115 protein-coding genes, 3 pseudogenes and 2 riboswitches (2 of these 120 only partly in view) are annotated in these 115,343 nt (G+C 43.6%); of the genes and pseudogenes, 44 read left to right on the top strand and 74 right to left on the bottom strand.

Translation table 11 applies throughout. From position 1 onward, the window contains the following. Both B1s21160_RS02735 and B1s21160_RS02730 read right to left on the bottom strand, forming a co-directional pair. Positions 1-789, bottom strand: the 5' portion of a protein-coding gene (locus B1s21160_RS02735; RefSeq protein WP_095672332.1) for a transaminase. Its footprint begins 561 nt before the window's first position; only the first 789 of its 1,350 coding nucleotides appear in the window; it begins with the start codon at positions 787-789; the stop codon falls past the left edge of the window. 36 nt (positions 790-825) lie between these two features. After that, complete coding sequence (locus B1s21160_RS02730; protein WP_095672331.1) at positions 826-2,202, bottom strand: TrpB-like pyridoxal phosphate-dependent enzyme; 1,377 nt, start codon at positions 2,200-2,202, stop codon at positions 826-828. A 148-nt stretch (positions 2,203-2,350) separates the two neighbouring features. Here B1s21160_RS02730 and B1s21160_RS02725 point away from each other — a divergent pair, with 148 nt between their 5' ends. Beyond that, positions 2,351-2,971, top strand: a complete 621-nt coding sequence (locus tag B1s21160_RS02725; RefSeq protein ID WP_095672330.1) for a MarC family protein — start codon at positions 2,351-2,353, stop codon at positions 2,969-2,971. Between the two features lie 44 nt (positions 2,972-3,015). After that, positions 3,016-3,651 carry an exonuclease domain-containing protein gene (locus tag B1s21160_RS02720; RefSeq protein ID WP_095672329.1) on the top strand — a complete coding sequence of 212 codons (636 nt, stop codon included), beginning with the start codon at positions 3,016-3,018 and terminating at the stop codon, positions 3,649-3,651. Here B1s21160_RS02720 and trpD read toward each other — a convergent pair. Together trpD and B1s21160_RS02710 are read right to left on the bottom strand one after the other, a co-directional pair. After that, positions 3,644-4,684 (bottom strand): anthranilate phosphoribosyltransferase, encoded by a 1,041-nt coding sequence (trpD, locus tag B1s21160_RS02715; protein ID WP_095672328.1) that lies wholly within the window; start codon positions 4,682-4,684, stop codon positions 3,644-3,646. The genes B1s21160_RS02720 and trpD overlap by 8 nt on opposite strands. A gap of 13 nt (positions 4,685-4,697) precedes the next feature. Next, positions 4,698-5,099, bottom strand: coding sequence for a response regulator transcription factor (locus tag B1s21160_RS02710; RefSeq protein WP_095672327.1), 402 nt, complete (start codon positions 5,097-5,099; stop codon positions 4,698-4,700). A gap of 152 nt (positions 5,100-5,251) precedes the next feature. On the opposite strand from B1s21160_RS02710, the gene ctaE reads away from it, so the two are divergent. The 4 genes from ctaE to qcrB are packed head-to-tail and all read left to right on the top strand — an operon-like array spanning position 5,252 to position 9,261. Beyond that, the gene (gene ctaE / locus B1s21160_RS02705) at positions 5,252-5,878 is read left to right on the top strand and encodes an aa3-type cytochrome oxidase subunit III (RefSeq protein WP_095672326.1); all 627 of its coding nucleotides are present in this window, start codon (positions 5,252-5,254) and stop codon (positions 5,876-5,878) included. Positions 5,879-5,880: 2 nt separating this feature from the next. Further along, positions 5,881-6,675 carry a cytochrome bc1 complex diheme cytochrome c subunit gene (gene qcrC / locus B1s21160_RS02700; RefSeq protein WP_095672325.1) on the top strand — a complete coding sequence of 265 codons (795 nt, stop codon included), beginning with the start codon at positions 5,881-5,883 and terminating at the stop codon, positions 6,673-6,675. A gap of 4 nt (positions 6,676-6,679) precedes the next feature. Continuing rightward, positions 6,680-7,672 (top strand): cytochrome bc1 complex Rieske iron-sulfur subunit, encoded by a 993-nt coding sequence (gene qcrA / locus B1s21160_RS02695; RefSeq protein ID WP_095672324.1) that lies wholly within the window; start codon positions 6,680-6,682, stop codon positions 7,670-7,672. Next, a complete protein-coding gene (qcrB, locus tag B1s21160_RS02690; RefSeq protein WP_095672323.1) occupies positions 7,669-9,261 on the top strand; it encodes a cytochrome bc1 complex cytochrome b subunit in 1,593 nt (530 codons plus the stop codon). The genes qcrA and qcrB overlap by 4 nt, the downstream gene beginning before the upstream one ends. 3 nt (positions 9,262-9,264) lie before the next feature. Here the strand turns inward: qcrB and B1s21160_RS02685 are convergent, their stop codons facing one another. The 5 genes from B1s21160_RS02685 to ctaC are packed head-to-tail and all read right to left on the bottom strand — an operon-like array spanning position 9,265 to position 15,938. Beyond that, the gene (locus B1s21160_RS02685; protein ID WP_095672322.1) at positions 9,265-12,654 is read right to left on the bottom strand and encodes a proline dehydrogenase family protein; all 3,390 of its coding nucleotides are present in this window, start codon (positions 12,652-12,654) and stop codon (positions 9,265-9,267) included. Continuing rightward, positions 12,651-13,109: an SRPBCC family protein gene (locus B1s21160_RS02680; RefSeq protein ID WP_095672321.1), complete on the bottom strand. Its 459-nt coding sequence runs from the start codon at positions 13,107-13,109 to the stop codon at positions 12,651-12,653. The genes B1s21160_RS02685 and B1s21160_RS02680 overlap by 4 nt, the downstream gene beginning before the upstream one ends. Before the next feature lie 2 nt (positions 13,110-13,111). Beyond that, on the bottom strand, positions 13,112-13,513 hold the full coding sequence (locus B1s21160_RS02675) for a cytochrome c oxidase subunit 4 (protein ID WP_095672320.1): 402 nt from the start codon (positions 13,511-13,513) through the stop codon (positions 13,112-13,114). Beyond that, on the bottom strand, positions 13,513-15,174 hold the full coding sequence (gene ctaD / locus B1s21160_RS02670; protein WP_095672319.1) for an aa3-type cytochrome oxidase subunit I: 1,662 nt from the start codon (positions 15,172-15,174) through the stop codon (positions 13,513-13,515). The genes B1s21160_RS02675 and ctaD overlap by 1 nt, the downstream gene beginning before the upstream one ends. Further along, on the bottom strand, positions 15,171-15,938 hold the full coding sequence (ctaC, locus tag B1s21160_RS02665; protein WP_095672318.1) for an aa3-type cytochrome oxidase subunit II: 768 nt from the start codon (positions 15,936-15,938) through the stop codon (positions 15,171-15,173). The genes ctaD and ctaC overlap by 4 nt, the downstream gene beginning before the upstream one ends. Positions 15,939-15,997: 59 nt before the next feature. Between ctaC and B1s21160_RS02660 the strand changes: the two genes are divergently transcribed. Next, a complete protein-coding gene (locus B1s21160_RS02660; protein ID WP_223297982.1) occupies positions 15,998-17,047 on the top strand; it encodes an aminotransferase class V-fold PLP-dependent enzyme in 1,050 nt (349 codons plus the stop codon). Positions 17,048-17,049: 2 nt separating this feature from the next. Here the strand turns inward: B1s21160_RS02660 and B1s21160_RS02655 are convergent, their stop codons facing one another. Together B1s21160_RS02655 and B1s21160_RS02650 are read right to left on the bottom strand one after the other, a co-directional pair. Then, positions 17,050-18,039: a carbohydrate kinase family protein gene (locus B1s21160_RS02655; RefSeq protein WP_095672316.1), complete on the bottom strand. Its 990-nt coding sequence runs from the start codon at positions 18,037-18,039 to the stop codon at positions 17,050-17,052. Between the two features lie 14 nt (positions 18,040-18,053). Further along, positions 18,054-18,425: a HesB/IscA family protein gene (locus tag B1s21160_RS02650; protein ID WP_223297981.1), complete on the bottom strand. Its 372-nt coding sequence runs from the start codon at positions 18,423-18,425 to the stop codon at positions 18,054-18,056. A gap of 89 nt (positions 18,426-18,514) precedes the next feature. On the opposite strand from B1s21160_RS02650, the gene nadA reads away from it, so the two are divergent. Further along, positions 18,515-19,657: a quinolinate synthase NadA gene (gene nadA, locus B1s21160_RS02645; RefSeq protein ID WP_095672314.1), complete on the top strand. Its 1,143-nt coding sequence runs from the start codon at positions 18,515-18,517 to the stop codon at positions 19,655-19,657. A gap of 4 nt (positions 19,658-19,661) precedes the next feature. Further along, the gene (locus B1s21160_RS02640) at positions 19,662-20,195 is read left to right on the top strand and encodes a DUF3043 domain-containing protein (RefSeq protein ID WP_095672313.1); all 534 of its coding nucleotides are present in this window, start codon (positions 19,662-19,664) and stop codon (positions 20,193-20,195) included. On the opposite strand, the gene B1s21160_RS02635 is transcribed toward B1s21160_RS02640, so the two are convergent. Then, positions 20,188-21,327, bottom strand: a complete 1,140-nt coding sequence (locus tag B1s21160_RS02635) for a sialidase family protein (protein WP_095672312.1) — start codon at positions 21,325-21,327, stop codon at positions 20,188-20,190. The two genes, B1s21160_RS02640 and B1s21160_RS02635, sit on opposite strands and share 8 nt — an antisense overlap. Before the next feature lie 74 nt (positions 21,328-21,401). Continuing rightward, the gene (locus tag B1s21160_RS02630; protein ID WP_095672311.1) at positions 21,402-22,403 is read right to left on the bottom strand and encodes an aldo/keto reductase family protein; all 1,002 of its coding nucleotides are present in this window, start codon (positions 22,401-22,403) and stop codon (positions 21,402-21,404) included. A gap of 92 nt (positions 22,404-22,495) precedes the next feature. Next, positions 22,496-22,642, top strand: a riboswitch (adenosylcobalamin (AdoCbl) riboswitch). Between the two features lie 52 nt (positions 22,643-22,694). On the opposite strand from B1s21160_RS02630, the gene B1s21160_RS02625 reads away from it, so the two are divergent. Then, positions 22,695-23,222, top strand: coding sequence for a hypothetical protein (locus B1s21160_RS02625; protein WP_095672310.1), 528 nt, complete (start codon positions 22,695-22,697; stop codon positions 23,220-23,222). 8 nt (positions 23,223-23,230) lie between these two features. Then, complete coding sequence (locus B1s21160_RS06350) at positions 23,231-23,401, top strand: hypothetical protein (protein ID WP_190276967.1); 171 nt, start codon at positions 23,231-23,233, stop codon at positions 23,399-23,401. Positions 23,402-23,408: 7 nt separating this feature from the next. Here B1s21160_RS06350 and gcvT read toward each other — a convergent pair whose 3' ends face one another. Next, positions 23,409-24,497: a glycine cleavage system aminomethyltransferase GcvT gene (gcvT, locus tag B1s21160_RS02620; protein ID WP_095672309.1), complete on the bottom strand. Its 1,089-nt coding sequence runs from the start codon at positions 24,495-24,497 to the stop codon at positions 23,409-23,411. Positions 24,498-24,633: 136 nt separating this feature from the next. On the opposite strand from gcvT, the gene B1s21160_RS02615 reads away from it, so the two are divergent. Genes B1s21160_RS02615 through B1s21160_RS02600 form a run of 4 tightly spaced genes read left to right on the top strand, consistent with a single transcriptional unit; the run spans position 24,634 to position 29,801 of the window. After that, complete coding sequence (locus tag B1s21160_RS02615) at positions 24,634-26,115, top strand: leucyl aminopeptidase (RefSeq protein ID WP_095672308.1); 1,482 nt, start codon at positions 24,634-24,636, stop codon at positions 26,113-26,115. Between the two features lie 57 nt (positions 26,116-26,172). After that, on the top strand, positions 26,173-27,540 hold the full coding sequence (gene lpdA, locus B1s21160_RS02610; protein ID WP_095672307.1) for a dihydrolipoyl dehydrogenase: 1,368 nt from the start codon (positions 26,173-26,175) through the stop codon (positions 27,538-27,540). Positions 27,541-27,553: 13 nt separating this feature from the next. Then, on the top strand, positions 27,554-28,912 hold the full coding sequence (sucB, locus tag B1s21160_RS02605; RefSeq protein WP_095672306.1) for a 2-oxoglutarate dehydrogenase, E2 component, dihydrolipoamide succinyltransferase: 1,359 nt from the start codon (positions 27,554-27,556) through the stop codon (positions 28,910-28,912). A 1-nt stretch (position 28,913) separates the two neighbouring features. Continuing rightward, complete coding sequence (locus B1s21160_RS02600; RefSeq protein ID WP_095672305.1) at positions 28,914-29,801, top strand: TIGR01777 family oxidoreductase; 888 nt, start codon at positions 28,914-28,916, stop codon at positions 29,799-29,801. Positions 29,802-29,805: 4 nt separating this feature from the next. On the opposite strand, the gene B1s21160_RS02595 is transcribed toward B1s21160_RS02600, so the two are convergent. Together B1s21160_RS02595 and B1s21160_RS02590 are read right to left on the bottom strand one after the other, a co-directional pair. Continuing rightward, positions 29,806-30,816 (bottom strand): Gfo/Idh/MocA family oxidoreductase, encoded by a 1,011-nt coding sequence (locus tag B1s21160_RS02595; RefSeq protein ID WP_095672304.1) that lies wholly within the window; start codon positions 30,814-30,816, stop codon positions 29,806-29,808. A 12-nt stretch (positions 30,817-30,828) separates the two neighbouring features. Next, positions 30,829-33,009 (bottom strand): MMPL family transporter, encoded by a 2,181-nt coding sequence (locus B1s21160_RS02590; protein WP_095672303.1) that lies wholly within the window; start codon positions 33,007-33,009, stop codon positions 30,829-30,831. Between the two features lie 128 nt (positions 33,010-33,137). Here B1s21160_RS02590 and lipB point away from each other — a divergent pair, with 128 nt between their 5' ends. From lipB to B1s21160_RS02575, 3 genes are read left to right on the top strand one after another with little or no spacing between them, the layout of a single operon-like run. Next, complete coding sequence (gene lipB / locus B1s21160_RS02585; RefSeq protein WP_095672302.1) at positions 33,138-33,791, top strand: lipoyl(octanoyl) transferase LipB; 654 nt, start codon at positions 33,138-33,140, stop codon at positions 33,789-33,791. Then, on the top strand, positions 33,788-34,717 hold the full coding sequence (gene lipA / locus B1s21160_RS02580; protein ID WP_095672301.1) for a lipoyl synthase: 930 nt from the start codon (positions 33,788-33,790) through the stop codon (positions 34,715-34,717). The genes lipB and lipA overlap by 4 nt, the downstream gene beginning before the upstream one ends. Positions 34,718-34,726: 9 nt before the next feature. Beyond that, positions 34,727-35,431 carry a DUF4191 domain-containing protein gene (locus B1s21160_RS02575; protein WP_095672300.1) on the top strand — a complete coding sequence of 235 codons (705 nt, stop codon included), beginning with the start codon at positions 34,727-34,729 and terminating at the stop codon, positions 35,429-35,431. 3 nt (positions 35,432-35,434) lie between these two features. Here the strand turns inward: B1s21160_RS02575 and B1s21160_RS02570 are convergent, their stop codons facing one another. After that, the gene (locus tag B1s21160_RS02570) at positions 35,435-35,812 is read right to left on the bottom strand and encodes an RDD family protein (RefSeq protein WP_095672299.1); all 378 of its coding nucleotides are present in this window, start codon (positions 35,810-35,812) and stop codon (positions 35,435-35,437) included. A gap of 148 nt (positions 35,813-35,960) precedes the next feature. On the opposite strand from B1s21160_RS02570, the gene glnA reads away from it, so the two are divergent. Continuing rightward, on the top strand, positions 35,961-37,391 hold the full coding sequence (gene glnA, locus B1s21160_RS02565; protein ID WP_095672298.1) for a type I glutamate--ammonia ligase: 1,431 nt from the start codon (positions 35,961-35,963) through the stop codon (positions 37,389-37,391). Positions 37,392-37,435: 44 nt separating this feature from the next. Here the strand turns inward: glnA and B1s21160_RS02560 are convergent, their stop codons facing one another. Then, positions 37,436-37,966 (bottom strand): copper resistance CopC family protein, encoded by a 531-nt coding sequence (locus B1s21160_RS02560; RefSeq protein ID WP_095672297.1) that lies wholly within the window; start codon positions 37,964-37,966, stop codon positions 37,436-37,438. A gap of 66 nt (positions 37,967-38,032) precedes the next feature. On the opposite strand from B1s21160_RS02560, the gene B1s21160_RS02555 reads away from it, so the two are divergent. Beyond that, entirely contained in the window at positions 38,033-39,172 is a 1,140-nt protein-coding gene (locus tag B1s21160_RS02555; protein ID WP_095672296.1) for a HoxN/HupN/NixA family nickel/cobalt transporter, read from the top strand. Here B1s21160_RS02555 and B1s21160_RS02550 read toward each other — a convergent pair. Then, on the bottom strand, positions 39,169-39,999 hold the full coding sequence (locus B1s21160_RS02550) for an SDR family oxidoreductase (RefSeq protein WP_095672295.1): 831 nt from the start codon (positions 39,997-39,999) through the stop codon (positions 39,169-39,171). The genes B1s21160_RS02555 and B1s21160_RS02550 overlap by 4 nt on opposite strands. Next, positions 39,999-40,748, bottom strand: coding sequence for an enoyl-CoA hydratase/isomerase family protein (locus B1s21160_RS02545; RefSeq protein WP_095672294.1), 750 nt, complete (start codon positions 40,746-40,748; stop codon positions 39,999-40,001). Before B1s21160_RS02545 ends, B1s21160_RS02550 begins: the two co-directional genes overlap by 1 nt. A gap of 76 nt (positions 40,749-40,824) precedes the next feature. Here B1s21160_RS02545 and B1s21160_RS02540 point away from each other — a divergent pair, with 76 nt between their 5' ends. Next, the gene (locus tag B1s21160_RS02540) at positions 40,825-41,151 is read left to right on the top strand and encodes a helix-turn-helix domain-containing protein (RefSeq protein WP_223297980.1); all 327 of its coding nucleotides are present in this window, start codon (positions 40,825-40,827) and stop codon (positions 41,149-41,151) included. A gap of 65 nt (positions 41,152-41,216) precedes the next feature. On the opposite strand, the gene B1s21160_RS02535 is transcribed toward B1s21160_RS02540, so the two are convergent. Together B1s21160_RS02535 and B1s21160_RS02530 are read right to left on the bottom strand one after the other, a co-directional pair. Beyond that, positions 41,217-42,311: an inositol-3-phosphate synthase gene (locus B1s21160_RS02535; RefSeq protein ID WP_095672293.1), complete on the bottom strand. Its 1,095-nt coding sequence runs from the start codon at positions 42,309-42,311 to the stop codon at positions 41,217-41,219. Continuing rightward, complete coding sequence (locus B1s21160_RS02530; protein ID WP_095672292.1) at positions 42,308-42,850, bottom strand: PadR family transcriptional regulator; 543 nt, start codon at positions 42,848-42,850, stop codon at positions 42,308-42,310. The genes B1s21160_RS02535 and B1s21160_RS02530 overlap by 4 nt, the downstream gene beginning before the upstream one ends. An 88-nt stretch (positions 42,851-42,938) precedes the next feature. Between B1s21160_RS02530 and B1s21160_RS02525 the strand changes: the two genes are divergently transcribed. Beyond that, positions 42,939-43,595, top strand: coding sequence for a LysE family translocator (locus B1s21160_RS02525; RefSeq protein WP_095672291.1), 657 nt, complete (start codon positions 42,939-42,941; stop codon positions 43,593-43,595). A gap of 113 nt (positions 43,596-43,708) precedes the next feature. Beyond that, a complete protein-coding gene (locus B1s21160_RS02520) occupies positions 43,709-44,401 on the top strand; it encodes a PD-(D/E)XK nuclease family protein (RefSeq protein WP_095672290.1) in 693 nt (230 codons plus the stop codon). A gap of 8 nt (positions 44,402-44,409) precedes the next feature. Here B1s21160_RS02520 and B1s21160_RS02515 read toward each other — a convergent pair whose 3' ends face one another. After that, positions 44,410-45,120 carry a lysophospholipid acyltransferase family protein gene (locus B1s21160_RS02515; RefSeq protein WP_223297979.1) on the bottom strand — a complete coding sequence of 237 codons (711 nt, stop codon included), beginning with the start codon at positions 45,118-45,120 and terminating at the stop codon, positions 44,410-44,412. 45 nt (positions 45,121-45,165) lie between these two features. Between B1s21160_RS02515 and B1s21160_RS02510 the strand changes: the two genes are divergently transcribed. Beyond that, on the top strand, positions 45,166-46,275 hold the full coding sequence (locus B1s21160_RS02510) for an alpha/beta hydrolase (RefSeq protein ID WP_095672289.1): 1,110 nt from the start codon (positions 45,166-45,168) through the stop codon (positions 46,273-46,275). Here B1s21160_RS02510 and B1s21160_RS02505 read toward each other — a convergent pair. Continuing rightward, a complete protein-coding gene (locus tag B1s21160_RS02505; protein WP_095672288.1) occupies positions 46,265-47,227 on the bottom strand; it encodes an ROK family protein in 963 nt (320 codons plus the stop codon). The two genes, B1s21160_RS02510 and B1s21160_RS02505, sit on opposite strands and share 11 nt — an antisense overlap. Next, positions 47,228-47,662 carry an SRPBCC family protein gene (locus B1s21160_RS02500; protein ID WP_095672287.1) on the bottom strand — a complete coding sequence of 145 codons (435 nt, stop codon included), beginning with the start codon at positions 47,660-47,662 and terminating at the stop codon, positions 47,228-47,230. It lies immediately after the preceding gene. A gap of 98 nt (positions 47,663-47,760) precedes the next feature. Between B1s21160_RS02500 and B1s21160_RS02495 the strand changes: the two genes are divergently transcribed. From B1s21160_RS02495 to B1s21160_RS02485, 3 genes are read left to right on the top strand one after another with little or no spacing between them, the layout of a single operon-like run. Further along, positions 47,761-49,545 (top strand): AMP-dependent synthetase/ligase, encoded by a 1,785-nt coding sequence (locus B1s21160_RS02495; protein WP_095672286.1) that lies wholly within the window; start codon positions 47,761-47,763, stop codon positions 49,543-49,545. After that, positions 49,514-50,098 (top strand): sensor histidine kinase, encoded by a 585-nt coding sequence (locus B1s21160_RS02490; protein ID WP_223297978.1) that lies wholly within the window; start codon positions 49,514-49,516, stop codon positions 50,096-50,098. The genes B1s21160_RS02495 and B1s21160_RS02490 overlap by 32 nt, the downstream gene beginning before the upstream one ends. Positions 50,099-50,100: 2 nt before the next feature. Further along, on the top strand, positions 50,101-50,709 hold the full coding sequence (locus B1s21160_RS02485; protein ID WP_095672284.1) for a response regulator transcription factor: 609 nt from the start codon (positions 50,101-50,103) through the stop codon (positions 50,707-50,709). Here the strand turns inward: B1s21160_RS02485 and B1s21160_RS02480 are convergent. The 3 genes from B1s21160_RS02480 to B1s21160_RS02470 all read right to left on the bottom strand — a co-directional run bounded on the left by B1s21160_RS02480 (position 50,695) and on the right by B1s21160_RS02470 (position 53,161). Further along, positions 50,695-51,759 (bottom strand): glycosyltransferase family 4 protein, encoded by a 1,065-nt coding sequence (locus tag B1s21160_RS02480; RefSeq protein ID WP_223297977.1) that lies wholly within the window; start codon positions 51,757-51,759, stop codon positions 50,695-50,697. The two genes, B1s21160_RS02485 and B1s21160_RS02480, sit on opposite strands and share 15 nt — an antisense overlap. 85 nt (positions 51,760-51,844) lie before the next feature. Next, positions 51,845-52,846, bottom strand: coding sequence for a C40 family peptidase (locus B1s21160_RS02475; protein WP_095672282.1), 1,002 nt, complete (start codon positions 52,844-52,846; stop codon positions 51,845-51,847). A 105-nt stretch (positions 52,847-52,951) separates the two neighbouring features. Continuing rightward, positions 52,952-53,161, bottom strand: coding sequence for a hypothetical protein (locus B1s21160_RS02470; protein WP_190276966.1), 210 nt, complete (start codon positions 53,159-53,161; stop codon positions 52,952-52,954). Between the two features lie 47 nt (positions 53,162-53,208). On the opposite strand from B1s21160_RS02470, the gene B1s21160_RS02465 reads away from it, so the two are divergent. Next, complete coding sequence (locus tag B1s21160_RS02465; protein ID WP_095672280.1) at positions 53,209-53,739, top strand: dihydrofolate reductase family protein; 531 nt, start codon at positions 53,209-53,211, stop codon at positions 53,737-53,739. Here the strand turns inward: B1s21160_RS02465 and B1s21160_RS02460 are convergent. After that, complete coding sequence (locus tag B1s21160_RS02460) at positions 53,728-54,567, bottom strand: DMT family transporter (RefSeq protein ID WP_095672279.1); 840 nt, start codon at positions 54,565-54,567, stop codon at positions 53,728-53,730. The genes B1s21160_RS02465 and B1s21160_RS02460 overlap by 12 nt on opposite strands. 105 nt (positions 54,568-54,672) lie before the next feature. On the opposite strand from B1s21160_RS02460, the gene B1s21160_RS02455 reads away from it, so the two are divergent. From B1s21160_RS02455 to B1s21160_RS02435, 5 genes are all read left to right on the top strand, one after another. Continuing rightward, positions 54,673-55,212 (top strand): DUF3000 domain-containing protein, encoded by a 540-nt coding sequence (locus B1s21160_RS02455; RefSeq protein ID WP_095672894.1) that lies wholly within the window; start codon positions 54,673-54,675, stop codon positions 55,210-55,212. A gap of 13 nt (positions 55,213-55,225) precedes the next feature. Beyond that, complete coding sequence (locus B1s21160_RS02450) at positions 55,226-56,512, top strand: HRDC domain-containing protein (protein ID WP_095672278.1); 1,287 nt, start codon at positions 55,226-55,228, stop codon at positions 56,510-56,512. Positions 56,513-56,575: 63 nt separating this feature from the next. Continuing rightward, the gene (efeU, locus tag B1s21160_RS02445) at positions 56,576-57,388 is read left to right on the top strand and encodes an iron uptake transporter permease EfeU (protein WP_095672277.1); all 813 of its coding nucleotides are present in this window, start codon (positions 56,576-56,578) and stop codon (positions 57,386-57,388) included. A gap of 52 nt (positions 57,389-57,440) precedes the next feature. Continuing rightward, entirely contained in the window at positions 57,441-58,646 is a 1,206-nt protein-coding gene (locus B1s21160_RS02440; RefSeq protein WP_095672276.1) for a thiolase family protein, read from the top strand. Continuing rightward, positions 58,646-60,748, top strand: a complete 2,103-nt coding sequence (locus B1s21160_RS02435) for a 3-hydroxyacyl-CoA dehydrogenase NAD-binding domain-containing protein (RefSeq protein ID WP_095672275.1) — start codon at positions 58,646-58,648, stop codon at positions 60,746-60,748. Before B1s21160_RS02440 ends, B1s21160_RS02435 begins: the two co-directional genes overlap by 1 nt. Here B1s21160_RS02435 and dxs read toward each other — a convergent pair. Genes dxs through B1s21160_RS02420 form a run of 3 tightly spaced genes read right to left on the bottom strand, consistent with a single transcriptional unit; the run spans position 60,690 to position 66,565 of the window. Beyond that, positions 60,690-62,630, bottom strand: coding sequence for a 1-deoxy-D-xylulose-5-phosphate synthase (dxs, locus tag B1s21160_RS02430; RefSeq protein ID WP_190276972.1), 1,941 nt, complete (start codon positions 62,628-62,630; stop codon positions 60,690-60,692). The two genes, B1s21160_RS02435 and dxs, sit on opposite strands and share 59 nt — an antisense overlap. A 31-nt stretch (positions 62,631-62,661) precedes the next feature. Continuing rightward, complete coding sequence (acnA, locus tag B1s21160_RS02425) at positions 62,662-65,322, bottom strand: aconitate hydratase AcnA (RefSeq protein ID WP_095672273.1); 2,661 nt, start codon at positions 65,320-65,322, stop codon at positions 62,662-62,664. Positions 65,323-65,359: 37 nt separating this feature from the next. Further along, positions 65,360-66,565: a class I SAM-dependent RNA methyltransferase gene (locus B1s21160_RS02420; RefSeq protein WP_095672272.1), complete on the bottom strand. Its 1,206-nt coding sequence runs from the start codon at positions 66,563-66,565 to the stop codon at positions 65,360-65,362. 32 nt (positions 66,566-66,597) lie between these two features. Between B1s21160_RS02420 and B1s21160_RS02415 the strand changes: the two genes are divergently transcribed. Continuing rightward, positions 66,598-67,263: a potassium channel family protein gene (locus B1s21160_RS02415; RefSeq protein ID WP_041887878.1), complete on the top strand. Its 666-nt coding sequence runs from the start codon at positions 66,598-66,600 to the stop codon at positions 67,261-67,263. After that, positions 67,260-67,913: a potassium channel family protein gene (locus B1s21160_RS02410; protein ID WP_041887868.1), complete on the top strand. Its 654-nt coding sequence runs from the start codon at positions 67,260-67,262 to the stop codon at positions 67,911-67,913. The genes B1s21160_RS02415 and B1s21160_RS02410 overlap by 4 nt, the downstream gene beginning before the upstream one ends. Here the strand turns inward: B1s21160_RS02410 and B1s21160_RS02405 are convergent. Genes B1s21160_RS02405 through B1s21160_RS02395 form a run of 3 tightly spaced genes read right to left on the bottom strand, consistent with a single transcriptional unit; the run spans position 67,910 to position 69,545 of the window. Beyond that, the gene (locus B1s21160_RS02405; RefSeq protein ID WP_095672271.1) at positions 67,910-68,533 is read right to left on the bottom strand and encodes a DUF3159 domain-containing protein; all 624 of its coding nucleotides are present in this window, start codon (positions 68,531-68,533) and stop codon (positions 67,910-67,912) included. The genes B1s21160_RS02410 and B1s21160_RS02405 overlap by 4 nt on opposite strands. Continuing rightward, the gene (gene dut / locus B1s21160_RS02400) at positions 68,530-68,964 is read right to left on the bottom strand and encodes a dUTP diphosphatase (protein ID WP_095672270.1); all 435 of its coding nucleotides are present in this window, start codon (positions 68,962-68,964) and stop codon (positions 68,530-68,532) included. Before dut ends, B1s21160_RS02405 begins: the two co-directional genes overlap by 4 nt. After that, the gene (locus B1s21160_RS02395; RefSeq protein ID WP_041887864.1) at positions 68,961-69,545 is read right to left on the bottom strand and encodes a PaaI family thioesterase; all 585 of its coding nucleotides are present in this window, start codon (positions 69,543-69,545) and stop codon (positions 68,961-68,963) included. Before B1s21160_RS02395 ends, dut begins: the two co-directional genes overlap by 4 nt. 23 nt (positions 69,546-69,568) lie before the next feature. Here B1s21160_RS02395 and B1s21160_RS02390 point away from each other — a divergent pair, with 23 nt between their 5' ends. Then, complete coding sequence (locus B1s21160_RS02390; protein WP_095672893.1) at positions 69,569-70,018, top strand: DUF3093 domain-containing protein; 450 nt, start codon at positions 69,569-69,571, stop codon at positions 70,016-70,018. Here the strand turns inward: B1s21160_RS02390 and B1s21160_RS02385 are convergent. The 6 genes and pseudogenes from B1s21160_RS02385 to B1s21160_RS02360 form a co-directional block, all read right to left on the bottom strand. Next, positions 70,015-70,311 (bottom strand): DUF4193 domain-containing protein, encoded by a 297-nt coding sequence (locus tag B1s21160_RS02385; protein ID WP_041887860.1) that lies wholly within the window; start codon positions 70,309-70,311, stop codon positions 70,015-70,017. The genes B1s21160_RS02390 and B1s21160_RS02385 overlap by 4 nt on opposite strands. Before the next feature lie 128 nt (positions 70,312-70,439). Continuing rightward, positions 70,440-71,141 (bottom strand): tRNA (guanosine(37)-N1)-methyltransferase TrmD, encoded by a 702-nt coding sequence (gene trmD, locus B1s21160_RS02380; protein WP_095672269.1) that lies wholly within the window; start codon positions 71,139-71,141, stop codon positions 70,440-70,442. Beyond that, positions 71,128-71,628, bottom strand: coding sequence for a ribosome maturation factor RimM (rimM, locus tag B1s21160_RS02375; protein WP_041888038.1), 501 nt, complete (start codon positions 71,626-71,628; stop codon positions 71,128-71,130). The genes trmD and rimM overlap by 14 nt, the downstream gene beginning before the upstream one ends. Before the next feature lies 1 nt (position 71,629). After that, on the bottom strand, positions 71,630-71,869 hold the full coding sequence (locus B1s21160_RS02370) for an RNA-binding protein (protein WP_041888039.1): 240 nt from the start codon (positions 71,867-71,869) through the stop codon (positions 71,630-71,632). 191 nt (positions 71,870-72,060) lie between these two features. Next, positions 72,061-72,399: pseudogene (gene rplS, locus B1s21160_RS06435) on the bottom strand (50S ribosomal protein L19); the annotation flags it as partial. Between the two features lie 92 nt (positions 72,400-72,491). Further along, on the bottom strand, positions 72,492-73,190 hold the full coding sequence (locus tag B1s21160_RS02360) for an inositol monophosphatase family protein (protein ID WP_236860955.1): 699 nt from the start codon (positions 73,188-73,190) through the stop codon (positions 72,492-72,494). Between the two features lie 141 nt (positions 73,191-73,331). Between B1s21160_RS02360 and sepH the strand changes: the two genes are divergently transcribed. Beyond that, positions 73,332-74,144: a septation protein SepH gene (gene sepH, locus B1s21160_RS02355; protein ID WP_095672266.1), complete on the top strand. Its 813-nt coding sequence runs from the start codon at positions 73,332-73,334 to the stop codon at positions 74,142-74,144. On the opposite strand, the gene B1s21160_RS02350 is transcribed toward sepH, so the two are convergent. Beyond that, positions 74,141-75,247 carry an alkaline phosphatase family protein gene (locus B1s21160_RS02350; RefSeq protein ID WP_095672265.1) on the bottom strand — a complete coding sequence of 369 codons (1,107 nt, stop codon included), beginning with the start codon at positions 75,245-75,247 and terminating at the stop codon, positions 74,141-74,143. The two genes, sepH and B1s21160_RS02350, sit on opposite strands and share 4 nt — an antisense overlap. An 87-nt stretch (positions 75,248-75,334) precedes the next feature. Between B1s21160_RS02350 and B1s21160_RS02345 the strand changes: the two are divergent. Further along, positions 75,335-76,828, top strand: a pseudogene (locus B1s21160_RS02345) (DNA gyrase/topoisomerase IV subunit A); the annotation flags it as partial. Between the two features lie 12 nt (positions 76,829-76,840). Next, a complete protein-coding gene (locus tag B1s21160_RS02340; RefSeq protein ID WP_041888047.1) occupies positions 76,841-78,439 on the top strand; it encodes an ABC-F family ATP-binding cassette domain-containing protein in 1,599 nt (532 codons plus the stop codon). On the opposite strand, the gene B1s21160_RS02335 is transcribed toward B1s21160_RS02340, so the two are convergent. Further along, positions 78,436-80,526: a DNA gyrase/topoisomerase IV subunit B gene (locus B1s21160_RS02335; protein ID WP_041888048.1), complete on the bottom strand. Its 2,091-nt coding sequence runs from the start codon at positions 80,524-80,526 to the stop codon at positions 78,436-78,438. The genes B1s21160_RS02340 and B1s21160_RS02335 overlap by 4 nt on opposite strands. A 213-nt stretch (positions 80,527-80,739) precedes the next feature. Between B1s21160_RS02335 and B1s21160_RS02330 the strand changes: the two genes are divergently transcribed. Beyond that, complete coding sequence (locus tag B1s21160_RS02330) at positions 80,740-80,955, top strand: DUF7455 domain-containing protein (protein WP_095672892.1); 216 nt, start codon at positions 80,740-80,742, stop codon at positions 80,953-80,955. Here the strand turns inward: B1s21160_RS02330 and B1s21160_RS02325 are convergent, their stop codons facing one another. The 8 genes and pseudogenes from B1s21160_RS02325 to B1s21160_RS02290 all read right to left on the bottom strand — a co-directional run bounded on the left by B1s21160_RS02325 (position 80,956) and on the right by B1s21160_RS02290 (position 88,344). Then, positions 80,956-81,147, bottom strand: coding sequence for a CDGSH iron-sulfur domain-containing protein (locus B1s21160_RS02325; protein WP_041888050.1), 192 nt, complete (start codon positions 81,145-81,147; stop codon positions 80,956-80,958). Between the two features lie 13 nt (positions 81,148-81,160). Further along, positions 81,161-82,732 carry an RNA polymerase sigma factor gene (locus B1s21160_RS02320; RefSeq protein WP_095672264.1) on the bottom strand — a complete coding sequence of 524 codons (1,572 nt, stop codon included), beginning with the start codon at positions 82,730-82,732 and terminating at the stop codon, positions 81,161-81,163. A 107-nt stretch (positions 82,733-82,839) separates the two neighbouring features. After that, the gene (metX, locus tag B1s21160_RS02315) at positions 82,840-83,937 is read right to left on the bottom strand and encodes a homoserine O-acetyltransferase MetX (protein ID WP_095672263.1); all 1,098 of its coding nucleotides are present in this window, start codon (positions 83,935-83,937) and stop codon (positions 82,840-82,842) included. A gap of 3 nt (positions 83,938-83,940) precedes the next feature. Then, positions 83,941-85,248: pseudogene (locus B1s21160_RS02310) on the bottom strand (bifunctional o-acetylhomoserine/o-acetylserine sulfhydrylase); the annotation flags it as partial. A 59-nt stretch (positions 85,249-85,307) separates the two neighbouring features. Next, positions 85,308-85,421: riboswitch (SAM riboswitch) on the bottom strand. 14 nt (positions 85,422-85,435) lie between these two features. After that, entirely contained in the window at positions 85,436-86,518 is a 1,083-nt protein-coding gene (ald, locus tag B1s21160_RS02305; RefSeq protein ID WP_095672261.1) for an alanine dehydrogenase, read from the bottom strand. A gap of 36 nt (positions 86,519-86,554) precedes the next feature. Continuing rightward, positions 86,555-87,112 (bottom strand): DUF4192 family protein, encoded by a 558-nt coding sequence (locus B1s21160_RS02300; protein ID WP_223297976.1) that lies wholly within the window; start codon positions 87,110-87,112, stop codon positions 86,555-86,557. Positions 87,113-87,127: 15 nt separating this feature from the next. Further along, the gene (locus B1s21160_RS06490; protein WP_261340889.1) at positions 87,128-87,802 is read right to left on the bottom strand and encodes a hypothetical protein; all 675 of its coding nucleotides are present in this window, start codon (positions 87,800-87,802) and stop codon (positions 87,128-87,130) included. Between the two features lie 17 nt (positions 87,803-87,819). Then, complete coding sequence (locus B1s21160_RS02290) at positions 87,820-88,344, bottom strand: hypothetical protein (protein ID WP_095672890.1); 525 nt, start codon at positions 88,342-88,344, stop codon at positions 87,820-87,822. Positions 88,345-88,429: 85 nt separating this feature from the next. On the opposite strand from B1s21160_RS02290, the gene B1s21160_RS02285 reads away from it, so the two are divergent. Beyond that, positions 88,430-88,885, top strand: coding sequence for an NUDIX hydrolase (locus B1s21160_RS02285; protein WP_095672259.1), 456 nt, complete (start codon positions 88,430-88,432; stop codon positions 88,883-88,885). Here the strand turns inward: B1s21160_RS02285 and B1s21160_RS02280 are convergent, their stop codons facing one another. From B1s21160_RS02280 to nrdR, 3 genes are all read right to left on the bottom strand, one after another. Then, on the bottom strand, positions 88,886-90,910 hold the full coding sequence (locus tag B1s21160_RS02280) for an ATP-dependent DNA helicase (RefSeq protein WP_095672258.1): 2,025 nt from the start codon (positions 90,908-90,910) through the stop codon (positions 88,886-88,888). 70 nt (positions 90,911-90,980) lie between these two features. Then, positions 90,981-93,770, bottom strand: a complete 2,790-nt coding sequence (locus B1s21160_RS02275) for a vitamin B12-dependent ribonucleotide reductase (protein ID WP_095672257.1) — start codon at positions 93,768-93,770, stop codon at positions 90,981-90,983. 124 nt (positions 93,771-93,894) lie between these two features. Beyond that, complete coding sequence (nrdR, locus tag B1s21160_RS02270) at positions 93,895-94,395, bottom strand: transcriptional regulator NrdR (protein ID WP_095672256.1); 501 nt, start codon at positions 94,393-94,395, stop codon at positions 93,895-93,897. A 258-nt stretch (positions 94,396-94,653) separates the two neighbouring features. Between nrdR and B1s21160_RS02265 the strand changes: the two genes are divergently transcribed. Next, positions 94,654-94,896, top strand: coding sequence for a PX domain-containing protein (locus B1s21160_RS02265; RefSeq protein ID WP_095672255.1), 243 nt, complete (start codon positions 94,654-94,656; stop codon positions 94,894-94,896). Between the two features lie 49 nt (positions 94,897-94,945). Here B1s21160_RS02265 and B1s21160_RS02260 read toward each other — a convergent pair whose 3' ends face one another. Then, entirely contained in the window at positions 94,946-95,239 is a 294-nt protein-coding gene (locus tag B1s21160_RS02260) for a LysM peptidoglycan-binding domain-containing protein (RefSeq protein WP_095672254.1), read from the bottom strand. 139 nt (positions 95,240-95,378) lie between these two features. Here B1s21160_RS02260 and lexA point away from each other — a divergent pair, with 139 nt between their 5' ends. Next, positions 95,379-96,053, top strand: a complete 675-nt coding sequence (gene lexA / locus B1s21160_RS02255; RefSeq protein WP_095672253.1) for a transcriptional repressor LexA — start codon at positions 95,379-95,381, stop codon at positions 96,051-96,053. A gap of 231 nt (positions 96,054-96,284) precedes the next feature. On the opposite strand, the gene B1s21160_RS02250 is transcribed toward lexA, so the two are convergent. From B1s21160_RS02250 to B1s21160_RS02175, 16 genes are all read right to left on the bottom strand, one after another. Further along, the gene (locus B1s21160_RS02250; RefSeq protein ID WP_095672252.1) at positions 96,285-97,025 is read right to left on the bottom strand and encodes an SDR family oxidoreductase; all 741 of its coding nucleotides are present in this window, start codon (positions 97,023-97,025) and stop codon (positions 96,285-96,287) included. Next, positions 97,022-98,017: a D-erythronate dehydrogenase gene (gene denD / locus B1s21160_RS02245; protein ID WP_095672251.1), complete on the bottom strand. Its 996-nt coding sequence runs from the start codon at positions 98,015-98,017 to the stop codon at positions 97,022-97,024. The genes B1s21160_RS02250 and denD overlap by 4 nt, the downstream gene beginning before the upstream one ends. A 93-nt stretch (positions 98,018-98,110) precedes the next feature. Further along, complete coding sequence (locus tag B1s21160_RS02240) at positions 98,111-99,073, bottom strand: MBL fold metallo-hydrolase (protein ID WP_095672250.1); 963 nt, start codon at positions 99,071-99,073, stop codon at positions 98,111-98,113. Positions 99,074-99,090: 17 nt separating this feature from the next. Beyond that, the gene (locus B1s21160_RS02235) at positions 99,091-99,879 is read right to left on the bottom strand and encodes an enoyl-CoA hydratase/isomerase family protein (protein WP_223297975.1); all 789 of its coding nucleotides are present in this window, start codon (positions 99,877-99,879) and stop codon (positions 99,091-99,093) included. Next, on the bottom strand, positions 99,876-100,592 hold the full coding sequence (locus B1s21160_RS02230) for a FadR/GntR family transcriptional regulator (RefSeq protein WP_095672249.1): 717 nt from the start codon (positions 100,590-100,592) through the stop codon (positions 99,876-99,878). The genes B1s21160_RS02235 and B1s21160_RS02230 overlap by 4 nt, the downstream gene beginning before the upstream one ends. Positions 100,593-100,598: 6 nt before the next feature. Next, on the bottom strand, positions 100,599-101,687 hold the full coding sequence (locus B1s21160_RS02225; RefSeq protein ID WP_095672248.1) for a glycoside hydrolase family 88 protein: 1,089 nt from the start codon (positions 101,685-101,687) through the stop codon (positions 100,599-100,601). A 2-nt stretch (positions 101,688-101,689) separates the two neighbouring features. Next, positions 101,690-102,484 (bottom strand): enoyl-CoA hydratase/isomerase family protein, encoded by a 795-nt coding sequence (locus tag B1s21160_RS02220; RefSeq protein WP_095672247.1) that lies wholly within the window; start codon positions 102,482-102,484, stop codon positions 101,690-101,692. Between the two features lies 1 nt (position 102,485). Continuing rightward, complete coding sequence (locus B1s21160_RS02215; protein WP_095672246.1) at positions 102,486-103,709, bottom strand: CaiB/BaiF CoA transferase family protein; 1,224 nt, start codon at positions 103,707-103,709, stop codon at positions 102,486-102,488. 75 nt (positions 103,710-103,784) lie between these two features. Then, positions 103,785-104,543: an SDR family NAD(P)-dependent oxidoreductase gene (locus B1s21160_RS02210; protein ID WP_095672245.1), complete on the bottom strand. Its 759-nt coding sequence runs from the start codon at positions 104,541-104,543 to the stop codon at positions 103,785-103,787. Positions 104,544-104,558: 15 nt separating this feature from the next. Further along, a complete protein-coding gene (gene dgoD / locus B1s21160_RS02205; protein WP_095672244.1) occupies positions 104,559-105,722 on the bottom strand; it encodes a galactonate dehydratase in 1,164 nt (387 codons plus the stop codon). A 6-nt stretch (positions 105,723-105,728) separates the two neighbouring features. Further along, positions 105,729-106,634: a dihydrodipicolinate synthase family protein gene (locus B1s21160_RS02200; protein ID WP_095672243.1), complete on the bottom strand. Its 906-nt coding sequence runs from the start codon at positions 106,632-106,634 to the stop codon at positions 105,729-105,731. A gap of 16 nt (positions 106,635-106,650) precedes the next feature. Continuing rightward, positions 106,651-107,655, bottom strand: a complete 1,005-nt coding sequence (locus tag B1s21160_RS02195; RefSeq protein WP_095672242.1) for an ABC transporter permease — start codon at positions 107,653-107,655, stop codon at positions 106,651-106,653. A gap of 7 nt (positions 107,656-107,662) precedes the next feature. Further along, positions 107,663-108,433, bottom strand: coding sequence for an ATP-binding cassette domain-containing protein (locus B1s21160_RS02190; RefSeq protein WP_095672241.1), 771 nt, complete (start codon positions 108,431-108,433; stop codon positions 107,663-107,665). An 85-nt stretch (positions 108,434-108,518) separates the two neighbouring features. Beyond that, on the bottom strand, positions 108,519-109,538 hold the full coding sequence (locus B1s21160_RS02185) for a sugar ABC transporter substrate-binding protein (protein WP_095672240.1): 1,020 nt from the start codon (positions 109,536-109,538) through the stop codon (positions 108,519-108,521). Positions 109,539-109,771: 233 nt separating this feature from the next. Then, the gene (locus B1s21160_RS02180) at positions 109,772-110,071 is read right to left on the bottom strand and encodes a DUF805 domain-containing protein (RefSeq protein WP_095672239.1); all 300 of its coding nucleotides are present in this window, start codon (positions 110,069-110,071) and stop codon (positions 109,772-109,774) included. Positions 110,072-110,083: 12 nt separating this feature from the next. After that, a complete protein-coding gene (locus tag B1s21160_RS02175; RefSeq protein ID WP_223297974.1) occupies positions 110,084-111,334 on the bottom strand; it encodes a mandelate racemase/muconate lactonizing enzyme family protein in 1,251 nt (416 codons plus the stop codon). 117 nt (positions 111,335-111,451) lie between these two features. Here B1s21160_RS02175 and B1s21160_RS02170 point away from each other — a divergent pair, with 117 nt between their 5' ends. After that, positions 111,452-112,174: a type 1 glutamine amidotransferase gene (locus tag B1s21160_RS02170; protein ID WP_095672238.1), complete on the top strand. Its 723-nt coding sequence runs from the start codon at positions 111,452-111,454 to the stop codon at positions 112,172-112,174. A gap of 1 nt (position 112,175) precedes the next feature. Here the strand turns inward: B1s21160_RS02170 and B1s21160_RS02165 are convergent, their stop codons facing one another. The 3 genes in view from B1s21160_RS02165 to B1s21160_RS02155 are tightly spaced (at most 5 nt apart) and all read right to left on the bottom strand, a layout consistent with a single transcriptional unit that may run on beyond the window. Then, the gene (locus tag B1s21160_RS02165) at positions 112,176-112,889 is read right to left on the bottom strand and encodes an SDR family NAD(P)-dependent oxidoreductase (protein ID WP_095672237.1); all 714 of its coding nucleotides are present in this window, start codon (positions 112,887-112,889) and stop codon (positions 112,176-112,178) included. Between the two features lies 1 nt (position 112,890). Then, positions 112,891-115,119 carry an alpha-amylase family glycosyl hydrolase gene (locus tag B1s21160_RS02160; RefSeq protein WP_095672236.1) on the bottom strand — a complete coding sequence of 743 codons (2,229 nt, stop codon included), beginning with the start codon at positions 115,117-115,119 and terminating at the stop codon, positions 112,891-112,893. A gap of 5 nt (positions 115,120-115,124) precedes the next feature. Continuing rightward, positions 115,125-115,343: the final stretch of an ABC transporter permease gene (locus tag B1s21160_RS02155; RefSeq protein WP_095672235.1), read on the bottom strand. Its footprint extends 759 nt past the window's final position; the window shows 219 of its 978 coding nt (coding positions 760-978); its start codon lies off the right edge, out of view; it ends in the stop codon at positions 115,125-115,127.

Genomic DNA, 115,343 nt, shown 5'->3' with positions numbered 1-115,343 from the left:
CGGGCCAACTGAAATTGTGTGTGTTTCATCAACTATTAACATCGCGCCATATTGATTAGCTAATTTTTCGACCCCTTTTAAATATCCATCCTGTGGCAAAACTATTCCAACGTTGGTCATTGCCGGTTCCATTAAAATAGCCGCCACATCATCTTTTTCCAATGCCTTTTTCATTGCACTTAAATCATTAAATGCCACAACTCGAGTGGTTTGATCCAGTGCAACTGGAGCCCCAATATTTCCCTCTCGGGCTACCGTTTTTCCCTTTTTGTCTAAAGTTGCAAAAGTTTCATCCACACTTCCGTGATAACACCTGTCGATAATAATTATCTTTGATTTACCAGTAATCAATCTTGAGTATCGAATTACATGACGATTTGCATCAGTGGCTGAAACCGTAAACTGCCAAAGTGGTAAATTAAAACGAGTGGCAAGTTCAGCAGAAACAATTGCTGCGTCCTTACTTGGGAGCATCACCGACAACCCTCTTCCCACCTGCTCCCTAATTGCAGTGATGGTGGCTTCTGGTGAGTGTCCAGTCATTGACCCAGTGTCGCCCAAACAGAAATCTATATAGGTATTGCCATCTACATCAACAAACCCAGCACCTTTAGCCTCTTCAACAAATATTGGATAAGCACCTGGCCACTTTGACATCCAGGACATGGGCACGCCACCTGGCATTGATTCCTTCGCTTTTTCAAACAACTCACCGCTTTTTGGATGAGAGGTAATAAACCTTTCATCCTCTATTTTGCGTAAGGTGGCCAGCCTTGTGCGATCAATCATGGTTAAAACTTACTATCTTGCAATTTATAAACCCACTTACATGACTGGAAGCGCGGCTAATGCAGCCTCAAAATCCTTATCATTGAGAACAGAGTCAACCATATTGCCATTTAGGAAGGCGTCATACGCTGCTAAGTCGAAATGTCCATGACCACAAAGTGCGGTCAAGATTACTTTTTCCTCACCAGTTTCTTTTGCCTTTAATGCTTCAGCAATCGCAACTGCAATTGCATGTGTTGGCTCAGGAGCTGGAACGATTCCTTCAGTTCGTGCAAATTGCATCGCAGCTGCAAAGCACTCTTTTTGTCCAACGCTTTGAGCGGTCATCATTCCTAATTCATAAATATGAGAGATTAGCGGTGCCATACCGTGATAACGAAGCCCACCAGCATGAATTGGATCTGGAATAAAATCATGACCAAGCGTGTGCATCTTCATTAGTGGCGTCATGCCAGCAGTATCGCCAAAGTCATATGCATACTTGCCGCGAGTAAGTGATGGGCAAGATGCTGGCTCTACGGCCCGAATCTCTGGATTCATTTTGCCTTTGAGTTTTTCGCGAATAAATGGGAATGAAAGGCCGGCAAAGTTAGATCCACCGCCAGTGCAGCCAACTAGCAAATCTGGTGTTTCGCCAACCTTTGCTAATTGCTTTAGTGCTTCCTCGCCAATGATTGTTTGATGCATCAATACGTGGTTTAAGACTGAGCCAAGTGCATAAGCAACAGTTGGATCTGTCACTGCTGCTTCAACCGCCTCAGAGATTGCAATGCCAAGTGAACCAGATTTATTTTTTGGATCTAAGGATAATTTTCTACCAGCCTCAGTTAATTGAGAGGGTGAACGATGGACCTTTGCACCAAATACCTCCATCATTAATCTGCGATAAGGCTTAGCATCGTATGAACCACCAACTTGCCAAACCTCGCACTCCATATCAAAAAGTGCGCAAGCAAATGCCAGGGCAGTTCCCCATTGACCAGCTCCGGTTTCAGTAGTGATCTTCTTTATGCCAGCTTTCTTGTTGTAGTAAGCCTGCGGCACTGAAGTATTAGTTTTGTGAGAACCGGCTGGTGATACACCCTCATATTTATAGTAAAGGCGAGCTGGCGTATCTAGTAATTTTTCTAATCGACGCGCTCTAAATAGTGGCGATGGACGCCAGGTGCGATACACATCTAGCACCTCACCTGGAATATCAATATAAGAATCTGTTGAAACCTCTTGCAAAATTAAATCCATTGGAAATAGCGGAGCTAAATCTGCTGGTCCTACTGGTTGATGAGTACCTGGATGTAGCGGCGGTGGTGGTGGTGATGGTAGATCTGGAATTATGTTGTACCACTGGGTGGGCATTTCACTTTCATCCAATGTAATTTTGGTGAAACTCTTTGCATCTTTACTCAATCCCATAATTCCTCCAACTCGATACCGAGAAGGCTAGGGTCAATTCTTTGCAAATTGCAATAGCGAATAGGCAAGTTTTTCGTTATGAAATGCCCGAGACTTCCAAAATACCCTTACTTCTATGGCGACTACAACATTCAGATAAGATCTAGAGATGAATGATGCAATAACCCTTTCGGCCCTAACCTTTGGCGCACAAGCTTTCGTTACCCTATTTGTGATTTTGGATCCACCGGGTGCGGCCCCAATATTTTTAGGATTGGCCTCTGGAAAATCGATTAAGCAACAACGGCGCCTTGCATGGCAGGCAGCCGCAGTATCACTTTTTGTGATCGTTTCTTTTGCTTTATTTGGTAACGCAATTCTGGATTACCTAAATATCTCCTTGGCAGCACTACAGGGTGCGGGTGGTATTTTGTTGTTAATTACTGGTCTGGGATTACTGACTGGATCCATTACCGACAGCAACTCTCCAACTACTCAAAATATTGCATTAGTTCCACTTGGCACACCACTGCTTGCCGGTCCAGGAGCCATTGTGACCACAATGCTTTATGTTCAAAAAGCTGATGGAAATGATCAACTGACCGCCTTAGCTTTGGCAATTATTTCAGTGCACTTCATAATTGGATTGACCTTTATGTTTTCCACCAAAATTCTGGCGGTCATTAAAGATTCAGGTGTTGATCTGTTGGCAAGAATTGCTGGCTTACTACTCTCTGCCATCGCAGTAGAGATGATTGTTAGCTCCATCAAAGCTTTTTTCAATATCTGAAGTAAGTCATAACCAATGTCAGGTCTGGCTAGTATCTTTTAGCAATGGCCCCACTACTGCAAGAAACCACATTTGTAGTGGTTGATTTAGAAACTACTGGTGCCTCTCCCAAAAAAGGCGCGGCTATTACCGAGATCGGCGCAGTCAAAGTTAAGGGTGGTGAGGTTATTGGCGAGTTTAAAACCTTTGTAAATCCACTCGCACCAATACCTGATTACATAACCGAGATGACTGGAATTACCGATTTAATGCTGGCACATGCGCCGGTAATTGATGAAGTTTTTCCCACCTTCTTAGAGTTTGTGGGAAGCCATAATGAATCTGTATTGGTTGCCCACAACGCACCTTTTGATTTAAGTTTTCTCAAAAGCGCAGCCAAAGAGTTGGATTACCCCTGGCCAAAGTACAAATCCATAGACACTGTGACTGTTGCTAGGCAAGTTCTCACCAAAGAAGATGTGCCAGATTGTAAATTGGGAACACTTGCACAGTTCTTCGGCACAAAAACTGAGCCAAATCATCGGGCGCTAGATGATGCCAAAGCCACAGTTGAGGTGTTGCATGGCTTGCTTGAAAGACTTGGTTCACTTGACATCACTACTTTAGAAGCATTGCTAGATTTCGCTAAAACTGCAGCCCACATTCAGCGGCAAAATTACTGGGGTATGCGTTCTACCTAGCAGAGACTATTTCATTTGATAATTGAACCCACCTCTTTAGTACTGATTGCGCAGCACCCGAATCAATGGCTTTGTTTGCTAACACAAAACCATTGGCAATCTGGGTAGAAAGTGGCAAATTAAAATCTCCTTTAAAAGCTGCAATGGCAAATGCTGCATTTAGAGTTACCGCATCTCGCATCGGGCCAGATTCACCTGCAAATATTTGGTTGGTGATCTTGGCATTGTATTTTGCATCCCCGCCTGCAAGATCGGAAATTGCGGCCCCTGCTATACCCAATTCGGTTGGATCAAATATCTCTTGGCTTAACTTTCCATTGCTAATTTGAATAACTGTTGTCGTACTCGACAGGGACACCTCATCTAATCCATCATCGCCTCGAAATACAAACCCTTCTTTGCCCTGCTCAAGTAATACTTGCGCCATGAGTGGTAGCAATTGCGCTCTAGCCACTCCAATTGCAGCAGCAACTGGTTTTGCTGGATTTGCTAAAGGTCCTAAAATATTAAAAACAGTTGGCACGCCCAACTCTTTACGAGCAACAACTGCATGTTTCATCGATGAATGGAATACTGGCGCAAAACAAAAGCCGATTCCAATCTTATGTACAGTTTGTTCAACCTCTTTGCCGGTCAAATCTATCTTTACACCCAGCGCTTCCAGCAGATCAGCGGAGCCAGATTTGGAGGAGGCGGCCCTGTTGCCATGCTTTACCACCCGAGCACCTGCGGCATTTGTAATAATGGCGGCAGTTGTTGAAATATTGATTGTGTTTGCACCATCACCACCAGTACCAACTGTGTCCACCGCCCGCTCCGTAATGCTTATAGGCGCGGCGTACTTATACATTTGATCAACTAGCGCCCTAACCTCACTGGCACTTTCACCCTTTGCTTTAAGGCCCGATAGAAACTGTTTGATCTGAGTATTTTCTGCCACACCTTCAAGAATTTGCGACATCGCCCAGGTGATTTGCTCAACAGATAAATCTTTTTTTTCTGCTAATGAATTTAGTACCAGATCCCAATTCATTATTACTACTTAATTAATTTGCGAGCGCAGCGGAGCTTTTCAACAGCTGAGCACACTTGCCTGCAATGGTAAAGGGATCAATTGGGTGGGTAACAACCGCTTCAGCTTTTGACCAAGTTGCCAACCATTTGTCTTGCTCTCGGCCGGTGATTAACAAAACCGGTGGGCAGTTGAAAACCTCATCCTTTAATTGCCGACCAACTCCCATGCCACCCTCTGGGACCGCTTCGCCATCTAATATAAACAGGTCTACCTGCTTTTTATTATCTACATAAAGTCGAAGTGCATCTGCGGTGGCAAACTCTTTAATCTCATGAACGGAAAGTGCGGGATCTAATTGTTTTCCCAGGGCGGCAATGACCGTTTGTCGAACCGATGAATCATCGGAGTAAAGGGCTATAACTAACCTTTGCATGGTGGTAATCCTAGCGATGGGGATGCAAATGAGTTTTTCATCCGGTATCTGCCTTCGACACCTTCCTGGGTGATCAGTTTCACCAAATAGTAGGGCTGCTCCCCCATACTTAGATGCGGCATTAACCGCGATTTAGCGGAATAATCTCCCCCATGACCACCCTTGCCACACCATCAGTAAAGACAAATCGTCCAAACCTGGTTGCTGTTGGCACCATTGTCTGGCTCTCCTCAGAATTAATGTTTTTTGCCGCACTCTTTGCCATGTACTTCACCACCCGTGCGGTGCAAGGACCAAAGGTTTGGCTGGAGTCGACTGAGTTATTAAATATTCCATTTGCAGCTACCAACACCACAGTTTTAGTTTTGTCATCAGTGACCTGTCAGTACGGCGTCTTTGCCGCTGAGAGGTTTCAAGCTCGGCGCAGTGGCTCAATTTGGCAATTTAGCCGGTGGGGAATGCGGGAGTGGTTTGCCTTAACATTTTTAATGGGTGCATTTTTTATTGCCGGCCAGGTTTATGAGTATGCGATGTTGGTGAGTGAAAATCTCTCACTCTCTTCTAGCGCATACGGCTCTGTGTTTTATATGACCACCGGATTTCATGGTCTGCATGTGACTGGCGGTTTGATCGCATTCCTGATTGTTTTAATTAGAGTATTTAGAGCGCAAAAATTTGGTCACTCGCAAGCAACCACAGCGATTGTGGTCTCCTACTACTGGCACTTCGTAGATATTGTGTGGATCGCACTTTTCTCTGCGATCTACCTGATTAAATAATCATGAAATTTATTTCCAAGTATCGCCGGCATAAGTTTGCCACCCCTGTGCTGCTGTTAATTGCTCTTTCTGCACTCGGCTTTACTTTTTCTGCCGCAACTGCCGCACCTAATCAAAGCGCAGCAGCTGCCTCCGCCAGATCGACATTAATTGAGGAGGGTAAGGAGATCTTCCTTAAAGGATGTTCTTCATGTCACGGCCTAAATGGCGAAGGTGGAGCGGTAGCGCCATCTTTAATTGGTGTTGGCGCAGCCTCTGTAGATTTTCAAGTAGCAACTGGTCGAATGCCGATGCAGGATATGAGTCAACAAGCCATGAGAAAAGCGCCGGTTTACAACGATGAGGAGGTTGCAGCTCTTGCCGCCTACGTTGCTTCGTTAGCACCAGGACCTCGTGCCTACACAAATGAAGAGATTGAGTGGGAGCGAGATGGTAACACTGCCGAGGGTGGAGAGTTATTTAGAAATAACTGCGCGATGTGTCATAACTTCGCTGGCCAAGGTGGCGCATTAACCCAAGGAAAGTACGCACCAACTGTGATGGGGGTAAAGGCTAGACATATATATGAAGCGATGATTACCGGCCCACAAGCAATGCCAGTTTTTAATGACAAGATTATTACCCCAGAAGAGAAGCTTTCAATTATTAAGTGGATCAAATCAGCCGAAGCCGAGCCAGCTTTAGGTGGTGCATCACTTGGTCGAGTTGGACCAGTTACTGAAGGGTTGTTGGTTTGGACTTTAGGTCTTGGATTATTAATTGGTATCGCCGTGTGGCTGACTGCAAAGGCAAGGTAGAAAAATGTCTAATGAGTTAGAGCCACTAGCAGATCCAGGATTGCCTGAGCACATTCATCGCAGGGCTGATACCGATCCGATCGCTGCAAAACGTGCTGAGCGCCAAGTTGCAGTTTTATTCTCACTTTCTGCTGTTGGAACTTTATTGTTTTTTTACTCATTCTTTTTTATCAAAGAGGATTTATTTATTTTTATACCGGTGATGGGCAATACCAACGCCCAACAATTAGGGATTGGCCTCGGTGTTGCATTTGGATTGTTATTTATTGGTTTTGGCGCAGTCCATTGGGCAAAGACTTTGATGCCAGATCAAGAGGTGATTGCTCAACGCCACACTATGCGTTCAGCAGAGGAAGATAGATCTGAGTTTGTTAAAGCTGTAAAGGTTGGCGCCGAAGAGGCAGGTTTAGGAAGAAGGCCATTAATCAAGCGCTCACTATTTGCAGCCCTTGGTTTAGCGGGTCTACCTGCGGTGGTGATGCTGCGAGATTTAGGACCACTTCCTGGTAACTCTCTAAATGAAACTAGTTGGAAAACCGGAACGAGATTGGTGACAGATCCAGGTGACAGACCAATTAAAGCTAGTGATCTTGAAGTTGGTGGTGTTGCCCAAGTTATGCCAGAGATTGCCCCAGGAAAAGAGCGTCACTTAGAGGATATTGCAAAGGATGCGGTGTTGTTAATTAGATTACGGCCATCTGAGTTTCAATTAGATGCAGAACGGCTTTCTTGGACTCATGAGGGCATCATCGCCTTCTCCAAGATTTGCTCACACATGGGATGCGCAGTTGCTTTATATGAACAAACCACCAAACATTTACTCTGCCCATGCCATCAATCAACATTTGATGTGACCCGTGCCGCAAAGGTTATCTTTGGTCCATCAGCTAGACCTCTGCCACAATTGGCCATTACCGTCGATGCAGATGGATATTTGATTGCGAAACAACCATTTACGGAAGCGGTTGGACCTAGCTTCTGGGAGAGAAAATCATGACCGCACGTGAGCGAATTGCCGGCAATGTAGCAAATTACGTTGATGAGCGAACTGGTGCTGCCGCTTGGATGAAGAAAAATCTGCAAAAAGTTTTTCCTGACCACTGGTCCTTTATGTTGGGTGAAATCGCTCTCTACTCATTTGTGATTTTATTGCTCTCTGGAACCTTTTTAACTTTTTGGTTTGACCCATCAATGCGGCATGTGGTTTATGAAGGAAGTTATCAACCATTAAAAGATGTTGAGATGAGCGCGGCATACGCCTCCACTTTGCACATCTCATTTGATGTTAGGGGTGGCCTATTAATGCGCCAGATTCATCACTGGGCTGCACTTATTTTTATGGCAGCGATAGTGGCTCACTTGATGCGAGTTTTCTTTACCGGTGCTTTCCGTAAACCTCGTGAGTTTAACTGGATTTTAGGAATTGGCTTATTAACTCTTGGAATAGTTGAAGGATTCCTTGGCTACTCACTACCTGATGATTTGTTATCTGGAACTGGAATAAGAATCGCGCATGCGATAATTCAGTCAATTCCAGTAGTTGGAACCTATCTTTCATTCTTCGCCTTTGGCGGTGCATTCCCAGGTGAGATATTTATTCCGCGGATATACATAGTGCATGTGCTGCTTTTGCCTGGAATTTTCTTGGCATTAATTACGGTGCACTTGATGTTAGTTTGGTATCAGAAGCACACTCAGTATCCAGGTCCTGGGAGAACTGAGAAAAATGTTGTGGGATATCCGCTAATGCCGGTGTACATGGCAAAAGCTGGTGGATTCTTCTTTATCGTTTTCGGAATTACTGCCTTCTTGGGAGCAGTGGCATCAATTAACCCGGTTTGGTTATTTGGCCCTTACACCCCAGCGCAGATCTCTGCGGGTTCGCAACCAGATTGGTATATGGGTTGGTTAGACGGCCTAGTTCGAATGGCTCCTCCAATAGAAACTTACATATTTGGGCACACTATTTCTTGGAATATTTTGATTCCAGGTTTAATTATTCCCGGAATTATCTTTACTGGAATGGCGCTCTATCCATTTATTGAAAGTTGGATGACTGGTGATAAGGGTGAGCATCATTTGCTAGATCGCCCAAGAAATGTCCCAAACCGAACCGCGCTTGGGGTAATGTCATTGACATTTATGTTAGTCACCTTAATTAATGGTGGAAATGACATAATCGCTACCCAATTTGATCTGACTATTAATCAGATCATGTGGTTTTCACGAATTGGCGTAATTGTTCTGCCACCACTTGCATTTGTGATTACAAAACGCATCTGCCTATCACTACAACGTCGTGATCGTGAGTTGGTACTTCACGGCAAGGAGACTGGCCGTTTAGTTATGTTGCCTCATGGTGAGTTTATTGAGGTTCATGAGGAGTTATCTGCTGGCAAGAAATACTCCCTTACACAACATGTCCAACCACAAGCGATTGCCTTGGTAACTGAGGATAGGCAAGGGGTATTAAATCCCAAAGGTATTAGGGCAAAGATCCAAGCCAGATTAAGCAAAGCCAACGCAGAAAATATTGCAAAGCCAACCGCCACTGAGCTCAAAGAGCTTGAGAGTGGGCATCACTAAGTATTAAAACTTAAGTGCTGAGCAAGAGGGCTTCGGTCCAGCATTGGTATTGCCATACCTATGTTGTGTAATTGAAACACTCTGTTCAAGGAACCAACGAACTATCTCAATATCACCTCGCAAAGTGATTGGGCGGCGATCACATGAGATGCCATTTTTCATAAGTTCATACACCGGAGGGATCTCTGCTGATAACCACCTGACTCGATCAAACTCCTTAGCATGCTGAGCAAACTCTTCAACGCTTTCTACCACCAGATTAGGCAATCGAGGAATCAAAGAATCACTACTTAATCTTGTAATTACTCCCAAATCATTCTTAAGCCAACTAAGAAAATCCAACTCATCTTTACTGGTCCCGCTTTCTATTCTGATCAAGAAGCCTTGTTTATACTGGCGATATCTTTGAAGATTTTGTTCGACGTTAAGGCTGGTGTGATCAATTGCCAATCCCCCCACTGATTTAAGCCATTTATTTGCCGCCTCTTTCATTGGTAAAAAGTGTTTCATCTGGTTCCAATTGCGCAATGTGGCAACATAATTTGCACCCCCAGCTTTAGCAGTTGCCCCGACTGAACTTTTCTTCCAACCACCAAATGGTTGTCGATTTACAACCGCCCCGGTTACGCCCCGATTAACATAAAGATTCCCAGCCTCAACATTTTCTATCCAGTACTCACACTCAGCGGCATCTAAAGATTGAATTCCAGCAGTCAATCCATAATCTGTGGCATTGTGCCAAATTACTGAAGTTTGTAAATCTGGTGAAACCATAATTCCAAGCACAGGTCCAAACCACTCATTAAGGTGGGACCAAGAGCCAGCTTTGATGTTAGTTTTCACACCCGGTGACCAAAGCAGACCCGCCTCATCTAATTGTTCTGGTTTTAGCAGCCACTGCTCCCCTTCATCTAATTGAGTTAGTGCTCGCTGCAATCCGGCTTCGGCATTTTTTATTATGGGACCAACCGTAGTTGAGTAGCTATATCCCGCCCCAACTTTTAATGATCTCACCGCATCAATTAACTGCTTAATAAAATTTGGGTTTTGATAGATACTTTTATCAACTATTGCCAAGGATGCTGCAGAACATTTCTGGCCTGCATGTCCAAAAGCAGACTGCACAAGATCCTTCACCGCAACATCTATGTCACAACAGGCAGTTAGAACCATTGAATTTTTACCACTTGTCTCTGCTAGTAGATTTAATTCATTTCTCCAAGAAGAAAATAATAAAGCGGTGCTATATCCGCCAGTTAAGATGACTGCGCTAACCCCATCATTGGTGATCAAAGACTGACCAACCTCGTTATCTTCAGTTGAAACAAATTGCAGCACATTTTTTGGCACTCCTGCTTTCCATAATTGATTTACTAAGTGCCAAGAGGTGGCAACTGTTTCAGGGGCTGACTTGAAAATCACTGAATTGCCAGCAGCCAGCGCCGCACAGATCCCACCGGTAGGAATTGCATAAGGAAAATTCCAAGGCGGCACAACTACTACCACCCCAACTGGTGAAGATTCGCGTTCTAAATCTAATGAGATGGCTGATAAAGCGTAGTAGTTGGCAAAATCAATAGCTTCAGACACCTCAGGATCCGCCTCTGAAACTGTTTTGCCTGCATCGCGGGTCATGATCGCAATAGTTTTTTCCTGTTCAGCATAAGCAATCTTGGAGAATTTCTTTAAAACCTCAGCTCGCTTCAGCGCACCTAATTCATTCCAATCTTTAAAAGATTTATTTGCAACCTTAATCGCTGCATCAATATCAGTCGATTTTGCTACGCAATACTTGTACCAAACCTTGCCATTATCGCCGGGATCATTACCCTCAATCAGGTTTCGATCAAAAATCTCTTTGCCATCAATCACAATCGGAATATTTTCAATTGATCGCTTTAAAACTGAACCAATCTCTTTATCTAATTTGGAGAGAAAATCTAGATTGGTAATATCAGCGTTTGGCGCATTCTCAAACTGATCTGTAATCACAAAATCATTACTTTGATGGCGAATACTTTGGGTTGAGATCTGATGGCGTTCAGTTGCACTGGTTAAAAATCGTTTCGATTGCTCGGTGAATATCTCTGGATCGCTTCCAATTTCAAATGAGGAGCGGAGATAATTTTCAATCGCGGTATTTTCATCTAAACGACGAACCAAATAAGCAACAGCGGAGGCAAAATCATCTCCTCTAGTGACTGGTGCATAGAGCAAAATGCGCATTGAACGCTTAGCGATTGCCAGTGCCTCTGGATTTGCCATTCCCTCAAGCATCTCGAGATCTAACTGCTCCATTACATTTCGAGCCTTTGCAATCTCTAGCGCAAATGCAATATGAAAAAGATTATGACTGGCAACCCCAATTCTTACCGCTTTGGCATGCTCTGGTCGCAGTGCAGTATCAAGCAATCTTGAGTAAGAGGCATCAACATCTGCCTTTGATTTATATGGCGCTGCCACCCAGCCATGTAACTCAGCTTCAGCTTTCTCCATCGCTAAATTAGCGCCCTTTACTAATCTAATTTTTATTACACCACCTGATTGTGTATTGCGCTGTAATGCCCACTCGACCAGCTCTGCAAAAACCTCATGAGATTCTGGTAAATAGGCCTGTAAAACTAAGCCAGCATATAAATCCTTGAACTCACCCTCACTTAACACCAACTTGAAAGCATCTACAGTCAAACGTAGATCTCTAAACTCCTCCATATCTAAATTGACAAAAGTTTTAGAGGATATTGAGGTTCGATATATCAGGCGCAATTTTTCACAAACTCGCTCTAAAGTTCCTTCGCGATCTAATGCAATTATCTGACTAGCTACGGATGAGAGTTTGACTGATACATAATCAACCTCACTTCGCTGCATCATCTGTACCACTCGCTCAAATCTTTCATTAGCCTCAGCCTCACCCAATACCGCCTCACCCAATACATTTATATTTAATCTGATGCCTTTTTTACCCCGTTTTTTAATTTGCCGTGCTAGCTGTTTGCTCTCTGCTGGCAGAATAATTCCCTTTGATAAAAGTTTTACCTGGGTGTGTACCGCAAAAAGCACTGGCCTTGGCAGCACCCTAGAAACCAATGCAATTAGTTTTAAGCCAAAGGTGTTAAGTAATCCAAATCCGGCGATTGAAGCATCCTTTGCAGCATTTCTTAAAATCCGCACTGAATCTTTGGCTGAAGAAATTCGCATGACTTCATCAGTTAATGAGACCGTCACGGAAATAGCTTTTGGATCCTTAAATAATCGGGTGAATCTCTTTCTGTTTGCTCTGTCATAACGCTTTAAATTTGGAGCAGACTCAGCTATTAATGTCCGAGCAGTTTCAACTGCAGCTATCGCTAACCTGTCGATTTGAGGATCTGTGGTAATGGGTTTACTCATCCCTGCATTAATCCTTTTAACTTCACCAATGTCTTCGCCATTGCTTTTGGTACCCAATCTCCGGAGTCAGAGACCCACCACTTAGACCGTGCTTGGCGGCCATCCCAACTCTCACAGACAACGGTTGTATTGGCATCAATCTCAGTTAACTCATAACGCCAAACATTATGCAACAGATGTCGCCATGCAATCACTTTGCCTTCTTGAAATTCAATTACTTGGTTTTTAATAAAATAGGGCACTCCAAGCTTCATCTTCATGCCAAATTTAGCGCCAAGATAAAGCTGAGCAGGCCCCATTAAAGTTCCTTTAACCATTCCTGAGCCATCCATAAGTGGATGATTTGCCGGAATTGAAATAAAATCAAAGATTTTTTTGGCTGGTGCGTTGATTTCAATTTGTGCTTTAAAGAAAAGCGGGACGCCAGTATCTACTATCTGCGCTCTTTCTTTCATAATTAATGAACAGAGCTAGAAGGACGTTCATACTCCAAAACAAAACCTAAAATCGAAATTAATAAACTACCCAGTGCAATAAGGACTAACCACCAGCCAATAACTAATCCAACACCCATCGCGCATGCTGACAATGCAACTGGTAGCGGCCACCATGAGTGGGGTGAGAAAAATCCAATCTCACCAGCTGAATCTGCTATTTCACCTTGTTGATTGTCTTCTGGTAGTAAATTTCCCAATCTACGGCTGGTAAACCAAAGATAAAATCCAACGATTAATGCAAGTCCTGCACTTAAAGAAATAGCAGTAATTCCTACTGGCTCCCCGCCAACCTGCCAATAAATTACCGCCAGGATTACATAAAATAATGAAAGACCAACAAATAGGATCCAACTAGTTTTCATTAGTGGGTCGCTTTTTCCGCCATGTGTGGGTAATGCAGATCAAAAGCTGGACGCTCACTACGAATCCTTGGCATCGAAGTAAAATTATGTCGAGGCGGTGGGCAAGAGGTTGCCCACTCTAAAGATGAGCCGTGTCCCCAAGGATCATCACTTGTCACCTTTGGGCTAGTTCGGGATTGCCACAAATTTAAGAAAAATGGAATCATGGAAAGTGCGAGCAAGCCTGAGCCAACAGTTGAGACCATATTCATGAAGGTAAATCCGTCTGAGGCTAAATAATCGGCGTATCTACGTGGAAAGCCTTTTATCCCTAACCAGTGCTGAATCAAAAATGTAATGTGGAATCCAAAGAACAATGTCCAGAAGTGAATCTTTCCTAAGGTTTCATCCAACATTCGACCAGTCATCTTTGGCCACCAGAAATAGAAGCCAGCGAACATAGCAAATACCACAGTGCCAAATAAGACATAGTGAAAGTGAGCAACTACGAAGTAGGAGGCTGAAACTGCAAAATCAAGTGGTGGACTGGCCAAGATGATTCCAGTAATCCCACCAAATAAGAAGGTAATCAAAAAGCCAAGAACAAAAAGCATCGGTGTCTCAAAAGTGACCGATCCTCGCCACATGGTGCCGATCCAATTAAAGAATTTAACCCCAGTTGGCACACCAATCAAAAATGTCATAAATGAGAAGAATGGCAAGAGCACCTGCCCACTTGCATACATATGGTGAGCCCAAACCGCCACAGACAAAGCTGCAATTGCAATGGTTGCGGCAATTAATCCTTTATAACCAAAAATAGGTTTACGACTAAAGACTGGCAAAATTTCAGTAGCAATACCAAAAAATGGCAACGCTAATATATAAACCTCAGGGTGACCAAAGAACCAGAATAAATGCTGCCACAACATCGCTCCGCCGTTTGCGGGATCAAAGATATGTGAGCCAAATAAGCGATCAGATTCAAGTGCTAAGAAAGCTGCTGCAAGTGGTGGGAATGCGATCAAAACCAAAATTGAAGTTAAAAGTACGTTCCAAGAAAAAATAGACATTCTAAACATCGTCATTCCAGGTGCGCGCATAGTTAAAATTGTGGTTACAAAATTAACGCCACCAAGAATTGTTCCCAAACCACCAATCGCAAGCCCAATTAACCAAAGGTCTGCGCCAATACCGGGTGAGTACTCCACGCTGGATAATGGAGCGTATGCAGTCCAACCAAAGGATGCTGCGCCGCCTGGGGTGATAAAACCGATGAACGCAATAGTGCCACCAAATAAATACAACCAGTATGAAAGCATATTTAATCTTGGGAATGCCACATCGGCGGCGCCAATTTGCAGCGGCATAATTACATTAGCAAAACCAACAAATAATGGTGTGGCAAACATTAAGAGCATGATGGTGCCGTGCATAGTAAATATCTGGTTGTACTGCTCATTACTCAAAAATTGCATTCCTGGTCGAGCTAACTCACCACGTAGTAGTAATGCCATTAAACCAGCGATCAAGAACCAAGTGAATGAGGTAATTAAATAGAGGTACCCAATTGTTTTGTGGTCAGTTGAGGTAAGCCACTTGACTAGCAAGCGTCCCTTTGAAGTTGGCAGTGGCGCGGATGGCGAGGCAGAAATTACGGGTCGTTGCGCGTAGGTTGTCATGCAACTGCTGCTTTCTCTTCGGCTACTAAACCTTGTAGATACTGCTCATACTCTGCTGGCGTTACCACCTTCACAGAAAATAACATCTGTGAGTGATTTCTTCCGCATAATATATTGCATCGACCTGGGTAGGTTCCCAGCTTATTTGCCGTGAACTCTAGTTTGTTGGTCACACCGGGCAGATTCTGCATCTGAATCATGAAAGCAGGGATCCAAAACCCGTGAACCACATCATTGGCATCCAAAGTAAAGCGGACCTTTTCTCCTTGAGGCAAATACAAGGTAGGAGGCTGAGCGGGAGTCCCAGTAACTGTTGCACTCTTGTATTCACCTGCGTCGCGATACTTAAACTGCCATGACCATTGAAATCCAAGCACATCAATAAAGTGTGAGACTTGCGCGTCTGGAGTAATTTTCACAATCTTGGATTCGCGTTGTACGGTAAAGTAAAAAAGTACCGCCACGATGATAAATGGAATTACCGTGTATGCAACCTCTACTGGAATGTTGTATTGAGTTTGCTTAGGAAAACTCTCATCTTTCTTGCGATGGAAAAATACTGGCCATAAAATCAAGATCAATGTAAATACACCCACCACTGCGGCTGCAATCCAAGCTCCTTGCCAAAGTGACAATGAGGCGTCATTTACACTTGAAATTCCCTCTTCAAAACCAAGACCGGAAACATCTGCTTTAGAACAGGCTGTTAATAATGGGAGTAATGCCAGTGGTAGAAGTGAAGATTTACCAGCAAGCGGGCTCATGGGGATAAGGATAACCTTCTGCCATTGCTATGTCGTACGCAGAAGGTTAGGGGTAATTGGTGGTTCGCATCACAGCCGATTTTCAGCAGGAAAGAGTGCTACACCCTGCTGCATTATCCCTATTATCTGAGTTTTTTACTAACGGGTGGGCAGATCCAAACAAATTAAACAACACCTCACGTCAAGCCGCCATTTTGCTGCAACAGGTAAGGCAAACTTTTGCAACCGCGTTAAATGCCCGCCCAGATGAGATTGAGTTTCTAGGAGAGGTTGATCTTGGTTTTCAATTAGGAATTACTGGCCTATTAAAAGCTGAGAGCAAATTGTATTATTCAAAAATAGACCGTCAAAAAATTTTTGCCGTTGCAACTACTGAACAAAACTTAGGCAGATCAACCACCTGCTTACCAGTCGATGGTAATGGTGAGATTGCAGATTTCACCTGTGGCCCACAAGATGTGATCTGCTGGCAGGTTGCTAATGGTGAGAGTGGTAACCTTCAAAAAGTAATTAAAAAGCAAGCACTGATCTTCGCGGATTGCACCGCAAGCGGCGTTGATCACCTGCCAGAATTTGAATATCAAACAGCACTCTTTGATAGTGCCAGTTGGCAAGGGCCAGCAGGCTTAGGAGTGTTAGTGATTAAGTCCGCTGAAAAATGGCGCAATCCCCTTCCCCACAATGATTTAACCCGCACTCCAGGCACATTCTCAATTCCACTGGCCCTAGCTAGCGCCGTTGCTCTAGAAAATTACTTAAAAGAAATTGATATCCGATCACAATTGAAGCAACAGATCATTGCATTTATCAAAAGTGAGATTGCTGATGTTGATATTGCATCATCTGCAGAAAGCCTGCCCAAGTTTGTTTCATTTAGTATTAAAGGTATCGAGGCAGACCGAGCATTGCTCGCCTTGGAGGAGTTAGGTTTTGCAGTTGACTCGGGCTCAGCTTGTAAGTCTGCAGATATGCAACCTAGTCATGTACTCGCCGCCATGGGCCGGCCAATCGCCGGTAACTTACGATTGACTATTCATAAAGATATCAGTGAGAAAATGGTGAAGGAATTTTGTCAGGCATTAAAAATTACTGTTGCAAAGCTTCGATGAAATTAGCCAACTAATCTGACATTGAGATGAGGCTTAACCTCATCTGCACCTGATTTGCCGTAAGCAACCTCAAATCTGCTTAAAAATTCATCCTTGGTGAAGTGATACTCCTGCGTTCCTGTAGTTTCAATACAGTAAGTAGCAAGCATGGAACCTAATTGACCACACCTCTCATGAGATAAACCCCAAGCAAGGCCAGCAATAAAACCGGAACGAAAATTATCACCGACGCCAGTGGGATCTAACTTCGCCTTCTCTTTTGGTACCCCGACATAAATTGTCTCTTTGCCATGTTCTTCAATTTGCGCACCCTTTGATCCCAGCGTTACTACTCTCACCTGCACGCGATCAAATAATTGTCGGTCAGTCCAGCCAGTCTTTTGAATCGCAAGTGCTAATTCGTACTCATTTAAGAATAGATACTTTGCGCCATCGATTAACTGGGCAATCTCTTTGCCATCCATCCGGGCTAACTGCTGTGATGGATCTGCCGCCACTGGAATTTTCAGATCCCTAGCCATCTGGGAGTAAGCCATCATTGCTTGTGGATCATCTGGTGAAATAACTAGCAGATCAAACTTTCCAGTTTTAGCGATAATTGGTGCTAACTCAATATTTCTCGCCTCACTCATTGCCCCTGGGAAGAAAGATGCAATCTGATTTAACTCAGTATCGGTTGTCACCATAAATGTTGCAGTATGCAGGGTTTTTGAGACTAGAACATGTGAGGTATCAACGCCATGTCGGTTTAGCCAAGCTTGATAATCAACCCAATCTTTTCCAACTGCAGCAATTAATATTGGATTAAGCCCTAGCGCCCCCATTCCAAATGAAATATTGGCGCCACAACCACCACGTCTGATCTGCAAGGTGTCTACTAAAAATGAGAGTGAAACTTTTGAAAGCGAGCCAGCAACTAGTGAGTCGGTGAACTTGCCACCGAAACTCATTATGTGGTCGCCACCGACTGAGCCGGCGACCGCCACCTTCATCAGAGATTTAAACTTTAGTTAAATGAATCGCCACAGGCACATGAACCCTGAGCGTTTGGATTATCGATAGTAAAGCCCTGCTTTTCGATAGTGTCCACAAAATCAATTTTGGCACCCATTAAATAAGGTGTACTCATCTTGTCAGTAACAACCTTCACCTTGGCAGCACCAAACTCAACAACAGTGTCCCCATCCAAGCTGCGATCATCGAAGTAGAGTTGGTAGCGAAGTCCAGAACAACCACCCGGTTGTACTGCAACTCTAAGACTTAGATCATCTCTGCCCTCTTGCTTTAGTAAAGATGAAACCTTCTCGGCAGCAACATCGGTTAATCCAATGCCGGTAGAAATTATTGCCGGAGTTGTTGTCTCTGTGCTCATACTCACCTATCTCCAATACTTCTTTAGGCTCATAGATTACTCGCTCTAGCAGAAAATTTCGCCTCCAAAACCTGTGAGCGTTTACACTTATCAATATGGGAATAACCGAATTAATGGTGCTGGGAGCCGCCGCGGATCCAAATAGTGAGCGGGGCGTCTCCTGTGAGGGGCAACTTCCTGCTGCCAGTGACAAATCATTAGTTGATCGGGCGATGGCTGCAAAGAAGGCCTTGGGTAGCAAGGCGATGGTGTTAGGACATCATTATCAACGCGATGAGGTAATCGCTTTTGCCGATATTCGTGGTGATTCATTTAAATTGGCTCAGGCGGCTGCAGAGAACAAGCAAGCGGAGTTTATATTTTTCTGTGGTGTGCACTTTATGGCTGAGAGTGCGGACATATTAACCGCTGATAATCAAAAAGTTATTCTGCCAGATTTGGCAGCGGGTTGTTCGATGGCAGATATGGCAACCGCCTCCCAAGTAGCGGATTGTTGGCAGGTGTTAAATAAAATTGGCGTCGCTGGAAAAACAATTCCAATTACCTACATGAACTCCTCCGCAGCAATCAAAGCTTTTACTGGCAAAAATAATGGCGCGGTTTGCACCTCATCTAATGCCGCCAGGGCGATGAAATGGGCGTTTGAAAAGGGTGAAAAAGTACTGTTTCTTCCTGACCAACATCTAGGAAGAAACACTGCGGTCCTATCACTTGGACTAAAACTGTCAGATTGTGTTTTATACAATCCATGGAAACCAAATGGTGGATTAACCGATGATCAAATTAAAAATTCCAAAGTAATCTTATGGCGAGGACATTGTTCAGTCCATGGTCGCTTCTCTTTGCAAAATATTGCGGATGTTCGCCAAAAAATCCCCGGCGTTAAGGTCCTAGTCCATCCTGAGTGCCAGCATGATGTGGTTTCAAATGCTGATGTGGTGGGAAGTACTGAGATGATTATTAAAACCGTCAAAGAGTCTGCTGCTGGCTCCAAGTGGGCGGTGGGAACAGAGCTAAATCTGGTGCAAAGGTTGGCTAATGAGAACCCCGATAAAGAGGTGGTCTTCTTAGATAAGACCCTGTGCTACTGCTCCACCATGAATCGAATCGATCTGCCGCATCTAGTTTGGGCGATGGAATCACTGGTGGGTGGGCAGTTGGTAAATCAGATAAAGGTTAAGCCTGATATTGCAAAGTATGCAAAAGTTGCATTAGACCAAATGTTAGCCCTACCTTAATCTCATGAGCGAAAAAAAAGGCAAGCCAACACCAAAGCGTAAAGAGAGCGAAGCTAAATTAAAGCTTTCCCCACTTTCACCAAATGCCAGTAAAGCAACAAAAAAAGTTTTAAAAGAGCAAACCCGCCAACGTCGCCTAGAAGCAAGAGCGGCATATATGCGCGGAGAAGAAAGTGCACTGCCAATTAGAGATCGCGGTGAGGCAAGAAGATTTGTTAGAAATTATGTTGATGAGCGAAAATCAGTTACCGAGTACTTCTTAATTATCATCATGGTGGTATTAATTTTGACCATCATTCCAATTCCAGCGGTTCAACTAGCTGCGGTTGCAGTTATGTACTCATCCATGATTTTTATAACCTTGGATGGAATTTTGTTATCCAGACGCATCAAGAAAATGGTTAAAGAGAAGTTTCCGAGTGAGCCAACCAGAGGTATTGGAATGTATGGCTGGATGCGGGCTACTCAACTACGCAGATTACGGGCACCAGCGCCACAAACCGTAATTCAAAAGCGAAATCGAAAAATAATTACTTAAGTAATTTCCAACCAGTTGGGCAAACGGGTACCCCGGTTTTAGTGACTTTCTGCTTACCTTTTATACAGGTGAATTTTACATTTTTTGAATTCTTAGGCGCAGGTTTTGGAGCTGTGCTTGCGGCCGAACTAGCAGAGCCTTTAGTTAACTTAACCGCTCCGATATACCCACCCAATGAATTTTCAAATCCGCCAGCCCATAAAATCATTGATCCATCTTTATCAAGAAAAACATCAGGATCGTTTCCAAAACTATTAGATAACGGCGCTGGAAAATTTATTTTATTTTCAGTTGAAAAAGTTAGGCCACCGTCAGTACTGGTTGAATACCAAAGTCCCATTTGACCCATTGCCATATTTTGCCTGCCAGAAGAATCTTTTCCTGGGCGCGCTTCATTATCAAAATAAAATAAAGTAACTGAACCATCGGCATGCACAACTGCGGCTGGATGCTCGGCGCTTCGAGTAATTGAAGTTGTACCAGGGCCGACTCGTATGCCCGAATCTGCACTCCAAGTTAAGCCATCGGTAGATGTAGCGGAGTAAACCTGATGTGGGTCAGGACCAGTTCCAGCTTTAACCATATCTGAGAAATAGGCTCGATAAGTTCCATTTGCCAATTTAACAATGCCAGCACCAGTTAGCCCATTTGAAGCTCCAGCATATGGAGAGCTTGAAATACAATCCGCTTTCTCAACGGTAAAGTTCAAACCATCTGATGAAATTGAACACGAAATCCCGCCAGAAGACATGTTATACATTCTGAATTTGCCATCACTTAATTTGACGACCCGAGGCATACCTTGACCTTTATCACCACCAAATGCATTTCCCACTTTGGTAAAGATTTTTCCATCTGTTGATTCTGCAATCACAATTCCCTGATTTTGGGCAAATACATACGCCCTGATAGTGCCGTTGCTCAATTGCACACCCGATACATCCGCAACTGGAAGTCCGGCTGATACTCCAAAAAGACTTGGATAAAGAATTTTGTCTGAAATTAATGTTGCGTTGTATGGGCCAGATGGAAATTGATCTGATGGATCAGCGGCCGCAGTAGGAACAGAGAGTGAAGTTAATACAATTACCAACGAAAGGGTTAGCCATTTACTTCGCTTAATTAAAAGCATGCCACCAATCTACGCCTGACTAAAGGCAAATACAAGAGAGATTCCACTAATTTCAGAGGTACTCCCGGTTCTGGCTAGGCTCTTGGCTTAGGGCTAACTGTCTTACTTGGATCAGTAGTAACCACACCCGTTAATACGCCATCAATTTCATCCATTATGGATTTATCTAATTTAACGCCCGATGCCTTCACATTCTCTTTAATTTGAGAAGGTTTAGTTGCTCCAATAATTGCACTAGATACATTTGGATTTTGAAGAACCCAAGCAATTGCCAGTTGAGCTGGGCTTAAATCAACCTTAGCTGCGATAGGAATTAACTTTTGTACCTTCTCTAAAATCTCATCTTTCATAAAGCCAGAGATCATATTTGCACCACCTTTTTTATCGGTTGCGCGAGATCCAGCCGGTGCTTTTTTACCTGGCAGATACTTTCCAGTTAAGACACCTTGAGCAATCGGAGACCAAACTATTTGACCTATTCCCTCTTTTTCAGAAAGTGGCACAACCTGGGATTCAATCACCCGCCAAAGCATCGAGTACTGGGGTTGGCTGGAGATAAATCGGTAATACCCCTTTTCATCCTGAATCTTTAAGGCTTGGGCAATTTGCTCGGCATTCCACTCTGAGAAGCCAATGTATAAAACCTTTCCACTTCTAATCAGGTCATCAAATGCGCCTAAGGTTTCCTCAAGTGGAGTTTCAAAATCAAAGCGATGAGCTTGATAGAGATCAACATAATCAGTTTTTAATCGCTTAAGGGATGCGTTGCAAGACTCCATAATATGTTTGCGAGAAAGTCCACGATCATTCTTGCCGGTACCAGTTGGCCAATAAACTTTAGTGAATAACTCATATGACTCACGCTTGACACCTTTTAATGCTTTTCCTAAAACACTCTCAGCCCTGGTGCCTGCATAAACATCGGCGGTGTCTAAGGTAGTAATGCCTAGCTCAAGAGCAGCCCTGACGCATTTATTGGCAGCTTCAGCCTCAACTTGTGAGCCGTGGGTTATCCAGTTTCCATAAGTAATCTCTGAAACATACATTCCAGTACTGCCAAGGCGCCTGTACTCCATTTACCAACCTTAACCGCCCCAGCCAACTTCGGCAATTGGCGTGGTGAGTTGCGCAAATAAAGAAAAGTAAGCAGAATCCGCCTACAACTTAATATTGAAGTTTAAAAAGTGTGACTGGGGGAAGTCGGTGCAACTCCGACGCTGTCCCGCAACCGTGAGAAATCTAGTATTTCAAGTCGGATTACCCAACACATTTGATTTATTAACCACCCGTCGAGGATTGCGGGGCGGGAAATCTCACCTAGTTGAGTTTTTTCGCTTACGTGAAACTCTCTACTTGAGAGGCAACACATGTTAAGTAACATCGTAAATAATGGGAAGAAGTTTCTTCCGGCAACACTGGTAGCAGCCCTGATTATTGGGGGCATCTCCTTCTACTCAGCGCAATCAAACAAAAACTGCGTCACAGTACTTATTGATTACGGAGTTTTAGATCCACAAAGTGCGCCTTATGAGAAGTGCCTTACTGCAGATGGTGCGGTAACTGCGCTGGATTTAATGAACAGCGCCAACTTCAAATTAGAGGGAACTGATAAATACGGCAACAATATAGTTTGTCGAATTAATAATTTACCTAAGCCAAATGAGCCAATCGGCATTAAGGGCCATGAGGATTACATTGAAACCTGTAAGGATATGCCAGCTGAGTTTGCCTACTGGGCGGTGCTGGAAAAACGTAAGCAGCCGGTACCAAATCCAGCTGATTTAAATGCGAAGTGGGCGTGGGCTCAAGTTGGCGTTGCAGATCTGGCATTAAAGCCTGGTGATTCACTTGCCTTTGTCTTTGCTGATAATGGTAATGTTAAGTTTCCGGAGTAGGGGAATTTATGTTCACTAACACAGTTGCGAACGCACCGATTATTGTTGAGGTAAGTACTACCTCGAAAGTTAAATCGCTGCTCTCTAAATTCCTGGCAGTTGCACTTCATTTTTCAATTCTTTTCGTGGGAACTGAAATTGCAGCTTATGCCTGGCGCTACTGGGGTGGACATTACTAAGCTTTAGTTAACGAACCTTAGATTCCACAAACGGTAGTGAGACCACCACAAAGGGTGAATCTGCGCCACGAATATCGATTAGGACTTGATCGCCCTTACTGACCTCGGAGTTAATTAACGCCAGGCCAATTCCCTTCTTTAGTGCGGGCGAGAAGGTTCCACTTGTAACTACACCAATTACCTTTCCAGATTGATCCTTCACCTGCATCTCTTTACGCGGGATGCCACGATCCTTCGCCAAGATCGCCTTTAATTTCAATTTACTTCCCTGTTCCTTTTGCTCAGTTAGAACTCTTTTGCCCCTAAATGTTGGTTTGCTCCAACCCACCGCCCAGCTAGCACCCGCCTGCACCGGTGAAATCTGTAGTGAGAGTTCATGGCCGTGTAGCGGATATCCCATCTCAGTACGCAGAACATCTCTTGCGCCTAATCCACATGCACAACCATTTAACTTTTCAACAACTGCGATCAATTTATCCCAAACCTTTTGCGCATCCTGCCAAGCTGGAATAATTTCAAAGCCTAACTCTCCGGTGTATCCAGTTCTACATAAAATAACTGGGCAATTATCAATTGAAGTATTTACAAACTGCATGTAATCCATATTGCTTTCGATACCAATCTCCTTTAGCGCCGCTACCGAGTTTGGCCCTTGTAACGCAATTACCCCATACTGCCGATGCAAATTCTTTACCTCAATCGCAGCAGGTGCCTGCGCCTTTAGAATCTCAAAGACTGAACTTGTATTTGCAGCGTTAGGAATCAAGAAAAGATCAGCATCTGAGTTTCGATAAACAATGAGATCATCGACTACTCCACCATCCTCATTACAAAGCAGTGTGTACTGAGCCTGACCTGCTTGAATTTTTGCTAAATCATTACTGACCATTTGGTTCAAATATTCAACTGCGCCAACACCGATCACTGAGATCTTTCCCAGGTGCGAGACATCAAATAATCCAACATTATTTCGAACCGCTTGATACTCCGCAATTACGCCAGTTGCTGCATACTCAATTGGCATCAACCAGCCGCCAAAATCTGCCATTTTTGCAGATGCCTGCGTATGTCGCGCTGCTAGTGGTGAATTGTTCATTGACTAAACCTACACTCCCCTGAATAAAGATGCTGGAAGGCTGATATTTGTTGTAATTATCAACTTTTAAAAGTATCCCTTAGGCTTACCCCATAATCAGCAGCAAACTTTAGATCCCCATAATTACAGGAGTGAAATGGTAAAGGTTAAATTAACCACCAAAGCAGATAATGATTTGCTAGTAGTTGGATTAGTAACTGTAAATAAGCGACTGCAAATCTTATCTAGCCACTCCCAAATTGATACCACCACTTTGCTGGTGACCCTAGAAACAATGGGAGCAACTGGTAAGGCTGATGAGGTAATTAAATTGCCAAGCAAGAGCAACAAATTAATTGTATTTACAGGCCTTGGCCAATCTGATTCTAACTTTTCACCTGAAACTCTGCGCCGGGCAGCTGGTGCGGCTGCCAGGGCATTATCCGGAAACAAGTCCGCCACCTTTGCACTGCCGCATAAATCTGTTGTTGAATTATCGGCGATAGCAGAGGGTGCCGCACTTGGTTCCTATACTTTTACCGAATTTCTAGGTAGCAGCAAAGGAGAGCAGAAGAGTCCACTTGGTTTAGTAAATATCCTTTCAAAGTTCTCCGATACTGCACAAGCAAAAACGGCAGCAAAACGAGCGGAGATCATTGCCGAACAGACCTTCTTAGTTCGAGATCTAATTAACACACCACCAAGTCATTTAACCCCAGATTCTTTCTCCCAGCGTATGAAAAAACTTGCTGGTAAATATGGCGTAAAGGCGGAGATATTAAATGAAGCTGCGCTAAAAAAAGGTGGCTATGGTGGAATTATTGGTGTTGGCCAAGGCTCGGCAAATCCGCCACGACTTTTACATGTTACCTACTCACCAAGTAAAGCCAAAAAGCGATACGCATTTGTGGGCAAGGGAATTACTTTTGACACTGGTGGCTTGGCATTAAAACCTGCGGCCGGTATGGAAGCAATGAAATCTGATATGTCAGGTGCAGCTGCGGTAATCGCAGCAATATTTGCCATCGCACAATTAAAACTTCCAATTGCCGTAGATGGCTGGGCACCGCTTGCAGAGAATATGGTCAGTGACACTGCAACTAGACCAAGTGATGTAATCAGTATTTATGGTGGCAAAACTGTTGAGGTATTAAATCCAGATGCTGAAGGAAGACTGGTACTTGCAGATGCCTTGGTCAAAGCGGCTGAGGTTGGCAAAAAGGCTGGCGGCTTGGATGGAATTATTGATGTTGCCACTTTAACCGGTGCGCAAGGTGTGGCACTTGGCAGTAGAACCTCGGCGGTCATGACAAATAATGAGGAGTTTAGTAATCAATTTTTAAGGGCAACTGAGATCTCTGGTGAAGCATTTTGGCCCATGCCATTACCGGAGGAGCTGCGAGCATCACTTGACTCACCAATTGCAGATCTTGCAAATATTGGCGATCGTATGGGTGGCATGTTAGTTGCTGGATTATTTCTAAAAGAGTTTATAGATCCACAAACTCCTTGGCTGCATTTAGATATTGCCTTTCCGGCATACAATGAAAAAACGGCATTTGGCTACACACCAGTTGGTGGCACCGGAGTTGCGTTGCGCTCATTAATTTGCCTCGCTGAGTTGGCTTCATCACACTGAAAGTGGCGATGAATCACACAGTTCTAGCAAAGCCTAATTTCGTGGCAGGATTACCTCATGGCCGATTTTGATCTGGTAATTCTCGGTGGCGGCAGTGGCGGTTACGCAGCAGCGTTAAGAGCATCCCAATTAGGTCAAAAAGTGGTTTTAATTGAAAAAGACAAACTTGGCGGCACCTGCCTACATAAAGGGTGCATCCCCACCAAAGCACTGCTACATGCTGGTGAAATAGCAGATAACACCCGCCATGCTGGTGATTTTGGGGTGAAAGCAGATTTTCACTCGATGGATATGGATGCGGTTAACTCTTATAAAGATGGCGTGGTTTCAAAATTACATAAAGGATTAGAAGGTCTGGTTAAATCTAGAAATGTTACATATGTGCAGGGTGCTGGTAAATTAATTTCAAAAAATACAGTGGAAGTAAATGGTGAAAAATACACTGGCAAAAATATTATTTTGGCAACTGGCTCCTATCCAAAAACTCTTCCTGGCCTTGCAATCGATGGTAAGCAAGTAATTACCAGCGAGCAGGCAATAAAACTTGATTATGTGCCAAAGTCGGTAATTGTCTTAGGTGGTGGTGTGATTGGCTGTGAGTTTGCATCGGTCTGGAAATCATTTGGTTCTGAGGTAACAATCATTGAGGGCTTACCACATCTAGTGGCACTTGAGGATGAATCCTCAAGTAAATTATTAGAGCGAGCATTTAGAAAGCGCGGAATAAATTTTGGGTTAGGTGTGAAATTTAAATCTGCAGAGCTTAAGAAGAAAGAGGTTAGAGTCACGCTAGAAGATGGCAAGGAGTTTTCAGCTGAAATCCTGCTAGTTGCGGTTGGACGTGGACCAGTCTCCACCGGCCTTGGGTATGAAGAGGCTGGAATTAAAATGGATCGAGGCTATGTTTTAGTTGACGACAAATGCCGTACCAACGTAGCTGGTATTTGGGCGGTGGGAGACTTAATTCCAACCCTGCAATTAGCCCATGTTGGTTTTGCAGAAGGAATTATGGTTGCTGAAGAAATAGCAGGACTTAACCCCAGAGCGATAAATTATGATGGTGTTCCCCGTGTTACCTACTCCGAACCTGAGGTAGCCTCAGTTGGTATTACCACCGCAGCGGCAAAAGCTGCTGGCCATGAGGTAGTGGAGTTAAATTATGATTTGGCTGGAAATGGCAAGGCAAATATTTTAAAGACTGCAGGATCAGTAAAGTTAGTTGCTAAGAAGAATGGACCAATTTTGGGAATACATATGGTTGGCTCTCGCGTAGGTGAACTTTTGGCAGAGGCGCAGTTAATTTTCAACTGGGAAGCAGATGCAACTGATGTTGCCCAACACATTCATGCTCATCCAACCTTGTCTGAGGCGATGGGTGAGGCACACTTAGCCCTGGCGGGTAAGCCACTTCATGCTCATGGTTAGGAGATTTATTTAAATGTCATTTTCAGTGACCATGCCAGCACTTGGTGAATCAGTAACCGAAGGAACAGTTACTCGTTGGCTTAAAAAAGAGGGCGATCGAATTGCAGTTGATGAGCCATTACTTGAAGTTTCAACTGACAAGGTAGATACAGAAATTCCATCACCAGTTGCTGGTGTATTAGAAAAAATAATTGTGCAGGTAGATTCAACTGTTGCTGTTGGCACACAACTTGCAGTTATCCAAGAGTCAGGGGCAGCAGCTAAGGCTGCTACACCTACAGCGACTGCGCCAGTTACACCACCTCCTCCACCTCCTCCGCCAGCGCCACCAGTTGTTGTGCAAGCACCGCCACCACCACCCGCACCAGTTGCACCTGCGCCAATTCAAACTTTCACCCCGGCACCAGTTGCTGCAAAAACAATGAGTGCAATTTCCACTGCAATTAGAGCAGATGATGCTTACGTAACTCCGATTGTTAGAAAACTTGCCACTGAAGCAGGGGTTAATCTTGCAACAATTAATGGCACTGGTGTTGGCGGGCGAATTCGCAAAGAAGATATTTTGGCAGCGGTGCCAGCTGCTGCTACTGCCCCAACTGCGGTAGCAATGTCTGGTAGCAAGCCAGTGGCTACTACTGCAGTTTCAGCATCACCACTTCGAGGCACAACCGTAACCATGTCGAGGTTACGCAAAGTAATTGCGGATCGAATGGTTGAATCTTTAAAGATCTCTGCGCAATTAACCACAGTAGTTGAGGTTGATGTCACCAAAATAGATCGCCTGCGTAATGCAGCTAAAGCATCATTTGAAGCGCGTGAAGGAGTGAAATTAACATTTCTGCCATTTTTTGCAGTTGCAGTATGTGAAGCACTAAAACAACACCCTGTTTTAAACTCCTCAGTTGAAGGTGATCAAATTACCTATCACGCAGCTGAACACCTTGGGGTAGCAGTCGATACTGAACGTGGATTATTAGTGCCAGTTGTAAAAGATGCTGGTGATTTAAACATGGGTGGAATTGCCAGAAAAATTTCAGATGTTGCAGCTCGCACCAGAGAGAACAAAATAACTCCAGATGAGTTAGGTGGTGGCACATTCACCCTGACAAATACTGGCTCCAGAGGCGCTTTATTTGATACCCCAATTATTAATCAACCACAGGTAGCAATACTTGGTCTTGGCGCAGTTGTTAAGCGGCCAATGGTGGTGAAGGGTGCTGATGGTGGTGAGACTATGGCAATCCGCTCCATGGTGTATCTAGCCCTTTCTTATGATCACCGGGTAGTTGATGGCGCAGATGCGGCACGCTTTTTAGTCACCTTAAAAGAAAGATTAGAAGAGGGCCGTTTCGAATCTGATCTAGGTTTATAAATTGCCAAGAATTAAAAAAGTAGCTGTCACTGGATCAACTGGATTAATTGGTACTGCGTTAGTCGCACAACTTCGAAGTGATGGTTATCAAGTTTTAAAACTAGTCAGAAGACCACCCCGTTCTGCTGATGAGGTCAGCTGGGATCCAATCAAGGGTGAGATTGATCTTAAATCTCTCGAGGATGTTGATGCGGTATTTCATTTAGCTGGTGCCGGGGTTGGTGATAAGCGGTGGACAGCTGCTTACAGATCCGAGATTCTTAACTCAAGGCTGTTAGGCACCACCACAATTGCAAATGCTTGTGAACAGTTGCAGCCAGAAGTTTTTATCTCCGCCAGTGCGATTGGATATTACGGTGAGACTGGCAATCGTGAAGTTGCTGAGGTAGACCGGGGTGGGGATGATTTTCTATCCATCGTTTGCCGAGAGTGGGAGGCGGTAGCAAATTTGGCACCAAGTGTTAGAACTATAAAACTGCGAACTGGTTTGGTATTGGATCCAACTGGAGGTGCATTGGGACGAATGATTCCATTATTCAAATTTGGACTTGGTGGAAAGTTGGGTTCCGGTAAGCAATGGTGGTCTTGGATTACCTTACATGATCAGATTAGAGCAATGATTTTTTTGATGAACTCACAAATTGAGGGCGCGGTAAATATTGCCACACCAAATCCGGTGACAAATAAGGAGTTCACTGCCGCACTTGCCCATGCACTAAAAAGACCTGCTTTCTTCCCAGCACCTGCATTTGCGCTACGCGCATCCCTGGGCGGCTTTTCATCAGAGATTTTAGGTTCTAAGAAGATTTTGCCGAAAGTTTTACTTGATAATGGTTTTGAATTTGATTATCCCTTTGTTTCAAACGCTCTTACCGCATTAGTGGAGTAATTTTTTATCTAAAGGACACTTCTCTGGCTTGATCAATAATTGTTGCCACTGCCAATGCCTCATCGGTACTGACCGGCCATTTGCCACCTTGCAAAGCCAGCCTTACTTGAGTGTAAAACTCGGTGTAATTCCCATCAACACCGCCATACTCAGTAATCTCATCACCGCGGTGAATAAATGCTTTGCTCTTTGTGCTTTGCCCCCACTTACCATCCACTGGCTTAGCCCCACTTTTAAGCAACATCTCTTGTGGATCTAAATCTTGAATCAAAAGTGTTCCGTTGTCACCACTTAATCTAATTCTTGGTCCACCACCACCAATGATTGCACTTGCAGACAAATAAGAATCAACACCACTATCGTGTTTAAGCACCAAAGTTATGTCATCATCTGCTGCGCCTCGAATTGATCTAACTGATGAGGTTACTAATTTTGCAGGCCCAAACCAATCCAATGCTGTTGAAACAAGGTGTGGTTGTAAATCAAGTAAGTTGCCTCCCCCTTGCGCCGCTGATTGTTTTTCACGCCAGGAATCTTCTTTTAACTTTGGATTAAACCGCTCAAACCTTGAATCCAACCTGAAAATATTTCCCAGTACTCCTTCGCTGATTATCTGTTTGATAGTCAAGCTATCGCTATCCCACTTGCGATTAAAGTAGGTTGTTACTGCTACTTTGGTTTGTTTTGATACATCAATAATCTCTTGTGTCTCTTTTAATGTCCGCCCCATTGGCTTATCAACCACCACCGGTACTCCTGCATTTAAAGCCGCAATCGCCAAGGCGGCATGAGAATCATTAGTTGATGCAACTACAAATAAATCTAGATTATCACTAAGTAACTGATCAATACTTGCGACAATTTTTGCAGCTGGAAAATCAATAGCCGCATTTTTTATGCGCTCTGGATTTTTTGTAAGGATCGCAGCGATTTCAAAGCCTGCGCCTATTAGCAGCGGTGCGTGAAAGTAACGACCGGCGAGACCAAACCCTGCGATACCTACGCGAGGTGACATTCTGAAAGGGTACTACACCTTTTCATGTTGCAACTTTGAGGGCCACCAAATTTTTGGCCCAATTACATGCACAAGTGCTGGCACAAGTAAGGAGCGAACAATTACGGTGTCAAGTAAAACTCCAAAGGCAACTGCAAAGCCAAGCTCTGCTAAAAACACTAAAGGCAGAACACCTAACACCGCAAAGGTTGCGGCTAAAACAATTCCGGCTGAGGTAATAACACCGCCAGTAACCGTTAAGCCCTTAATTACACCTTTACGGGTACCAATCTTTAGCGCCTCTTCCCGCACTCTTGTCATCAAGAATATGTTGTAATCAATTCCCAATGCCACTAAGAAAATAAAAGCGAATAGTGGGAATGAGGCATCCGCGCCAGCAAAACCAAATACATGTTCAAAAACCAATTGGCAAACTCCTAATGTGGCCATGAAGGATAAAACCACAGTAAGTAGCAGCAATGCAGCTGCTGCAATACTGCGAAGCAATAAACCTAGAATTAAACCGATAATTAATAGCACAATTGGAATAATCAATCGATTATCAGCACGTGAGGCTACATCGGTGTCATATTGAACTGCAGTACCGCCACCTACCAGAATTTCGTTATCAATCTTGTGCACCGCTTCACGAATTGTTGGAATGGTGTTACGAGCCTCAACTGAGTCTGGCGCCACTTTAAGAGTGGCATTTAACAAGACTTTGCCCTCTACTACTTTAATTGGTGGAGTTGGTGCTCCTGGTATTTTTTGACCATCAACCACTGGCTCAACAAACGCTACATTTGCGATACCACCAAGCGCATTAGTGACGGCAACAAGATCATTCTCTTTAATAACTATTTCAACTGGTGAGCCTTCACCGCTTGGAAAATGCTTACCCAACTCCTCTAAGCCAATCACTGAATCAGTTCGGGCGGTAAATGCTTCAGTATTTGCTAAGCCATCAGCTTTTAAGGTGAATGAAAAACCAGCAAAGATGGTCAAAATTACCGCAGTTGATATCCAAATTCGCTTTGGATTCTTTTCCACAGCTGCACCAATCTTCGCCCAAGTTCCACTTAACTGCTCATCAACATCATCAAATTTTGGAACCTTTGGCCAAAATATCCATCTACCAAATACAACTAATAATGCTGGAAGCAGTGTTAATACTGTGACCATTGCCGATGCAATTCCAATCGCACCAACTGGCCCAAGTCCGCGGTTACCAGATAATTGACTGAGCAGTAAGACCAATAAGCCAGCAATTACGGTAGAGCCAGAGGCAATAATTGGCTCAACTACTCCCCTTAATGCAATCCGCATCGATTCAAATCGGGACTCGTGATGATGTAACTCCTCCCGGTAACGGGCAATTAATAAGAGTGCGTAATCAGTTGCAGCGCCCAGCACCAACACCGAGAGAATTCCCTGCGACTGACCATTCAAATCGATTGTGCCAGCCTTTGCTAGGTAGTAAACAACTGTGCCGGCAAGGGACAAAGCAGTAACAGCGGTGAAAAGCGGCAATATCCAAAGCAGTGGAGATCTGTAAACAACAATTAAAATGAGTGAAACAACTAATAATGTGGTCGTGAGTAATGTTGAGTCAATCGAACCAAATGCGCCAAATAGATCTGCAAAGATTCCACCAAAGCCGGTTACATGTGTGGTCAACGCTTGGGACTCAAAATTCTTCTTTAAATCTTCACGCAAGAAATCAACTATCAATGTCAGCGCTGGTTTTTCTTCAATTCGATCCTGCGCAACATCTGAGCTCAGAGCAATATTTACTAGGGCCGCCTTGCCATCCTCAGATGGAAAGGCCTGGATGGGAAATCCTGGTACAAAATATGTACTCATTGGTTTACCAGATTCGGGCAGAATCTCATCGCCCAAGCCATCTAAGTACTTTTGGATCGCCGCCATTTTGGCTGGATTATTTTTTGGATCAACATCACCTAAGAAAACCAAGAGGGTTGGGATTTGATCGTTAGAGCTATCTGAAAACTTAAGCGTCACCTTGCTGGCAAGAGTTGATTCAGCGTTATCTGGTAAAAAGGCGGCGTTATCATTTTCTTGCACCGTTGAAAGCTTGCCAAAAGTAGGCCCTGCGATTGAGGTTATGCCAAGCCAGGCGATAATTGCCACAATTGCAATCCACAACGGCTTGCGACCCATTACAGCACTTGATGATTTGCTTTTAGCGGACATGATAAAAACAGCCTTTCAATCCAGTTACAAGGTGGGAAATCTACCAGCGATGCTACTTTGATCACACTCTGGCAGGGCGATATCACCAATCTTTCGCCAAACTTTAAGCTAACAATTAGGCTAAGCGTGTGAGTTCAACCATACTGATGCAAAAACTTCTCAAAGTAGAAGTGCTGGGTGAGGTTGAGTATTTATCCGCTTGGCAAATGCAAAAACAGATTGCAGAGGATGTAATCTCTGGCAAATTAGAAAACACTTTATTGCTATTACAGCATCCTTCGGTTTACACCGCAGGAAGAAGGACTGAACTATCTGATCGACCGCTAGATAACACACCGGTAATAGATGTTGACCGCGGTGGAAAAATCACTTGGCATGGGATTGGCCAAATTGTCGGGTATCCAATTGTTAAATTAAAGAACCCAACTGATGTAGTTGGCTTTGTGAGGGAGCTAGAGAATGCGTTGATTCAAGTTTGCGCAGAGTTTGGAGTTTTGGCGCAAAGATACTGTGAGCGCAGCGGAGTTTGGGTGCGAGATGAAGCAGGTGATCGAAAGATTGCGGCCATCGGACTGAGGGTTGCAAAAGGTGTGACCATGCATGGTTTTGCATTAAATGTTAATCCAGATTTATCGGCGTACTCAAAAATAATTCCATGTGGAATTCCAGATGCGAAAGTCACATCACTTGCTGCTGAATTAAGCGAACAAATCACTACAAATCAAGTAATGCCAGTACTACAAAAATATATTTGCCCTGCCCTAGAGAGCTTGGCCCAATGAGCATTGACCCCAATGGTCGCAAGCTGCTTCGAATAGAAGCGAGGAATGCGCAAACGCCAATTGAGAAAAAACCTGAATGGATTAAAACCCGCGCCCACATGGGGCCGGAGTACACAAAACTTCGCTCACTTGTAGCCAAGGAAGGTTTGCACACAGTTTGTCAGGAAGCAGCATGTCCCAACATTTTTGAGTGTTGGGAGGATCGTGAGGCAACATTTTTAATTGGTGGCTCCGCCTGCACCCGAAGATGCGACTTTTGTAATATTGATACTGGAAAGCCAGATCCATTAGATAGGGATGAACCTAGAAGAGTCGCCCAATCTGTAAAAGCTATGAATTTAAAGTATGCAACTATTACTGGAGTTGCCAGAGATGATCTAGATGATGAAGGCGCCTGGTTATACGCCGAGAGTATTTTGCAGGTCCACGCAGTTAATCCTGGTGTTGGAGTTGAGATGTTGGCACCTGATTTCAGTGGGAATGCTCAGCTATTGAATCAGGTATTTCAAGCTCGCCCTGAAGTGTTTGCCCACAATCTTGAGACAGTCCCCAGGATCTTTAAACAAATAAGGCCCGCCTTCACCTATGAAAGATCTCTTAATGTAATTACGCAAGCACGAGATTTTGGCTTAATAACCAAATCAAACTTAATCTTAGGAATGGGAGAAACTCGCGAAGAGGTTTCTCAGGCATTGCAAGATTTAAGAAATGCAGGTTGTGATTTAATTACGATCACTCAGTACCTTCGCCCCACAAACAAGCACCATCCGGTAAACCGCTGGGTTAAGCCAAATGAGTTTGTGGAGTTGAGCAAAGAAGCGCAAGAAATAGGATTTCTTGGCGTTATGAGTGGTCCATTGGTACGTTCTAGCTATAGGGCAGGCAGGCTTTACAACCAGGCAATGGCTGCCAGAGCTATCAGATAAGGGAGAAAGATGTTTGGTCGAAAAAAGAAGCAGCAAGAAGCAGCAGCTAAAGGTGGAACGCCGGAGAAAAAACAATCTCAGTTAGCAGTTGTTAAAGATGCTTATAAATTAGTTAAGAAAGATTCCCCGCTTGCCATCCTTTGGTGTCTTCTAGTCTTCACCCTGATTTTAGTTTTTGGCATAATCATCGGAAATAATCTAGGCCACCCGATATACGCTGGTTTCTTGTCGTTGCCACTGGCATTTCTAGCTGGTTTCTTTTTGTTTACTCGCTTTGCCAATACTGCAGCTTTTGCATCAATTGAAGGACAAGTGGGAGCTGGTGCAAGTGTGTTGATGTCAATCCGCAGAGGCTTTGTCACTACCCCAGCGGTTAATGTAAATCGCGATCAAGATATGGTGCACCGAGTTTCTTCAAAGGCTGGAATTATTCTAGTTGGTGAAGGTGGCTATGGCGTTAAATCATTAATGCAAGATGAGCGACGCAAAATGGAACGATTCCTATCAGGAGTACCAGTCACTGAGGTGATCGTCGGTGATAATCAAGGCCAGGTTTCAATTCGTAAATTACAAAAACATTTAAAGAAGCTGCCAAAGAAGTTAAGTACAGTTCAACTGCGCGAGGTACGGGCCAGAGTGCGCTCGGTAGGTGGCCTAAACCTGCCAATGCCTAAAGGTCCAATGCCAACAAATGTAAGAATGCCAAGGCGGTAATACTTAGATCTCTCGCACCGTCATACTCTGCGTAAAGTGATCATGCAGTGGGCGCTGATTATTGGTGAAAACCGCAGGTAATACCAAACAAATCAATAAGGTTCTGAGTGCAACCTTGCTGGGACCTATTCGTTGCTGTTCTGGATAACCCACCACCTTGATCGCCATTAAACGTTGGCCAGCTGATGCTTGGAATGCAATGGTAAAAAATGTAACTTCAAAATAGAAGATTATTAATGTCGTAAATGTATTACCCTCAAAGACAGTTGGTGTCAGCAAACCAGCGATCAGTCGGCACATTATCCAATCCAGTGCTAAGGCAATAAATCGTCGACCCAGCGAGGCGGCTGGCAGCATATTTGGCCCAATATCCCAATTCATGCGGGCAACCTTAGCGGTAGCTGATGCCTTGAAACATGGATGTAACAAGTCCTTTACTACTTTTTCACTATTTTCTACTAGGTTTTACCTATCTGAAACGGTGCAAAGTCGCATCAAAATCAGCAGGATTAAATCCATAGGAGAGTAAATGTTTAAGAACTCATCTGAGATCTTCGATTACATCAAGAAGAATGATGTGAAGTTGATCGATGTTAGATTTATTGATTTACCAGGCATACAACATCACTTTAATGTACCGGTTGAATCATTTGATGAAGCGGTATTTAAAGATGGCTTGATGTTTGATGGTTCATCGATTCGTGGTTTCCAATCAATACATGAGTCTGATATGAAGTTACTGCCGATTCCATCCTCGGCATACCTGGATCCATTCCGCAAAGAAAAAACTTTAATAATTCTTTTCTCAGTTCATAATCCAGATGACAACACCGCCTACTCAAGAGATCCTCGTGGCATAGTTGCCAAAGCGGTTGATTTCATGCGAAGTACTGGAATTGCAGATACTGCATTTTTTGCACCTGAGGCAGAGTTTTATGTATTTGATCGCATTAGATTTTTAACTGGAATGAATCAGGCTTTCCATCACATTGATTCATATGAAGGTGCTTGGAACACAGGCATTGAAGAGGATGCTGATGGCACACCTAATCGTGGCTACCGCACCAGAATTAAAGGTGGTTACTTCCCAGTTTCACCAACCGATCAATTTGCCGATCTTCGCGATGAAATGGTGATGAATCTTGGCAAAGTGGGATTACTTGTCGAACGTGCTCACCATGAGGTGGGAACTGCGGGGCAAATGGAGATTAATTACCGCTTCAGCGACATATTGACTGCAGGGGACGAGTTAATGAAATTTAAATACATAATCAAGAACACCGCATGGGCTGCAGGTAAGACTGCAACCTTTATGCCAAAACCATTATTTGGCGATAACGGTAGCGGCATGCATGTTCACCAATCACTTTGGAAAGATGGCAAGCCATTGTTTTGGGGAGATGGTTATGCAAATCTTTCAGATATGGCCCGTTGGTATATCGGTGGTCTGTTAAAGCACGCACCATCACTTCTAGCATTTACCAACCCAACAGTTAACTCATATAAGCGCTTAGTACCAGGGTATGAGGCGCCAGTTAATTTGGTCTATTCAGCAAGAAACCGATCAGCTTGTATTCGTATTCCAATTACTGGTTCTAACCCAAAGGCAAAGCGAATTGAGTTCCGTTGCCCAGATCCATCATCTAATCCATATCTAGCATTCGCTGCGATGTTGATGGCTGGTATTGATGGCATCCAAAACAAGATTGAACCGCCAAAGCCGGTTGATAAGGATCTGTATGAATTAGAGGGAGCTGAGGCTGCAGCTATTCCACAAGTTCCTGGATCCCTTGATGCCGTACTTGATAACTTAGAACGCGATAATGAGTTCTTAACTCGTGGTGGCGTATTCACGAAGGATCTAATTGATACTTGGATTGATTTCAAGCGCAAGCAAGAGGTGGATTATGTCAGATTGCGTCCACACCCAGCTGAGTTTGAACTTTACTACGATCTCTAATCTTTGAAGAAAACGCCTCAGATAAATTCTGGGGCGTTTTTTATTTAACTCGCGCTTCTTCTGCGATATGAATAAATAGCAAAGAACAAGCCAGAAATAATAAATATGGCAGAGGTTAGATATATTCCGATTGGAAATTCCCCGCCTTCATCTTCAGGCTCTACCCCTTGGGCAGTTACCTCACCAATTCCGTATGTGAATTTATACTCCCCCTCAACTGGGTGGCCATCTGCTGAAACCACACGATAGTAAACAAGTACTGGCCCCTTAACTTCATTGGGCGAAAGAGTTACAGAAATACTATTTCCAATTACCACCTCATCAGGCTCACTGACCTGATCACCAACTGCATTATTGACCACCACAAAATTAGTTTTCTCACCATCTAGGTTGATTAGAACTTCATCAAACTCTAAAGTCAATTGATCGGGCCAACTTTCAACCTCAGCATCAATTGCTGGTGATGCTGAAATAAGTTTGGTGTGAGCAGATGCCAAATTGGCTGGAATAAAAACAAGTATTAAGGCAAGCAGTGCAGTAAATACTTGGGATCTACCTGCTGTGCTAGATCTCATAGCAATACCTTAGCCAGAGTGGTGCTGGCATTTTGTAGATGCAAATCGTTTGCATTAACATATACTATGAGTAAAAAGACCCAACTTCGCCAACATCTACGATTCACCCGGCAGGAGTTGCCATCATTAATTGGGGTTTTTTCAGTTGTGGCATTTCTGCATATTGCAGGCTGGGGCTTGTTTATTCATTTCAATTCAAATCCGGCTTATAGCTCTTTGACTGATTCAACTGGCGCGCTTGTTTACGCCGGCGCTGGCGCACTTGCCTACTCTTTTGGGTTAAGGCACGCATTTGATGCCGACCATATTGCCGCAATTGATGACACCACCAGATTAATGCTCGCAAAAGGTAAGAATCCATTGGCACTTGGCTTATTTTTCTCACTTGGTCACTCAACAATTGTGATGGCACTTTGCGTGGGTGTTGCATTTGCTGCTCGCCAAGCAGCTAAATTCCAAAAAGATTTTGCTGAGACAGGTGGAATAATAGGAGCCTCGGTTTCAACTTTTTTCCTATATCTAGTTGGCATTTTAAATTTAGTTATTTTGGTTGGAATAATCAAAGTATGGAAACAAGCTAAAAGTGGCAAATTCTCCCATGATCACCTAACTCAACTTCTAAATGAGCGCAGCTTAATGCGACGTATTTTTAGAGGAGCCTTTAAAAAGGGTTTTGATCACTCATGGCAGTTATACCCAGTTGGAGTTTTATTTGGATTAGGTTTTGATACCGCAACTGAGGTGGCACTACTTGCCCTATCAGCAACAGCAGCAGTCGGTACCGTTGGCGGCTTTTTGCCACCCCTTGCGATTATTGCCTTACCTCTAATTTTTGCTGCTGGAATGACGCTTATGGATTCTCTTGATGGAATATTTATGACAAAAGCTTATGCCTGGGCCTTTACCTCACCACTTCGCAAGATTTACTACAACATCACCACCACCGGTTTATCTATCTTTGTGGCATTTGTGATCGGGACAATACAATTTGTTGGAGTGTTATCAGATAAAACCAATATTGATAATTACCAACCATTTACCTTTATTGCCGGGCTGGATTTAAATCGCGTCGGCTTCTTTATTGTTGCCTCTTTTGTGGGCGCTTGGTTGCTCTCAGTTTTAATCTGGAGAGTTGGCCGTTATGAAGAGCGTTACTCCTCAGGAATTGCTGAAACTGAGCACGAGCACAAAGAATTTAAGCTTTAATCAACGTATAGATCGTTTATAAACTCTTTCGTTCCAGGAACAACTGCATACTTATCTAAATCAACAATTCCTTCACCAGCTAACACCACATCATCAATAAAGAAATTCCCGCTGCACTCTTTGCCTGGCCGATTTAAGATTATGTAGGCCGAGTCAGAGATGATCTCAGGTGTACGGCAAAAGTCAGTATCTACGCCTGGAATCATCGCAAGGGCGGCGGTATTAATCGCTGTGCGGGGCCATAATGCATTTACGCCAATGCCATCTCGCTTTAACTCATCTGCTAATCCCAATACACACATACTCATTCCATACTTTGCCATTGTGTAAGCCAGATGGGGCTTAAACCATTTGCCCTTCATGGAAAGCGGTGGTGAGAGCATCAAGATGTGTGGATTACGTCCTTCCTGAGCACTCTTCTTTAAGTAAGGAAGACATGCTTGTGAGGTTAAGAATGTGCCACGGGTATTAACGCCCATCATTAAATCAAATCTTTTAGCAGGAGTACTCTCAGTATTGGTCAAATTAATTGCAGATGCGTTATTAATCAGAATATCAATTCCGCCAAATGCTTTAGCCGCTTGTTCCACCGCTGCTGTGATTTGATTTTCATCTCGAATATCACATGCTATTGCTAGCGCTTTGCCCCCAGCAGCTTCAATATCTTTTGACGCAGTAAAAATAGTTCCGGGAAGCTTTGGATGTGGCTCAGTAGTTTTAGCTGCGATTGCAATCAAAGCACCATCTTTGGCCGCCCGAAGAGCGATGGCCAGGCCAATGCCCCGTGAACCACCGGTAACAAATATTCGCTTGCCGGCTAAACTCATTATTTAACCTTACTTTTCTTTGCTAAGAAATTCATAAAGGCTTGCTGAGCTTCATCAGATTCAGTGGCCATTCTGAATAATTCACCCTCTGCTCGCATCACCTGATTTAGTGCTTCATGTGAACCACTTTTTAGCAGCGCCTTAGTGTTTATAACAGCCGCAGGTGGTTGCTCGGCAATCTCATTGGCAAATGCCATCGCAGCAGCTAACTCATCTTCTGAAATCTGATTAATCAAACCCATGCTTAATGCCTCATCGGCGGAAAATGTTCGACCGGTAAGGAATATTTCTGCCGCCTTGGCATGTCCTACTAATCTGGGAAATAGGTAACTAGAGCCACCTTCTGCCACCAAGCCCAGTGAGACAAAGGGCATGGAAAACTTAGTATCTGGATTTGCCGTAACTAAATCGCAGTGCATCAGCATGGTGGTGCCAATACCAACTGCTCGTCCTTTGACCGCAGCGATTAATGGCTTAGGAAAATTGTGGATAGCAAATAGAAAGTTAAATACTGGAGATCCCTCACCCATTGCTGGGTTATTTGCAAAATCATTGATGTCATTGCCCGCGGTAAATGAGTCCCCGTTGGAGTTGATCACAACTACTCTGATTGAAAAATCTGCTGCTGCCTCATTGATCTTGGTAGATAAAGTTTGATACATCTCCTGTGTGATTGCATTTTTCTTCTCTGGCCTATTTAAGGTGAGTGCTAGCACTGGGCCGATTTGCTCCGCTTTTATAAAACTCATGGTGTAATAATACTCAAGATAAATCAGCAATAGATCAAAATTTACTTGAATATAGGGCTAGATTGAGGGCATAAGAATGGAGATGCACTTGCAAGTAAATCTGATTGTGCGCCCACTGACACCATTTGAGCAATTAGTTTGTGAGCACTTATGTGATGGCCTTACAAACGCAGCAATCGCCCAGGCAACTGCTCATACCGAAAAGGTGATCGAAAATACCGTCTCCCGGGTGGCTCAAGCTTTTACCTTGCGGTCAAATACAGAGATTAATTTGAGGGTGTTGCTAGCACTTGCCTATCGAACCCATTTTGGTGATCTTGCTTTTGATAAATTAAATATTGCCTGCAAACATTTGCAGACCCTTCCTGATGGCAGCAGACATTGTTTGCAGCATTGTCATTAAGTAGTTCTTAACTCCTTAAAAGTAAATCTTAGAATTTTCAACAAGCGACACCCTCGTAGCCTTTTTTAACGTTCAATACTGCCTTCGATAAATTGCTCAACTTTGGCAAATGCCTGTTCATCGGTGTACTGCTCTGGTGGTGATTTCATAAAGTAACTAGATGGTGAAAGAAGTGGTCCACCAATCTTGCGATCTAGGGCAATCTTGGCGCAACGAAGCGCATCGATAATTACCCCAGCTGAGTTTGGTGAATCCCAAACCTCAAGCTTGTACTCCAGATTTAATGGCACATCGCCAAAGGCTCTTCCTTCAAGGCGAACATAGGCCCACTTGCGATCATCAAGCCATGGAATGTAATCAGATGGGCCAATGTGTACATTCTTAGCACCCAGGTCATAATCTAATTGCGAGGTCACTGATTGGGTCTTAGAAATCTTCTTAGATTCAAGACGATCCCGCTCTAACATGTTTTTAAAATCCATATTTCCACCCACATTTAATTGGTAGGTGCGGTCAAGGTGGACACCACGATCTTGGAATAGCTTGGCCATAATTCGGTGAGTGATGGTGGCGCCAACTTGGGATTTAATATCATCGCCAACAATTGGCAGTCCAGCTTTTTTGAACTTATCAGCCCACACTGGATCAGATGCAATAAAGACAGGAAGGGCATTAACAAAGGCACACCCAGCATCAATTGCGCATTGGGCGTAAAACTTTGCTGCCTCCTCTGAACCAACTGGCAGATAGCAGATAAGCACATCGACTTTGGCTGATTTCAACTCTGCCACTACATCAACTGCAGCTGTATCTGACTCGTTAATCGTCTCTTTGTAATAACGACCCAAACCATCAAGAGTTTTTCCGCGCTTTACCGTAACTCCAGTTTTAGCAACTGTGGCAAATTTGATGGTGTTGTTCTCACTCGCCCAAATTGCATCGGCAAGATCGATGCCCACTTTTTTAGCATCAACATCTAGAGCTAAGACAAAGTTAATATTTTTAATGTGATAGCCACCTAGGACTGGGTGCATCAATCCAGGAATCTCACTATCGTTGGTGGCATCTTTGTAATAGGTAATTCCTTGTACCAATGAGTTGGCACAGTTTCCAACCCCCACAATGGCAACTCGGATCTCTCCTTTATTCTCTATGCTCACAGGCTCTTCCTCTCACTTTTTATCATTTTTTCAAGCCAGGTGATCTCTCGCTCAGCTGACTCCAATGAGTGACGACGCCACTCAACTAAATAGGTATCAATACCCTCAGGAATTTTTGCTAAATCTTTTCTAACAATCTCCGCCTTCTCTACCAACTTACGATGGCGGCCCTCCAGAATTTTTACTCGATTATTTCTTGGAGTTGGTCCAAAAAATGCGAACCGGACCTCAAACCCCTCATCTTCAAAGGTATCGGGGCTAACACTTTGCATTAATGAATCTAATTTTTCACGCCCTGTCTTGGTCAATTCATAAACAATCCGTGACCTGCGAGATAATCCGCCAGCACTGGTAAATGTCTCTTCAATTAACTTTGCCAACAACATTTTGCGCAGTTGTGGGTATAAAACTGAAAAACTTAGAGCCCTAAAGGGTCCATAGATCGTCGCCATTCGCTTACGCAACTCATACCCATGTAAGGGCCCCTGGGATAGCAGGCCAAGGAGTGCGAACTCCAAGGACTCAGAACGCGAGCGCACAGGTTTCCTATCTACTAGATATATCGAATCGATACTATCGAGTATCTAAGCCGAAAAGCTCAATATCTGCAACCCATACAATCAGGGCGTGTTTATCTCCGAGGCCATCCCCAGCAGGTTCTGGGAGTTCCTAATAGCCACAATTCTGATCATTTTGGCCCCAGGTCCATCGGTGCTTTTCACCATCGCCAGGGCAATCTCCTGGGGCAGAATGGCAGCTATTGCCACCGTGATTGGCAACGCCTTTGGCATGTTTCTAGTCTCTGTTTTAGTGGCGGTGGGGTTGGGTCCGGTAATTCAAAACTCCACAGTTTTATATCACGGAATTCAATGGGCTGGTGGTGGCTATCTAATCTATCTGGGGTATGTGGCAATCAAAGCGAGTGCAATTGATGCCCAGGGGATGCAATCTGCTGAAGGATTAAAACCTAATTTTCTCACATCAGTTAAAAATGGTTTTTGGGTAGGGGTATTAAATCCAAAATCAATAGTCTTTTTCGCAGCGATCTTGCCGCAGTTTGTTGATCAAGGTAAAGAGAATCTAACTGCGCAATTGCTTTTTTTAGGTTCAATCTTCGCTCTTGTCGCACTGATCTCAGATGGTACCTACGGTATTTTAGCCGGCACCATCCGTGCCTGGCTTGCCGGAGATATGCGCAGGCTGATCTTTATGCGCCGCTTTGGTGGTGTGGTGATGATCGCTCTAGGCATCTTCACCATCGCCTCAGCGGTAATACTTGGCTAGCTGCTCAAATTTCTCGTGGCGATATTGCCCTATGTCAGTTCTCGGGGGCAGACTTATCAGCAGTAAAACTAAATTAGTCACAGCAAGCTGTGCGACGAGAAACGAGTTGAATAATGGCATCATCTAATGCAGTTGGCAGTGCGCGTGAATTTATTTCACCATCAGATTTAACATTTTCTTGGGGCGGATGTCATCGCTGCCTCTGGCTTAATTACAACCATGGTCTGCGCACACCCGGATTTATGCCATTAGTGGGAGATCTAGCAAATATGCAAGAGAATTACTTTGCATCCAAAACCACTGCAGATATCGCACCAGTTTTACCAGCTGGCAAAGTAGCCTCCTTAGGTGGTTGGGTTAAATCTGCTCTGATTCCAGTTAATGGCAGCAACTCCAAATTTGCAATCCGTGGCAAGTATGATCTTTTGATTGAATTTGCAGATGGAACTTACGGAGTGATTGATTGCAAGTTTCAGGCAAAGGATTCAGATAAAACTGATCTTTATCAGCCCCAACTTGAGGCGTATGCATTTGCGCTAGAGAATCCAGCAACTGGTGAGCCAAAACCAGTTTCGTTGATTGGTTTATTAGTCTGGTCCTTATTAGCACCCGCTGGTGATGTCAACAAAGGATTTGGCTTAAAGCTAAAACATAGTTGGCGGCCAATTACTCGAAACCCAGCGGCGCTTTCAACTAGGCTGACAGATTTTATTACGGTGGTCACCGGTGAGATGCCAGTGGCAAAAGATAATTGCGATATGTGTAATTACTTAACGCAGCGCCGAGATTTTATTGGCGCAAAGTAGCGGTAGATCTAGGCATCATCCTCATCAAACTCAGTGTTATCTGTCTTACTTTTTTTGATCGCATCTTTTGCATCAGATGCGTAGGTGTGAGGTACATACTCCTGCTTGGATAACTGGGCGATTTTTTCCATTAGTTGATTAGTCAAAGTTCTAAGTAACACTTGATCAGTTGAATCACCATCAAGGTAAATAGCCTCACCAAATACCATCTCAACTCGTCTTACCTTTGGCACCACCTGACCAGTTGGTTGAATCTCAGCGGTATTAAACATCGCAACTGGAATTATTGGCGCCCCAGATTCAATCGCCAACCGAGCAATACCGGTGCGTCCCTTATAAAGCCGACCATCTGGTGATCTTGTTCCTTCTGGATAAATTCCAATGCAGCGACCCTCTTTTAATAATCGCAGACCAGTTAATAAAGCCGCCTCACTTCGCTTGCCACCAGAGCGATCAATCGGCACTTGACCAAGTGCGATAAAGGTTAATTTCTTTATAAAGCCAGCTAAGCCTGGTGAGGTGAAGTACTCACTCTTAGCCAGAAAGGTGACATTACGCGGGACTACTACCGGCATAAAGATTGAGTCACTAAAAGAGAGGTGGTTAGAGGCGATGATTGCCGCACCGTTGGTCGGCACATTTCGAAGACCGGTAACCTTTGGCCTAAAGAGCAACATCAAAAGTGGAATCAAAAAAGATTTCAACAGCCGGTATGCCATATCCCCTAATTTACTGGCAAAGGGAATCTATGACACCATCTGAGCGTGAATTCAATTCCAAATGCTGCAGGATTCACCCTTTCTGGGGGGAAAATCGGCGTTTTAGTCTTGCATGGATTTACCAGCACACCGGTTGCGATAAAACCCTGGGCAGATTTTTTTAACCAACAAGGCTTTACCGTCAGTGCGCCATTACTTCCAGGCCATGGCAGCAATTGGCAGGAGCTAAATGAAATGAGTTGGCAGGATTGGTATGCCGCAGTTGAAGCTTCATTTAATGAGTTAAAAGGTAAGTGTGAGCGAGTATTTATCGCTGGCTTCTCAATGGGCGGCACCTTAGCACTTAGGTTGTGTCAGATTCATGGCAATCAGATTGAAGGGCTGATGCTGCTTAATACCCCAATTCATGATCGCAGATGGTTTATGAAGTTAGTTCCGTTGGCAAAATATTTAATTCCTTCAATTAAAAAAGGTCCAACAGATGTTGCCGCTCCTAATCCACCAAAACACGCGTATGGTCGCACCCCGCTAAAAGCATTTGATTCCCTGCGCCAACTTTGGCGAGTTGTTGAGCGAGATTTATATCTGATTGATTTACCAATTATGGTCGCCTATTCAACTAATGACCATGCAGTTGATCCAGCTAATTCTCAAACCATAGTTGATAATATTTTTTCAGTTGATATCCAAGAGGTGGTATTTGAAAATTCTTATCACAACGTCTCAATTGATTTTGATTCACAGCAGTTAAATATCGAAAGTAAATTATTTATCGAAGATGTACTAGCTGGAAAATTAAAGCGGGGAAGTGATTTTAATGAGTCAGATATCGTCGATGCTCAATTTGATTCAATCATCTCTGGCCTATCACTTGATCAATCAGCACCGACCACCTATCTAGATGAATTATCCAGAATTGAAGAATCAGAGCGGTTTAGACCACCCAACCCTAAAAAGATTGTCCTAGATCAGATACAGCGAATAGCTGCCGCTTTATTTGTTGGAAGCAGCGTTTATCTTCTTTTATTTGGCTTTACTGATTTTGAAATCTTTGGTCCTTGGCCGGCCATTCTGGGATATCTCACCTGCGTTGCCACAATAATCTGGCGCACAGCAAGGCGTGATGATGATTTTGAAGACGGGGCTAGCCTCTAACTAAATCAGCTGCGCCAATTACACCAGCATCATTACCAAACTTGGCGGCAATTACTTTTGGTAACAAATGAGTTCCGGCAAATGGCATGTATTTTTCCATTGCAGCTCGCACTGGTGCTAAAAATAATTCACCAGCCTGCACTACCCCTCCGCCAACCACAATTGCTTGCGGATCAAGCAGTAATGTGTAGGAAGCGCAGGCACTTCCCAACCAATCTGCTTGTTTATTAAAGGCTGAAATTGCCAACTGGTCGCCATTTTTTGCAGCTTGAGTCAGAATCTCACCGGTTAAATTATTAATCACACCAGCTGCATCTAGCAAGGCTTTGCCAGCAACTGGATCAGATGCAATCGCATCTTTTGCATATCTCATTAAAGCGCTACCTGAGGCGTACTGCTCAATACAACCGTATGCGCCACAACCACACAAAATACCTTTTGGCTGCACAATCATGTGGCCAAACTCTGCGCCAATTCCATTTGCTCCCCTAAATAATTTGCCATCAATCACCAGACCGCCACCCATGCCAGTGCCGATAATGAAAAACATAACTGGATTAAAACCTTTAGCATTACCAAACTTATACTCAGCCCACATCGCTGCGTTGGCATCATTTTCAGCAATCACCGGTAGATCAAATACTTTTTTGATCTCAGCTACAAAGTTTAATTCACTTAAATTGGCAATATTTGGCGCTCCAACAATTGTTCCTTGATCTGCAGAGATTAATGCAGCTACGCAAATACCAATTCCAGCAATTTCATGTTTGACGCTTAACTCTTTGATTAATTCAACAATGGTGGCAATAAGTTCTTTTCCACCAGCAGCTGGAGTTACTCTACGCGCAGAATCAATAATTTTGCCACTGCCATCAACAACACCACCTAATACTTTGGTGCCACCGATATCAATCCCAATTGTTAGCGCTGATGATGCTATCTTTATGCTCAATTAGTTTTCCAGTTTTTCCTTTAACTGTTTCAAAGCTAGATCAATGGTGGATTTCTCAGCTTTTATCCGCATAGTTGGCGGCACTGGCATTGAAAGTGCCACAGTTAATTCAAAGGTGACTTCAGTTTCATCGCCATTATCTTTAACAATATAAGCCCCACTCATTTCAGTAAGCAGATCTGCATCCTCTAGCGAAAAATCAACACGATCTGGATATGCAGACCAGTCGTAATTTAAAGTTGGTTTATCTTTCAATGCCCCGGCATCTACAGTGAGATTCACCTGGGTTGGTCTGCCCTGACCATCACTGACTAACACATTTGCCGCTTTAAATGAGGTTGACCATGAGGGGTAATTGGCTATATCAAACAAGACAGCTCTTACCTCATCGGCAGAGGCGGAGATTGCGATGGTGGAGGTGGATGTCTCAGACATGGGATTAGGCTACCCCGAAGTAGTACTACCTCTCACATAACTTAATAAATATCAGCTTTTCCTAGCCTAATCCCCCTCCTTCCTAGTAGCGTGGGAGCATGAACCAAATAAGTATTCCAGCCCTGGTCCCAGCCGCAGTTGATGGCAATCTAACTAATTTGATCTCCGAACGCGCTTGGTTTGAACCAGAGCGCGTACTTGTCTCTCGCCCAATGGGCGATGGTTGGCAAGCGGTTACCGCTAAAGAGTATGAAGAGGAGATTAAATCAGTTGCTAAGGGTTTAATCGCGGCCGGTATTTCATTTGGTGATCGGGTTGCGATCATGGCAAAGACTCGTTATGAGTGGACTGTTTTAGATTTTGCAATTTGGTATGCAGGTGCGGTTTCAGTGCCAATTTATGAGACCTCAAGTGCCGAACAAGTGGAGTGGATTTTAACTGACTCAAGCGCGGTGGCAATAATTGTTGAAACACCAGCTCTTGTTGAACTGGTGACGCCAGTAATGCCATCTAGTTGTAAGAAGATTTGGAACATTACCTACAACGCACTTGCTACTTTATCTCATGAAGGAAAAGATGTAAGTGAAGAGGAGATAACCAAACGCAGGGCTGGATTGAAGCCTGAAACTTTGGCAACTTTAATTTACACATCCGGCACTACTGGTAAGCCAAAGGGTGTGCAATTAACTCATGGAAATTTCCTATCTGAGTGTGGAAATGTTGTAAACGGTGCCAGTGATCTGTTCTTAAAACCTGGTGGATCAACACTATTGTTTTTGCCAGTTGCACACGTATTTGGCCGAATGGTTCAAATTGGTTCAATTACCGCAGGATTACACCTTGCCCATTGCAGTGATCTGACTAAATTACCAAAAGATCTTGCATCATTTAAACCAACTTTTGTACTAGCTGTACCTCGAATCTTTGAGAAAATTTACAACGGCGCAGAGGCAAAAGCTGAAGCGGGCGGCAAGGGAAAGATTTTCCGTAAGGCTGCAGAGGTAGCAATTGCCTATAGTCGAGCAACCGACACAAATAAAATCGCTCCGCTACTTAAATTACAACATGGCTTATTTGATAAATTGGTTTACTCCAAGATTCGCCATGGCCTGGGCGGCCGAGTTGAGGCTGCAATTTCAGGCGGTGCTCCGCTGGGTGAGCGGCTTGGCCACTTCTATCGCGGTGCTGGCGTTCGAGTACTTGAAGGCTATGGATTAACCGAAACCACAGCTGGCGCCACACTTAATTTAACATCTGCTCACAAAGTTGGCACCGTTGGCAAACCTATTCCAGGAACCACAATAAAGATTGCTGAAGATGGTGAAGTATTAATCAAAGGACCAATTGTGATGCAAGGTTATTGGCAAAATGATGCCGCAAACAAAGAGACCTTTACAGCAGATGGCTACTTTAAATCCGGTGATATCGGCATGATTGATGAACAAGGTTACTTATCAATCACTGGACGCAAGAAAGAGTTGATTGTTACCGCGGGTGGAAAAAATGTTGCACCAGCTGTTCTAGAAGATCGCCTTCGTTCCCATCCGTTGATCAGCCAGTGCATGGTGGTTGGCGACAACAAACCATTTATTGCCGCTTTAATTACTATTGATCCAGATGCATTTAAACCCTGGGCAGTTGCGAACAAAAAAGAAGGTAAATCCATTGCTGATTTAGCAAAGGATCCAACCTTACAATCTGTTATTCAAACTGCAGTTGATGAAACCAATAAAGCGGTCAGCCGCGCGGAATCGATTCGAAAGTTCATAATCTTGCCAGTTGATTTCACAATACCTGGTGGACAATTAACCGCCAAGTTATCAGTGAAGCGGCATGTAGTTTCGCAGCAATTTGCTCGCGAAATTGATGAACTCTTCGCCTAAATCAGAACGTACTCGACTTGCTCGAGAGCTCCACGATGGGTTGGCTCAAGAACTAAGCGCCTTTGGCTATCAACTCGATCAAGTAATTGGTGATCACAAGTTAGACAACAAAAACCGAGGGTTATTAAGGCAGTTAAGGTTTTCACTAAGTGGGATTATTAACCAAGTAAGAGATGAAATTTATGAACTACGAAATGAAAACTTAAAGGCATTTTCCCAACAGCTAGATGATCAGATGGCATCTTTATTATCTGCAAGTGAAATCAATTATCAGATATCTGGCGATATTGAAGTTGATTCTGCCATCAAATTTGAATTATTACGCGCTATTCGTGAATTGGTTTTAAATGCTAGATACCACTCAAACTGTGACAATATAACTATAAGCCTTGCTGAAAAAGTGATAACCATTTCAGATGATGGTGTTGGTGGATTTGAAAAGAAGGAGCACTCATTTGGAATTACTGGTGTTATTGAACGGCTTGGTTTAATTCATGCTGAATTAAAAATAGAGTCCAATCAAGGTGGAACCACGATTCAAATTAAGTTCTAAATATGAAAATTATCTTAATTGATGATCATGCCCTAATCAGGGCGGCGATGATTTCAGCTCTTGTGGGCAGTAGATTTGAGGTAGTGGCTCAGGCCTCCTCGGTTAATGAGGCGCTGGCGATGATAAATACTCATAATCCCGATATTGCTTTGGTTGATATAAATCTGGGATCAGCAACTGGCATTGATCTGATTAAAGCAGCAATTAAATCTGGTGCTACTTGTAAATTTGTAGTTCTCACGATGCATGATGATGAGCAGATGCTGGAGCAGGTCAAATCAGCTGGTGCCTCAGCATTTATCACTAAAGGATCACCAATTGAACAGGTGATCCAACTCCTTAATGCTGTGGCAGATGGTGTGAATAAGTTTATGAAAGTAGGAGAGATAAAAGTAAGTCCTATCAAAAAGGATTTTGCATTAAGTAGGCGGGAGAGTGAGGTTTTAAGCTTTCTACCAACTGGGGCTACCGCCACCGCAATTGGTGGTCTCTTATTCTTAACTGAGGCAACAATTAAAACCCACCTGGCAAGTATTTATCGCAAATTGGGAGCAGCAAATCGTGCTCAGGCAGTGAGTATCGCCTTAGAAAATAAGTTAATCACCAATTAGTATTTTATTAAATTTCTTTGACCAAGAATTAAGTTGCCAATTATCAATCACCCAACCTCGACCTGCCTGCCCCATTTGCTTTGCCGCATCAGGCTTTGCTAACAGATTAGAGATAGCAGCTGCAATTTGGTCAACGTTGCTGCTGTCAATTAACACACCAGTTATTTGATCAAGCACGGCATCAACTGCTCCGCCAGAGTTACCAACTACAACTGGTAGGCCACAGGCACTTGCCTCAAGATACACAATTCCCAACCCTTCAACCTCAAGCCCGGCGAACCGTGATCTAACTGGCATCGCAAATACCTCCCCTAAGCAGATGTAATCTGGCAGAGCTGAGTGTGAAACTTTTCCAGCAAATATTACCTTTGCCAGCACTCCCGCCTGCTTAGCAGTATTAAACAACATTTGTTTAGTTGGGCCTTCACCAACTAATAAAAGAATTGCATCTGGAAATTGTTCTAAGATTTTGGGAAGAGCTTTTATTAATTGGTCTTGTCCTTTTCGATGAACCAATCTGCCTACACAAACTATTACCCGCCTGCCCTGCAACTGATATTTGGCCAGTAACTCATTATTATTTGGCTTAGGAGTGAAGTGATTTGTATCAATACCTGGAGCGATTTGAATAAACTTTTCTGATTGTCTTTTTATCTTAATTGAACTATTTAAAATTTCATTTTTAGTAAATTCACCCAGATATCCCAAGTAATCAATACTTTTAACGATCTTCTGAAATGCAATTTTTAATAATGGCACTCTTGCCCACCAAATCTCATGGCCATGGCTTAGCGCCACAATATTGCTGGCACCTTCCTTGCGAAGCTTTCCAGCCATTAAAGCAAGCGGTGCAGCTGCGCCAAACCATACATTTTTGATTTGGTACTGAGCCATGATCTTCACTGCTCGGGAGTTGATTCTGGGGGTTGGCAGCAGAATTTTCGCCCGATCTCTAATTACTACTGCGCCATACTTTTCTAATAATTGCGCGTCAAAACTTTCACTCCCCTTTTGGGATGAGGTGTAGATAATTAGGCAATTTTTTGGCAATCCTGCAATTAAACCCAGAATGAAGGTTTCAATCCCACCCGCACGGGGTCCAAGATCATTAGTTACAAGGAGTACCTTTTTATCTTTATAAACGTCGGGCTCCGATATAAGGTTTTTTACCCATATTCATATTGGCAATCTTTACTTGGCTGCCTTTTCTTGGTGCATGCAACATTCGATCTGGTCCTAGGTAAATTGCAACATGTGAGATTGGTTTTCCAAAAAATACTAGATCACCCGGCTGCAAATCCTTCTTTGCTACCGCTTTACCGTATCCGTACTGCGCCCTTGAGGAGTGTGGGAGTGAAACACCTGCTGTGCGAAAAGCACGCATGGTCAAGCCTGAACAATCCCAAGTGGTCATCCCATCTGCGCCAAAGACATACTTATCACCAATTTGTTCCAGTGCATACTTAATTGCAACTCCCCCACGCCCAGATAGACCGGAGTACTTACCCGCATCAGCCAAGGATCTTTGCTGGTCAGCATTTTCTTCATCCTCATTTAACTTTGCTAACCGCTCTCGCTCTGCTGCCGTTAATTTTTTTAGCAGCGCCTCTGCCTCTGCTAACTTAGCGTTTGCTATATCTTGTTGCTTTTTAAACCTAGCCTCTGCCGCCTTTACCAATGCCAACTTATCGGACAAGGTTAATGAGGTGGCATTTAAACGTTGAGTGGCAACTGAAAACTTCTTTAAGTCAATGGTTTTTTGCCTAGTCACTGCTTCAAGTGAGCCAGCAGTTGATAAATATTGAGCTGGATCTGATGAAAACAATAGTTCTAAAGATTTACTTAGGGGTCCAGACTTGTATTGCTCAGCCGCAATTGCGCCGATACTCTTATTTAACTCTGCTACTGATGCTCCTTGTTGGCTCGCTTGTTGTTGAACTGAGTCCAAGGTTTTTTTAAGCCTTGCCAATTGCACCTTCGCCTCTTGCGCACCTTCAGCTGCTGTTGTTGCCTGTGTCTCCAAATCTTGCACCCGAGCTTGTATCTCAATTAGGTTTGGCGCAGCACTTGCTGGTGAGGGTGCAAGAAGCCCAGTTATGATCACAAGGCTGAAAATCACCCGAAGGGAAAATTTCATTTAGAAAGGTTAGCCACCAAAACCTGATTAACTCAACCTGACTTAAGCCTAAAGTGCTGAGAATTATCTATTTTTTACCAGATTTACACAGTTTTATGCCTGGGATCACCCGCTTGCACTGCTTTGTTTGCCGCCAGTATCAAATCGCAACGGAGGCACAAGTCCAAGCTTGGCTAGGTTATTGATAGCTAAGTTCTCATTGCTGCTAAGTTCAGCATTTTTTCCAGCGGTTGGCTTTATCTCCAGCAACACTGAAACAACACAATCGCCGCAGGCGATATCGCGCATTACACAACTTTCACAATCGATGATCATGGCTCAAGATTAGAAGAGGCCACTGACAGCCAGTAACCTTCATCTTTATGAGATCTGTGATCGCAACTGCCAACCTGATTGTTGGCAAAGATGGCTCAACCACAGTTGCTGGCTCATCAACTCCCCTTTCAACTGATGAGGACAGAAGGCGCTTTCATCAACTGCGCACCAACTCAGATTTGATCCTAATTGGTGGCAATACTGCAAGGCGTGAGCCATATAAGCGAACCCCAATCCCTCTATATATTCTCACTCACACCAAGGTAAGGCTGGCGCCCAAAAACCAGTTAGCTAAACAATTCTCCATGACCTCCACACAGATGATCAATGAAATAAGTAATAACTTTCCGCCCCAAGATAGTAAAGCTGGCATCAAGTTGTTAGTTGAAGCAGGTCCAAAGCTGCTGCAACAGATGATCAATGATTCGTTAATTGATCAGCTTTATTTAAGTATTAATCTTGAAAAAACTGGTGATAATCAGATATCAATTGAGGAACTGACCTCAACTTTTAAATTAATCTCTACTGAAGTGATATCAGCTTGTGAGTTTAGGTATTACCAAAGACTAGCCAACTGAGATTAAGGCAATACCAGCGATAGCAAGTCCAATACCAATATATTGAACTTTATGTAATCGCTCATGCAAAATCTTAAAAGCAAGAAGTGCGGTAACAATTGGAAATAATGAACCAAGCACGACAGCAAGAGATACCAAGCCTTTTGTAGTTGCAACACCCAGCAATAAATTGGCAATGAAATCAGCACCTCCAATTGCAATTAAAAGCGGCAAATCTTTCCGGGTGAAGCCACCAAATGTTCGATATTTTGCAAATAAAAATAAAGCAATGATAAATGTAGTAAAGCGCATGGTGGTCATTGTCATAATCGCACTTGAGGCGGAGCCCTGAGCAATAAAAGCCACCGCTCCACCAAAGCCAAATGCTGCAATGACTGCATAGATCAGCGGCTTAATACTTATGCCACCTTTTATCTCAGGACCACTTGCACAGAATGCACCGAGTAAGGCAATACTCATGCCAGTTAACTGGGTTGAGTTTGGTTTTTCACCGTTAATAAAAGCAATTGTTAGCGGGATTAAAACACTAAGTGCTGCGATTGGTGAGACGACTCCCATTCGTCCAGTTGCAAGTCCAGTATAAAAAGCGACTAACCCAATAAAGCCAAGTGATCCGGCAAAAACTCCGGACAAGAAGTAATTATCCCAACTTAATGAGGGTTTGGTCCAAGAGGAGCTGATAAGAATTATTGAAATACCAATTAATAAACCAAAAGCTTGTGAGACGGCAGTAACAGCTAGTGCTTGATATCGCTTGGCTAAATTGCCACCAAAGAAATCTGCCGCTCCCCAAAGAACTGAACTAAGCAATGCTAATAATGCAGCCATTAAAGAAGCCTACTATGGTCAAATAGGATAGATTTGCAGCAATATCTCATCAAGGATTGCTCGTGCCTAGTCTTGCTTAATCCACTTATAATTTATCCTTGGACAGTGAAAAAAACTTTTGACCAAGTAACCGCACCTATATTGGCGCTAAAACCGCGTGGTGAGATCATGTTAGAAACTGTGCCAGCGCCGCAAAAACTTGCGCCCCATTCTTTAGCAATGACTGCCGACGTTTTAGAGGATGCTGCAACTGGTCGCTTTGTATTACTACATGACCCTGCCGGCCAAGAGGGTTGGGGCGGGCAATGGCGATGTGTCACATTTGCGCGGGCAGCAATTGATCTAGAGATGGCATCTGATCCATTATTGCCAGAGGTTGGTTGGGCTTGGTTAACTGAATCATTAAAAAAGCAAGGGTGTGATTTCACCGCCCCCAGTGGCACCGTTACCAGAGTTGCTAGCCAATCCTTTGGTGAATTAGAGGATAAAGATGAAAACTCTGAGATTGAAATACGCGCATCTTGGTCACCTACTAATGAAGATAATTTAATTGATCATGTAAATGCGTGGCTAGAGTTGTTGGCAATCAGCGCTGGGTTAGAACCAATTCCACAAGGTGTTACCTCAATCGCTGGCAAAAAATAGAAGTTTTTAATTAATGCTCACCCCACTTCTTGCACCCCGTCATGGCACTCCTAAAATCGTTGATGATGAAGCTGGCTTTGCGCAAGTAATCACTGATCTGGCAAAAGGAGATGGTCCAATTGCAGTTGATGCCGAGCGGGCATCTGGGTATAAATACAGCCAGCGGGCGTATTTAATTCAGATCTACCGCAAAAGTGGTGGGCTGCATCTGATTGATCCAATTCCACTTAAAAATTCAAAGTTGTGGCAATTATTTAATCAAAACTTTTCTGAGTATGAATGGGTTATCCATGCCAGTACTCAAGATCTCGCCTGCTTATTAGAGATTGGCCTAAAGCCTAAAAAACTATTTGATACTGAGTTAGGCGCCAGAATTGCAGGTTGCCCTAGGGTTGGCCTTGGCCCACTTGCCGAGAGTTTGCTAGAACTAAGTTTAGCCAAGGAGCACTCTGCAGTTGATTGGTCAATTAGGCCCTTAAAATCTGAGTGGATTATTTATGCCGCACTTGATGTTGATATCTTGTTGGATATCAGAGATAAAGTAGCAGAGCTGTTAGTTGATCAGAAAAAATTAAAGTGGGCTGAGCAGGATTTTGCAGCCATTCTTAAAAATTATGAAAATTTTCAGGTTGTAGATACTCCTAAGCCAGATCGTTGGCGTAGAACCTCTGGCATGCATAAGGTGCGGGATAGATTAACTATGACGGTAGTTCGAGATCTTTGGTTTTCACGTGATGAATTGGCTCGGCAATTAGATATCGCCCCAGGCAGAGTATTAGGTGATGCGGCGATAGTAGAGCTGGCAACTAAGCTGCCAGATAATTCAGAGGCGGTAGCAAAGGTTATTGGTTGGCGCACCAGATTAGAGGCACCACCATTTAATCGCTGGTTATCGGTATTAACCACTGCGCTTAACACCCCAATTGATGCCCAACCTGAGTTTCGTGTGCCATCTGCAACCTTGCCGCCAATAAAAATTTGGAAGGAAAAGAATCCACTTGGTTATGCCAGATTGACCCATGCTCGGTTGCAATTAGCAACCTTGTCTGGAACTTTGCAAATTCCAGTTGAAAATTTAATTACACCAGAACTGGTAAAACGTATCTGTTGGCAAAATCCACCAAGTGAAAGCAGTGAGTATGAAGGATTTGTAAAAGGTGAATTGGAAAAAATGGGCGCACGCCCCTGGCAGATTGAACAGGTGACATCAATTATCGCCGCATGTCTATCTGAGATTGAGCCGGTGTTAATTCCAGAGCCGGTAGAGAGTGAATCTGAGCCTGAGGTAGCGGGGCCGTAATGTGATAGGAATTACGCAACACTTAAGTTGCGTAATTCAATTTCTTAGGTTTATGCTAATCCCATGTTAAGTACATTTCTAATCGCCCTTCGTGAGGGGCTCGAGGCTGCATTAATTGTGGGAATTTTAGTTGCATATGTGGTCAAGACAGATCGTAGAAACTTACTTGCTCCAATTTGGAGTGGTGTGGCGTTGGCACTTGCTGCCAGCTTTGCATTGGGCGGCTTTTTATCCTTCACCTCAGCTGAGTTAAGTGAGCGCGGTGAGCAATTCTTTGCTGGCACGACATCATTTTTGGCAGTGGCCCTAGTTACCTGGATGGTTTTTTGGATGAAGCGGGCAGCAAGAACTTTAAGAGATGAGTTGCATGGCAAGGTCGATAACGCCCTTTCTGCTGGTCCATTAGCACTTGCAGCTGCAGCCTTTTTTGCAGTTGCCCGTGAAGGATTAGAGACTGCGCTATTTGTTTATACAAACTTCAAGACAGTTGCTGCAACATCCTCAGCATCTGTTGGATTAGTTTTAGGTTTAACTCTGGCGGTAGTTTTGGGGTATTTAATCTATAACCGAGCTATTCAACTTAATCTAAGTAAGTTTTTTACTATCACTGGTGTTGCACTGATTGTTGTGGCAGCAGGAGTTCTCTCCTATGGAGTGCATGAGTATCAAGAGCTTGGTTGGATTCCAGGTGATGGCTCTTACGCTTGGGATATCTCATCTGTAATGGCGAAGGATTCAATAGCTGGCTCAGTACTTGCTGGCACTATTGGTTTTGATGTAAATACCTCTTGGATTCAGCTTTTCTTTTGGGCGGCTTATCTATCGATTGTGCTTCGCCTTTATACAAAGCCAGCAAAGGCAAAGACACTGGTCTAAGTAGGGGGTTGCCCCACTACCCATTTACTCTACTGGCGAGTAACCTAGCCCTATGAGTAAAACTGCCACCGCAAAAACTAATGTGGTTTTAGTTGATGCAGTTAGAACTCCGTTTGGTAAAGCTGGCTCCTTATACTCTCAAACCAGAGCAGATGACATTATGGTCCGCTGCATTCGTGGCCTACTTGAGCGCAATCCAAATCTACCAATTGATCAAATTGATGATGTAGCAATTGCCGCTGCAACTCAAACCGGTGATCAGGGAATGAATATCGGCCGCTCAGTTTCAATATTAGCGGGCATTCCAAATACAGTTCCTGGTTACTCAATTGACCGATGGTGCGCCGGCGCTCTGACCGCAGTGACCACTATCGCTGGTGGCATAAATATGGGTGCTTATGATCTAGCAATTGCCGGCGGAGTTGAACATATGGGAAATCATCCAATGGGTGATGGCATGGATCCAAATCCTAGATACTTAGCTGAAAAAATAGTTGATACCGATGCTTTGCAGATGGGTGCAACCGCTGAGCGATTACATGACAAATTTCCTCATCTCACAAAAGAACGAGCTGATAAATATGCACTTGCTTCGCAACAAAAGACTGCTGCAGCGTATGCAGCAAATAAAATTCAACCTGATTTAATTCCAGTTGCCACCCGTAGTATTGAACTTGGTTGGGGAATGGCAACAGTTGATGAACCACCTCGGCCACAAACAACATTGGAGGCGCTAGCAGCTCTTAAAACACCATTTCGGCCAGCTGGCCGCGTCACTGCTGGAAATGCAGCCGGACTAAATGATGGTGCCACAGCTGCAATCTTGGCTTCAGAAAGTAAGGCGAGGGATTTAAATCTGCCGATCAAAGCAAAAATGATCTCATTTGCATTTGCAGGTGTTGAACCAGAGATTATGGGATATGGACCGGTACCTAGCACCATTAAAGCGTTGAAAAAAGCTGGCTTAGATATTGGTGATATTGGTTTATTTGAAGTAAATGAAGCTTTTGCAATTCAAGTACTCTCATTTCTAGATCACTTTGGCATTGCCGATGATGACAACCGAGTGAATATTTATGGTGGCGCAATTGCAGTTGGACACCCACTAGCATCTTCCGGAGTGAGATTAATTCTCAATTTGGCAAATGGTTTTAAAGAACGCCCCGAAGTAAAGTATGGAATTACTACCATGTGTATAGGTCTGGGCATGGGCGGGACTGTTATTTGGGAGAATCCAAACTACAAAGGCGATAAGTAGTGGCTGAAGTTTTAGCTGGTGCTCCTGATGAGGTTGTAACCAAAGCGATTTTGCAATTAGTATCACTTCAACCATTTGGAAATAGCGGCAAATTAGCATTGATTACTTTAGATAATGGTCTTGATTACAACCGCCCTAATACCTTTGGCGCAGCCTCCCTAGCATCACTTGCATCCGCGATAGATGAGGCGCAAAAATCTGAAGCGGTTGCGATTGCAGTGACTGGTAAACCATTTATTTTTGCAGCAGGTGCTGATCTATCTGCAATGTCTTTTTTGAAGGATAAATCCCAAGCAATTGCCATCGGTGATCTTGGACATGAAGTGTTTTTAAAATTGTATGAAAGTAAGAAACCAACCTTTGCATTTATAAATGGTTTAGCTTTGGGTGGGGGCTTAGAGGTGGGCTTGAATTGCCACTATCGCACACTCTCTTCTACTGCATTTACTGCATTACCTGAATGCTTTTTAGGATTGGTTCCAGGATGGGGCGGGGCAACATTGCTACCAAAGTTGATTGGTCCTGAAAATGCGGTGCAAGTAATAATTGTCAATGCATTAAACAACAACACCATGATGAAAGCAAAGGATGCTTTATCACTGGGCGTGGTAGATGCGGTTTACCAGCCGGTAGATTTCTTAGAAAATTCAGTTAAGTTTGTGGCTGATATTTTAAATGGAACGAAAAAAATTGAACGTAAGGATTACAGCAAGGATTCTGCTGGTTTTGAAAAAGCTGTCTCCATCGGCAAAGCAGCGGTTGCAAAAAAATATAGTGGCGCCCAAATTCCATCACCACTTGCAGCACTTGAATTAATTAAATCTGCTCAAAGCAACTCAGTAAGGGATGGGTTTGCAGCAGAGACTAAAGTTTTAGCAGATCTGGTAATGAGTGATTCACTTCGTGCATCCTTATATGCTTTTAATTTAATTCAGAAAAAGCGCAAAAAGGTTGAAGGAGCACCGAAGCCTGCGGTGGCAAGAAAGGTTTCCAAGGTTGGTGTTGTGGGCGCGGGGCTTATGGCCGCACAGTTGGCGTTGTTAATGCTTCGTAATCTTAAGGTTCCAGTGGTAATTACCGACTTAGATCAAGAGCGAGTGGATAAGGGTTTGAGCTGGATTAAAAATGAAATTCAAAAATTAGTTGATAAAAAACGAGATTCACCTGAAGGTGCTGCCAGATTGCTCTCAAATATCTCTGGTTCAGTTGACCAAAAGGTATTTGCCAATGCTGATTTTGTGATTGAGGCAATTTTCGAGGAGCTATCACTTAAACAGAAATTATTTAAAGATCTTGAATTAATCATTACGCCAGAGTGTGTTTTAGCAACTAATACCTCATCTTTATCAGTTGAGGCAATGAGTGAAGGATTAAAACATCCAGAACGGGTAGTGGGATTTCACTTCTTTAATCCAGTGGCGGTGATGCCACTATTAGAAGTGGCAAGAACTAGTAAGACTGATGATGCCACCACCGCTACTGCAATTAATGTCGGCAAAGAGCTGAAGAAGACAATGGTTATCGTAAAAGATGCGCCAGCATTTGTCGTAAATCGCTTATTGACTAGATTTATGGGTGAGGTAACCGATGCAATTGATGAGGGGACTCCGTACGAGGTAGCGGATGCTGCAATGGCTCCCCTTGGTTTTCCTATGTCCTCACTTGAATTACTTGGCTTAGTAGGCCCTGGCGTTGCTTTGCATGTTGCGCAAACTTTAAATAAGAATCTAGGACCGAGATATAAGGTCTCACCTACCATGCAAAGATTTGTAAAAGAGAGTGTCAAAACTTTCTATATTAAGGATGCAAATGGCGCGAACACTGTCAATCCTGCTGCCTTAGCACTACTTGAAAAAGGTAATTCACCATCGACCTCAGATCAGGTTAGAAGGCGAGCCCTTGAAGCTTTAGCCCTTGAAGCAAAGATGATGCTAGATGAAAAAGTTGTTGCAACTCCACAAGAGATTGATATTTGTATGTTACTTGGCTCAGGCTGGCCTATGCATTTAGGTGGGATCTTGCCGTATTTGGATCGTGAAGGAATTAGCGAAGCGGTTTGCGGCTCTCGTTTTCACCCTCCGGCAGTTGCATCTCTTCCTTAACATCACTTGATACTGCGCTGCTGTGCCAGGCTACTAGCGAGCGCGCAATACTTTGAACGGTTATTCCAAGATCTTCTAGAATCTCAGCTCGCTTGGCGTGCTCCAAAAATTCAAGTGGTAAGCCAATTGAGTGAACCGGAACATTTAATTGTGCATCTCTAAACATCTCTGAAATGGTGCTGGCAATACCACCATGCTTGATTCCATCCTCTAACACAACTACATTTTTATATCGCTGGGCCATAGTGATTAAGGATTTTGGCAATGGCTTAACCCATCTTGGATCAATTACCGTCACACCTACCCCTTCACGATAAGTCTGCGCTGCAGCCTCTACCGCAATTGCGGCAAAAGCACCTACGCTGACCAACAGGACATCGGCACTCTCACCACGGTATAAAACATCAATGCCATCACGTCTTTCAAAAGCTGGAATATCTGGATTTACTGCACCCTTTGGAAAACGAATGAGCGAAGGGGCATCTTTGATATCAAGTGCTTCGCGTAATGTCTCTTTAACTCGCTGGCCATCGCGCGGGGCAGCAACATGCAAAGTTGGCACTATGCCAGTTAGGGCTAAATCCCACATTCCATTATGTGATGGCCCATCATCACCGGTAACACCTGCTCGATCTAAAACAAAAGTAACACCAGCCTTATGGAGTGCAACATCAAGTAATAATTGATCAAATGCTCGGTTTAAAAATGTGGAGTAAACCGCAACCACTGGATGAAGACCAGCAAATGCCATACCAGCCGCGGAGGTAGCCGCATGTTGCTCGGCAATTCCCACATCAAAGGTTCTATCTGGGTACGCCTTCTCAAATTTATCTAATCCGGTTGGTCCCATCATGGCTGCGGTAATCGCAACAACATCTGTTCTTTCACCGCCAATCTTTACTAACTCCTCAGAAAATACACTGGTCCAACTCTTACCTGCTTTACTCAATGGCTGCCCAGTCTCAGCATCAACCACCCCAACGGCATGAAACTTCTCTGCCTCATCATTTATTGCAGGTGCATGTCCGCGTCCTTTTTCGGTGATCACATGAACTAAAACTGGTCTACCAAAATCTTTAGCAATCCTTAAAGCTTTTTCGATTGCGCCAATATCATGACCATCAACTGGGCCAAAGTATTTAAGACCTAAATCCTCAAACATTCCTTGGGGGGCGACAATATCCTTAATACCTTTTTTCACACCATGCAAAGTTTCATATATCGGACCTCCCACAACTGGTGTCTTCTCCAACACCCCTTTGCCCCAATCCAAAAACTTCTCATAGCCACTTGTGGTTCGAAGGGTGGATAAATATGTTGCCAATCCACCAATTGTTGGTGAGTAAGATCGTTCATTGTCATTGACAATAATTACTAATTTTTCCTTTTCATTTGTTGCAATATTATTTAACGCCTCCCAGCTCATACCGCCAGTTAATGCACCGTCACCAACTACACAAACTACAGTTCTATCATTTTGATTTGTTAATGAAAAACCTTTGGCGATTCCATCACTCCAAGACAGTGCTGTTGAGGCGTGAGAGTTTTCCACTACATCATGCTCACTCTCGCCTCTATTTGGATAACCAGCTGCGCCACCTCGCTGACGAAGTTTGCTAAAACTAGCCATACGACCAGTTAGCAATTTATGAACATAACTTTGATGGCCAGTATCAAAAACAATTACATCCTTTGGTGATTTAAATACTCGGTGAATTGCAATTGTTAACTCCACCACGCCAAGATTTGGTCCAAGGTGCCCACCAGTCTTTGAAACTTGTTCAATTAGAAAGGAGCGTATTTCTGAGGATAATTGAGTTAATTGCTCAGCTGAAAGCCCTTTTAGATCATCTGGGGATTTAATCTGTTCCAACATGGGTATAGTTTAAAGGGTACTTACTTATTTTTACGATCTACTTGCTTAGTAACGAGCGTAATACGTACTGCATAATCCCGCCGTGGCGATAGTAATCTGCCTCACCTGGTGTATCAATCCGCAATTTTGCCTTAAATTTCTTCTCCCCAGCTATTACCTCAACCTCTTTCGGGGTTTGACCATTATTTAATTGATCGACACCGGTGATAGTAAATACCTCACTGCCATCTAATCCAAGAGTGGTGGTGCTTTGTCCATCTAAGAATTGCAATGGCAGCACTCCCATACCAATTAAATTAGATCTATGAATTCTTTCAAAAGATTCCGCAATTACTGCTCGCACTCCAAGCAATGCAGTTCCCTTTGCTGCCCAATCTCGGGATGAGCCAGAGCCGTACTCTTTTCCGGCTAATATCACCAGAGGTACATTGGCATTTATGTAAGCACGAGATGCATCATAAATAGTTGTTTGCACACCATTGGATATAAAGTTTTTTGTAAAACCACCTTCAACTCCATTAAGCAGTAGATTCTTAAGGCGAATATTGGCAAAGGTACCCCGGATCATTACCTCATGATTTCCACGCCTTGATCCGTAAGAGTTGAAATCTGCTCGATCAATTCCATTCTCAGCCAAGTATTTTCCAGCTGGTGAGTCGACCTTGATATTTCCAGCAGGTGAAATATGGTCGGTGGTTACTGAATCACCAAGTACAGCTAAAACTCGAGCACCTGCAATATTTGCTACCGGCTTTGGTTTTGCTGGCATATCATCAAAGTAGGGTGGCTTTCGCACATAAGTTGATTTGGCATCCCACTCAAAAGTTTTCCCAGTTGGAGTATCTAGTGATTTCCATCTTTTATCACCTTCAAAAACTGAGGCGTAATCCTTTTTAAACATCTCTGATGAAATTGATGATCCCACCACCTCATCTATCTCAGCTGTTGTTGGCCAAATATCTTTAAGAAATACCGGTTTGCCATCACTGCCATTGCCAATCGGATCTTTTTCAAAATCATGATTCATTGAGCCGGTCAATGCATAGGCAACTACCAATGGTGGGGAGGCAAGGTAATTCATCTTTACATCGGGTGAAATTCTTCCCTCAAAATTTCGATTGCCAGAAAGTACCGCCGAAACCGCTAAATCATTTTCATTTATTGCCTTACTGATATCTACTGGCAGCGGACCTGAGTTTCCAATACAGGTCACACAACCATATCCAACTAAATTAAAACCTAGCTTTTCCATATAGGGGGTTAGACCTGCTCGATCGTAATAATCAGTGACCACCTTTGAACCGGGAGCTAAAGTTGTCTTAACCCATGGCTTACTACTTAAACCTTTTTCAACCGCTTTTTTAGCAAGCAAAGCTGCACCAATCATTACCGATGGATTTGAGGTATTGGTGCAAGAGGTAATTGACGCAATCACCACATCGCCATTAGCTACCGTCGTAGATTTGCCATTAACCTTCACATCAATCTTATTTTTGTTAGTTTTATCAGTGAAATATGTGGGTAGCACACTTTGATACGCACTCTTTGCATCTTGAAGTGAGATTCGATCTTGTGGTCGCTTTGGACCCGCGATTGATGGCACAACAGTGCCTAGATCTAATTCAAGCTTTTCAGAGTATCTTGGTGTGGCAGCTGGATCATGCCAAAGTCCATTAACCGTTGCATACTTCTCCACTAACTCTAATTGATCTGCACTGCGCCCAGTTAGTTTCAAATAGCGAATTGTCTCCTCATCAATTGGAAATATTGCACAAGTTGATCCATACTCTGGCGACATATTTCCAATAGTTGCGCGATTCGCCATTGGCAAAGCCGAAACTCCTGGACCGTAAAACTCAACAAATTTTCCAACCACGCCATGCTTTCGAAGCATTTGGGTAATTGTTAAAACTAGATCGGTCGCGGTAGTCCCAGTTGGCAGTTTCCCATTTAATTTAAAGCCAACTACTTTTGGAATTAGCATAGATACTGGCTGGCCAAGTAATGCCGCCTCTGCTTCGATGCCACCAACACCCCAACCTAAAACCCCCAAGCCATTAACCATGGTGGTGTGAGAGTCGGTGCCGACCACTGTGTCTGGGTATGCTCGCAATTTTCCAGCCACTTCTCTACTCATTACTACCCTAGCTAAATACTCAATATTTACTTGGTGAACAATTCCAGTTCCAGGCGGAACTACTTTAAATTCATCAAAAGCACTTTGTCCCCACCGCAAGAAGCGATATCGCTCTTTATTTCGCTGGTATTCAATATCAACATTCTGCTCAAATGCATCTTTGGTGCCAAAGAGATCTGCGATTACCGAATGGTCTATAACCAACTCTGCCGGTGATAGTGGATTCACCTTTGCTGGATCGCCACCTAAATCTGCTATTGCCTCCCGCATGGTTGCCAGATCTACGATGCAAGGCACACCTGTGAAATCCTGCATTATCACCCGAGCTGGCGTGAATTGGATTTCGGTATCAGGCTCAGCTGCTGGATCCCAATTCGCAAGTTTTTTTATCTGCTCAACAGTGATGTTTGCACCATCTTCGGTGCGAAGTAAATTCTCAAGAAGTATTTTTAAACTAAACGGTAAGTCCTTCGCCTCCGCAAAAGCTGTAATATCAAATATTTCATAAAGCTTTCCGGCTGCTTCTAGTGTGGTTTTGGCCTTAAATGAGTTCTTACTCAACGCCTGAAACCCCTTTTCACCTATTTCTACGCTAATCCTATCTTGTTACTGGCGAAAAACTAGCCACGCACTCTATGTGCTGAGTCATTGGAAAAAGATCAAAAGCTTGGATGTGATCCAACTTATAACCACTTTCTGCCAATGTCTTAGCATCTCGAGCCAACGCGGCAGGGTCACATGCGACATAAAGTATTTTCCTTGGCCCAAATTTAACCATTTGTTTAACTACTACCTCACCAGCACCAGTTCTTGGTGGATCTAGCAAGATCAAATCTGCTCGCTTAACAATTGGTAGCTGTTGTGCGACCAGGCCCTGCAAAATCTTCACATTTTGCTTATTGGCAAATATGCGCCTGGCATCTGCCACAGCAGTTTTATCACTCTCGATTAAGGTAACAAAACCTAGATCACTAACCTCTTTGAGAAGTGCTGCTGCAAATAATCCAACACCTGAGTAAAGATCACATATGTGATCATTTTTCTTAATTTCAAGCAACGCCATCACAGCTTTAACTAATTCAACCGGAGCCGCCTTGTGGCTTTGCCAAAAAGCATTAGGTGCGATTTTAAAAGAGTTGCCACCAACCTGTTCAACAATTTGAGTGGGTCCACTAATACTACTGCCCGATCTCATCACTGAAACCTCATTTGTGCTTGAAACCGCAACCTCAACCCTGGCATCAGATTTCCAACTACGATTTGCTAACCCGGCAACATCCATTCTGGAATCAGCAATTAGGCAATCTTTAATCTCAACTACTTCATTACTTCTGGCTCCAAAAAATCCAATTTGGCCATTAGGAGAAACTGCAAAATCCATACGAGTTCGCCAGTGAAGTCCATCAACTGGCTCCACCGCACTCATTTTTAGATCAATCCCAAGCAGATCTAGATCTATTTTCCCGATTCTTAAAAATTGCTCTTTCACGATACTTACTTTTAAATCCCGCTGTTTTTCAATGTTAATATGCTGGAAATCGCAACCTCCACACCTTCCGGCATATACACAAGGCGGTGAAATACGATCAGGTGATGGAGTTACTACCTCAACAACATCTGCGTGCGCAATTTTTGCGCTAACAGCAGTTATTTTTATCTTTACCAATTCATCACTAATGCCATGTCGTACAAAAATAACTTGCCCGTTATAACGTGCAACAAAGTGTCCACCATGTGCGATCGGACCAATTTGGAGCTCAACTATTTGGCCAATTTTTAACCGCTCCTGAGCGTTCAATTCCATAGGAGTGAGCCTATGGGTGTAAGTTGTACTTTGTGCACGTAGTAATTATGGGTTGTGGCCGAGTCGGCTCCACCTTGGCGGTAGATCTACAAAAGGCTGGTCACACCGTCGCGGTGATAGACCAAAATCGCGAAGCTTTCCGAAGGCTGGGAGCTGATTTCAATGGTCGCACAGTTGCTGGAGTGGGCTTTGATCGAGACACACTATTAGAGGCTGGGATTGAAAAGGCAGATGCATTTGCGGCAGTATCAAATGGCGATAACTCAAATATTTTAGCTGCGCGTGTTGCCAGAGAGAATTTCGGTGTGAAAAATGTTGTTGCTCGTATTTATGATCCAGGTCGAGCTGAAATCTATCAACGACTTGGTATTCCGACGGTAGCCACCGTACTTTGGACCACCGATCAAATTATGCGAAGACTTGCCCCTGATGGCACAAAATCTGAGTGGCGTGATGCAACTGGAAGTGTGCAATTAGTTGAGGTAAACCTGCATAAGGATTGGTATGGCGAGCCAGTCTTTCTAATTGAGAAAAATACGAAAGCTAGAGTGGCCTTTATAACCCGATTAGGTGAAGCCTTGCTGCCAGATGAACACACGGTGCTACAAGAGGGAGATCTTGTCCATCTACTTATTGAGGAGAAACAGATTTCCAATACTGAAAAAACTTTAGCTAAATCACCAGCAGGTGATAAATGAGAATTGCAATCGCTGGGGCAGGAAATGTGGGCCGAGCTATCGCACGAGAGTTGCTGGAAAATGGTCATCAAGTACTGCTGATAGATAAGGATCCAAAGGCATTAAAAATGGATTCAGTTCCAAGTGCTGAATGGTTATTAGCTGATGCCTGTGAAATTACCGCATTAGATCAGGCCAAGCTAGATAGTTGCCAAGTTTTAGTCGCCGCAACGGGTGATGACAAAGTCAACCTTGTTGCCTCACTTTTAGGGAAAACTGAGTATGGCGTACCAAGAGTAGTGGCTCGAGTTAACCACCCAAAAAATGAATGGATGTTTGATTCCGCCTGGGGTGTTGATGTTTCTGTATCTACCCCAAGAATTATCTCGGCGTTGGTGGAGGAAGCAGTAAGTGTCGGCGATGTGGTCCGGCTATTTTCATTTAGAAAAGGTGAAGCAAACTTAGTAGAGATAACTTTGCCAGATACAGCCGCCTGCTGCGGAAAGACCGTCGGTGAGGTAGTACTTCCAGAGGATGCCAGTATTGCAGCCATTGTTAGAGATGGTCATGTGCTCACACCTAAAGAACATGATGTCTTCACCGCAGGAGATGAACTACTTTTTGTGGCATCAGCCAAAGCTGAAGCTCAGTTAAAGGCTTGCTTTATTTAGTTTATTTTCGTTGTTGGAGTTTTTCTTAGAATTTGCCAAGTGCCCCAAGCGGTCAAAATAAATAGTGGATATCCCATAAACAGTCTAGCGGTGCCAAGTGCGTTCACATTTCCACTTTGATAGAGCGGGTATTGAATAAGTAATCTGGCAACAAACATACCAACCCATAACCACCCCGCCTTTATATAAGCATTTAATCTAGCTGGATCTTTGCGCCACATTAAGTTCTCTCCCAAAATGGGTCCCAGCATTAAGCCCAATATTGGCCACTTAATTAAGTTAGTCACCGTATACATCAATCCATATCCTGCATTTATCCATAAACCTGGTAAATAAAAATCAGCAGCGCTGCCACTTCGCTTGGAAATTACTGCACAAATTGCCACACCAATTAAGCCAGAAAATGCATGCTGCACAGTCTCTCGTTTTAGCAGGCGCGCTGCAGTTAAAAAAATCGATAATCCAACGGCAGCATAAATGGCAGTATTTATATCTCGACTTGATAAGTTAAAAACTATTAAAAAAACCAAAGCAGGAAGTCCTGAATCTATTAAGCCACGTTTACCGCCCAAGGCATTGATTACCTTGTCCTTATCTTCGCTATCTCCTTGGTAGCTCATGATCCAGTTGATCCAAACCCACCTGTTGCTCTTTCAGAGCCAGGTAACTGAGCTACCTCAACAAATTCAGCTCGTTCTACTTTCTGGATTACCAATTGCGCAATGCGATCACCTTTTTTAAATGAAACCGGGTTGGTTAAATCATGGTTGATCAGGATTACCTGCAGCTCACCGCGATATCCAGCATCAACTGTGCCAGGAGTATTCACCATTGAAATCCCATGCTTTACTGCCAACCCAGATCTTGGGTGCACTAGTGCTACAAAACCATTAGGTAAAGCAATACTTATGCCGGTCGGAATTAATAGTCTCTCCCCTGGATTTATGGTGAAATCAATCCGGGTAGCAAGATCTGCTCCAGCATCCCCGCCCTTTGCATATGAAGGCATCGGCATTGTGGGATCAAGCCGTTTAATTAATACCTCGGTCATGGATTTATATCAAAATCTGGATCAACAAATGCCATCAGCTCTGGGTGCTTAACTAAGTGATCTTTATATTGATCAGTTAAATTCTTAATAAAATGCTCCATTGGTACTGCAATAAATAATGCCGAGGCTCTCACCGCGATTTCACCAGAAGTTGAATCCAAGCGTCCTTCAGCTTGGGTGTAAATCTTTCTACCTGCTTGACCAGTAATTCTGGCATCAATGTAAAGGGTTCTTCCCATAGGTACTGGCAAAAGAAAATCAGTTTCTAATCTGCCGGTTACTGCTGGAGTCCTTATTAGCCACATCAATTTACCAAGTGCTTCATCAAATGCAAGTGAAAGTAGTCCACCATGCGCAAGTCCAGGTGCGCCTTGATGATTTTCAGTTACCGTAAATTTCGCGGTTAAATCTAAAGATTCACCAGCAATCGCAATTAGGTGTAAACCAGTTTTGTGTAATTCACCACAACCAAAACAATGACCAAAATGTGAAGGAATTTGCGAACCAATCGCAGGGGCTTTTAAATGTCTCACTGGCATTACCGCATCAGCAGGTGGAGTGGTGGATGCAATACGACTCATTGGCAGAGCGTATCCTTAATCCTATGGCTAGATCTAATTCAAAATCTGAATTTGCCGAGCGAATTAATTGGCCAAGTTGGCTTTGGGCTTTTTTAGCGGTGATGGTTGGCTCAATGTATCTAACTATCTGGGCGCCATTTGGACATCTAAGCGCCACAATTATCTCACTACTAATTTTTATCTCATTAATTTATACTGCTAAAAAAACGGCTCTTGAAATCGTTTTGATCAATGAGTGGCTATATATCGGGGACGCCAAAATTCAATGCAAATACATAAAAAAAGTAAGTGTGCTAGATAAGAAGCAATTTATTAAAATACGCGGGCCAGACTCTGATCCAGCAGCATTTAATGCCACAAGATTTTGGATTACTACCGGAGTTAAGATTGAATTAAATGATAAAAATGACCCAACCCCTTATTGGTTGGTTTCCAGCAAAAAAGCAAGGTTACTTGCAGCTAAACTAAATTAATCGCAATCTCTGCATACTGCTTTCAAACCCTCACCACGGGCTTTTTGATTAATATGTTTCACCAAGAAACAGCGAGAGCAGGTGAATTCGTCCTCTTGTTTTGGTACTACCTTTACCGTTAACTCTTCACCTGACAAATCTGCACCTGGTAACTCAAGATTTTCAGCAGCTTCAGCCTCATCAATATCAACTTGGCCAGATTGTGCGTCAGCTCTTCTAGCTTTTAACTCTTCAAGTGATTCTTCATGTAACTCTTCATCGGTTTTTCTGGGGGTATCGTAATCAGTTGCCATCGCTCACCTCCCTCTACCTAAAACAGGTAAAACTAATTCATTTTTCTTTAGAGTAGCTATTACTCCAACTGGGCGGATAATCCCCTATAAGAGATGCATGTGCCTAATCAACGCTGGGTGTGTCGGGATTATTCCTCTTTTAATTGCTGTGTCCGACGCTCAGCCTGTGCTTTACGCCATTTAGCTATCTGCCCATGGTTTCCGGAGAGCAAAATTTCTGGAACCGAAAGTCCACGCCACATTGCTGGCTTTGTGTAATTTGGATACTCAACTAATAACTCTTGATTATTTCCAGAAATTGAATGTGATTCCTCCTTTAAGGAATCTGGATTTCCAATCACACCGGCAATCAATCTTGCAGTTGCCTCAATAATCACCATGGCTGCAACCTCACCACCACCTAAGACATAATCACCAATGGAAACTTCGTGGAGAGTGAAATTCTTTTTAGCCCCATAATATTCACCGACTCTGGCATCAATTCCTTCATACCTACCGCAGGCAAATATCAAATGCTTCTTTATGGCAAACTCTCCCGCCATTTTCTGATCAAATTTTTTGCCAGCTGGAGTCAAAATTATTAAATCAACCTGATCCTGGTCATTAGTCATTTGATCAATGGCGCTGCCCCAAGGCTCAGCCGACATAACCATCCCTGCACCACCGCCGTATGGAGTGTCATCCACTGAATGATGAACATCCGTAGTTTGAGCACGTAGGTCATGTATATTTATTTGCAGCAAACCCTTATCAGCCGCCTTGCCCAATAAAGATAATTTCAAGGGGGCTAAGTACTCTGGAAAGATAGAGATTAGATCAATTTGTAACATCTAATAACCCCTCCGGTGGATCTACCACAATTTTTTTAGTTAACACATCAATTGAAATAATAATCTTTTTTACCATTGGGATTAACACTTTTTTGCCATTTCTATCTACTGATAATAGATCTTGACCTGGTAATTTCACTATCTCATCAACCTCACCAATTAATGCATTGCTCTGAAGGAATACCTGACAACCCAATAATTGCTGATAGTGATACTCACCTGGTGCGAGTGAGGTGATATCAACCTCTGCAGAAATCATTTGATCCCTGAGCTCCTCAATTTGGTTTCGATCAACTACGCCATCAAAGGCTAGAAGAAGTATTTGATTGTGCCAACGGGCTGATCGAATTGTTAACTCTTTGCCACTATCTAAGTTAAGTTTATTTCCGACCTTAAACCGCACATCTGGATCATCAGTTTGAACCTGAATTGTTGCTTCACCAAGGACACCATGTGCGCGGCCAATGCGACCTACGACAAGTTGCAAATTAACGAACCTCGTCTGCCTCGATTAAATCAACTCGAACTGATCGGCCGGCGAGTGCACTAATTACGGTTCGAAGTGCCTTAGCAGTTCGCCCATTTCGACCAATTACCTTGCCAATATCATCTGGATGAACCCGTACTTCAAGAGTTGTTCCGCCACGATTATTCTTTTCGGTGATTACAACCTCAGCTGGATTATCAACAATCCCTTTTACTAAATGCTCTAATGCTTCGTCAATCATTTTTACTCGCTTGCTGTGGCGTCGGCAGCTGGCGCATCAGTTGTTACCTCTGGTGCTTGTGCTACCTCTTCAGCAACTGCGGAAGCTGCGGCAACAACTGCTACCGCCTCGCCAACCTCTGGAACTGAAACTTTCTTGGAAACTACTGGTGGCACATACTCTGGCTCAATAATAATTTCACCATCAGCACCACGACGCTCTTTAATTTTTGTTGCCTTGCCACGAAGATTACGTAGGTAGTAAAGCTTGGCTCTGCGGGCTGATCCGTGACGAATAATTTCAATTCTTTCAATTACTGGGGTATGTACTGGAAAAGTTCTTTCAACTCCAACACCGTATGAGATTTTACGGATAGTAAATGACTCACGAATTCCAGAACCAGATCGTGCAATAACTACACCTTGGAAAACCTGAATACGACTTTTCGCTCCTTCAATAACCCTTACATGTACTTTTAATTCATCTCCAGGACGAAAAGATGGGATGTCCTTGCGCAATGAGGCGGCATCTACAGCATCTAACACGTTCATAATTTGTCCTAGTCATTAAATTTATCGGTATCAAGATTTTTTTTACTAAGTGCGTATCCTGCCACAGCAGGGGTGATTAGATCAATTTGAGATCAAATCAGCGGCAAAAGCTGAGCATGCAGGGCGGGTCCAGCGCAGACCACCAAATCAGAGTTTGGTGCTCCACCACCTCTGCCAGAGATAACCGCACCCGCCTCAACTGCAATTAATCCACCAGCTGCATGGTCCCACTCTTTTAAGGATGCTTCAAAATATCCATCTAGTGCGCCCATCGCAACATAACAAAGATCAACCGCTGCTGCGCCATTTCTCCGTAGATCTCTTATCTTTGGCAATAACTTAGCCATCGCCTCACCTTGGCTAATTCGCAAATTTAAATCGTAAGCAAAGCCGGTTGCTAATAAAGCTTTATCAAGTGATACCGGTTCATTGCATTTAATCTTCACACCGTTATAGGTAGCACCCTCACCCCTAACCGCGCTCCAAAATCCATCAACACTAGGGGCGAAAACCACGCCGACAATTACGCCATCTTTATCCTTGGCTGCAATTGAAACATTCCAGCCCGGAAGGTTGTAAAGGTAATTAACGGTGCCATCTAATGGATCAATCACCCAAGTTATTCCAGATTTACTTTCTTTCGTACTACCCTCTTCGGCAATAATCCCGTCATCTGGCCGAAGGTTTAGAATTTGCTTGACAATTAGCGCCTCTGCCTGCTGATCCATCTGTGTTGCAAAATCGACAGCAGAACTTTTCTCCGTAAAAGTAAAGGCAGCTGGTCGCTTCATCAAATGCGATCCTGCTAAATGTGCCGCCGATTCCGCAATCTTAAGTAATTCTGCCCTCACCGGGTTATCTAAGCATGAAAAGATGCCGCACTCCGTGAGTGGCTTATTTATCCCCCCGTTAAATTGTGGCAATCTACTCTCATGAACGAGCCAACTGATCTGCGATTAACTGGCAAATCTGCCGATGGTGCCAATCTTGAGTTGGTCGATCAGAATGGAAATCAATACCACCTGCGAATAAGTGATGGTTTACGGGCAACTGTTAATCAACCTCGGCTTGCAGCTGTCTCAGATCTTCAAGAAAATTTAACCACCACGGTAAAAGAGGTGCAGGCAAGGTTGCGAGCTGGTGAATCTATGGATTCAATTTCCCGGACCACCGATTGGTCAATTGAAAAAATAGAAAATTATGCCGGACCCATCTTGCAAGAGCGAGCCTTTATTATTTCGCAGGCACTTGCTACTCAAATTCGTCGAGAGCCTCATGCGCCATATCTTGAGACCGCAGTTTCTAATCAACTTGCACCCCGCGGTGTTGATATGAATACCATCGAATGGAACACATACCGCGCACCTGATGGAAATTGGCGACTAACTCTTTACTACCCACTTCGTGATGGCTCACCGGAAGATGCTAAAGGTGAAGCAGTTTGGTTATTTAATTTAGGACGAAGAGCCTTATCTGCTGAAGATGATGGTGCAAGGTGGATTGGTGGTGAGGTTAAGCAAAAAACACCAGTTCAAACTTACGGAAATGTTCCAGTAACAGAAGCACCAAGATTGGTCTCGATCAGAGAAGATGTAACTCCTTATGCCCCAACTAGATTAGTAATAGTTGATGAAAGTCTTGAGAGTGAGCAGGCTGATGAAGAGGCGCAGCGCGATGGTGTAACTAAAAGAATTAAGATCCCATCTTGGGATGACATTATGTTTGGTAAGAAAGATACTGACTAAGTAAGTAACAGCGGAATCGCAACCTCAGTATCTGTTACTCCCCCATGGTGTCCAACCATAGATGTCTCCTCCTTGATTCGCGCAGGATCAACCAAAATTAGATCTTTGTTAGCGATCGCAATTAAATCACCCATGCGATCGGATGAATCCTCGGTGACTACCGGTCCAAATAATCCACTTGATATTGCATCTTGCCTACTCAATATCTTCACCTTCTGAGCAAAAAACTCCTGCCATTGGGTAATGGTTTCTGCCACAGCACCTGGCTTAATATAAATATGCCGTGCCCTGGGTTCACCGCCAATTAAAGTCACATTATCTAACAGCTGGTTATCCTGTCCTAAAATTATTTGCTCGGTGCTATTTACCATTCCATGATCTGAGGTAATCCAAAACCGTGTTCCGGCAGGAGCTGATTGCTTTAGCTTGGCGATAAATTCAGCGACATATTCAAATGCGGTAAGCCACTTATCAGATCCAACCCCATCGCTATGTCCGGCAGAATCTAAGTTGTTTAAATAGGTATAGACAAAAGATGGTTGTGGCTGCAGAGCAAGATGAACCGCGGTGACCATCTCTTGAATACTATTTGCGCCAACATACTTGGCGCCACGTAATGCCGCTTGCGTAAATCCACTGCCCTCATATCTTTTGGCAGCAACATGAGTAACAGCAATTCCAGCAATCGCTGCCCGCTCAAACATAGTTGGTACTTTTTGCCAAATAACTGGATCTACCCGCTCATCCCACTTGAGGGCATTAAGTAACCGATTATCACTTCTAGGAACCCTGACTGTGTAGCCCAGCATGCCATGCATACCAGGCAGCACACCGGTGCCGAGCGTTGAGATACTCGTAGCGGTAGTTGATGGAAAATCGGTATAGATAGTTTTTACCTGTTTAATATCTTCAAATATTGGAAATTGTTCTGAAAACTTATTAATTGCATCCTGTCCCATGCCATCTATTAATACCAAACACTCTCGCATCTGTCCTTGGCCAAGGGACAAATAATCAGTTGTACCATCAAGATTTAATGTTGAAAATACTGAGTTAATTAGGTGGGATAAACCAAAGTGATCAATTGATTTCCCAGTATTCATAGCGCAAGGATACCTATCTCAAGAATTTACTAAGTAATGGGCTTGTCGCGAACAAGAAAATGGAGAAATATTGGCAAGATACGGCGTATGGCAAAAACACCAAAAGTAGTAGCACCTAAAGCTGGTGTGAATCCCGGCCGAATCATTGATATTGATGTTGCCTCTGAAATGTCTGAATCATTTTTAGAGTACGCCTACTCGGTAATTTACTCCCGCGCTTTGCCCGACGCCCGCGATGGTTTAAAGCCAGTACAACGCCGCATCTTGCATCAAATGAATGCCATGGGACTCAGGCCTGATAAAGGTCATGTGAAATCTGCTCGAGTTGTTGGAGATGTAATGGGAAAGCTGCACCCACATGGTGATGGTGCGATATATGACGCGATGGTTCGTATGGCGCAATCATTTTCAATGCGTCTGCCACTAATCGATGGTCATGGAAATTTTGGTTCATTAGATTCTGGCCCAGCGGCCATGCGCTACACCGAATCACGGCTTGCACTATCGGCGATGTTGATGGTGGATGAATCCGATGAGGACACCGTTAATTTTGGCGCAAATTATGATGGTCAAATTATGGAGCCCCAGGTATTGCCTGCAGCATTTCCTAATTTATTAGTAAATGGTGCAACTGGCATCGCTGTTGGTATGGCCACAAATATGGCTCCTCACAATTTAGGTGAAGTAATTGCAGCTGCCAAGCATTTAATGGAAAATCCAAAAGCCACATTAAAACAATTAATGAAGTTTGTGCCAGCGCCAGACTTTCCAACAGGTGGTTACTTAACCGCCACCGAAGGTATTGCTGAGGCGTACGCCAGTGGTCGTGGCTCCTTTAAGGTACGGGCAACTGCGGTTATTGAAAAGGTCTCAGCCCGCAAGCAAGGATTAGTAATAACAGAGATGCCATACAACATTGGACCTGAAAAAATTGTTGAAAAGATTGCCGACTTAGTTAAGGCAAAAAAAATCCAAGGTATCTCAGATATTGTTGATCTATCTGATGGTCAATCTGGCACCAAAGTAGTTGTTGAGATCAAAAATGGTTACGAACCAGCTGAAGTTCTAGAAAATCTCTATCGCCTTACTCCGATGGAAGATGCCTTTTCCATCAACGCAGTGGCGCTAGTAAATGGAAAGCCGTTGACTTTGGGCTTAAAGGATCTGCTGCAAGTCTTTATTGATCACCGAATTGAGGTGGTCAAGCGCAGATCTATCTTCCGTAAAGCTAAAGCGCAGGCACGATTAAATCTAGTAGATGGCCTGCTCAAAGCAATTGTTGATATTGATAAGGTAATTAAATTGATCAGAGCAAGTGAGGATGCAACTGTTGCAAAAACTGGTTTAATCAAAACATTTAAGTTAAGTGATGAACAAGCAACATATATATTGGATATGCCGCTGCGCAGATTGACCAAGATGAGCAAAATCGAACTAGAAAATGAAGCCAAAGAATTAAAGGCTACAATTTCCTCCTTAACTGCAATCCTAAAAACTGAGGAGAGCATCAAAGCTAAAGTGTCTGAGGAGTTGTCTGAAGTTGAAAAGAAATACGCCTCCCCTCGCCGCACCCGCCTTGTTGCCTAAGCAACTTTGATTTCAACCAACGCCCTCGAACTTCGCGCTGCCGCAAGGCTTCTAGTTAAGGATGTATCAGTTCGCATTAATCACGGAGATCGAATTGGCTTTGTGGGTCGAAATGGCGCAGGTAAATCCACGCTCGCAAAAGTATTAGCTGGTGAAACTATGCCGGCAGGTGGTGCGGTTAATCGGACTGGGAAAATTGGTTATCTGCCACAAGATCCTAGAACTGGTGAGGATCAAGGCAGTGTGATTGATCGAATTCTCTCCGTTAGAGAGTTAGATCTAATCTCAAAGCGTATGCGCGCTGTTGAAGAGGAGATGGCAAGCTCACAAGGTGTGGAGTTAGAAAAAGCGATGGAGAGGTACACCAGAGTTGAACATGAGTTTTCAACCGCAGGTGGCTATGCCGCAGCAGCTGAGGCAGAGGCAATTGCATCATCCCTTGGTGTGCCAAATAATTTATTTGATCAGCAATTAAGCGCTCTATCTGGTGGTCAGCGCCGAAGAATTGAATTAGCCAGAATACTTTTTTCAGGTGCGCAAACACTTATTTTGGATGAGCCAACCAACCATTTAGATGCTGATTCAATCGTTTGGTTGCGTGAATTTCTACTTAAATACCCAGGTGGCTTAGTAATCATCTCCCACGATGTTAATTTAATCGAAACTGTTGTTAATAAGGTTTTCTACCTTGATGCTAACCGCAACGTTATCGATGTTTACAACATGACTTGGAAAAACTACCTTCAGCAACGCGAAGCGGATGAGCACAGAAGGAAGAAAGAGCGTGCTATTGCTGAGAAGAAGGCAGAGATACTACAAAAGCAAGCTGAAAAGTTTCGTGCAAAAAAGGATAAAGCGGCATCAGCAAGAGCTATGTTTAGAAGAGCAGATCAACTTCTATCCGGTTTAGAGGCTGTACGAAAGAATGACCGAGTTGCAAAACTCCGCTTTCCCACTCCCTCACCTTGTGGCAAAACTCCAATTACTGCTGCTGAACTATCTAAATCCTACGGCTCACTTGAAATCTTCACCGATGTTGAGTTAGCAATTGATAAAGGCTCCAGAGTAGTTATTTTGGGATTAAATGGTGCCGGTAAAACAACATTACTTCGAATCCTTGCTGGAGATTTAGATCCAGACACTGGTCATGTAGAGGCAGGTCATGGTCTAAAGATTGGTTACTACGCCCAAGAGCACGAGACCTTAGATTATGAGCGTTCAGTTTTAGAGAACATGCTTAGCGCCACCAAAGATATTAGAGAGCCAGAGGCAAGAAATGTTTTGGGCTCATTCCTATTTACTGGAGATGATGTTCATAAACCAGTGAAGGTATTAAGCGGTGGTGAGCGAACTCGGCTAGCTCTGGCACTCTTAGTTGTTAGTGCTGCCAATGTTTTATTACTTGATGAGCCAACAAATAACTTAGACCCAGCATCCAGGGAGGAAATTCTTGGTGCACTTGCTGAGTATCAAGGGGCGGTAATTCTTGTTTCCCACGATGCTGGCGCAGTGGAGGCGTTAAAACCAGAACGGGTATTGCTTTTGCCAGATGGTGATGAGGATTTGTGGAAAGAGGAGTACTTCGATCTTGTTACGATTGATTAAGCGTCAATCCGCTCCCGATCAATATCTGCACTGGAAATAAACTCTTTACGAGGTGCAACCTCATTGCCCATTAACAATTCAAACATCGCCTCAGCTTTAGTAACATCTTTCATCGTAATTCTGCGCAATGTTCTATGGGCTGGATCCATTGTGGTCTCTCGCAGTTGATCAGCATCCATTTCACCTAATCCCTTATAGCGCTGAATTGGTTCTTTCCATCGCTTACCATCCTTTTTCAACTGCGTAATAACCTTTTTCATCTCATCATCGGAGTAGGTGTAGTGAACCTCTCCTTTTTTGCCACCAATTACATCAATTCGATGTAGCGGTGGAATCGCTGCAAATACTCGGCCCGCCTCAACTAACGGTTTCATATAAGAGTTAAAAAGTGTTAACAATAAGCAGCGGATGTGGGCACCATCAACATCAGCATCAGACATCAAAATTACCCGGCCATACCTAGCATCATTAATATCAAAGGATTTTCCACTACCAGCACCAATTACTTGAATGATTGATGCACACTCATTATTTTCCAACATCTGTGACAAAGATGCTTTTTGAACATTTAAAATCTTGCCTCGAATCGGCAAGATCGCTTGAAACTCGGAGTTTCTAGCAGCCTTTGTGGTTCCTAATGCAGAGTCACCCTCAACAATAAATAACTCAGTCCGCTCAGCCTCATCTGATCTGCAATCAGATAATTTTGTAGGCAGTGATGAGCTCTCTAATGCATTTTTCCTACGCTGTAAATCCTTATGGGTTCTAGCTGAAATTCTTGTTCTAGAGGCGTTTGCAATCTTTTCCAGGATTAATCTTCCAGTTGCCTTATCAATTCTCTTACCGGTATTAAAAAATGCCTTCATCTCATCTGCAACTACCTGACCAACTATTTTGGTAGCAGCAGCTGTTCCCAAAACCTCCTTAGTCTGCCCCTCAAATTGCGGCTCTGACATCCGGACTGTGACAACCGCAGTTAATCCCTCCTGCACATCATCCTTAATAACATCCGCCTCATTATTCTTTAAAGTTTTAGTCGCCCGTAATGCATCATTTACCGCTTTGGTAATTGCTCGTTCAAAGCCAGCGACATGAGTGCCACCCTTTGGAGTAGAAATAATATTTACAAATGATGAGATAGTTGCTTCATAACCATTGCCCCATTGCATCGCAATATCTACACCCATCTCGCGATCCACCTCAGTTGGCGTCATGTGCCCCTTCTCATCCAAGATTGGAACATTCTCGGTATAGGCACCACCTCCTGATATTCGAATTACCTCACCTACTGGATCATCGGGCCGCAAAAATGCACAAAACTCTGAGATGCCGCCTTTGTGGAAAAAGGTTTCACTTGTCTTAGTTTTACCCCTGTTGTCATTAACAATTAGAGTTAATCCAGGTACTAAATATGAAGTTTGTCTGGCTCTGGCATAAACATCTTCAATTGCCAAGGATGCTTCCTTTAAGAAGATTTGCTTATCAAACCACCATTTAATTCTGGTGCCAGTTACTTTGGCAGAAACTTTTCCAATTACTCTCAATCCTGACTTTTCATTAAAACTTGCATTTGGCCCATCACCGTCAAATATGCCAGCATGCCCTCGTTTAAATGACATCCAATAAATCTTTCCATCGCGATCAACCTCAACATCAAGCCGGGAGGCAAGTGCGTTAACAACTGAAGCACCTACTCCGTGTAAACCACCGGAGGCTGCGTAAGAGCCACCACCAAACTTTCCACCAGCATGTAGTTTTGTCATTACAACTTCCACACCAGTCAGACCTGTCTTGGGCTCTTTATCTACTGGAATACCACGACCATCATCATGAACCTCAACTGAACCATCTGCCTCTAAATTAATATCAATCTTTTTACAATGCCCAGCCAGAGCTTCATCAACAGCGTTATCAATAATTTCCCATAAGCAATGCATGAGGCCACGAGAATCAGTGGTGCCGATATACATGCCAGGACGTTTTCGGACCGCATCTAATCCTTCAAGAACAGATAAGTCTTTTGCTGTATAGGTGCTGATAATCGCTGCAGAGGTGCCATCATCTGGTTTTGTGATCTTGGTTGCCATCGGCGAGTAGATTATCGGCGCATATACCACCTGTAGATGATGCTCGCCGATATTGACCCATATTTATCCACAATTGATACGAAAATGAGATATATACAACAAATTCTCAGTATTTGAACGGAAAAATTTACTTAATTGAAACCAAATAACCTGCAGGGAATAAAGCATTCATGGTTTGATGTTCCCCTGATGAAGCCAACAGATGGAGAGCTGATGAGTAGCCAGATTACAATGGAACAAACCCCATTGAATTCACTAGATCGTTGCGATCGATGTGGTGCTCAGGCATATGTCCGTGCAATTTTAATCTCTGGTGGTCAATTATTATTCTGTGCTCACCACGCAAAAGCTTACGCACAAGGATTAAAACCAGTTGTTGCAGTTATTCAGGATGAATCTGAAAACTTAGCTGCTAAAGCAGCTAAATAACTACTCGCTTACAAATCCCGCATCGCGATGGCTACCATCGCAAAATGGCTTCTCCTTTGATGCCCCACAGCGGCACAACGAGAAATCAGTTTTAGTTTCCACCACATTTCCCTCAGCATCAACAAAATCTACAGTTCCGGTAACCCGAATTGAGGCATTTTTCTTAAACTGCATCTTCACTTTATCGCTCATTATTTTCTCTCCCTTAATCTAGATAATCACGAAGTACTTGCGACCTGGATGGGTGGCGCAATTTTGACATTGTTTTCGATTCAATCTGACGAATTCGCTCTCGAGTCACTCCATAAACCTTGCCGATTTCATCTAGGGTTTTTGGTTGGCCGTCGGTTAAACCAAAGCGCATCGCAACCACTCCAGCCTCTCGTTCAGATAATGTATCTAGAACTGAGTGCAGCTGCTCTTGTAATAAGGTAAAGGAAACAGCATCAGCTGGCACGATCGCCTCTGAATCCTCAATTAGATCACCAAACTCGCTATCGCCCTCTTCACCCAATGGAGTGTGAAGTGAGATTGGCTCCCTGCCGTACTTTTGAACCTCAACAACTTTTTCTGGTGTCATATCTAACTCTTTAGCTAACTCCTCCGGAGTTGGCTCTCTTCCTAAATCTTGCAACATCTGCCGCTGTACTCTGGCTAACTTATTAATAACCTCCACCATATGTACTGGGATACGAATTGTTCTTGCTTGATCTGCCATCGCTCTAGTAATCGCTTGGCGAATCCACCAGGTGGCATAGGTTGAGAACTTATAACCTTTTGTGTAATCAAACTTTTCAACTGCGCGGATTAAACCAAGATTTCCCTCTTGGATTAGATCTAAGAACAACATGCCACGTCCGGTATAGCGCTTGGCAAGTGAGACTACCAACCGAAGGTTTGCCTCGAGTAGATGGTTCTTATCACGTTTGCCATTGATAATAATTTGTTGTAACTCACGCTTTAGCTTTTTATCCATCTTCTTATCTTTAGCAATTTTTTCCTCGGCAAATAGTCCAGCCTCAACTGATTGGGCTAAAGAAACCTCTAGCTCAGCATTTAATAGTGGCACCCGGCCGATTAGTTTTAAGTAATCCTTTACTGGATCTGCGGTGGCACCAGCGGTTAATACCGTTTGCGGTGGAGCGTCATCTTCTTCAGAATCTTTAAGTACAAAAGAATTGGCCTCATTTTGTGATTCTTCCGCCACATTTACAACTCGAATCTCAGAGGCACCCTCCTCGGTAGCACCCTCCTCTTTCTCATCAACTAACTTGTCTAAATCCTCTAACTCAACCTCTTCTAACTCAACCTCTTCACCATCAATTTTTACCTTAGTAACCTTTTCAGCTTTGCCAGCAGCGGTTGGCTTTGGAGCAGGTGGAATGAATAATGCCAACTCACTTTTCTTTAGCATGCGATATGGTGTTAAACCAAGTTTGCGAAGTTTTTCTATTTGTTTGGGAACACTCACCTCTAATTCACGGGCGATTAAAACTATATCTTGGTCAGATTTTTTGGCAATCCTATGAATATTACTTATGCCACGAGAATTAACCTCGGCCATTACAGATTTTTGTTGATTAACTAAATCTCTTACCTTAAGAATCATTCCTACATCTTTGGCATCTAATATTGCCTTCTGTGGAATCTTTATTACTTTTTTGGCAGGCTTTACTTTTTTTGTTGCAACTTTCTTAACTGAACTCTTTTTTTTCACAGGCTTTTGTTTACCCTTTCCTGCTTTAACGCCTTTTTTGGGCGCACGAGATACAGCCACAAGTCATCCTTTGTTTTTGAGTCGTATGCTTTTGCGATTTTTTTTAACCGCTCGACCCCTGGCTATATTATAAATTGTCCACAGGGGTAAATGCACATCCAAATTGATCAATTTGAGATATTTTGCAGATTGAGCGTATTTCTAATGATCTGTCCAACCGATTCCACCTCAATTAAGAAGCCATCATGGCCAAATGGTGAGGCGATGGTGTGAAGTTCGGTCATATCTGGGGCTAACTCTTTGATCTCCTGTTGCAGGCGGGGAGGAAAAAGCCGATCGGTATCAATCGAGATCACATGGATTGGCACCTTTATCTTTGATAAGGCAGCTGCCACACCGCCTCGATCTCGCCCAACATCATGGGAGTTCATCGCCTCGGTTAAGGAAATATAGGTATTAGCATCAAATCTTTTGGCTAACTTCTGTGCATGGTGATCTAAATAGGACTCCACCGCGTATCTACCAGTCTCATCTCCTTGTAACTCCCGACCAAACCTGACATCCATCTCCGACTCAGTTCGATAGGTTAAATGTGCAATCCTTCGAGCGATTCCCATTCCCTCGATTGGACCAGTACTTTGTTCATAATAATCACCATTATTAAAGTTTGGATCACTCTTTATTGCTCGCAACTGAATTGAGGCTGCGCCAATTTGATCCCCAGTTGCCACAGCCGATGAGCCAATGGTGCAGATAGCGCCAATTAATTCTGGGTAATCAATCGCCCACTCCAAACTGCGCATTCCGCCTAGGGATGGGCCAACTGATAATTGATATTTCATCACGCCTATTTGTTTTGTGAAAGCTAGCTCTGCTGCCACCATATCTCTGATAGTTAGTACCGGAAATCTAGATCCCCATCTTTTGCCATCCGGTGCTAACGAGGATGGCCCAGTTGATCCTTGGCAGCCACCAATTACATTTGGGCAGACAACAAAGTACTTATCACTATCAAATGGCAGGCCAGATCCGACCATCTGTGGCCACCAACCATTGACATCTGCCCAGCCAGTTAACGCGTGATTTACCAAAATTGCATTATCACCTGCAGAGTTTAATTTTCCCCAACTTTGATAAGCAATTACCACATCAGGTAATACCTCACCTGATTCCAACGTCAAATCGCCAATCGATAGAAATTGGCGATCCCCGGGGTCATGATCTTCTAACCACGCCCCGGTAACTGCTGGATTTACTTTGCTCATTATTTACTTAGCAGCAGCAAATGCTTTTTCAAGATCGGCTTGAATATCTTTGATATTTTCAATACCAACAGATAACCGAACCAAACCTGGGGTAACACCAGCGGTTAATTGCTCCGCAGGTGAAAGCTGTGAGTGGGTGGTAGATGCTGGGTGAATTGCCAAACTTCTAACATCGCCAATATTTGCTACATGTGAGTGCAGGTTTAGCGCTTCAATAAATTTCTTGCCCGCCTCTATGCCCCCCTTAATTTCAAAGGAGAGAACTGAACCACTGCCCTTTGGTGAGTACTTGCTCGCTAACTTATTCCACTTTGAACTAGACAAGGATGCGTAGTTAACTGAGGATACTTGTGGGTGTTTTTCTAAAAATGCCGCAACCGCCTTGGCATTTTCAACATGGCGCTCAATACGTAGAGATAAAGTCTCAAGCCCTTGAGCAAGTAACCAAGCATTAAATGGTGAAACAGCGGCGCCAATATCGCGTAGCAGTGTCAATCTAATCTTGAATATGTAGGCAAGGTTTGCCCCAAAGGCAGAGCCAACTCCTAGAGCTTGGGCGTATACCAAGCCATGGTAGGAAGGATCTGGTTGGTTGAAGTTTTTAAACTTCTCTGGATATTTGGCGTAATCAAATTTACCCGAGTCCACAATCGCGCCAACTACCGCATTTCCATGGCCAGATAGGAATTTAGTAGCGGAGTGAACCACTACATCTGCGCCCCACTCAATTGGTCTAATTAAGTATGGGGTGGCCACCGTGTTATCAACGATTAATGGCACATTGTTTTCATGGGCAATCTTTGCCACAGTTTCAATATCCAAAAGATCATTTTTTGGATTCGCAATCGTCTCACCAAAAAATGCCTTGGTATTTGGCTTTACCGCTTTGCGCCAGCTCTCTGGATCATCTGGATTTTCAACAAAGGAAACCTCGATACCAAACTTTGGCAGGGTGTAATGGAAAAGATTGTAGGTACCCCCGTATAAAGAAGGGGATGAAACGATGTGATCACCCGCCTCTGCCAGATTTAATATTGCAAAGGTGGTTGCAGCAGAGCCAGAGGCAAGCAGCAAAGCGGCAACGCCACCTTCTAAGGCAGCAATTCGCTGCTCCACCGTATCCTGCGTTGGATTCATGATTCGGGTGTAGATATTTCCTAGCTCAGCTAAGCCAAATAGATCAGCTGCATGCTTGGTATCGCGGAATTGATATGCAGTTGTTTGATACAACGGCAGTGCGCGAGCGCCAGTAGTTGGATCAGCAACTTGACCAGCATGTATTTGTTGGGTTTCAAATGAGTATGACAAAACAACCTCCTTGTTGAAGGTGGTGTTAAAAGAATTAGGGTCAAGCCCTAAGTTTTTTTATCCAACCACTCTTGCCGATGGCACCTTGCTATCGACCTGGTCTTCACCCGGAGCACCCCACCGTGGTGGAGGGTTGCCGCTTAGTTAGCCGGGGCTATGAACTAAGACTCATGACCTATGGCGAAAAATACTAGAGATTATGCGCCTTTGCAACTGCGGCATAAATAATTTTGCCCTCATTCACATTAAGCCCTAAAGCCAAGCCAGCATCATCACTCAACGCCTTCTGCCACCCTTTATTTGCCAGGGCTAAGCCGTATCCAATAGTGGCGTTGGCAAGTGCGTAGGTGGAGGTGGCGGGAACCGCCCCTGGCATATTTGCCACACAATAAAAAATTGCATCATGGACCTTATAGGTCGGCTCTTGATGAGTAGTTGGTTTGGAATCTTCAAAGCAGCCACCTTGATCAATTGCTACATCAACTAAAACAGAGCCGCCCTTCATCTTTTTCACCAGCGCATTACTTACTAATTTAGGAGCTTTTGCGCCATGAACTAATACTGCGCCAATTACTAGATCAGCATTCATTACCTCTTTTTCAATCTCATACTCACTTGAGGCTAAAGTCTTAACATTGCCGGCAAATATCTGATCGATTTGGGCAAGACGTCTTAAATCTAAATCCATCACCGTCACATTAGCCCTCATGCCATGGGCAATTGTTGCTGCCGCAACTCCAACAACACCGCCACCGATTACTACCACTTTGCCGGGGCGAACCCCTGGCACTCCACCCAGTAATACCCCACGGCCACCCTTACTTGCTTCAAGTGCTGCTGCTCCTACTTGAATACTCATTCGCCCTGCCACCTCACTCATCGGTGCAAGTAGTGGCAGCGCGCCATCAATCTCAACTGTTTCATAGGCAATTGCAGTACAACCTGAATCCATAATTGCTTGTGTACAAGCTTTATTTGCAGCTAGGTGTAGATAGGTATAAAGAATTTGTCCCTTACGCATTCTTTTATACTCAGCCTCAATCGGCTCCTTAACTTTTTGAATTAAATCTGCCTTTTGCCAAATCTCCTCGGCAGAGTCAATAATTTTTGCCCCCGCTTGGATGTAATCAGCATCCAAGATGCCAGAGCCAAGACCTGCATTTTTCTCAACCAATACCTGATGCCCGGCTGCTACATATGCGTGAACACCAGATGGGGTTGCCGAAACCCTGAACTCATTATTTTTGATCTCTTTTGGAATACCAATAATCATTTTAAAACCACTCTACTAAACAGCGCCGTTTAGTTATTAAATACTACTACCAAAAAGTTGGGCGCAAATCTTAGGGTGAAGTTGCGCCCGCATCGCAGCAAAATGCTCCGCTGGCCAGTTGGCAAAAAAGACCCGCCGCAGCAAGATCGCAAGTGGGTAATTAGCCTCATCAATAAAAGCTTTATCTAACGCCTTGTTTGCTAAATCTGCTTCGCCTGATTCATAAGCACAAGCGGCAAAGATGCAGGCAACCGGGGCAATGTGGCCAATTGGCGCCACACCAATTAGCCAGTGCCAAAGATTAAAGAGCTGGTCAATATTTTCATTATTTGTTAATCCCATTGCGTAATCACGGACCTGTAAATCTTTAAGCCGCACCAACACAACTGCTACCAACTCATCATCTATTTTCTCTGGTGTAGTAGTAAACCTGGCAACCAACTCATTAACAGCAACCGCTCCTAGCCGTTGCTGCTTTAATACCTCATCACCCTCATAATTTATTGCAGTTATCTTTGATAATTGATCTTCAAGTAATAGGTTATTTGTCATAGCGGTAGATTGCCAAAGTAGTGGTGGTAATTTCTCACCCACTAGTAAAATTGTGGATTACTTAGTAAATCTTCCAACCGCATCTACTACCGATAATCCCCTAGTAATACTTTGCGTAATCCCATCACCACTTATTGGTGTAGTAACCCCATTAACACTCCATGTTCCCCGCCAAATTACCTTCAGCCCAACCTGATACTGATCATTGTTTTTATAAGTGTGCGTAATTGAGCCCAATGGAAATGCCGCCCCCTGGTTGGTGGTGGTGATAAATCCGCCATCACCGAAGGACCAAACAAAGGTTGAGTATAAATTGACATAAACAATGAGATCTAAAATCGGCACCACCGCATTAAATCGCTGGGGAGTTTGGGTCCAAAAATAGACCGGCATGTTTACTAAAGCATCCTTTTCAGGTTGAAAATTAATATCACCAACCGGCAACAGCTTTATCAATCGATCAGATAATGAGGCGCTAGCTATTTTAGCTTTTGGCGCCGCTATTTTTTTAATTGGCTTGGGCGTAAAGGTTGGCTTAAAGGTTGGTTTTAGAGTTGGCTTTACTACTGGTTTTGCAACTGCCTTTGGTTTCACAGTTGGTTTTGGCTTAGCAGTTGGCTTCTGACCGTTTTTCTGGGCGGTAATAATTAGCTGATTATCCTCGGTAAAGACATCTACACAGGTTTTATCTACACACTCATCACTTGCATAGGCGATAGGGCTTTGCAGCAATAAAATGAGTATTACCCCTACTTGGTATCGCTTAATAACCACTCCTCACCGACTCGTTGCACAATAAATAAATTACTAATGGTGGAGGCACTCCACAGGATGGATTGCCGGCTGTACTTATCAATTTTTTTGATATCACTTCGATTAATTACTACCTTAAAACTTTTTTGATTCAAGCCATCTTTTTCTAGGTTGATACTGGTTAATTGGTAGTGGCCACCAATTAAAGTGGCGCTCTTAAATAGATTCTCCAGCCGCTTAGCAATCTTTAGGCAGCCACAGGTGGGCAGTGCGGTGGAGCGCAGATAAATAAACTCACCGGTCAAGGCCAGGTTTAAACCATCGACATAATTGATTATCGGATCAAGGGATGCGGGATCAACCTCTGGCAGCAACTGTTTATCAATTGGATCATCAACTGCTTCAAACCCCTGCTCGCTGATCTCATTACTTTTTGGTGCCAGCGCCCCTTCCGCTTTAGCGCAGCCACTTAATAAGATTGGCAACAATAAAATTGCCATCAGCTTCTTTCGATTAAACATGGGGATAATCTAGGTATTTACCGTAATCCCTCGCTTGAAAAATCTGCTGGCTGTGCATTACTAATTTGTGTGTAAAACTTCGGTTATGGCGCACCGTGATGGCGATGGTTGGATCCAATGTAATTGTGGTGGCAAGCATTGGGGTTTACATGGCGCAGCAGGATTACTGTTAGTAAGGGATAAAACAATTCTTATGCAACACCGAGCACCATGGGTGCACAATGGTGATACCTGGGGTATTCCAGGTGGTGCAAGAGACTCTCATGAGAGCCCAGTTGAGGCTGCGATCCGAGAGGGGCATGAAGAGATTGGTATTTTTGAAAAGGATTTAACACCGGGTGAGATCTTCACCGATGATCATGGTGTTTGGGCTTATCACACAGTGATTGCCAAGGCACACCCTGAATTAGTTGCCCATGAAGCAAATGATGAGTCCAAAGAGGTGGCTTGGGTGGCATTTGATCAGGTGGAAAATAAGAATCTACACCCTAGTTTTGCAAATACCTGGCCACAATTGCTGACCAAGTTAAAATCTCTTTAATTATTTCTTTAAATACTGCGCATCTAATCTACGAAGTGCCTCTTTAATCACTGCGCCATCACTGCTTCGCCAAAATGGTGGCATGGAGTTTAAAAGAATTGAGCCATATCTTTTGTTAACAATTCGAGAGTCTAATATCGCCACCACTCCCCGATCATCTAAGGATCTAATTAATCTGCCAGTTCCTTGGGCAAGAAGTAAGGCAGCCCTTGGTAGCGAGATCTGCATAAAACCAGAACCACCTGCTGCATCTGCCTCAGCAGCTCTGGCTGAAAGCACAGGTTCATCAGGACGTGGAAATGGAATACGATCAATCACAACTAATGTGCAAGCTGGCCCTGGCACATCAATTCCCTGCCACAATGAAATAGTGCCAAGCAAAATAGATCGATCATCCTTTGCAAACTTTTCTACCAACGGACCAACTGAGTCGCCACGTCGTTGGGTAATTATTGGAATCTTTAATTCAGCTAAGACATTTCTTAAATGTTCATCAGCTGCTTCAACTCCCCGCCAAGATGAAAACAAAGCCAGGGTGCGCCCACCTGCTGCCTGGATTAACTCACCTAACTCAGTTAGCGCCTCCTTTGATGGCCCATCTCTGCCTGGCTCTGGTAAATCCTTTGGTAGGTAAAGCATTCCTTGATTAGCAAAATCAAAGGGTGAGCCAACATCTAGGATCTGCAGATTTGCTGGATCCATTATGCCTTTGTCATCATCCTCACTCTCATCCTCTTCATTTTCCTCATCATTTTTACCACCAATTACAAAACCAATATTTTTTGCAATCGCATCAAATGATTTACCAACTGTTAAAGTCGCACTAGTTGCAATCACAGGTGTTTGTGTAAGCAAATTCCCACGTAATACATCAGACACTGCCAATGGCGCTAAATACAAAGTTGAGTAAGTTGGTTCAAACCAAAGCACATGGGTATGTCCTGGTTTTAATAACTTTGTAGCGGTTTGGCTTATCTCATTTAGCGCACCCTTTACCCGTGCTCGTTCTGCCATGGAGTTTGGATCAATAATCTCACTATCTGCTGAAATGAGCGCAGTAACTGCAGATACTCCCTCTTTGACTGCCCGAAGTGGTGCCTCTAATACCGCCGGCAACTTATCCAACCTGCCAGCCTTTGTTGGATCAGCTTTTAAATCATCTGCGTAATCACCAATTGCTTTTGCAAACTTCTCACTTGCTTTAAAAAGAGCATCACCTGCTTTTCCTGGCATATGTTTTCTTGCCATATTGGCAGCACGCAAAACTCTAGCTGCAGTTATCTCCTCCGTCACCGCCTGCGTCGTGCGATCCATAAACTCATGCGCTTCATCCAAAACAATTGCATCTCGCTCAGGCAAGATCGGATGTGAATCTACAATCTCAATTGCAAGCAAGGTGTGGTTGGTAACCACAATATCTGCTGTTTGCGCCTTGGCTTTTGCTAGCGCTGCAAAACATTTAGATCCAGATGGACACTCATCCGCCCCCATGCACTCTCTTCCTGAAACTGAGTTAGCTGCCCATACTCGCCGGTCAACCTCTGGGGCATCATCTCGATCTCCAGTTGCATTTGCCGATTGCGCCCACGCTCTTAATCTTTTTGCATCTGCTTCAAGAGTTGAGACCTCAAAAACTGCTTGCGCCTCTGGATCATTTGGTGAGTTGTTCATTTTTTGCAAGCAGATGTAATTACCCACTCCTTTATAGATCGCAAAGGAAATGTCTCGGTTTAACTCTTTATCAAGTGCAGCTTTTATCTTTGGTAGATCTCGCTCTACTAATTGCCGCTGCAATGCCAAGGTGGCAGTTGCTACCAATACTTTTTTGCCATGCACTAGCGCTGGTACTAAGTAAGCAAGGGACTTTCCAGTGCCAGTTCCAGCTTGTACTAAAAGATGATGCCGATCAGTTAGTGCATTGGCTACCGCCTCTGCCATCTCAATTTGGCCAGATCGAGGCTGTCCGCCAATTGCAGTAACTGCGGCATCTAATGCTGATCTAACCTTTTTTGAATACTCACTCACTAGGGCAGATTATTTGATAAATACAAAGGGCCCGCAGTATTACCTGCGAGCCCTTTAATTTAATTACTTATCAGGAACAACCTGAGGTGTTGCCACATCCTTCGCAGACAAAGCAGGAGCCAGCCATTCTCATCTTCACACCACATGTCATACAAAGTGGTGCATCTGATTTGACTCCAGCCATCTTCTCGAAAAGCTCCATTGATGAGCCAACAGTTGAGTTATCAACTGGCGCCTTCTCAATCTTTACATCCTGTTTTTTGCTCTCAGTTTTTTGATCAGCTGAGTACTCACCACTTTCTAGGGCGCGAGCGCGCTCTGTGGCGGAGTAAATACCAAGGGATGATCGTGATTCAAATGGTAGATAATCAAGAGCTAACCTGCGGAAGATGTAATCCATAACTGATTGCGCCATTCTGATATCAGCATCATCTGTCATACCAGCTGGTTCAAACCTTTGGTTAGCAAATTTCTCCACAAAGGTCTCAAGTGGCACGCCGTATTGCAATCCAATTGATACTGCAATTGAGAAGGCATCCATTACACCGGCAAGAGTTGATCCTTGCTTGCCAAGTTTTAAGAAAACCTCAGCGAGTGCGCCATCTGCGTAAGCACCACTGGTCATATAACCTTCGGCGCCCCCTACAGAAAATGATGTGGTTTGGGCTGGACGAGATTTTGGCAATCTCTTTCTTACTGCAGAGTGAGCAACCTCAGTACTTGTTGCCTCCTCTTTTTTACCCTTTGAATCAGAAAGTGGCTGTCCAACCTTGCAATTATCACGATAAACCGCAAGTGCTTTAAGACCTAACTTCCAACCCTGGTAGTAAACCTCTTCGATCTCAGCCACGGTGGCATCGGCTGGCAGATTAACTGTCTTCGAGATAGCACCAGATAGGAACGGCTGGCATGCAGCCATCATGTGAACATGGCCCATTGCAGAGATTGATCTAATACCCATTGCACAATCAAATACGGTGTAGTGCTCAGCTTTTAAGCCAGGGGCATCAACAATATTTCCATTTTCAGCGATGTACTCAACAATCGCTTCAATGGTCTCATCGGTGTAGCCAAGTTTTTTAAGCGCAAGTGGCACAGTCTGGTTCACAATCTGCATTGAACCACCGCCCACCATCTTCTTAAACTTAACCAGTGCTAGATCTGGCTCAATACCGGTGGTGTCGCAATCCATCATTAAACCGATGGTGCCAGTTGGCGCTAAGACTGATGCTTGCGCATTTCGCCAACCATTTTTCTCACCCAATGAATTACCGGTTGCCCATTGTTTAATTGCCTCTGCCCAAACATCCTTATCCAAAGTTGAGACTGATTTTGCAGACTCAGTTGCATTTTGGTGCTTGCGCATTACCTTGGTGTGAGCCGCTGCGTTTCTGGCATATCCGTTATATGGCCCAACAATTGCAGCCAACTCAGCTGATCTACGGTATGAAACACCGGTTAATACTGAGGTGATGGCGCCAGCTAATGCCCGGCCACCCTCTGAGTCATATGCCAAACCTGAGGCCATAAGTAATGCGCCAAGATTTGCATATCCAATTCCTAATTGGCGAAAATCTCTGGTGGTCTGGCCAATTGCTTGGGTTGGGAAATCTGCAAAACAAATTGAGATATCCATTGAGGTAATTACCAACTCAGTTACCTTGACAAAGTTTTTCACATCAAATGAACCATCTGCTTTTAAGAACTTCATTAAGTTCAAAGATGCCAAGTTACATGATGAGTTATCCAGTGACATGTACTCAGAGCATGGATTGGATGCATTGATCCGGCCAGTCTCTGGGTTGGTGTGCCACTCATTGATGGTGTCGTCATATTGAATGCCCGGATCCGCGCACGCCCAAGCAGCCTCGGCCATCTTTCTAAATAATTTCTTTGCATCAACAGATTCCACAACCTCACCAGTTGAACGAGCAGTTAAACCAAATGATTCACCCGCTTCATAGGCGCGCATAAAGGCATCCGATACCCGCACTGAGTTATTAGCATTTTGATATTGCACCGAAACAATATCTTTGCCACCTAGATCCATATCAAAGCCGGCGTCCCGCAGGGCGCGGATCTTGTCCTCTTCGCGAACCTTGGTCTCAATAAACTCTTCAATATCTGGATGATCAACATCTAGCACCACCATCTTGGCAGCTCGTCGGGTTGCTCCCCCTGATTTAATTGTGCCAGCAGATGAATCGGCGCCGCGCATAAATGAAACTGGGCCAGATGCGGTTCCACCTGATTTTAAAAGCTCTTTAGAGGAGCGAATTCTTGAAAGATTAAGACCCGCACCTGAGCCACCTTTGAAGATAAAGCCCTCTTCTTTATACCAATTAAGAATTGATTCCATCGTGTCATCTACCGAGAGGATGAAGCAGGCAGAGACCTGTTGTGGGGCGTTTGTGCCCACGTTAAACCAAACTGGTGAGTTGTATGAAAATATTTGGTGCATCAACATATGGGTTAACTCATGTTCAAAAACTAAGGCATCCTCATCAGTTGCAAAGTAGCCATTATCTTTACCAGCTTTTGTATAGGTAAGTACAACCCGATCAATTACCTGCTTAAGTGACCACTCCCGATTTTCTGCCCCTAGCGCGCCACGGAAGTATTTAGTGGTGACAATGGTGGAGGCGTTTACCGACCAGAAATCTGGATACTCAACACCTTTTTGTTCAAAGATAACCTCACCGGATTTCCAGTTGGTCTGAACTACATCACGTCTTTCCCACTTAACTGTGTCATATGGGTGAACACCTGCGGTGGTGTAGATCCGTTCGATGGTGAGGGCTTTGCTCCCACCAATTTTGTTACCGCTCTTAACCGCAGCTGGCTTATTCACGATTGACATTTCTTACTCCCCTTAATTTGTTGTTAAATCTTTTTGGTTAACTTTTTCTTCTCTTCGTATCAGCTTCTTTTCTTGGCTATCTATCTACTTAAGGGGCCCCCGAATATTTACTTCTTTAAATCTATTAATTTTTTGGTGCGGAGAATGCTTGTTGTTTCTGCGAAAGTTTTGGGTTTCTAGAAGGCTCTGCTCGCAGTAATGCGATCTCGCCTTCAAAATCTTCCAGGGAGGAAAAACTACGGTATACCGAGGCATATCGTAGGTAGGCGACCTCATCGAGTTCTCGGAGTGGCGCAAGAATTGCCATTCCCACCTCTTGGGCCTCAACCTCTGCCACACCATCTAAGCGAAGGGACTCCTCCACTCGTTGGGCAAGCAGTGCTAGATCATCATCATTTACTGGCCGACCTTGGCATGCCTTGCGCACACCATTGACTACCTTCTCTCTTGAGAAGGGTTCGGTGGCTCCTGATCTTTTGATTACTAGCAGGATGGAGGTCTCTGCGGTATTAAACCGCCTGCCACAGCTGGTGCATTCGCGCCGGCGGCGGATCTGATTTCCCTCATCAGTTGGACGAGAGTCAATCACTCTTGAGTCGTCGAAGCGACAGAAGGGGCAGATCATTTGGCAGTTCTCCAGTTCTTTCTTGCTATGCGGGGGAAGAGCACATTAGCGGAAAACTACTACTTATGGAAGCCATAAGTCGTTTTGCCCCTATATGTTGGGTGAACCATAGAGCCATAGTTGAGGGTTTAAAAGCACCTGAATCGGCGTGTTGGGTAAATTCTTATCGCCAATCACCATCTCACCCTCCTTGTTCAAGCATCGCTGTGGTAATCTTAGATCAAGATTTATCAAGAAATTTCTTGAAATGAGGAAGCTGTGGCTAATGAGAAAATTAAGTTCTCATCCCAACTAGATCCAAAGGTTTTAAGTAGCGCTAAAAAACTAGCTAAATCTGAAGGCCGGCAGTTGCAATCAATAATTGAACAGGCGCTCACCGATTATTTGAAGATAAATGAAGGCCAAAAACCTAGTGGCGAGGTCATTGATGCCTTTAAAGCGAGTTTCGAAGAGTTTACCGATCTTTACCAAAAATTAGCAGGAATCCTTCCCGCCAAATAAAAATAATATGGCATCGCTTATAGATGCTCGCAAGATTATTTAAGTCTACTTACCTAGCCGGCACCAGTAATTTCATTCCAGCTGACAGATCAGCCCCACTTAACTTATTGACCTCAACAATATCTGCGATCACCTGATTTATTGAGCCACCTTCGGAGTACATTGCAGCGATTGACCAGAGCGATTCACCTGGGGCAACTACCATCTGTAGATATCTACTCTCACCCTTAACAGCTAAATCACCAGCTGCGGTTGAGATGGTGGTGGCAGCTGATGCGGCCAGGACTAGTACCGATAGGCCCAGTGCGGTTCTAGCTAATTTATACCTACGGTTGCGCTTCATGCTCTTCTCCTTGCTAACAGTGCTCGAGGGGATTCGAACACCTGTTCTATGGAAGTATTAAACACTAGGTCACTGACATTGTCCAGTTTAAATCGAACAAATGTTTGATTTTTTCACCCACCCCTGCTACCCTTTACTTATGGCTAAAAAACCGAGTTCTAAGGCGCTCTCCGAGCTGCCTGATGGCCCAGCCGATGACAATGGGCTGACCCCAAGGCAGTTAAAGATCCTTTCAGTTATTAAGCGTGCAGTTGAGAACCAGGGGTATCCACCCTCTATGCGTGAGATTGGCCAGGCCGCAGGTCTTGCCTCCACCGCATCCGTCACCTATCAACTGCAAATTCTTGAAGAAAAGGGATGGATAAGGCGAGATGCCTCCCGTGGCCGCGCCATTGAGATCACCCTGCCAGGTGAGGATGGCCATGCCGCCCCACAAGATAAAACTAGATTAATTCCATTGGTAGGAAAGATCGCCGCCGGTAATCCAATTTTGGCAGAGCAAGTAGTTGAAGAGGTAATGCCGCTTCCAGAATCAATTGTTGGTAAAGGTGAGCTATTTATGTTGCAGATTAAAGGTGACTCCATGATTGATGTTGCTATCTGCGATGGTGATTATGTAGTTATCCGTGCCCAAAAATCAGCTGAGAAGGGTGAGGTGGTTGCCGCCATGATTGATGGTGAAGCAACTGTAAAGACCTGGTCGAAAAAAGATGGCCACTTCTGGTTACTACCTGAAAATGATGATTACCTACCAATCCCCGCAGATGATGCGGTGATTCTGGGTAAAGTAACTGCGGTTCTTCGCGCTCTGTAGAAAACCTCTTACACCTTTTTCACTTTTTAGGTCCATAAAGTACGCCAGTACGATTACAGCGAGAAAATTTTTTTCATTTCAAGATCTGTCATGAATAATCGGTTAAGTTATTATTTTTTCCCCCATGCAATACTAAAAGTACATACCAACTCCCTTGGTGGTAAATACACCTAACAAATCTCTTGTCAAAATATTCTTTGCGCCTGCACCAGTGCTGGGATTATTTAAGGCTTAACCACGCCCGATATACGGCATCTTTGTCGCTATCACCGTCATAAATTGAATATTTGCCTCTAATGGAAGAGCGGCCATATGCAAAACTGCATTAGCAACTATCTGCGCATCAATCATTGGTTCTGCCATTACCTGACCATTAGCTTGTAGTGCTCCAACTCGTTGAACACTAGCCATATTGGTATCAGCATTTCCAATATCAATCTGTCCGCAGGCGATGTTGTACTTTCGACCATCAAGCGAGGTTGAGCGAGTTAATCCGGTAATCGCATGTTTTGAGGCGGTATAAGGCGCATAGTTAGGCCTTGGTACATGCGCAGATATTGATCCGTTATTAATGATCCGACCACCTTGTGGTTTTTGATCCTGCATTAATAAAAAAGCCTCTTGAGTGCAGTAAAAAACACCACCAACATTGGTGTCAAACACTCGCTTCCAATCCTCTGTGGCTACCTCTTCCAGCGGTGATGCCGGAATTACAACACCAGCATTATTAAAAAGTAGATCTAAGCGATTAAATTTTGCTTTAATTGTTGAAAAGGCCATTGATACTGATTTCCGATCACTTACATCGCAATGAACTGGAAGTGCTGTATCCCCAATTTCATCAGCAACCGACTGCAGACCTATTAGATCGCGACCTAGTAATCCAACTTGCCAGCCATTTCTAGCTAGGGCGATACTTGTGACTCTACCAATTCCTTTATTCGCGCCAGTTACAACCGCAAACTTACTCATAATTTAACCCCCATAATTTTTCCACCGAGTTCGTTCTCGATGTGATTAAGAACTAATTGATCAAAACTCTGCTCACAAGTAAACCCTAGCTCTCTTGCCCGAGTAGCTTTAAATGGTGGAAAGTTCCAACAATCCACGATCTTCTGTGCATTTGGGTCAAACTCCTCACGTATCAACGAAACTACTTTTTCGCCAGCAACCCTTCGTAGCGATTGAATCTCCTCTTCAATAGTTGCAGTAATACCAGGCATCGTAAGGCAGCGCCTGCTGCCTAGCAGATTAGTATCGATTTGCCCGGCATGGAGTAAAAATCCAACTGCTGATTGCGGTGAAGCAAAAACCATTCGAGTTTGTTTTGAAACTGTAAGTGCGGCCTGCTGTCCAGACAGTGGCTCCCGAATAATATTTGAAAATACTCCTGACGCTGCTGCATTTGGCTTTCCTGGCCGCACGCAAATTGTTGGCAAACGTAGTCCGATACCATCAAAGAAGCCTCTCCTACTGTAATCATTGAGCAAAAGCTCTCCAATCGCTTTTTGAGTTCCATAGCTAGTATTTGGTTGCAGTATGAAATCATCGTCAATCAACTCTGGGTAAGGGCCTCCATAAACAGCAGCCGAAGAGGTGTAAATGACTCTTGGGGAGTAAGTATCAGAGACTTCTCGAATAGCCTCAAAAAAATTTCGTGTTCCTTCAAGGTTAACTTTGTATCCTTTTTCAAAGTTTGCCTCAGCCTCACCTGAAACTACTGATGCTAAATAATAGATAATGTCTGGCCTATCATTTACTAATTTTTGGCAGGTTTCAAAATCTGTAATATCTGCGGTTACCGCATCTATAGGAACATTAGTATCTACATCAAGATTGCCGTTGTATGCATCAACCGTAGTAATGCTTTTGATTTTATTTTTTCCTATACTGCTATTTCTAGAAATATGTGCGATAAGTTTTCGGCCCAACATGCCACCGCCACCCACAATTAATACCTTCATCACTCAATAATAGGTATTAATCTGAAAAATTACTATATCTAGAAAAAAATTTAAATTAATTTTGATTTAATACTTTTTTTACTGAACTAACACCTATTTTATTAGTTGATATTGAGTAAGCCCATTCCCATTCTTAGAACTTTTGATTTTTTTGTAAGATTCAAGCACTTCTAGGTGGCCTAATACCGGATACGCCAAATATTTATAGGCTGGGTTATCCCACGGCCCCATCCGTAGATGAGTTAACTCAATTAGCTCCATCATGGTAATTGGTTTTGCAGATTTCGCTATAGTCTCTAAACAAATTTGTTCAATTAAGTCGGTGTAATTCAACGACAAATCTAAGAAATCAATGGCTGCCTGTCCGGAATATCGAGGATAGTGCGAAGTCAATATCTCACTTGGGTTATATCCTTTCAGTAATCTAATCGTGGATCGATACGCCTCGACAAACCTGTAAGTAGGCGGAAAAGCCGGCTGACCATCAGCTAATAAAACACTATTCCCCAAAACCGCATCACCAATTATCACTGCTTTACTACTCTCATCAAGTACAGATATGTGTCCCCAGGAATGCCCTGGTGTATGGAGAATCTCTACATACCTACCACCAAGATCAATTCTCTCATTTCCAGCAAAACCAATATCTACATTACTCTCAAAAGCAACACTCATCATAAAATCTTTAGCTTCCATAGATTCTGCAAAGCCATGGTCTTTTTCAAATTCGTTATAGCGATCGTAAAACATACTATTTAAGCTCTCAATCATGGCTCGATCTCGCTCGCCCGCACAAATTAAAGCATTTGGCATTAATTCCCGCACTGCCTTATTGCCGCCAGTATGATCGTAATCCGAGTGAGTATTAATCACATACCGCACAGAATCAAGCGATAATTTATTCTCTTTGAAATAGGAGGCAACTGTGGTTCGTATTGATTCATCAAAGCCTGTATCAATCAATAATGTGTGCTTCTTTCCAACAATTGCATAAATTGCAACATACCTAGGTCCAATGGGGCACTCAATCCGATGTAACCCTGTGCTTATTTGCATTTTGAACAGTTTCTCATTTATTGACCCCTAAAGACTGGCTTACGCTTTTCTACAAATGCTTTTCTGCCCTCGGTACTATCCTGCGTTGTAAAACAGTAAGCAAACGTATCATTTTCATACTGCAAGCCAATATCCACTGCAGTTGATTGAGAGACTCGCACCAGGTGCTTGGCCAATTGAGCTGCAATAGGTGCGTTATCTGCAATTCTTCTGGCTAAATTCTCTACCGAAAGATCTAGCTGTGCACTAGGTAAGACTTTTTCAACTAAACCATACTCTTTAGCTTCTGATGCTGAAATGAGATCACCCGTAAGCAACATCTCCAACGCTTTCCCAGTAGACAAAATCCTTGGTAACAATTGGGTATTTCCCGCGCCTCCATGCCAGCCTAATTTGATTTCACCCGCTCCAAACTGAGCAGTATCGGCGGCGTAGCGAATATCACTCATTAGTGCCATCTCTAATCCCCCACCAATACAGTAACCGCGAATTTTAGCAATAACTGGTTTTTTAATTGCCCATATTCCTCTTGCATAATCAACTCGATTGCGTAACTGCCAGTTAGAGCCATACTGATCCAAGACTTTTACGTCGCTCCCTGCAGAGAAAGATTTTTCACCGCTACCAGTTAAAATGACAACTCTGATTTCATTATTTGCATTTATATATGGCACTAAATCGAGCAGTGCTCTACCCATATCTGGCGTCATGGTGTTCAATTTGTTTTCTCGGTTTAAAGTAATTGAGGCAACGCCATCATTTTCTGTAAATAACAATTCATCGGGAAAATTAGGAAGGCTGATCACAATTTTCTCTTTCTTACCGTGGAGGATGCACGTGCAGCGGTTTCAAGAAGCACTTTCATCGCGGCTTCCGCTGCATCAGGATCTTCATCAATTACTGCATCTAAAATAGCTTGATGTTGAACCAAAAAATCAGCCTCGGCTACCGCATGTCCGACCAAATCGCCTCGGATTTTCAACAAGGGCAGCAGTAATCTACCCATTTTCTTTACTAGATCATTTTGAGTTGCGGTTTGAAGGGCTTCATGAAATTCCATATCTGCTTCACCAATTAATGGTGAGGTTGAACCTTGCTCATAAAAAGCATCAGTCATTTTCTTGAGTGCGACCTTAAGATGTGTAATATCTTTGGTGCCCCGACGTTTGGCAGCAATTCTGACCACTCCTGGTTCATAAGTAGATCTGAGTTCCTCTAAATCAGTTATTAACTCAGAGCTTAGGCCTGAAGCTTGGAGCCAATTTAAGACATCCAAATCAAGTAAATTCCATTCAGTCCGTTCTAGAACAATAGTTCCAGTTTTAGTTCTTGCTTTCGTGAGTCCCTTATCATGTAGCACCCGCAACGCTTCTCGGATCACAGTTCTACTTACTAAATATTTTGCTTCGAGCATATCTGAAGTAAGTATTGTTCCTGGTTGAATCTCACCATGAACAATTTTACTACCTAGCTCATTGACAATTTGGGTTGGCAAATTTCGAGCCATTTTTGTTTTCATCTACCCCTACACCAACTCAAATGTGTCATAAATAGCAAGTGCCAGTGGGCCTTGACCCCACGGTACTGAAAAGCCACGAGGAGTGAATTCATAATGAGACTTTCGAGTTGATGCCATAACCGCAGCAGTCACATTTTGTAATTCGCCTGCATTATTTGCATCGGCTATGACACCATTTAAGGCTTTAATCATGGCAGGCTTCACCACAGATTCTTCAACAATTCCCAATTTAATTGCGCGAGCAAATCCTGCGGCCATAAATCCAGCAGTTGATCCCTCTTCACCAGATCGTTCACTATCAACTACACACCACCAACGACCATCTGGGCGCTGCAACTTGATCATGGCATAAATTAATTTTTCAGCAGCCTGCTTAATTTTATTGTAATTATTATTGGATTTAGGAATTTGGTGTAACACGTCCATCATTCCAAGTAATGCCCAGCCTTGTCCGCGACCCCAACCCTGTCCCCAAGTTCCCGGAACGCCATTTAAAAAGAAGTGATCAAAAATTCCGCTAGGTAATTGCAATGCATCGATATAACCGATTGCTTGCTCCACTCCAATTTCAATGTACTTAGGATTACCTATGGCTTTGCCAAGCCCAGTAAAAAATGGTGGATCAAAATGCAGGCAGTCAATACAGGTGCCACCAGGAGGATTAGCTAAAAGATCCGCTTCAAATTTCGGCAACTCCTCTCCGCCATAAGGTGGAATTAAACATAGCGATTGCCAGGTATCAAAAATTCCACGATCTTTGCTTCGAGATGTTAAATAATTTGCTAATAGTTCTAATGCGTTGAAAATCTCCTTGCAGTCTTTTTCCTGCGCAACTTCGATCATCGCTACGCCAGGGGCGGTGCAATCAAGCCTACGGAATGGCTCTGGCCTACTAGCCCATGCCTTAAACCATCCTTCTGCAAAAGAAAAATACTTTGGATCCTTAAGTAATTTACCAACTACTAAAATTCCTTCAAACCCGGTTGAGTCACCAAAATTCCAAGACTGGTAGGGCATTTTTAACAAACTTGCGCCAACTTTTTCCAGTAACTGTAATCTTTCTACCTTACTGGTGGCAACAACAACATCACTCATATTTAGCGACCTTTAAAATTTGGTTTACGCTTTTCAGCGAACGCTCGTTGACCTTCAGCGGCGTCCTCGGTGGTCATGCAGTATGAAAAGGAATCGTTCTCGTAAAGCAAGCCAACCTCTAATGGAATACTTTGCGCCATTCGCACCATATGCTTTGTCATTTGAGCTGCAATAGGTGCTTTGTCAGCAATGGATTGTGCAATTTCAATTGCTCGGTCAAATACCTGCTCTTTAGCAACAATTTCTTGAATCAATCCCATTCGAAGAGCAGCTTCTGCCTCTACTTTTTCACCATGCAGCAAAAGTAAATTTGCATTTCCCGGTCCCACGGTATGCACCAATAATTGCGTTTGCCCAGAGCCGCCATGCCAGCCCCACCTAATTTCACCGGCCTGAAACTTTGTGTCTGGTGAGCCGACTCTTACATCAGAGGCACAAGCCATCTCCAAGCCGCCACCAACTACCCAACCATGTAATGCCGCAACCACTGGTTTTTTAATCAACCAAATAGCTCGCGCATAATCTAAATTACGATCAAATCGATTTCGATACTCCCAATTACTGCCATAGTCACCTAAATCTGTTAAGTCGCTACCTGCGCAAAATCCTTTCTCACCTTTACCGTACAAGACAACTGCTCTAATATCTAAATTATTGTTTAATTGATAAATATAGGAGTTCATTTCTTCATCCATTTTTACAGTCATGGCATTGATTTTTTCGGGTCGGTTTAAGATTAAGTGGGCAACATTTCCATGAATCTCTAAATCAACTGAGCCAGTTAATTGGGTACTCATTTTACTCCTTAACCCCAGAGACAGCGCCTGAGGAGATTAGTTGGGTTATTTTCTCTGCATTCATTTCCAATAAATTACTAAGAATCTCCTGAGTGTGTTCTCCCAGTGCTGGCGCACCACGGCGAATGGAGGGTGGAGTTTGATTCATTCTTATCGGGGGTCTAACAGTTTTAGCACTACCGCCATAAAACTGTGGCTGCTCCACAATGTAATTTGTCTCTTTAATATGAACATCATTAACTAAATCTTCATAGTTATATACCGGTCCACACCATGCTCCAGCTGCATCACAAATATCAATCCACTCTTGGGTTGTTTTGTCCGTAAATCTCTTTCGAATTTTCTTGTAAACTTCATTTCGAAACTTATGGCCATCATTGTATGAGGTTAAAGTCTTTAGCCAATCATCATTTAATATCTCCCCTAAAATTGGAAGTGGCACCATTGCAAGAGTTAGCCAACCATCTTTAGTTTTATATACACCGTACGGGGCTGGAATTGAGCCATGGGCAGATCTCTCCTCTAACCGCCGAGGCATTGGTCCAGCATTTAAAAATGTAACTAATTCTTGTAATTGGCAATCCATAACTACTGACAACATATCTACCTCAACATGTTGACCCACTCCAGTATGGTGTCTGGATTCGATTGCAGCCAAAACCCCAATTACAGCTTGATACCCAGTCATTACATCTGCTCCCCAAAGCGCACTTGGGGTTGGATCATCACCTGCTGCACCAACACTAAACATTGAGCCGCTATAACCTTGCACTACTAAATCTTGTCCTGGACGATCACGATAGGGACCAAATGATCCATACCCTGAGATAGAGCAGTAGATGATTCCCGGATTTATTTTTTTTAGATCTTCATATCCAATACCTAAGCGATCTGCAGTTCCAAATCTAAAATTTTGCAAAAAAACATCAGATTTTTTTACCAACTCATAAATAACTTCCTTGCCACCAATACTTTTCAAATCTACCGCTAGCGAGCGCTTATTTCGATTTACCGCCAAAAAAGTGGTCATCTCGCCATTGCTCTGTTGGTCTTCAAAGCCACGGGTTCGATTAAATTCACCACTTGCCGGAGGTTCAACCTTTATGACATCAGCACCCAGATCTCCCAGTCGCGTTCCCGCGATTGGACCCGCCAGCATCTGGGTTGCATCAATTACGCGAAGCTCTGAGAGCGCTCCCTTTTTATCTGATTTTGTTGCTTCCATACAATGATACTTTCGTATGAAGAATGAGTTGTCAAGGTAAATTGTGCCCAAATTTACCTGTAGCAGTCTTAAGACTTAGGCAAATCGAGCGTGCAAACCACCATCAACTATCCAGTCAGCACCATTTACAAATGAGGCATCACTAGAGAGCAAGAATGTAACAACCTTTGCAATCTCAGAGGTCTGAGCCATTCGTCCCAATGGTTGTACCGCCATGGACTCTGCTCGCTTAGCAGGTTGTGTTTGAAACCATGACTCAAGCAATGGGGTCAATGTGTAGCCCGGTGAAACTGCATTTGTGCGAATGTTATTAATGCCCTCATCTAAGGCAAGATTTCGGGTTAATCCAATTACACCAGACTTAGCCGCTGCATATGGAAAGAATTTAGGAAAGCTCATCCGGGCATGGATTGATGCGATATTTACAATCGCACCTTTTTTAGCTTTTCGCATCTCTGGCAAAGCTAACTTTGCCGTGTGCCAAACACTCTTTAGATCCACATCAAAAAATCTATTCCACTGATCATTTGTCATCTCAACTGGATCTGCATTTGAGTTTACGCCAGCATTATTTACTACGCCAGTTACCGGACCAAATTTTGCAACCATTGCATCAAAGGCAATCTTTAGATTATCAAAATTTGCTACATCGCCCTGGTGAAAAAAGACATTGAATCCCTTTTCAGTTAACTCTTTCTCATACTTCTTACCCGCATCCACTGCAAGATCGCAGAAAGAAACTTTGGCACCATTTTGCGCTGCATCCAAAACTATTGCTGCACCAATACCATTTGCCCCGCCAGTTACAAATACATGCTCATTTACTAGCTTCATTTTTCTCCCTTTGGTTTACCAGTCAGCAACTGATCCATCAGCGTGAAACCATTGAACTGGTTGCCCGCCGGCGAATGGATGCTTCTGTGCTTCTTTTTCATTTATCTCCACACCGATACCAGGTTTTTCAGGGGCGTAGATATACCCATTTTTTATCTCTGGCACGCCATGGAAAACTTCATTCCGCCAAGGAACATCTGATCTCATGACCTCTTGAATTAAGAAATTTGGTGTGGTGAGCCCGAGGTGAATATTAACCATTGTGGCAATTGGCCCAAGTGGGTTATGTGGCGCCATTGCTACTCCAAAAGTTTCACATAATGCGGAAATTTTCCTAATCTCACTTACTCCCCCTGCGTGACAGACATCAGGCTGGGCAACATCTATTAAGCCAGCCTGTAGGTAAGGCAAAAATTCACTGCGATGTAGCCAACGCTCACCGGCAGCTAATGGAACTTTAATACCTGCTCTTGCCACCTTCAATGCTTCAATTTGATCAGGTGGTACTACCTCTTCTAAAAATAATGGATTAAAAGGTTGCAAAACCTCACCGTATTTAATCGCCATTGCAGCAGTTGTTCGGCCATGGAAATCAATCATGATATCTACATCAGGACCAGCAGCACTCCTGGCCGATGCCATCAGATCATGGGCGTGCTGCAACTTGGCAGATTCGCCAAGGGGGGCAGTTTGTGGGACGGCAAGAATTTTTACCGCCGTAAATCCATCTTTAATACTCTGCTGCATTTTTTCGGCAAACGAGGCAACAGTATCTGAGTTATAAACTGCATCAGAGCTGCCGCCGCCCAGATGGTCATACATTCTTATTCGATCTCTTGCTAATCCTCCTAATAAACGCCAGAGCGGAACATTCAAATCTTTCGCGGATATATCCCAAAGTGCTTGATCAATTCCACTTAAAGCTGACATCATGGTTACGCCGCCTTTAAAAAATGGATGTCGGTACAAGATCTGCCAATTTCGCTCGATATCTCTAGGATCGCGGCCCACAATTAGTGGTGCTAAATCTTCTACCGCTCCGACAACAGCACGTGCTTGATACTCAACCGTAGCTTCACCAATTCCCACCAGTCCTGGAACATCTGTAAATACTTGCACAACTACCCAATTACGCATTTTCGCATTAACTACCAGGGTGGTGATTTTAGTTATTTTCATGATGGCTCATATCCTCGCTTTTGAAATACTCTCCGCTAAATCAATCAGCTGTTCAGCCTGCGCTTTCACTTTCTCACTCAGCTCCACAGTCGGCGCTCTGCAATAAGGGCTTTCAATTAATTCTCGCTTAGCAAGTACATACTTCTCTGCAGCTACCAACTCTTCGACCGTATTAATCCATTCGGCGATTATTGGCAGAAACTTACTCAGCCTATTTTCAAACTCACCTTGATCACCACTTAATAATGATTCCTCAGCCCATAAATAAAGGTCGGTCAAACTGCAGCCTGGTTGAATACCGCGGGCGCCAGCCCTAGCCCCTGCTGCCCAATGGATGCCGCCCCAGCCAATTAAAGTCTCAACTTTGTTATTGCTTAGTTGATGCACCCGTTTTATTGATTGCTCCGGTGGATTTGCCTCACATTTAATCATTTTTAAATGTTCGAATGTTTTACTCAAGCTAACAAGCTCCGCAACATCTTCTACCCCGCCACCTTGGGGAAGATGCTGAACAATTACTGGTATCCGTACATTTGCGAGAATTGTTGCAATATGGTGATTTATTTGTTTCGCAGTGGGATTAAAAAAAGTAGGTGGCAATATATTTATAAAATCCACACCCATATTTTGGTAATCCTGAGCCCGTCGAATAGCAAGATCAGCTGAATGATCCGCAACACTGGCTATCACTTTAAGGTCAGAACCAGCACGTTGAGTTAGCAGGAGTTCTAATAATTCATATCTTTCTTCATCAGAGAGCTTAATATTTTCACTTGCAACTCCAAAAAACAGTACAGACTTAGTGCCAAGTGAAATTATCCAGTCAACTAAGCTCTTAAAACTTGCATAATCTACATCACCATTTTTAGTGAATGGTACGGCAAGTACAGGGCAAACTCCGTTGATGTTCACCCAATATCCTTTATGGCTAGCGCTTAATTCTTTTCGAAATTACAGCCTGCATAATTACCGAAATAATAATTACTAAGCCAAAAAATACCTGAGTATAGAAAGCGTTAATTCCAGAGGCAACAATTCCAGCATTAATTGCACCGATAATGAATGAGCCCACAAAAGTTCCGGTGACTGTTCCGATTCCACCGAAGACAGATGTTCCTCCCAGAAAGACAGATGCTATTGAGTTCATTAACAAGCCGTCACCCAGAGTTGGCCAAAAGTAGTTAACTTCAAAAGATGCCACTAATCCTGCAAAGGCTGCAAAGAAACCCATGATTGCAAAAGATCTGCGCTTAACTTGGCCGACATCCACACCCATTAACTGCGCTGAGACTTTGTTATCACCAGTTAAAAACACATGAGCTCCAAATTTGGTTCGATTTAAAATAAACCACAGCACCAGGGTTGCAGCTATTGTCCACCAAAACTGATTAGCAATTCCGAAAAAGGAGCGTCCAACTAATATCTTACTTACAGGTAATAGTTTTTCATCAGTTAATCCAAAACCAGAGCCATTCATCCAAGCTAATTCAATGCCTCTAAATAAGAAACCTGTTCCTATCGTAATTACCAATGATGGAATCATAAAGAATGTCACTAACCAACCATTAAAGTATCCGGCCAAGGTTCCAACTAGCATTGCCGCAGCCAAAGCGAGCCAAATATTGCCCGTTCCACTATATAATTTTACGAATGTTGCCGTTGCCAAGGCCATAATGGAAGGAAAAGAGAGATCAATCTCGCCTGTTATCACTATTAAAGTAAGTGGAATCGCCATAAGGGCAAATAGCGGCGTACTTGATGCAAATGCTAAGTAAATATCTTTGGAGGTGAATGCTTCTGAGGCTGTAAATACAAAGATGAGCCACATAGCAATCCCAACACCCCAGATTCCAAACTGCATGCCGAATTTGCGCCAAAATGAGGGAGGCCTTGCAGCATTACCCTTTACTTTTGCATCTGATTTTTTATCCATTATTTGACTACTCCTTCATATTTCCGGTTCGGGCAACTCTGTACATGCTTTCGATAAGCTCATCCATTGTTATCTCACTCTTTTTGTAGTTACCAGCAACTTTGCCACGATCTAACACGATCATTCGATCAACTGCAGGATAGATATGGAAAATATTGTGATCAATAAAAATTGCTGACCTACCAGATTTCTTGATGTTTTGAATAAATTCCAAAGTTTTTTTCGTTTCAGAGAGTGATAATCCAACTGTTGGCTCATCTAAAATAACTAACTCGGCATCAAAATACAAAGCTCGGGTGATGGCTACCCCTTGCTTTTCACCCCCGGACATCGTTAGTACTGCATTGTCAGGGTGGACCGCCGTTGAAGTGAATCCCATGTGCTCGCTCATCAATTTTGCAGCTTCACTTTTCATTGCATTTACATCGAGCTTGCCAAATCGATTTTTAATCTCTCTACCCATAAACATATTTCGCCAAATTGGTTGAAGTTCACAAAGTGCTCGCTCTTGATAGATAGTTTCAATTCCCAGTTGCCGAGCTTTAGCCACATTCCATTCGGTAATTTTCTCGCCCTTAAACCAGATCTCTCCACCCTCATCTGGTTGATGGAAGCCCATGATTGTCTTAACTAAAGTCGATTTGCCTGCTCCATTGTCGCCGAGGAGTCCAACAATCTCACCCGGATAAATCTCAAGGTTAACACTAGAAAGTGAGCGAACCTCTCCAAAAGTTTTTGAAACATTCTTAAGTTGGATTACTGGATCTTGTTTGGCCATATCACCCTTCCAAAGTTATTAAATTAAGAGTACTGGTTGGAAAATATATTCCCAACCAGTACTTTACTAACGATCAGCTAAGAATTTAGCGGATTTCTACCTTTGCAAGTGGAGCAACAGTCTTGACATTTGCCTTGTCAACAAATCCACCAGCGGTATTTACATCAAGACCTGAAAAGCCAAATTTCTTGGTTAAGCAGATCTGAAGTATTGGTAGGTAACCTTGTAGGAATGGTTGCTGATCAATTACAAGATTCAAGTAACCACTCTCAATAGCAGCAGTTGTAGCTGGAGATACATCAAATCCACCGAAGTAGACTGAACCAGCAGCCAAGTTTGCAGCCTTCATATAAGTTGCAGCAGTAGAGGTCAAACCACCATGATCAGTGACAACTGCTTTTACGCCAGGGTTCTTTGCCATAATTCCAGCAAATGTTGGACCACCAGCAGCAGGGGTTGTGTTTGTTGCTTGATCAATTTCTTGGTAGATAACCTTCAATTTTGAAGATTCGAAACCGTCAATTACGCCAACTGTGCGTTGACCACGATCTCCACCTTGACCTTTAAGTCCCCATACGAATGCAGAATCGCCAGCTTTTAGATTGCCGCGCTTCACCATTTCTTTCGCTAGATCTACACCAGCTTTGTAGTTAACAGCACCAACATAACCAAAGCCTTTTGTACTGTACTGAGCTTGTAGATCAACTAGGGATGTATTTAAGGTTGTAACAATAATGCCCTTTTTGAAGGACTCTTCAACTAGTGGCTTTGCTGCCTCAGGTCCCATGAAGCCGTACATCGCAATGCCGTTAGGCTTAGTTGCAATCGCTTCCTTCCATTGAGTTACCATTTTTGCAGGATCCCAATCTGAGAAGTAGTACTTCACAGTTGGACCAAGATCTTTTGCTGCTTGGACATAACCGTTGTACACGTTGTTTGCAAATACTCCACCTTGTGGTCCCCCAGGGAATGCGGCGATCTTTACGCCCTTACACCATTGACCAGTAGGAGCTGCGTTAGCTGTTGTAGCGCTTGTAATTGCAACAAAAGATGATGCTGCAAGTGCGAGAGCAACAAAACTAACTTTAGCTTTATTGATTGACATTCTTCCTCCTTGGATTTGATCGAACCTCGATCTAGCGCAATAGTAGGGGTGGGACGGGTGATTATCTAGAGAGTTGCCTAGCGTGAGAAATATTACGATTTGATAACAGAGGGTTTAAGTTGTTATGAATAGTGCCATTTTAGATGACTAATAAAGTCCTTTTCACTGGTTGGGTGAGATCTGACTACCCCAAGAACGCCCGATATCGGCCAAATAGAACTCATTAAGCTCTCTTACATTTTAGAAACTGTGCAGAGCAAAATAATATTATAAATTGGAACTAGAAAAAACCAACCACTTTTACCCACATCATGCAGCCTTCGAACCGCAGCTGCAATCGTGGGGACAATAAAGAAAACAGATAAAACATTACCCACCAGTTCACCACCTAGTAACGCTCCAATAAAAACTGCCACATTGGTGGCTAGCACAAAATACCAGTATTGAGATCTCGTTGATTTCCCTGAAAAATCTGCGTACCGATTCAAGCCATCTCTACTTGCTAAAAAGATTGGATTTGTACTCTCACTCATACTAATTCCTTATTATATTCTCGGAGTCAGATACAGTGGTTTTCCGTTAACTTTAAGTTCAACATCCACCAAGTATTTCTTGACCGCATCAATATTTATTTCTATACCTGTACCAGGTTTCTCTGGTGCTTTGATCATACCCTGGCTATCTATCTCTACTTTATTAAGAGTAAGTTCCTGGCAGAGAGATTTTGGCTCCATTGGATACTCTGAAATGTCAGATTGGGCAACTCCTGCATAGGCTTGGAGTGAGGATGAAAGTGCGGATTGTGATGTGAAGGTGTGATTTACATACTTAATTCCTTTGGAGCTGGCGTATTGTGCAACTTTGTATGCATTGCCAATTCCACCAACATATCCAGCATCAATTTGAATAAAATCAACTAAACCATAATCAATCAATTGCTTTGCTTGATAAGGATTATGTGCCCCTTCACCACCCGCTAATGAGACTTTGGGTTCACACTTTGCTAATTGACCGTAACTTGAAATGGCATAACCATCAAACGGTTCTTCATACCACAATACCTGCGCTTGTTTTAAGGCAGGTAATCTCTTTGCGGCTTGATCCACACTCTCTTTGAAAACTGTCCCAGCATCAATCATTAACTTCGCTTCGCTACCTATCCCCTCTCTAGCAGCGTATATATGTGCCTCATCCGCTGCAACTGTAGAAGTGCCAAATGGACCCCAGCCAAATTTAATTGCCTGGAAGCCAGAATTTTTTATATCAACTGCTTTTTGCTTTGTCTGCTCAGGTGTATCACCAAATAACACGGAGGCGTATGGAAGTTTTGGCTCAGATTTCTTATATCCCAACAATTGCCAAATCGGAGCTTGCAAAGACCTTCCCAGACAATCCCATAAAGCAATTTCAATACCAGAGATCAATAAATCACTTTGCAGCAATCCGTAAAAAGAATTCTTTCTTACCTGATTATAGATATTTGCAATATCGGCAGGATCATTTAATTCCATTCCCAGCACTGAATCAATTACTGGATGGCAACCACTATGAGACATGGGAGTAATCCAGGCAGCAATTCCTACAGTAGGTGAACAGACAGCCTCACCCCAGCCAACATGACCGTTTGCGACTACTCGACATAGCAAGGAGTCTTGGCTGCCATCGCCAATATCCTCAACTACCGGCATTCGTAGATAAAAGAGATCTACTGAATCAACCTTCATTTTGGCCCCACAATCAAACCCAGCTCCGAGCGATAATCTATCAAAGGATTCAATAACTGTAGGGCCGCTCAATTACACACCAATCCCCGCAGATGATGAGGTGATTCTGGGTAAGTTGACTGCTGTACTGCGCTCTATCTAACACCAAACTTCAGATTTTAATTAGATATCTACCGTAAAGTTCTCCAAATGCGCGCTCTATTCATAGAACATGATCATGTCTCACTTGGTGGTCCTATTTGGCGTGCCTTTGAAAAATTTGGGTATGAGATTGAAAGATTTTGTATTGTGCCGGAGGATAAATTTGCCACCCCAAATGTTGAGGTAAACCTGCCAAACTTTAATCAGTACGATGTAATTATTCCGATGGGAGCACCTTGGGGTGCTTATGAGGATGATCGAATTGGCAACTGGTTACTGCCAGAGTTAGCAGCATTAAAACAAGCACACAATGATGGGATACCAATCTTTGGTATTTGTTTTGGTGGCCAATTAATGGCCAGAGCATTAGGTGGCTCAGTGGCTAGATCTGCCAAGGCAGAGCTGGGTTGGTATGAGATTGAATCTGATGATAAAACTTTTATTCCCACTGGTCCCTGGTTTGAATACCACTGGGATCGCTGGACACTGCCAAAGGGTGCAACTGAGATTGCCAGAACTGAGATTGCCAGCCAAGCATTTGTAATGGGGCGAACACTTGGTGTGCAGTTTCATCCTGAGATTGACCCACAAGTTTTAGAGGCGTGGCTTGCCATGGAGGGTGGTTGCGCCGAGGTTGAAGCAGAAGGTGTTGATGTCGCCCAACTTCGCACGCAAACTGCGGATCAAAAACTGGAGTCTGATCGACGAGCATTTGAATTGGTAGATACTTACTTGCGCAGAGTTGCAACCGCACCGATTGAAAAGGTCTAAGTTAATTCTTAATTAAGTAACCACCATCTGCCACCACAATTGAGCCAGTTAAAAAGGATGACTCCTCACTTGCTAAAAAGTAGATTACATTTGCAATCTCTTGTGGTGTTCCTACACGGTTAAGCGCATGCATCTGCTCAGCCTCTTTTCGGTAAGCAACTGGATCTGGACTTAGGTTTAAACCAGCAACGGTAAATGGGGTCTCAATCCAACCTGGTGCTACCGCATTTATGCGAATCTGCGGTGCTAACTCAAGTGCTAATGCCTTAGTCAGTGAGTCAACTGCGCCTTTGGTTGCCACATATGCTGCGTAGCCACTGGTGCCAATCTGGGCAGAGATTGAACTCATATTTACAATAGCAGCTCCCGGTGCTTTTCGTAGATAAGGCACTAAATGTTTTATACCAATCACCATCGCCACCACATTAACCTCAAACATATTAAGCCACTCACTTTTTTTGGCATCATCAATTAGGTCAAAGTAATTCCTACCAGCGATATTTATTAAGCTCGATACCTCAAGGCTGTTTTGTTCAATCACAGTTGATATTTTCTGCCAGGTCGCCTCATTGGCAACATCACCTACTACTTGAAAATCAACGCCTTTGATCTCTTCGCGATCAGTCGCCAACACTTGATAACCCTTGGATTTAAATAAGGTCGCAGTTGCACTACCCATGCCACCTGCTGCGCCAGTGATTACTACAGTTTTCATCTTAACCAATCTCAAACTCTACAACTGCACCGGAAAATGGTGGCAGTTTAATCTGGGATGAGTCAACCACAATTGACTCCCCAATTTGCAGTAATACAGATTTAAGTTGGTAATTTGCCTCATTTTTCAATATCAAAGATTGATCGCTGAAGTTGACCAGGCTGGCACTTACCTGTTTATCAAGGGAACGTGAGATGGCAAATAAACCATCTGGATAAGATGAGGCAGTCCACCAATTAATCTCACCCGTTAACCAAATCTTTGATCCCTTCACCTTGGCTAATTTGGGCAGTAACTGTTCAATCCCAATCTCACCTCCTGAAAACATCATAAAAGGACCAGGCAGTGAGCCAAAGATTAAGGTTAAAAGTTTGACTTTAGTAATATCAAATTGTTCCCTTCGCCATTTTCTGCCCCAACTTGGCCACCAAAATGTGTCATGGGAGTCGATGTGATGGGCGGTTAATGAACCATTGGGTAAGAATCTATCCCGCTCAGCCACCCAAGCGGCTAAATCCTTGGCTCCCCTTATCCCCCAAGCAGATTGCGCAGCGGAGTCAGAGATTGCAGTTACCAACCACTGTTCATCGTAGTTGTAATTTAAATCCATCGCCTGTCTAAATACATGACCAGATGGTTCGGTATATAACAAAGATTGTGGATTAATCCTTTTCATTACTGGACGCAGGCGATCAAATAATCCTATGCATCCTAATGCGGAGGCACCAGCTCTACCTCTTGCCCAGGAAGCCCAATTTGGAAAATCATTATAGGAAGGGGCATCAAATCTAAAGCCATCAATATTTAATTCCTTCATTAAAAACTCACAGGCAGAGATAAAGTAGTCCTGCCATTCAACGTTACGCGCATCAAAAGCTTTTGTGTAAACACCCTGCACTACCCCAGCTGAATCCCTATAAAACCAATCTGGATGTTGGGCAATTAATGGTGAGACTGCAGGACTTCCCTCATACCAATACTTTTCAAAATCTAAAATATGACGGGACCAGGCAATTAAGTAGTTGTGCCAATCCTTAACATCAGCGTTGAAACTATCACCAGTCTCAGATGAGATTAAATCAGCAAATGGTCCACTTCTAACTCCATCGGCAGCAATCTTAATAATCTCTTTGTCTAAAACACCATGCAACAAAATATCTAAAATTACTTTTATTCCAAGCTTGTGGGCTTTTTGTACCAACTCTTTAATATCTGCTTTGTTACCGTAGGAGGTATCAATATCCCAATAATCATGGATGTTATAACTTGGATATGGCTGTTTGGGCATTAATTGAATACAACTAAATCCAAACTCAGCAATTTGCTCTAAATCATTAATTAGATCGCGCACCTGCGGATATGGCGAGTAATGATTAACCTCATTAAATACCGAGAAACCAATCTGGGCCTCATAGATCATCGCCCCATCAATCCAAGTTGGCGGATTATTTGGCGATACATAACCATCTTGACGCAGCCAATCTTGAAAAACCTCGCCAAAAGTTTCATACCCTGGCACAGATAGATCAAGCTTGCAGAGCTCCAATTCAACCCCAGTCACCTTTGAAAGATCTGAGCCAAAATTGGTATCAATTTTTAATTGAATCTGACTCTGGCCACTACTTTTTATTGTCAGCTGTGGAATCTCGACTCGATTACTTGGCCAGATCGCAACTTGTCCATTATTTTTTGAAGCCAGGTGAATCACAGAGCTAGAGCCGCGCAGACCACCAACTGGTGAGATACCGACCTCAGCATTAAGCGTTGAGATTGGCAAATCTTTGCGCAAGCCATTACCAGGCATGTTAATAATCCAATTATCTGCTGGTAATTTAATTTGAAATTCTAAATTAATATCTCGGATCAACACACTCTGTCCCCCAGGAAAGTAAATTGCAAAGGAGGTAGCGGCAGATTGCCGATCAAGGCGATAAATTAACTCAGCCTTTATGGAGTCAATACTTATTGGCAGATGCCAAATGATTCCATTAATTCCCTGGCTAGAAATTGGCGCTCCGGTAGCGGTAACTGCTGATTGATTTTGGCAATCAAAGTACTCCAGCCCACCAGTTGCAGCCCGTCTCTCACCACCGCCGGTTTGCAGATTTATGCTGATATCAAAGCTGACACCTCTTGTCACAGCAGCTGATGAATAGGTGAGAGCAGTTAGAAGGCCGCTCTTATCATCGACTTCAATCTGATGATTGGACTCTAAGTGATGTAACTTCACAAAACTTATCTAGTTAATCGTCCGGAGAACTTTCGATGACCAAGTAGTGATAAGACAATTACCAATCCAAAGCCAAGTGAGGTCCACTGACCATCTAAGCCGGCAGCAACCACACCAGTTTGAATAAAGACCACAGTTGTAGCACCAATTACTAAGCCGCCAATAGTTCCCTTGCCACCAGTAACTGGTGTGCCACCAACAAATACTGCAGCTAAGGTTGGAAG

Origin of the sequence: Candidatus Nanopelagicus hibericus, assembly GCF_002288005.1 — a bacterium.
GTDB lineage: Bacteria > Actinomycetota > Actinomycetes > Nanopelagicales > Nanopelagicaceae > Nanopelagicus > Nanopelagicus hibericus.
The sequence above is the reverse complement of the archived record's forward strand: the minus strand, read 5'-3'. Positions and strand labels throughout refer to the sequence as shown.

Excerpts from the sequence above, each read along its gene's own strand:
- B1s21160_RS02190 (WP_095672241.1), bottom strand. The coding sequence starts at position 108,433 with ATGGCCAAACAAGATCCAGTAATCCAACTTAAGAATGTTTCAAAAACT.
- B1s21160_RS02470 (WP_190276966.1), bottom strand. The coding sequence starts at position 53,161 with ATGATCATCGATTGTGAAAGTTGTGTAATGCGCGATATCGCCTGCGGC.
- B1s21160_RS06350 (WP_190276967.1), top strand. The coding sequence starts at position 23,231 with ATGTTCACTAACACAGTTGCGAACGCACCGATTATTGTTGAGGTAAGT.
- B1s21160_RS02180 (WP_095672239.1), bottom strand. The coding sequence starts at position 110,071 with ATGAGTGAGAGTACAAATCCAATCTTTTTAGCAAGTAGAGATGGCTTG.
- ctaC (WP_095672318.1), bottom strand. The coding sequence starts at position 15,938 with ATGAGCCCGCTTGCTGGTAAATCTTCACTTCTACCACTGGCATTACTC.
- gcvT (WP_095672309.1), bottom strand. The coding sequence starts at position 24,497 with ATGAACAATTCACCACTAGCAGCGCGACATACGCAGGCATCTGCAAAA.
- nadA (WP_095672314.1), top strand. The coding sequence starts at position 18,515 with ATGGGAATAACCGAATTAATGGTGCTGGGAGCCGCCGCGGATCCAAAT.
- B1s21160_RS02550 (WP_095672295.1), bottom strand. The coding sequence starts at position 39,999 with ATGAGTTTAGCCGGCAAGCGAATATTTGTTACCGGTGGTTCACGGGGC.
- trmD (WP_095672269.1), bottom strand. The coding sequence starts at position 71,141 with ATGTTACAAATTGATCTAATCTCTATCTTTCCAGAGTACTTAGCCCCC.
- qcrA (WP_095672324.1), top strand. The coding sequence starts at position 6,680 with ATGTCTAATGAGTTAGAGCCACTAGCAGATCCAGGATTGCCTGAGCAC.
- ctaD (WP_095672319.1), bottom strand. The coding sequence starts at position 15,174 with ATGACAACCTACGCGCAACGACCCGTAATTTCTGCCTCGCCATCCGCG.
- B1s21160_RS02350 (WP_095672265.1), bottom strand. The coding sequence starts at position 75,247 with ATGAATACTGGGAAATCAATTGATCACTTTGGTTTATCCCACCTAATT.
- B1s21160_RS02385 (WP_041887860.1), bottom strand. The coding sequence starts at position 70,311 with ATGGCAACTGATTACGATACCCCCAGAAAAACCGATGAAGAGTTACAT.
- B1s21160_RS02335 (WP_041888048.1), bottom strand. The coding sequence starts at position 80,526 with ATGGCAACCAAGATCACAAAACCAGATGATGGCACCTCTGCAGCGATT.
- trpD (WP_095672328.1), bottom strand. The coding sequence starts at position 4,684 with ATGAATTGGGATCTGGTACTAAATTCATTAGCAGAAAAAAAAGATTTA.
- glnA (WP_095672298.1), top strand. The coding sequence starts at position 35,961 with ATGTTTAAGAACTCATCTGAGATCTTCGATTACATCAAGAAGAATGAT.
- B1s21160_RS02230 (WP_095672249.1), bottom strand. The coding sequence starts at position 100,592 with ATGAAAACAAAAATGGCTCGAAATTTGCCAACCCAAATTGTCAATGAG.
- B1s21160_RS02210 (WP_095672245.1), bottom strand. The coding sequence starts at position 104,543 with ATGAAGCTAGTAAATGAGCATGTATTTGTAACTGGCGGGGCAAATGGT.
- B1s21160_RS02655 (WP_095672316.1), bottom strand. The coding sequence starts at position 18,039 with ATGAAGGTGGCGGTCGCCGGCTCAGTCGGTGGCGACCACATAATGAGT.
- B1s21160_RS02560 (WP_095672297.1), bottom strand. The coding sequence starts at position 37,966 with ATGAGATCTAGCACAGCAGGTAGATCCCAAGTATTTACTGCACTGCTT.
- qcrC (WP_095672325.1), top strand. The coding sequence starts at position 5,881 with ATGAAATTTATTTCCAAGTATCGCCGGCATAAGTTTGCCACCCCTGTG.
- sucB (WP_095672306.1), top strand. The coding sequence starts at position 27,554 with ATGTCATTTTCAGTGACCATGCCAGCACTTGGTGAATCAGTAACCGAA.
- B1s21160_RS02495 (WP_095672286.1), top strand. The coding sequence starts at position 47,761 with ATGAACCAAATAAGTATTCCAGCCCTGGTCCCAGCCGCAGTTGATGGC.
- B1s21160_RS02215 (WP_095672246.1), bottom strand. The coding sequence starts at position 103,709 with ATGGAAGCAACAAAATCAGATAAAAAGGGAGCGCTCTCAGAGCTTCGC.
- B1s21160_RS02195 (WP_095672242.1), bottom strand. The coding sequence starts at position 107,655 with ATGGATAAAAAATCAGATGCAAAAGTAAAGGGTAATGCTGCAAGGCCT.
- B1s21160_RS02290 (WP_095672890.1), bottom strand. The coding sequence starts at position 88,344 with ATGTTTAATCGAAAGAAGCTGATGGCAATTTTATTGTTGCCAATCTTA.
- B1s21160_RS02685 (WP_095672322.1), bottom strand. The coding sequence starts at position 12,654 with ATGAGTAAACCCATTACCACAGATCCTCAAATCGACAGGTTAGCGATA.
- B1s21160_RS02370 (WP_041888039.1), bottom strand. The coding sequence starts at position 71,869 with ATGATTGACGAAGCATTAGAGCATTTAGTAAAAGGGATTGTTGATAAT.
- B1s21160_RS02675 (WP_095672320.1), bottom strand. The coding sequence starts at position 13,513 with ATGAAAACTAGTTGGATCCTATTTGTTGGTCTTTCATTATTTTATGTA.
- metX (WP_095672263.1), bottom strand. The coding sequence starts at position 83,937 with ATGAGCAAAGTAAATCCAGCAGTTACCGGGGCGTGGTTAGAAGATCAT.
- B1s21160_RS02520 (WP_095672290.1), top strand. The coding sequence starts at position 43,709 with ATGGCATCATCTAATGCAGTTGGCAGTGCGCGTGAATTTATTTCACCA.
- B1s21160_RS02625 (WP_095672310.1), top strand. The coding sequence starts at position 22,695 with ATGTTAAGTAACATCGTAAATAATGGGAAGAAGTTTCTTCCGGCAACA.
- B1s21160_RS02725 (WP_095672330.1), top strand. The coding sequence starts at position 2,351 with ATGAATGATGCAATAACCCTTTCGGCCCTAACCTTTGGCGCACAAGCT.
- B1s21160_RS02220 (WP_095672247.1), bottom strand. The coding sequence starts at position 102,484 with ATGAGTACCCAATTAACTGGCTCAGTTGATTTAGAGATTCATGGAAAT.
- dgoD (WP_095672244.1), bottom strand. The coding sequence starts at position 105,722 with ATGAAAATAACTAAAATCACCACCCTGGTAGTTAATGCGAAAATGCGT.
- efeU (WP_095672277.1), top strand. The coding sequence starts at position 56,576 with ATGTTAAGTACATTTCTAATCGCCCTTCGTGAGGGGCTCGAGGCTGCA.
- lipA (WP_095672301.1), top strand. The coding sequence starts at position 33,788 with ATGAGCATTGACCCCAATGGTCGCAAGCTGCTTCGAATAGAAGCGAGG.
- B1s21160_RS02250 (WP_095672252.1), bottom strand. The coding sequence starts at position 97,025 with ATGAGTAAGTTTGCGGTTGTAACTGGCGCGAATAAAGGAATTGGTAGA.
- B1s21160_RS02710 (WP_095672327.1), bottom strand. The coding sequence starts at position 5,099 with ATGCAAAGGTTAGTTATAGCCCTTTACTCCGATGATTCATCGGTTCGA.
- sepH (WP_095672266.1), top strand. The coding sequence starts at position 73,332 with ATGAACGAGCCAACTGATCTGCGATTAACTGGCAAATCTGCCGATGGT.
- lexA (WP_095672253.1), top strand. The coding sequence starts at position 95,379 with ATGGCTAAAAAACCGAGTTCTAAGGCGCTCTCCGAGCTGCCTGATGGC.
- B1s21160_RS02450 (WP_095672278.1), top strand. The coding sequence starts at position 55,226 with ATGCTCACCCCACTTCTTGCACCCCGTCATGGCACTCCTAAAATCGTT.
- B1s21160_RS02325 (WP_041888050.1), bottom strand. The coding sequence starts at position 81,147 with ATGAGCGATAAAGTGAAGATGCAGTTTAAGAAAAATGCCTCAATTCGG.
- B1s21160_RS02680 (WP_095672321.1), bottom strand. The coding sequence starts at position 13,109 with ATGAAAGAAAGAGCGCAGATAGTAGATACTGGCGTCCCGCTTTTCTTT.
- B1s21160_RS02500 (WP_095672287.1), bottom strand. The coding sequence starts at position 47,662 with ATGTCTGAGACATCCACCTCCACCATCGCAATCTCCGCCTCTGCCGAT.
- B1s21160_RS02410 (WP_041887868.1), top strand. The coding sequence starts at position 67,260 with ATGAGAATTGCAATCGCTGGGGCAGGAAATGTGGGCCGAGCTATCGCA.
- B1s21160_RS02165 (WP_095672237.1), bottom strand. The coding sequence starts at position 112,889 with ATGAAAACTGTAGTAATCACTGGCGCAGCAGGTGGCATGGGTAGTGCA.
- ald (WP_095672261.1), bottom strand. The coding sequence starts at position 86,518 with ATGATTATTGGTATTCCAAAAGAGATCAAAAATAATGAGTTCAGGGTT.
- B1s21160_RS02545 (WP_095672294.1), bottom strand. The coding sequence starts at position 40,748 with ATGAGTTTTATAAAAGCGGAGCAAATCGGCCCAGTGCTAGCACTCACC.
- B1s21160_RS02485 (WP_095672284.1), top strand. The coding sequence starts at position 50,101 with ATGAAAATTATCTTAATTGATGATCATGCCCTAATCAGGGCGGCGATG.
- B1s21160_RS02555 (WP_095672296.1), top strand. The coding sequence starts at position 38,033 with ATGAGTAAAAAGACCCAACTTCGCCAACATCTACGATTCACCCGGCAG.
- B1s21160_RS02720 (WP_095672329.1), top strand. The coding sequence starts at position 3,016 with ATGGCCCCACTACTGCAAGAAACCACATTTGTAGTGGTTGATTTAGAA.
- B1s21160_RS02595 (WP_095672304.1), bottom strand. The coding sequence starts at position 30,816 with ATGTCACCTCGCGTAGGTATCGCAGGGTTTGGTCTCGCCGGTCGTTAC.
- qcrB (WP_095672323.1), top strand. The coding sequence starts at position 7,669 with ATGACCGCACGTGAGCGAATTGCCGGCAATGTAGCAAATTACGTTGAT.
- B1s21160_RS02225 (WP_095672248.1), bottom strand. The coding sequence starts at position 101,687 with ATGAGTGATGTTGTTGTTGCCACCAGTAAGGTAGAAAGATTACAGTTA.
- B1s21160_RS02465 (WP_095672280.1), top strand. The coding sequence starts at position 53,209 with ATGAGATCTGTGATCGCAACTGCCAACCTGATTGTTGGCAAAGATGGC.
- B1s21160_RS02170 (WP_095672238.1), top strand. The coding sequence starts at position 111,452 with ATGCGCGCTCTATTCATAGAACATGATCATGTCTCACTTGGTGGTCCT.
- B1s21160_RS02405 (WP_095672271.1), bottom strand. The coding sequence starts at position 68,533 with ATGAGCTACCAAGGAGATAGCGAAGATAAGGACAAGGTAATCAATGCC.
- B1s21160_RS02185 (WP_095672240.1), bottom strand. The coding sequence starts at position 109,538 with ATGTCAATCAATAAAGCTAAAGTTAGTTTTGTTGCTCTCGCACTTGCA.
- B1s21160_RS02330 (WP_095672892.1), top strand. The coding sequence starts at position 80,740 with ATGAGTAGCCAGATTACAATGGAACAAACCCCATTGAATTCACTAGAT.
- B1s21160_RS02575 (WP_095672300.1), top strand. The coding sequence starts at position 34,727 with ATGTTTGGTCGAAAAAAGAAGCAGCAAGAAGCAGCAGCTAAAGGTGGA.
- ctaE (WP_095672326.1), top strand. The coding sequence starts at position 5,252 with ATGACCACCCTTGCCACACCATCAGTAAAGACAAATCGTCCAAACCTG.
- B1s21160_RS02420 (WP_095672272.1), bottom strand. The coding sequence starts at position 66,565 with ATGGAATTGAACGCTCAGGAGCGGTTAAAAATTGGCCAAATAGTTGAG.
- B1s21160_RS02390 (WP_095672893.1), top strand. The coding sequence starts at position 69,569 with ATGGCTAGATCTAATTCAAAATCTGAATTTGCCGAGCGAATTAATTGG.
- B1s21160_RS02635 (WP_095672312.1), bottom strand. The coding sequence starts at position 21,327 with ATGCTTTTAATTAAGCGAAGTAAATGGCTAACCCTTTCGTTGGTAATT.
- B1s21160_RS02730 (WP_095672331.1), bottom strand. The coding sequence starts at position 2,202 with ATGGGATTGAGTAAAGATGCAAAGAGTTTCACCAAAATTACATTGGAT.
- lpdA (WP_095672307.1), top strand. The coding sequence starts at position 26,173 with ATGGCCGATTTTGATCTGGTAATTCTCGGTGGCGGCAGTGGCGGTTAC.
- B1s21160_RS02440 (WP_095672276.1), top strand. The coding sequence starts at position 57,441 with ATGAGTAAAACTGCCACCGCAAAAACTAATGTGGTTTTAGTTGATGCA.
- B1s21160_RS02615 (WP_095672308.1), top strand. The coding sequence starts at position 24,634 with ATGGTAAAGGTTAAATTAACCACCAAAGCAGATAATGATTTGCTAGTA.
- denD (WP_095672251.1), bottom strand. The coding sequence starts at position 98,017 with ATGAAGGTATTAATTGTGGGTGGCGGTGGCATGTTGGGCCGAAAACTT.
- B1s21160_RS02360 (WP_236860955.1), bottom strand. The coding sequence starts at position 73,190 with ATGAAGCGACCAGCTGCCTTTACTTTTACGGAGAAAAGTTCTGCTGTC.
- nrdR (WP_095672256.1), bottom strand. The coding sequence starts at position 94,395 with ATGATCTGCCCCTTCTGTCGCTTCGACGACTCAAGAGTGATTGACTCT.
- B1s21160_RS02240 (WP_095672250.1), bottom strand. The coding sequence starts at position 99,073 with ATGCAAATAAGCACAGGGTTACATCGGATTGAGTGCCCCATTGGACCT.
- B1s21160_RS02285 (WP_095672259.1), top strand. The coding sequence starts at position 88,430 with ATGGCGCACCGTGATGGCGATGGTTGGATCCAATGTAATTGTGGTGGC.
- dut (WP_095672270.1), bottom strand. The coding sequence starts at position 68,964 with ATGACCGAGGTATTAATTAAACGGCTTGATCCCACAATGCCGATGCCT.
- B1s21160_RS02275 (WP_095672257.1), bottom strand. The coding sequence starts at position 93,770 with ATGTCAATCGTGAATAAGCCAGCTGCGGTTAAGAGCGGTAACAAAATT.
- B1s21160_RS02395 (WP_041887864.1), bottom strand. The coding sequence starts at position 69,545 with ATGAGTCGTATTGCATCCACCACTCCACCTGCTGATGCGGTAATGCCA.
- B1s21160_RS02540 (WP_223297980.1), top strand. The coding sequence starts at position 40,825 with ATGGAGATGCACTTGCAAGTAAATCTGATTGTGCGCCCACTGACACCA.
- B1s21160_RS02630 (WP_095672311.1), bottom strand. The coding sequence starts at position 22,403 with ATGGAGTACAGGCGCCTTGGCAGTACTGGAATGTATGTTTCAGAGATT.
- B1s21160_RS02460 (WP_095672279.1), bottom strand. The coding sequence starts at position 54,567 with ATGGCTGCATTATTAGCATTGCTTAGTTCAGTTCTTTGGGGAGCGGCA.
- B1s21160_RS02515 (WP_223297979.1), bottom strand. The coding sequence starts at position 45,120 with ATGGCATACCGGCTGTTGAAATCTTTTTTGATTCCACTTTTGATGTTG.
- B1s21160_RS02475 (WP_095672282.1), bottom strand. The coding sequence starts at position 52,846 with ATGAAATTTTCCCTTCGGGTGATTTTCAGCCTTGTGATCATAACTGGG.
- B1s21160_RS02590 (WP_095672303.1), bottom strand. The coding sequence starts at position 33,009 with ATGTCCGCTAAAAGCAAATCATCAAGTGCTGTAATGGGTCGCAAGCCG.
- B1s21160_RS02260 (WP_095672254.1), bottom strand. The coding sequence starts at position 95,239 with ATGAAGCGCAACCGTAGGTATAAATTAGCTAGAACCGCACTGGGCCTA.
- B1s21160_RS02570 (WP_095672299.1), bottom strand. The coding sequence starts at position 35,812 with ATGAATTGGGATATTGGGCCAAATATGCTGCCAGCCGCCTCGCTGGGT.
- B1s21160_RS02640 (WP_095672313.1), top strand. The coding sequence starts at position 19,662 with ATGAGCGAAAAAAAAGGCAAGCCAACACCAAAGCGTAAAGAGAGCGAA.